Below are 112,942 nucleotides of genomic sequence, written 5' to 3' on the forward strand. Positions count from 1 at the left end.
CGTGCCGATGTGCCTGCTCGCTGCCACCATCGGCGTGCGCATCATGGGCCAGGACGTCAACATCCTCACCCAGATCGGCTTCGTCGTGCTGGTGGGGCTTGCGGCCAAGAACGCGATCCTCATCGTCGAATTCGCGCGCGACATCGAGAAGGAAGGCAAGCCGCGGCTGGAGGCCGTGATCGAGGCCTGCCGCCTGCGCTTGCGGCCGATCCTGATGACGTCCTTCGCCTTCATCCTCGGCGTATTGCCGCTGGTGATCTCGTCCGGTTCAGGTTCCGAGATGCGCCAGGCCGTCGGCGTCGCGGTGTTCTTCGGCATGATCGGCGTCACGCTGTTCGGCCTGCTGTTCACGCCGATCTTCTATGTGGTGGTGCGGAACCTGGCGGAAGGGCGGAACGACAAGGGGACGGGCGTGGTGGCGTAGTCCTTCTGATCATTGGTGCACCCACAAGCTCAGTGTCGTCCCGGCCTAGTGCGCGATTGCGCACGGGGGCCGGGACGACACCGAGTGTTGGGGGTGCAGAAGCCATACTAACGGCCAACACAAACCCCATGGGCACGCCCGTTGTTCTTCACTACACTCCGCGCGATTTCAAAACAGAACAGTGCTGGGAGACAACGAATGAAATCAGGACTTTTGGCCGCTGTCGCAATTTCGGCTTTGTTGCTGGCCGCGCCCGCCTTCGCGCAAGGCGTCAAGATCGGCATTCTCAACGATCAGTCGGGCGTCTACGCCGATTACGGCGGCAAATGGTCGGTCGAAGCGGCCAAGATGGCGATCGAGGATTTTGGCGGCGAGGTGCTCGGGCAGAAGATCGAGCTCGTCACGGCCGATCACCAGAACAAGCCTGACCTCGCCACCTCCATCGCACGGCGCTGGTACGACGTCGAGAACGTCGACATGATCACGGAGCTGACCACCTCCTCGGTCGCGCTCGCGATCCACGAGCTCTCCAAGGAAAAGAAGAAGATCGACATCGTGGTGGGCGCGGCGACCTCGCGTCTTACCGGCGATGCCTGTCAGCCCTACGGCTTCCACTGGGCCTATGACACCCGCGCGCTCGCTGTCGGCACCGGCGGTGCGCTGACCAAGTCCGGCGGCGATAGCTGGTTCTTCCTCACCGCCGATTACGCCTTCGGTTACGCGCTGGAGAAGGACACCAGCGAGATCGTCACCGCCAATGGCGGCAAGGTGCTCGGCTCGGTGCGCGTGCCGCTCAACTCCTCGGATTTCTCCTCCTTCCTGCTCCAGGCGCAGAGCTCGAAGGCCAAGATCGTCGGCCTCGCCAATGCCGGCCTCGACACCACCAACTCGATCAAGCAGGCCTCCGAATTCGGCATCGTCTCCGGCGGCCAAAAGCTCGCCGGCCTCTTGATGACGCTCGCCGAGGTGAACGGCCTCGGGCTTCAGGCCGCGCAAGGCCTGGTGCTGACCGAGGGCTATTACTGGGATCTCAACGACAGGACGCGCAATCTCGGCGAACGCTTCTTCAAGCGCACCGGGCGGATGCCGAGCATGATCCACGCCGGCACCTATTCGGCGACGCTGAGCTATCTGAAAGCCGTGAAGGCCGCCGGTACCAAGGATCCGGACGCCGTCGCCAAGAAGCTGAAGGAGCTGCCGGTCGACGACGACTTCGCGCAGGGCGGCAAGGTGCTCGAGAACGGCCGCATGGTCCACGACATGTATCTGTTCGAGGTCAAGAAGCCCTCGGAATCGAAGAAGCCGTGGGACTATTACAAGCAGCTCGCCGTCGTCCCCGGCGACCAGGCGTTCTTCACCGCCAAGGACAGCGGCTGCCCGCTGACGAAGTGAGTCTTCGCCAGGACGGCACTGAATGTGTGGCGGCGCCGTTGCCTTACACCACCCTCATCACCACCGCCCCTAACGCTCCCACCCACAGCGCTATGGCTGCCACGCCCTGGATCGCAAACCCCGGGCCGCGCTTGGCGGCGGCCTGCGAATAGCCGATGAAATAGGCGATGCGGCCGATGATCCAGATCGCGCCGATCGCGGCCGCAATGGCATCGCTGATATAGATCGCGAACAGCCATAGCGACGGCAGGAAGATCGGCATCCATTCCAGCGTGTTCATCTGGATACGAAAGGCCCGCTCGAAGTCCGGATGACCCGACGTGGCCGGCACCTTGACGCCGGTCCTGGTCCGCGACCGCGAGACATTGATGCAGGTGAAGAAATAGAATGCAAGCGCCAGCAGCGTGACGAGGGCGGTGAGACGGTACATTGCGAGATCCCCCTAAACAGACCGCGCCTCAATAGCCGGTCAGCTCGAGATAGCCAACGCCATCATGCGTGCCGGTAAAGCTGATCGGTCCTTCCCAATAAGAGAAGCCGGTGCCCATCCAAGCCTTCGGATTGAGCGGCTTGCAGGAAATCGAGAACGAGCGCGAGGGGATTGCGATCTGCCATTCCACCGGCAGCTTGCGGCCTGCCACGTCCGCATTTGCCTTTGGCGTCATCCGGATATCGCCTGCCGCGATCATCTGCGTCTCGCCGCTGGCGCTGATCCAGTTGCCGAACGGATGATCCTTGCCGTCCTTCTGGCGCAGCCGGTACAGCATCAGCTTGGCGCCGGAGGACAGATGCAGCGACAGCCAGTCCCAGCCGGTCTGATCGGTGTCGAGCGGCTGGCTGCTCCATTCGCGGTCCATCCAGGCCCGGCCCGAGACCTCGACCTGGATGTCGTCGATGATGAGCATGCCGCGCGCGCGGTAGAACGGCTGGCTGTAATAGTACGACGCCTGCCCGCGCTCCGACTTGCGGCTGTAACCGCCGTCGCCCTGCAACACGACCGGGCGCTCGGCCTCCAGCGTCAGCGCGTAACTGAAATCGCTGCCTGATGCCTTCAGCGTCACCGGCGACAGCGTGCGATCGTCGGTCCGATCAGATCCCTTCATCTCCCAATCGTCGATCCACGCCGCGAACGGCTTTGCCGCGACGCCCGCCTGCCCGATACCGCCGCGAGAAAACAGCTCGCTGAACCGATGGGTGTCGGCGCGTGTCACGGCGGCATGCGCCATCCAGATCTGCTGGTTGGCCCAGCCTTCTCCTTGCGGCCCGGGCCTTGCGGCCTGGCGGAACAGCGTCCATTGCAGCCCGCAGGCCGCGCCGCTGCTGTCGACGAGGTTCGCCGTCAGATACCACCACTCGATGCGAAAATCCGGATGCGGCCCGTGATCTCCGGGGAAGGTGAACAGCTTTCCAGGCGTGACCTTCGCAAAGCCGTCGGCGGTCTCGCCCAATCCGGCATAGCCTTGCGCCTTGGCGCGATACCCGAGAGCGAGCGTGGCGATGCCGCCGGCGAAAGCTCGCCGAGAAATCCGATCACCGCTCATTGGCAAACACCTTGACGAGGTGTGCGGCCTGCATCCGCGCCAGCCGCAACACCGGCAGCAGCGCGGCCAGCAGCGAGGCGACCAGCGCCACCGCGACCAGCTCGACCAGTTGCAACGGAAACACATGGAACGGCAGCCGCCAGCCGAACGCCTTCACATTCACGATCGCAATCAGGCACCACGCCACCAAAAGCCCAAGCGGCACCGCGAGCAGCGAGGTGAACAGCGCCACCGCCAGGGTCTTGGTCAGCTCGATCGCGGCGAGGCGCGGCCGCGTGATGCCGACCGCCCAGAGCGGCGCGAGCTGCGGCAGCCGCGAGTTCGCCAGCGTCAGGAGGCTGGTCAAGAGCGCAATGCCGGCGACGCCGAGCGTGAAGGCATTGAGCGCCGACGTCACCGCAAAGGTGCGGTTGAAGATGCGGATCGATTCCGCCTTCACCGTCGCCTGGTCGGCAACAGCGCGGTCGTCGAGCGCGAATTGCGTCTGCAGCGCTGCGATCAAGCCGGGAATGTTGTCCCGTGAAACGATAAGTCCGATCCGCGTCTGCGGCGTCTGCGGAAACTGCCGGATCAGCGCGGCGACGTTGACCGCGAGCTGGGCCTTGGGATTGCCGTAATCGGCATAGATGCCGACGATGTCGAGCTCCCAGGCCCCGCCCGGCGCCGGCACCTCGATGACATCGCCGACGCGGATATTGAGGCGGCGGCTCAGCTGCTCGCTGATGAAGGCGGCATTGCCGGGCACGAGCTGCGTCCAGGCGCGCGGCGCGGTCTCCAGCAGCGGCCAGCGCTCGCGATAGAGCGGGTGATCGGGCAGGCCGAGCAATTCCACCGGCTGGCCCTGAACCTGCGTCTCCGCGCGCCCGCCGGACAGGATCGCCTGCACCTCGCTGCGGTCCTTCAGCCAGTTGCGGATCGCCGCGCCTTGCGCGTTGTCGGCGGCGCTGATGTAGACATCGGCCGCAAGCCGCCCATCGAGCCAGCCGACAAAGGTGCGGCTGAACGTTTCCACCATGGTGGAGACGCCGACATTGACTGATAGCGCGAGCAGCAGCGCCATCAGCGCCAGTGATAGTCCCGAGAGCTGCTGCCTGCTGTCCGCCCAGAACCACAGTGCCAGCGGCCGGCGTGCGAGACGCTGCCCCGCGAGCAGGAGCATCTCCAGGAAGGCCGGCAGGATCAGGGCCGCGCCGAGCATCAGGGCCGCCAGCACGCCGAAGCCAGTGATCAGCGATTGCCCGTAATGAAGCAGCAGCAGCGCGACCGCGAGCACGGCGCAGGCCGCACAGCTTTGCAGGATCAGCCAGCGGCGCTGCCGCTGCTGCCAGGCCCGCGGCTGCGCCGTCGCCAGCACCGGCATCCTGATCGCCTTGATCAGGCTGGTCGCGGCCGCCACGAGCGCACCTAGAACGCTGATGCCGATACCTGCGAGCCACCACTCGGGCCGCAAGCTGAGCTGCCCCGGAATCTGCGCCCCATAGAGCCCGCGCAGCGACGCCGCGACATCGGGCAGCAGGGCCGCCGCGATGACATAACCGCAGACCAGCCCGATCAAGCCGGCGACCAGCGCCAGCGCCACCAGCTCGACCACCAGCACGGTATTGACCAGCCGCGCCGAGGCGCCGCAGGCGCGCAAGGTGCGCAGCATCGGCAGGCGCTGCTCGAAGGCGAGGCCAACCGCCGAGTTGACAATGAAGAGGCCGACGAAGAACGACAGCAGGCCGAAAGCGGTGAGGTTGAGATGGAAACTGTCGGTGAGCCGCTCCAGCTCCGTCTCCGCGGTCGGCTCTATCAACCGCAACTGATCGCCGACGATGCTTTGCAGCGCCGCCGGCTTGCCCCTGGCCTTGCCGATCAGCAGCCGCGAGACCTGGTTCGGCTTGTTGAGAAGCCGTTGCGCCACGCCGATGTCGACCACCAGCACATCAGGCACCAGCTGCCGCTGCACATGCAGCGGCGGCAGTCTTGCGCCGCTGCTGGTCGACGGCGCCGCGCCTTCGCCTTCGTGCAAATCGGCGAGCGTCTCCCGCGCCACCAGCGTCTGCCCGGGCGCGGCCACGAAGCTGCCGAGATCAGCCGCCCCAAGCCGCGGCGCATTGCCGACGTCAACAGGCAGCGTCACCGGTTCGATGCCGAGCAGCCGGATCGAGCGCCCATTGATCTGAACCCGGCCTTCCAGCACCGGCGAGACCGGCCAGCCCGCGCGGCGAAGCTTGACGAAAAGCTCTTGCGGGAACGTCGCCGCATCGGGCGCGACCAATGTCGCCGTGCGCACGCCGCCAAAGGTCGCTGCCGCGCGGTCATAGGCGCTGCGGGCCTGCTGGTTGATTGCCTGCACGCCGCTCCATAGCGCGGTCGCCGCGATCAGCCCGATCAGGAGCGTCGCGAATTGCATTCCGTGCCGGCGCCAATGGCTCAGCAGCACGGCCAGCACCCACAGCGCGCGCTTCATGCGATCCGCCCCGCATGGAGCACGATGTGACGGTCGAGCGTGCCGGCCAGATGCAGACTGTGCGTCACCATCAGGAAGCCGCAGCCGGTGCGCGCGACGAGATCGCGCGTCAGCGCCAGCACCTCGTCGGCGGTGGCTTCATCCAGATTGCCGGTCGGCTCGTCGGCAAGCAGCAGCGACGGTCTTGTCGCCAGCGCCCTGCCGATTGCGACCCGCTGCTGCTGGCCGCCTGACAATTGCTCGGGATAACGTTTGAGCAGGCCGCCGAGGCCGAGCCGCTCGACCAGCTCCCTGGTCCAGGCCGCATCATGCCGACCGGCGATCCGCGCCTGGAAGGCGAGGTTGTCGGCGACCGACAGGCTCGGGATCAGGTTGAATTGCTGAAACACCAGGCCAATCCGGTCGCGGCGCAACTCGGCGCGGCCGGCGTCCGCAAGCCTGGTGACCTCGGTGTCCTCGAGCCGGATCGTGCCGCCATCGGCGGCATCCAGCCCTGCGATCAAATGCAGCAGCGTGCTCTTGCCGCTGCCGGATTCGCCTGTCAGCGCGACGCGCTCGCCGGCGGCGAGGTCCAGGTCGACGCCGCGCAGCACATGCACGGGCTCGTCGGCCGAGGTGAAGGTTTTGGAGAGGTTGCGGATGCTGAGCAAGATCTGTGCGCCGGACGGAATTAACTCCAAGCTGCGTAGCACACTTGGCACCACACTTGGCGCGGAAATGCCGGGGTTGCGTTGCCGTTCAAGCCGTTGTTAGCTCTCAAGACGGCCAAATCAAACGTGCCGACAAAAAGACATGCGGGGAGAATGATGAGCGCTCAGGGAACGCCGTTCGCGGCAATCAAGACGGCAGGGGCGTCCACGGAAACATACAGGAAAACGTCCACCACAACGCCGAAGGGCGCCTGGACCATCACTTTTCTCCTCTTTCTCTTGATGGTGGTGAACTACGCGGACAAGATCGTCGTCGGCCTCGCCGGCGTGCCGATCACGACCGACCTGAAGCTCGAGCCTGCGCAGTTCGGCCTGCTTGGCTCCTCGTTCTTCTTCCTGTTCTCGATCTCGGCCATCGTAGTCGGCTTCCTCGTCAACAGGGTAGCGACGCGCTATGTGCTGCTGACGCTCGCCGTGATCTGGGCGCTGGCGCAGTTTCCGATGGTCGGCGCCGTCAGCTTCACCACGCTCTTGATCTGCCGCATCGCGCTCGGTGCCGGCGAAGGTCCTGCGGCTTCCGTGGCGACGCACGCGATCTACAAATGGTTTCCCGACGAGAAGCGCGCGCTGCCGACCGCGGTGCTGACGCAAGGCTCGGCCTTCGGCGTCATCCTGGCCGTGCCGGCGCTGAACTGGATCATCGTCAACCACTCCTGGCACTATGCCTTCGGAGCGCTCGGCGTGGTCGGCCTGATCTGGGTCTGCGCCTGGCTGGCGCTCGGCAAGGAAGGCCCGCTCGAGGACACGCAGACGCTCGCCGTCAGTGAGCCGAAAATTCCCTACATCAAGCTTCTGACCTCGCGCACCTTCCTCGGCTGCGTGATCGCGACCTTCGGCGCCTATTGGGCGCTGTCGCTGGGACTCACGTGGTTCACGTCCTTCATCGTCAAGGGACTTGGCTTCTCGCAGAGCGACGCCGGCTGGATCTCGATCCTGCCCTGGGTGTTCGGCGCCACCATCGTGATTCTGACCGGCTGGGTCTCGCAGGTGATGATGGTGCGCGGCTACACCACGCGCGTCTCGCGCGGCGTGCTGGGCTCGGTGCCGCTGATCATCGGCGGCCTGATCCTGGCATCGATGCCGCATGTCGCGGGCTCGGGTCTGCAGATCGCACTGCTCGTGGTCGGCGCGGGCCTCTGCGGCGCGATCTACGTCGTCTGCCCGCCGATGCTCGGCGAGTTCACCCCGGCTTCGCAGCGCGGCGCCATCCTGGCGATCTACGGCGCGCTCTACACGCTCTCGGGCATCATCGCGCCCTACGTCATGGGCAAGGTGATCGAGCGCGCTGGCAGCACGATCGACGGCTACCTGACCGGATTTACCATCAACGCGGTGATCATGATCGGCTCCGGTGTGGTCGGCCTGCTGCTGCTCTGGCCGAACACGGAAAAGGCGAGGCTGACGCGTGGTGCCGCGCCGCAGCCGGCGCCGCTGAAGCGTGCGATCTCGCCGACGTAGGGGTGGCTGTCAGCCTCAATCTCACCTGTCGTCCCGGACAAGCGCGCCCTAAGCGCGCGCAGATCCGGGATCCATAATCACAGGGAGTGGTTAGGGGCGAAGCTGGTAACTCCCAGTCTTCGAAAAACGATTGCTGCGGCGTATGGGTCCTGGCTTTCGCCAGGACGACAGTTGAGCTTGCAGCTACGCCCTGGCTTGCGCCTTCCGTTCCGTAAACGGCGACAGCACCACCGTCGCCAGCATGAAGATCACCGACGCCCCGAACACCCAGTGCGGCGCGCTTTGATCCATGATCCAGCCGAACAGCAGCGGTGAGACGATGCCGCCGAGATTGAAACCGGTGGACACGATGCCGAAGGCGCGGCCCGCGGCCCCGGGAGGAGCGGCATTGCGCACCAGCATGTCCCGCGACGGTGCGATCACGCCGGAGAGGACGCCCGCCGTCGCCATTGTGGCGGTGAGGGCCCAGCCCGGCAGCGTCACCAGCGCGATCAGCAGCACGATGGCGGCATTCGCGGCAAAGCAGGCGGCGGCGACATAGCCGTGGCGCTCGGTGTGGTCGGCGAGGAAACCGCCCGCGAGCACGCCCGCGGCGCTCGAGCCGAGAAACGCCGTCAGCGCGACATTGGCGACGGAATAGCTTGCGCCGTAGCCGCTCATCAGCGCCACCACGCCGAAATTGTTGATGCCGGCCACCGACAGGCTCAGCAGCATGAACAGCGCGGTCAGCGTCATCAGCGCCGGCGTAATGACCGCCTGCTGCGGCGCATCGGCGTTTTCCGGCTTCGCCTTGTGCGCGCCGGCATCGGGAATGCTCATCGCCACCAGGAGCAGCGCCACCAGCACGCCGATCGCGCCGGAAGCGAGCAGCGCACCGACGCCGCCGGACAGCGTGATCAGAGCGGCGACAATCGCCGGCGCGACGGCGCCACCAAAATAGCCGGCAAAGGTGTGGACCGAGAACGCGCGGCCCATCCGCGCCTCGTCCATGTGCTCGGCGAGGATGGCGTAGTCGGCGGGATGATAGACGCTGTTGGCGAGCCCGAGCAGCACGGCGCAGGCGATCAGCGATGCGTAGCTCAGGTGCAGCCCGAGCATGATGAGCGCGAGGCCGCCGAGTGTCAGTCCTGCGAGCAGGATCTTGCGCGCGCCAAAATGGTCGACGAGATAGCCGGTCGGTGCCTGCGTCAGCCCGGAGACCACGGCCGACACGGTCAGCGCGAAGCCGAGCTCGACATAGCCGACGCCGAGCTGGCTCTTCAGGAATGGAAACAGCATCGGCAGGACCAGCAGATGGAAATGGCTGACCCAATGCGCGATCGAAATCCCGGTCAGCGTGCGCAGCGCGCTGTCCGCCTTGCTCTGTTGCGGTGCGGCGAGAACGTCGACCATTGCAGTTCCGTTTTGCGTCCGAAGCGAGGCGCAAAGTATCGGCGAGGCGGGTTATTTGTCCATGAACGCAGGCGCATGGCAGCTAGTGCGGATCGGGCGAAGGACCCCGAAATGCCTCCACATCGTCGTCCTGGCGAAAGCCAGGACCCATACCGCGTGATCTCTCGATTGTGCTCGGTGGCAATACCGAGGCGGGGCGTCTTCGCCAAACTGCTCCCTGGGGTAATGGGTCTTGGCTTTTGCCAGGACGACGGAAAGCCTCACAACGGCTCGTCATCATTCCCATAGCGATCGCGCTTTGGCGTGGCGATGTCGCCGTCTTCGTAATCGTCGTCGGTGTCGCGCGGCGGCCGCGGCTTCCTGACCTTGTCGGCCACGGTCTTTGTCTTTGGCGGTTCGCTCGGCTTGGCTGACTTGGCCATGGCTGATCTCGGATGGTAATGTGTCATCCGCTTCTAATCGAAAGATCTAAGCGGCTCCTGACCTATCGCAAGGCTGCGACGATACCGTCAGTGCACCACCGGCCCGCCCGCCTTTTTCCAGGCATCGATGCCGCCGGCGATATGGGCGGTGTTGGAGAGGCCGGCCTCCTTGGCCGCCTTAACCGCCATCGCCGAGCGCTCGCCGAAGGCGCAGAAGAACACGACGCGGCGGCCGGTCGCGGCTGCAACCTCGCGCAGCATGCCGCCGGGCTTGAGGCTTTCCTCGATACCAGGATAGGGCGTGTGCAGCGCGCCTTCGAGCATGCCGTGCTTGATCCGCTCGTTGGTCTCACGCAGATCGACCAAGAGGATGTCGGGCCGGTGCAGGATGCGGATCGCCTCGACGGCACTGAGCGCACGGCCCTCTTTCTCCAGCTCTTCCTGATGCAGGCCGACGTGCATATTGGCGGGCACCGCCACGTCCATCATCTTTGGATTGGGCAGCTTCAGATTGGCCATCAGCTCGATATATTCTTCGACCGAGCGCACCTGGAGCCTGGGATTGTAGCGCCTCTCCTCGCCGATGGTGGAGACGGTGTCGCCCTTGTAGTCATGGGCAGGAAACACCATCGTCTCGTCGGGCAACTTGAGCAGACGGTTGAATATCGAATCATATTGCGCCCGCGACGAGCCGTTCTGGAAATCGGTGCGGCCGGTGCCGCGGATCAAAAGCGTATCGCCGGTGAAGACACGGTCGCCCATCAGATAGGAATAGGAATCGTCGGTGTGGCCGGGCGTGTACATCACGTCGAGTGAGAGGCCCTCGATGGTCACCTTGTCGCCGTCGGCAACCCGCATCGCCACCACGTCGGCCTTGGTCTGGTCGCCCATCACGGTCATGCAATGGGTGCGGTCGCGCAGCTCGCCGAGGCCGGTGACATGGTCGGCGTGCAGATGGGTGTCGACCGCCTTGACCAGCTTGAGATCGAGCTCGCGCAGCAGCTGGCAGTAGCGATCGACCTTCTCCAGCACAGGATCGAGGATCAGCGCCTCGCCGCCGAGGCGGCTGGCGAGGAGATAACTGTAGGTTCCCGAAACACTGTCGAAGAGCTGGCGGAAGATCATGGCAGGACCCGGCGTGGAGTGGTTTCGATGATTCTACTACGCCTGGGCGTGAGAGGAGAAGTAATTCACTGCCCGAATGAGATATTCTAGAAGATTTTTATGGCGCGTGATGGGATTGGGTACCCACCCACCGGTGTCATCGTCCGCGAAGGCGGGCGATCCAGTATTCCGTGACAGCAGTGATAGAGTCGATGGGCCTCGGCGTACTGGATTCCCCGCCTCCGCGGGGAATGACGCTGGGTATGGCGCGCGACGTGCCACGAGGCGGCCTGCAGCCATCCCTACCCTGCAATGCCCGGGTTGCCTTCGACGCCCTTCAGCGTGACACCTCGGCCGAGCCGCTCCTGAAACATTCGGCCCGAGCGCAGATATTTGGCCAGCACGTCCCACACCGCCGCGCCCTGCTGGCCGTTGACCGAGGCCCAGCCCGCAACCTTGTAGCGATGGCTGGCGCTGATCGCCCTGCCATTATCGAGCTTCAACTCGGAGATGCGGCTGCCGATCGTGTTGGTCGGGCTGCAGGCGTAGCTGAGCCCGCCGGCGCGCACCATGTCGCCACCCTGCTGATGATAGGGATCGGCGTTGAAGAGATTGTCGCAGATGTCTTCCAGCACGTCCTTGATCTCGGCGCCCGTCATCTCCTGCACATAGGTCTCGGGATAGCTGATCGCAGTCTCCGCGAGCACGTCTTCCATCGTGATCGGCTGGCCGGACAACGCGGTGACGCCCCAGCGGAAGCCCGGCGACAGCGCGATCTCGGCATCGAGCTCGGTGCGTAGCGCAGTGCAGATCAGCTCGTCGACGGAACCGGCGAAATTGTCGCGGCGATAGAGCAGCCGGTCCGGCGTTGCGAGCTTGTCCGACCAGTCGGTGGCATGCGGCGCGCGCAGCTTGCCGATCAGCTCGGCCATGGCAGGATCGGGCTTCAATAGCTCGGAATAAACCGGCAGCAGATGATATCTGACGTCGCCGACCTTGCCCTTGTCGAGCGCGAGATCGAGCACGGCAAGAAATTTTCCGTTGGAGCCGGCATTGGTGACGAGCGTCGTGCCGCTGGCGTTCTTCACCGGGATCGGCTGCGGCACCGCGTCATGGGTGTGTCCGCCGAGAATGACGTCGATACCGGTGACGCGGCTTGCGAGCTTGAGGTCGACATCCATGCCGTTGTGCGAGAGCAGGATCACCGCATCGACCTTGTCGGCGCCGCGCAAGGCATCGACATGCTTCTGCAGCTCTTCCTCGCGGATGCCAAAGGTCCAGTCCGGCGTGAACCGCTTGGGATGCGCGATCGGCACGTAAGGAAAAGCCTGGCCGATGACGGCGACGCGGTAGCCGCCGAGCTCCTTGATGATGGATGGCTTGAACACGCGCCCTGTCGCCTTGTCGAAGGCCGGGGCGTCGTTGAACGCGGCTTCCTCGGTCAGGAAAACGTTCTGCGCCAGAAACTCGCCCTTGAAGTGCTCGAGATTGTCGCGCAGCGTCTGCTCGCCATAGGTGAACTCCCAATGCCCGGTCATCGCCTCGATGCCGAGCAGATTGGCGACCTCGACCATGTCGCGGCCCTGCATGATGTTGGCAAGGCCGGTGCCCTGCCAGAGATCGCCGCCGTCGACCAGCATGGCGCGCTTGTCGCCGACATCGTTGCGCAAGCGGTCGATTAGTGTCTTCAGATGAGCAAAGCCCCCGAGCTTGCCGAACCGGCCGGCGGATTTCTCGAACTCGACGGAGGTGAAGGCATAGGCATCCGCGCTGTCGGGCCGGATTCCGAAATGCTCCAGGAACGCGCGGCCGACCAGATGCGGCGGTCGCCCCGCCATCTCGCCAATGCCGATATTGACGCTGGGCTCGCGGAAAAAGACCGGATTGAGCTGCGCATGCGTGTCGGTGGTGTGCAGGATCCGCGCATTGCCGAAGCGCTCGATGTCGTAAATGCTGGCGGCTTCAGCGCCACGCGCAAGCCGCGGCAGGCTGAGCGATGCGGCAGCAATTGCCGAACTCTTCAGGAATTCGCGGCGGCGGATCGCCATCACCCATTCTCCGCGCCGGTTCTCGGCAGTTCCGCGAGCATGATCCGGAAAAGTGTGTCGCGGTTTTCCAACAAGATCATGCTCAAACAATAGTCAGTTTAGCGGATTTGGGTCGCTTTCCAGGCTTCTTTTTCAGAGGTTGCCTGGAAGATTGACGCTTTCGCGAGCGCCTCAGCCTCCTTGGCTGCAGCCACAGCGCCGTCGAAATCGCCGCTGTCGCCCGCCTTCTTGGCGGCGGCCAGCGTTGCGACGGTCGTGGTCCATTGGTTGCGCATGCCGGCGGCCTCCTTGGACGCAGCCTCCGCGGCAGCATAAGCCGCCTTGTAGTCTGCCTCGCTTGCCGCGCGGGCCGATGGCGCGAGGCTCAAGGCCAGCAACATGGCGAGGGGAAGTGTCCGCTTCATGGCCGCGCTCCCGGGCCTGAAATCGGCAGGCCGTTGGCGACGTAGGAGAGGAAATATTCGACGTCGCGATATTCATCCGCCTGCGGCTCGAGCGGAACCGCGCGGGTCTGGCTGTTGCAGGTGATGAAGCGGCGGCTGGTCGTGCCCATGCCGCCCCATTCGGAGCGGTAGATCGGCAGCGCATTCAGGATGCCGAGCGCCGGCGCCAGAACCTCGGCGCGGATGCGTTCGCCTGGGCTCTGCACGTGGCAGCTCGCGCAGGAGAAGTTCAGCTGGCCGCGGCGGGTGTAGAAATAGCGCTTGCCGTTCTCGAACGCCTCCAACGCGCGCGGATCATCGGGAATCTTGATGTCCATCGGCTTGCCGCGCGAGGTGAAGGCCATGTACGCCGTGAGCGAAGCCATCTCGTCCTTGACGTAGGAGTAAGGTTGCTCGCCATTGGCCTCGCGGCAGCGGTTGAGCGCCAGCTCCAGTGTAACGACCTTGCCTTCCCTGGTGTCGAAATATGGATAGTTCTGGCGAATGCCGATGCCGCCGTTCGGGAAGCAGTCGGCATAGGTCTTGCCGTTCTTGAAGGGGGTTGCAAACATCTCCTTGCCGGCATCGAGCGCGAATTCGTAAGGCGGAAATTCCTCCTTCTCCCGCCACTGCCGCTTCATGTCCTCGTTCATGGAATAAGGACCGTTGGCGAAATCCTCGTGCTTCACATCAGGAAACTTCTGGAAGAAGTAGTTCTGGAACGCCTTGGCATCAGTGACAGGGTCGACCTTGTCGGCTGCGATCACGCGCACAGAGGTGAGCGCCAGCGCGACGAGCGCGGCGCTCAACGAGGACAGCAGGAGGGCCGAGCCGGCTTTCATCACGCGATCTTCGCGGTGGTCTGGTCCGAGCCGCCCTTGTTATCGGTCCAGGAGATCGTGAGGTCATCGCCCTTCTTGGCACCCTTGAAGCTGAACTTCACATAGGGATCCTTGGAGATCGCGGTGCCCCAATTGGCGACGAAGACGTCCTTGCCGTTACAAGCGAACTTCAGTTCCTGGATGTAGTGCGCGGGGATCAGCTCACCCTTGGAATCCTTGACGAGGCCGGTGTCCATGGGGTGCTGGATCAACGTCTGCACCTCGGTGATATCGCCATTGGATGTCGCGCGGACGCGAATGCTGGATGCCATCTCTGATCTCCTTTAGCCGCCGCAGCCGCCGACGGTGACCTTCACTTCCTTGGTCGCGCTGTACAGCTTGCCGTCGGCTTCCACGATCGCGGTCACGTTGCTGGTCTTCGCCATCTTCAGGCGGTTGGCGACAGCCGGGATCGTGCCGTCAGGGAATTTGTAGCTTGCCGCCAGCGCGTTCGGATTCTCGGCGACGAAGAACGAGATCGAGGTGACCTTGTCGAGCGTCGTCGTCACCGCCATCGGCACCACGCCGCCGTTCTCGGCGATCTCGGGCGCGTCGAGCTTGACCTTGTCGGACGGCTCGGCGGTCCTGCCATAGAGCGCCTTGATCGCCTCCGCCTCGTTCTTCAGCTTGAACGCCTCTTCCGGATATTTGTCGTTGGCCGCGGCGTGCGCGGGGGCAAACGGCAGATTGCCGAGGCCGATCAGCGCGACCGTAACAGCGCCCTGCAGGATCAGGCGCCGCGTCGGAAGAGGGCCGGTATGCGTTGTCATCTCAAGTCTCCTTGGCCGCCGTTACAGCGTCTGCAGGAAATCAACGATCGCGTTGATCTCCTGCTCCGTCAGGATGCGGTTGCGGCCGAACGGCGGCATCATGGTCTGCGGATTGCGTTTGGTCTCGTCGAACAGGATCGCGACAAGCTCGTTGCGATCAGGGTATTTTGCCTTGAGATCCTTCAGCTCTGGGCCGATCGTGCCGGGCAGATCGCCGCCCTTGATGACGTGGCAGGTCAGGCAATTGCCCTTGCCGCGGTCAAAGGCGAGCTTCCGGCCCTCGGCAATCGCGGACTGCGCCCACGCCGCCGGCGCGGCGAGGCCTGTGAGGACGGCCAGCGCGAGAAGCAGGGCGGGCTTGCGGGGAAAAGCGGTCAAAGCATCGTTCCGAGGCTTATCATGTCTGCAAAAGATAGTGTTCAAAAGCACAAAGGACATGCCCTGACAATCAAGACTATGCAGGCCGCAAAATGCCGTTAATATCTTCCGCATTGCAACTGATGAGATAGATCGTTCATCAGGCCGGCTTTATCAGGCAAATTGTTCGGGTGTTTGCCGTTGCTCGCGTTTTCGACCGCATTCTCATTTTCCGGGGACATGAATTGGCTGAATATGTCGTTGAATTTGGCAGGGACGGCGGGCGGGTCGAGCCCGATGGCCGTCTCGATGCACCGGCCTTCCATCGCAATCACGAACCGCTCTGGGCGGCGCTCGAAAAGCACCTCAAAGGGCGGTCGGGCGACGTCGTCGAGGTCGGCAGTGGAACCGGCCAGCACGTGGTCCATTTCGCCCGCCACACGCCTGACCTGGTCTGGTGGCCGAGCGACCTCAACCAGCGCCATGTGAAGAGCATCGAGGCCTGGCGCGTGCATTCGGGCCTGACAAACGTCCGCAGCCCCCTGCGGATCGATCTGTCCGATCCCGATTGGTGCCCGGAAATGCGAAGCGGGCAGGGGCCGAACGATCTCGCCGCCGTGTTCTGCGCCAATGTCATTCACATTGCGCCCTGGACCGTGGCCGAGGGCCTGTTCGCCGGCGCCGGCCGTTATCTACGCGCCGACGGCGAGCTGTTCCTCTACGGCCCGTTCAAGCGCGACGGCAAGCATACGGCGCTGAGCAACGCCGTGTTCGACACCTCCTTGCGCGAAGGCAATCCCGAATGGGGCGTCCGCGACGTCGCCGACGTCGAGGCCCTCGGGAAGGCTGCTGGCCTTCGTCTCATCGATACGATCGAAATGCCGGCGAACAATCTGACCCTGGTGTTCGGGCGGGGATAAAGCGAGGCCGTTAGGCCTCGCCATCCCGCCATCCGATCTTCTCCTTCAGGAACTGAAACCCCAGCACCTGGAAGCCGGCGCGCTCCTTGTTGTCCTTGCCGTAGCCGTGGCCGCCGGCGGCGGGCTCGTAGAACCAGGCTTCATAGCCCATCGCCTGGAGCTTGGCCGCCATCTTGCGCGCGTGGCCGGGATGGACGCGGTCGTCGCGCCGCGTCGTGGCGATCAGGATCGGCGGATAGGGCTGGCCTGGCTTTGCGTTATGATAGGCCGAGTAGGTCTTCAGCCATTCCCACTCCTGGGGCTTGTCGGGGTCGCCATATTCCGCGATCCAGCTCGCGCCCGCCAGCAGCTTGGTGTAGCGGCGCATGTCGATCAAGGGAATCGTGCAGAACAGTGCGCCGAAACGCTCGGGGTAGCGCACCAGCATGTTGGTGATGAGGATGCCGCCGTTCGATCCACCCTGGGCCGCGATGCGCTTCGGATTGGTCACGCCGCGGCGGACGAGATCGGCGGCCACGGTCGCGAAATCATCGTGCGACAGCTTCTTGCCGGCGTAGCGGCCGGCATCGTGCCAGCGCGTGCCGAACTCGCCGCCGCCGCGCAAATTCGCCTGTACGGTCGTGCCGCCGCGCTCCAGCCAGAGTTTTCCCAGCGAGGAATTGTACTGCGGCTTCACGGCGAGACCGAAGCCGCCATAGGCGCTCATATAAACAGGCGCATCGCCGGTCTCGCCTGCAGGGCCAGTCTGTACATAGGGAATGCGCTCGCCGTCATCAGAGATCGCCTCGTGCTGGGTCACCACGAGGCCGTCCGCGTTGAAAATCTTTGGCGCCTGCTTCAGCACCTCTGGACTTTCGACGCCGCGCTCGATCAGCATCAGCGACGGCGGCGTCAGCGGATCCTGCACATTGGCGAGCAGATCGCCGTTGCTCTCGGATTCATGAGTATCGAGACTCCAGACGTCGACTACGCCAATGCCGGGAAGCCCTTGCAGCCTCTCGCGGCTCCAGCCCGACGGCGACGGCGTTCGGATTTCGAACGACGGCCGCAACTCGTCGAGGATGGAGAGCACGAGCTTTCCACCGCTCCAGGAAAAACCCTGCAACGCGCGGCGCGGGCCCGGCTCGAACAGCACGGTGAAATCGCGACTGCCGGCAAGGAATGCTGGGAGCGAAATGCCGAGCATCGCGTCGGCCTGATAGCTGCGTCCCGCGACCGTCCAGGCCTCGCGCGGCTTGACTGACAGCCAGTCGGCATGGGTCTGCATCCAGATGTTGCTGGGCAGGTCGAGTTTTGTGGTCGCGCCTGATGTGTTGCCAATCGAGGTGCGGAAGTTGAAGAAGTCGGACTGGTCGATGAACCAGATGCGTTGGGGCGAGACGGTGTCGTCGACATAGCTGTACACCCGCATGTGGTCGGGGGTGGTCTCGAACACGACCGGCGCCTGCTCGACGCTGGTCCCGCGCCGCCACAGCCGCACGGTCCTTGCATAGCCCGATGAGGTCGCCATACCCTCGCCAAGCGCGCTCGACAGCAGCAGCGTGTCGGCATCGACCCATTCGGCGCCGCTCTTGGCCTCCGGCAGGACGAAACCGTCAGCGACGAACTCCTTCGTCGCGATATCGAATTCACGCAAGGTGACGGCATCGCTGCCGCCGCGCGACAGGCTCAGGATGACGCGCGCACTTCCGGCTCGCGTGGATGCCCCGCCGAAAAGCCAGTCCGCGCCTTCAGTCGCGGCAAGCCGATCGATATCGAGCAAGGTCTCCCAGGCCGGTTCGGCCTTGCGAAACTCCTCAAGCGTGGTGCGCCGCCACAGGCCGCGCGGGTTCGCGGCGTCCTTCCAGAGATTGTAGAGAAAACCGTCGCGGCGGCTGACATACGGGATGTTGTCCGATCGGTCGTAGATCGCGGCAAGGATGGCGGTGTCGCGTTCGAACGCCACGCCGCCGAATTGCTGCAGCGTCGCCAGGTTCTGCCGCTCGATGAATTCGAGCGCGCGGGCGCCCTCGATCTCCTCCAGCCAGAGCCAGGGATCGTCGTCGGGAGCTTGAAGCGTGGGCCTGTCATCGCCGGACATGAACGAACTCCGAAAAATCGCGGCGGATAGGATTTGATCGAGCGCAAGCCGTCAAGAGCGCGGGCCGGATATCATTGGTCCGATTGCGTCAGAGGCATGGCCTGCGCCCGTTTGCGCCGGTTGCCCGGCCCTTTCCACCCCTCCATAGTGCCCGGGAATCAACGAGCTTTTTCGGCGGAATGCCAATGCTGGACGTGACCACTGCCAACGAGACCGCCGACGATGCCCGCGTGCGTACCAATGTGGTGCGCCTTGCCGCGGCGCAGGCGCTGACCGGCGCCAATTCGGCCGTGATCTTCGCCACCGGTGCGATCGTGGGCGCCACGCTCGCTCCCGACATGTCGTTCGCGACGGTACCGATCTCGATGTATGTGGTGGGACTTGCCGCCGGCACGCTGCCGACAGGCGCGATCTCGCGCCGCTTCGGCCGCCGCGCAGCCTTCATCATCGGCACCGGCCTCGGCACGCTCACCGGTCTCACCGGCTCGTACGCGATCCTGCACGGCTCGTTCGCGCTGTTTTGTCTGGCAACCTTTCTCGGCGGCCTCTACGGCTCGGTGGCGCAATCCTATCGCTTCGCCGCGGCCGACGGCGCCAGCGCGGCCTATCGGCCCAAGGCCGTGTCATGGGTGATGGCGGGCGGCGTGTTCGCCGGGGTGCTCGGTCCGCAGCTGGTGCAATGGACCATGGACGTCTGGTCGCCCTATCTGTTCGCCTTCAGCTTCCTGGTCCAGGCCGCGGTCGCATTGATCGCGATGGGCATCGTCGCCGGCGTCGATATGCCCAAGCCCGCGCCGGCCGATCTGCATGGCGGACGGCCGCTGCTGACGATCGTGACCCAGCCGCGCTTCAACGCCGCCGCGCTGTGCGGCGTCATCGCCTATCCCATGATGAACCTGGTCATGACCTCGGCGCCGCTAGCCATGAAAATGTGCGGGCTGTCCGTGTCGGATTCCAATTTCGGCATCCAATGGCACATCGTCGCCATGTACGGGCCGAGCTTCTTCACCGGCGCGCTGATCGCCCGCTTCGGCGCACCCAGGATGGTTGCTGCCGGCCTGCTGCTGGAAGCCGGCGCCGCCACCATCGGGCTATCAGGCATCACCGCGATGCATTTCTGGGCCACGCTGTTCGTGCTCGGTGTGGGCTGGAATTTCTCCTTCATCGGCGCGTCCGCCCTGGTGCTGGAAACGCACCGCCCGCAAGAGCGCAACAAGGTGCAGGCCTTCAACGATTTCCTGGTGTTCGGTATGATGGCGGTCGGCTCGTTCTCCTCGGGCCAGCTGCTCGCGAATTTCGGCTGGTCCGCGGTGAACATGGTGGTGTTCCCGCCTGTCGCGCTCGGTCTTGTCGCGCTCTCGCTGGCGTCCTGGGCCCGCCGTCGCAAGGCGCGGCTGGAAGCGGCGATGGGTGAGTTCCCGGACGCGATCTAACTGGCAGGAGCTTGTCAGCAGTCTCGATACTTCGATCGCGGTCGAAGTGATTTCTGGAGACGATTTACTAGATGATGCGTCATGGCCGGGCTTGTCCCGGCCATCCACGTCTTGGACGCGCGGATCGAAGAACGTGGATGCCCGGGACATAGGCGAGCGGAAGCGACGCCGTCCTTCAGACGGCTATGCCCGGGCATGACGGAGTAAGCAGCATGCTAGATAATCCCCAGCACACAGCTCCCTACGATGAATCCTCGCTCCGCTACGAAGGCTGGCGCATCGTCGCGGTCTGCTTCCTGCTCGCGACCTTCGGCTGGGGCCTCGGCTTCTACGGCCAGAGCGTCTATGTCGCCGAGCTTCAGCGCGCGCGGGGCTGGCCGGCCTCGCTGATCTCATCAGGCACCACGTTCTTCTATCTGTTCAGTGCGCTGCTGGTCGTCTTTGTCGGCGAAGCCGTCCGAAAATATGGTCCGCGCCCCTCTCTGATATCAGGCACGCTGGCGATGGCGGCAGCTGGCGTGGCGATCGGCGCGGTGCGCGAGCCCTGGCAGCTTTGGCTTGCCGATGCCGTGCTCGCCTTCGGCTGGGCCGGCACGAGTCTGGCCATGATCACCAACACGATCAGCCTCTGGTTCGACCACAAGCGCGGCATGGCGATCAGCCTCGCGCTCAACGGCGCCAGTTTTGGCGGCATCGTCGGCGTGCCGCTGCTGGTGGTGATGATCAGCCATATCGGGTTTGCGAACGCCATGTTCGCGACATCGGGCGCGATGCTGGTGCTGCTGGTTCCCGTGATCTTGCTGGTCGTCGGCCAGCCGCCGGATCTTCACGGCTGGAAAGCGGCGGCAAAGACAAAGCCGCAATCATCGACAGAGATCCGCAAGCAGGCACTGCGTGATGTCGGTTTCCTCACGGTGACGATTGCGTTCGCACTGGTGCTGTTCGCGCAGGTCGGCTTCATCGTGCACCTGATCTCGTTTCTCGATCCCGTGATCGGACGCGAGCGCGCCGCTGTCGCGGTCGCGGTGCTGACCGCGATGGCGGTGGTCGGCCGTGTCCTGTTCTCGATGGTGATCGACCGGCTCAACCAGCGCCTCGCCTCGGCGCTGTCGTTCCTGAGCCAGGCGGCGGCGCTGTGCGTCGTCATCGTCATGGACAACGACTATGTGCTGATCGCGGCCTGCGCGGTGTTCGGCTTCTCGGTCGGCAATCTCATCACGCTGCCGTCGCTGATCGTGCAGCAGGAGTTCGATAGCGCCGCGTTCGGCGTGCTGATCAGCCTCAACACCGCGATCAACCAGGTGACCTATGCCTTCGGCCCCGGCGTCGTCGGCTTCTTGCGCGATTGGTCCGGCGGCTATTCGCTGCCGTTCTATCTCTGCATCGCGCTGGAGCTGGTGGCGGCGGCGCTGATCATGGTGCGTGGCGCGAGCCACACGAAAGCTGCGTAGGGTGGGTTAGCCCTGCAGATGCGCGAAGCGCATCTGCTCGGCGTAACCCACCATGCTTCAGCAAATGCGGAAGAAAGTTGGTGGATTACGCCTTCGGCTAGTCCACCCAAGACTACGCCTCGCGCTGCCTCAACAACGCCTCCACATCCAGCCGCTTGGTAAACATCGCGAGCTTGCCATCCGGCCCCAACGGCCACTGCTCGCGCGGCTTGTCCCAATACAGCTCGACGCCGTTCTGGTCAGGATCGCGCAAATACAGCGCCTCGCTCACGCCATGGTCGCTGGCGCCATCCAGCGCAATGCCTGCTGTCAGCACCCGATGCAGCGCATCGGCCAGCGCCGGGCGCGTCGGATAGAGGATCGCGGTGTGAAACAGCCCGGTGGTGCCCGGTGGCGGCGGCGAGCCGCCCTTGCTTTCCCAGGTGTTGAGCCCGATATGGTGATGATAGCCGCCGGCCGAGATGAAGGCGGCACCCGAGCCCATGCGCTGCATCAGCTCGAAGCCGAGCACGCCGCAATAGAAACCGAGCGCACGATCGAGATCGGCAACCTTGAGATGGACGTGGCCGATGCGCGTGCCGGCGGGGACGGGTGGTGTTTGCGACATGTGGCTGCTCCGTGTCTAAACCTCACTTAAGCCGGGGTTCGGCACAGCGCCACTGGCTGATCCCGAAACCCAGCGTTTCCAAATGCGAGGCTTAAGTCAGCTCCGGCACCTCGCCCTCCGGCAGCTCGAACTCAAACGTGTTCAGCGTCATCGACACCATCGTGTAATAGCCGCACAGCCCGATCACCTCGACGACACCGCGTTCGCTGAGCAGCTTAACGGCCTCGTCATAGAGCCCCTTCTCGACACCGTGCCCCTCATGCAGCGACTTCGCGAGATCGTAGATCATCTTTCCCTTGGGGTCGTCGAACTCGGGCGTGCGGCGATCGCGGATCGCGTCGATGATGTCCACCTTCATGCCGCCAGCAAGCGCAAGGCGCTTATGCGCATACCATTCGTAATGCGCGGTCCAGTGCCGCGCCGTCACCAGGATCGCGATCTCCGAAAGTCTTGCCGGGAAGATGGTGTCGTAGCGCAGCACCTCGCCGAGCCGCGTGGCGTGACGGGCCATGTCCGGGCTGTTCAGCCAGGCCATCATCGGCGCCGGCGGCTTGCCGCGTTTGCCGGCAATCGACTCGTCATAAGTCTGGCGCTGGCTCTCGTTCATTTCGCCAGGCGAAAGAAGCTTTAGGCGCATTCTCGTTTCCTCTTTGTTTTCAAGCACCATCGCGCCACGACTATAGCCGACAACGCCCTGCGGAAGTGGTTGAATTCCGCGAGGGCTTGGCCCAGAGTCGCGCTCAACAAGGTTTGCATTGATGGAAACGACCAATGACTGACTCCAAAACCAGCGAAATTGAGAGCGCCGATCTCGAAAAATTCCGCAGCGAGACGCGTGCCTGGCTCGAGGCCAATTGCCCGCCGGAAATGCGCAAGCCTGCAACCTCGGACGCCGACGTGTTCTGGGGCGGGCGCAACGCAAAATTCTCCTCCGAGCCGCAGCGCGTCTGGTTCGAGCGCATGCGCGACAAGGGCTGGACCGTGCCGGATTGGCCCAGGGAATATGGCGGTGGGGGCTTGAGTGCTGGCGAGCACAAGGTGCTGCGCTCCGAGATGGCCCGGATCGGCGCGCGCCCGCCGCTGTCGAGCTTCGGCATCTGGATGCTCGGACCGGCGTTGCTGAAATACGGTAACGAGGCGCAGAAGAAAGAGCATCTGCCGAAGATCGCCGCGGGCCTGATCCGCTGGTGCCAGGGCTATTCCGAGCCGAACGCCGGCTCCGACCTTGCCTCGCTGCAGACCCGCGCCGAGAGCGATGGCGACGACTTCATCATCAACGGCCAGAAGATCTGGACGTCCTACGCGAACTACGCGGACTGGATCTTCTGCCTCGTGCGCACCGATCCCGCGGCGAAGAAGCACGACGGCATCAGCTTCATCCTGTTCGACATGACCTCGAAGGGCGTCTCGACCAAGCCGATCCTGCTGATCTCGGGCTATTCGCCGTTCTGCGAGACCTTTTTCGACAATGTCCGCGTGCCGAAATCGCATGTGGTGGGCCAGATCAACCGCGGCTGGGACGTCGCCAAATATCTGCTGCAGCACGAGCGCGCGATGATCTCGGGGATGGGCGAGCGCGGCGTCGGCCGTCCGCTCGGCCAGATCGCGGCCGATTCCGTCGGCACCGATGCGCTGGGGCGGCTCGACGATGCGATGCTGCGCGGCCAGATCGCGAGCTTCGACGTCGACGAAGCCGCGCTCGCCGCCTGCGCCGAGCGCGCGGTCGATCTCGCCAAGGCCGGCCAGGCGCATCCGGCGTTCTCGTCGGCGATGAAATATTACGGCACCGAGCTCAACAAGCGCCGCTACGAGATCCTGATGTCGGCCGGCGGCATCGACGCGCTGGAATGGGAGAGCGAACGCTCCAAGCATGGCGCCCGCCCACGCGCCTGGCTGCGCACCAAGGCCAACTCGATCGAGGGCGGCACGAGCGAGGTCATGCTCGGCATCGTCGCCAAGCGCATCCTGGATCTGCCGGGGGCGTGAGCCGCGCACTCACCATGCGTCATTCCGGGGCGCGCGTAGCGCGAGCCCGGAATCCATCTCACCGCGGAAATGCCGCGTGATGGATTCCGGGCCTGGCCCTTCGGGTCATCCCGGACTGCCGAACCAAAACAGATCTCGAATCGGAAACACACCCATGGCCCTCGTCCTCACCGAAGAACAATCAATGCTCCGCGACTCCGCGCGCGGGCTGATCAGCGACAAGGCGCCGGTGTCGCATCTGCGGCACCTGCGCGACAGCAAGGATCCCACCGGCTTCTCCAAGGAGCTCTGGCAGTCCTTCGCCGAGATGGGCTTTGCCGGCCTGCTAGTGCCGGAAGAGTTCGGCGGCAGCGGCCTCGGCTTCATGGAGGCCGGCGTGGTCATGGAGGAAATCGGCCGCACCTTGATGCCGTCGCCTTTCCTCGCCACGTCCGTGGTCGCAGCATCTGCGTTGAACCGCGGCGGCAATGCCGCGCAGAAGGCGGAGTTCTTGCCGAGGATTTCCAACGGCTCGCTGCTGGCGACGCTCGCCATCGACGAAGGCGCAAAGCACCGCCCGCTCCACACCGCCTTGCAGGCCGTGCGCGCCGGCAACGGCTTTAAATTGTCCGGCGCCAAGGCGCTGGTGGTCGACGGCCACGTCGCCGATCTCTTCATCGTCGCCGCGCGCACTGCGGGCTCGGCCGGTGAGCGCGACGGCCTGACGCTGTTCCTGGTCAATCCCAAGGCCAAGGGCGTGTCGATCGAGCGCACCATCATGGTCGACGCACACAATGCGGCGCGGATCGAGCTCGCCAATGTCGACGTCAACGCCGACAGCGTGCTCGGCGAGGTCGACCAGGCGGCCGGCCTGCTCGACGGTGTGCTCGATATCGGCCGCGGCGCGGTCGCCGCCGAAATGGTGGGCCTCAGCGACGAGGTCTTTGGCCGCACCGTCGAGTATCTCAAGAGCCGAAAACAGTTCGGCAAGCTGATCGGCGAATTCCAGGCACTGCAGCACCGCGCCGCCGAGCTTTATGTCGACATCGAGATCACCCGCGCCGCCACCATGAAGGCGCTGCAGGCCTTGGATGCCGATGTGGCGAAGGCTGCATCAAGCGTTGCGGTCGCCAAGGCCCGCGCTGGCACCACCGCCACTCGCGCGGTGCAGGAGGGCGTGCAGATGCATGGCGGCATGGGCATGACCGACCAGTTCGACATCGGCTTCTTCATGAAGCGCGCACGTGTGTGCGAGGAATTGTTCGGCGATTCAAACTACCACACCGAGCAGTTGGCGCGCGCGCGGGGGTATTGAGGCGGGCCGTCACGCCATACTCGGTGTCATCGCCCGCGAAGGCGGGCGATCCAGTACGCCGCGGCCTATCCGCATACAACTCACGTCTCGGAGTACTGGATCGCCCGGTCGAGCCGGGCGATGACAGTTGAGAGTGTGGAGAGCGCTTGCCCCAAGCTCGTCATTGCGAGCGCAGCGAATCAACCCAGAATCGTTCCGTGGAGACAGTCTGGATGCTTCGTCGCTTCAGCTCTCGTAGGGTGGGTTAGCGCTGCAGAAGCGCAAAGCGCATCTGCAGCGCGTAACCCACCAACTTCGTTCGGCGAACGCGGAAGCATTGTGGGTTACGCCCTGCAACTGCGCCTCGCGCAATTGCAGGGCTAACCCACCCTACGAGGTGTCGCCAGAGAGCCCTCACCGCATCGGCGGCGCATATTGCACGCCGCCGACATTCCACAGCTGGTTCATGCCGCGCGGGATCTTCAGCTGCGACTTCTCGCCGATGTTGCGCTCGTACATTTCGCCGTAATTGCCGACATGGCGGATGATGCGCACGGCCCAGTCCTTGGTCAGGCCAAGCTGCTCGCCGTAATTGCCTTCGGTGCCGACGAGGCGCATCACCTCAGGCTTCTTCGATTTCAGCGCTTCGTCGATGTTCTGCGAGGTGACGCCGAGCTCCTCGGCGTTGATCATCGCGTAGAGCGTCCACTTCACGATCATCATCCAGTCGTCGTCGCGCTGGCGCACGACGGGGGCGAGCGGCTCCTTGGAGATCATGTCGGGCAGGATCATGTGATCGCCGGGCTTGGACAGGTTCAGCCTGAGCGCATAGAGCTGGGAGACATCGGCGGTGAGCGTGTCGCACTTGCCGGTATCGTAGGCCTTCACCACGTCTTCCAGCTTGTCGAACTTCACCAGCTCATACTTCATGTTGTTGGCCTTGAAGTAGTCGGCGAGGTTGAGCAGCGTGGTGGTGCCGGATTGCACGCAGACCTTGCTGTCGGCGAGGTCGAGCGAGGTCTCCTTGTTGCGCGAGCGCGGCACCATGAAGCCTTCGCCGTCGTAATAGGCGACGGCCGGGAAATACAGATCATATTCGAGCTCGCGCGACATGCTCCAGGTCGAGTTGCGCGAGAGGATGTCGACCTTGCGGCTCTGCAATTCCTTGAAGCGCTCGCTGGCATCGAGCGGGATGAACTTCGCCTTGCTCGGATCGTCGAAGATCGCCGACGCCACCGCGCGGCAGAAATCGACGTCAAAGCCGGTCCAGTTGCCCTTGTCGTCGGGGATCGAGAAGCCCGGCAGGCCCTTGTTGACGCCGCACAGCACCTCGCCGCGGCGCACGGTGCGCTTCAGGGTGCGGGTGTCGTAGAATTCGTAGGTGATGGCCAAGGCGGCGACCAGCACGGCGACCGCGAGACCGATCAGCAGGCCGCCTCGAAATGTGCGCATCATGTTGCTCTCTCGAAAAATCGGGACAAGGAAATTTGGAAGAGGCGGGAAGCATGATCCCAAGGAAATTCCAGGGAAATTCCAAGGGATCATGCTCGAAGGACGGGCCTAGAGTTCGGGCTTCTGCCGGATGACCACCTTGGTCCCGACAGGAACGCGATCATAGAGATCGGCGACGTCGTTGTTGACCAGGCGGAAGCAGCCCGAGGAGACCTTGGTGCCGATCGTGTCAGGCCGGTTGGTGCCGTGGATGCGGTAGACCGTGGTGCCCAGATACATGGCGCGGGCCCCTAAAGGGTTGCCGGGGCCGCCGGCCATGAAGCGCGGCAGATAAGGCTGGCGCTGGATCATCTCCGGCGGCGGCGTCCAGTCCGGCCATTCCTTCTTGTTCGTGATCTGCACCAGGCCCTGCCACTGGAAGCCGTCGCGGCCAACGCCGATGCCGTAGCGGATCGCGCGCCCGCCCGGCTGGATCAGATAAAGGTGCCGCTCGGCGGTCGAGATGATGATGGTGCCCGGCGCTTCGGTGGTGCGGTAGTACACAACCTGCTTCTGCCATTCCGGATCCAGCTCGTAGCTGTCGTCGGCGATCAGGCCCGGCTCGTCGCCGCGATCAGGCTGCTGGGCGAAAGCCTGCGGCGCGGACAGGATCAGGCCCATCGCAGCCAGCAATGTCCCGGTCAGGCGACGAAAATCCGTCATTTCAAGCTCTCCCCGCTGCCACAGCGCAAATCGTCAGGTTGCATCTGAACTCAGGGGCAGCTTCGTGGCAAGTTCAAGGCGCGCCCATTTCGTATGTCACGAGAATGCTTTGGTTTTTTGACGTAGATCAACACCATGAACAGGGTGGGTTGGCGCGAAAAGCAGTACGTGACCTCACCCCCGCGGATGACGTGCCTCGCCCTCTCCGTTCCCTCCCCCCTTGTGGGGGAGGGAACGTCGGGGACGCTAGTGGAGTCTCATCTCATCGATCACTAAATCCGATTCGCCCCCGCCCCGATCCCGAGCCGCCGCACGATCTCGGCGCCGACGGCCCGCGCCTCGTTGCGCGAGCCGATGCGGGGACTGCGAAAGCGTCGCCCGGAGTGCAGGCGGATCACCACGATGCAGTGCTCATCCTCGGACCGGCCGCGGCGTTCGACCGTGATGGTCTTGACGTCGTGCCCCGCGATATGGTCCGCGCGCGGCTCGCCGTTGCCCCAGAGGCGTTCGACGCGGATGTCGCCCTCGCGGACAATCCAGAAGGCGCCCGTGACGAGATTGGCAAATCTGGTGACTGCGAACGCCGCGACCACGCCAAGCGGCAGCAGCATGAAGTCGATCCAGTTGGGCGGCAAACCCCGCCAGAGCTTGTAGGCGTAGGGCGCGGCACTCACCGCGACGGCGATCACGGCCGCGATTCGGATGTCTCTTTGGGAAAACGGCTCGACGGGTTCGCCAAGCCGCATCTCGGGATTGCTGGCATCGAGCGGGTTGAGGGGCGCCTTGACATCGGGGACGCCGAACTGCGCCGCAATCCGCGCCACGGTGTCATGAACATGCGTGACGTCGGACAGCGGCGGGGAGGTCAGGCGCTCGCCCGAGGCCAGCGTGAAGGCCAGTTGAAATCGGGCCTTGGCGGTCTTGCTGCCGGGAACCTGAAGCCCGGTGATCTCGTCTTTCGCGACGACCCTGGTCTGGAGCTTCCCGAACGGACGCTGCCGTCCGATCAGGATCTCGTCAGGGGTGATGATCCACACCACCGCCGGCGTCAGCATGACGACACCGACAAACGCGGTGCCCGCCAGCAGCGCGACCACGGAGATGATCACCTCAAAGGCATCATGGGTGAACAGCCCCGGCGTGAAGCACAGCGCAACAGCCGCCGCTGAGCCGGCGACGACCAGCCGCTGCGCGATCGAGGAGCCTTCGCGAAGGCGGATGTCGTTGCTGGTGGTCGCGTCGTTCATTGCGGCGGCTGATTGCGTCGCGCGCGAAACTCCACGGACCGGTCCGTGGAGTCAAGCAGCAACGCAACAGCATGATCCGGAACAACAACCTGAAGCGCGATGATCTTCATCGCGCTTCAGCCGCCGCAGATCGGCCTAGCTGCTGGCGTTCAGCAGCTTTGCCACGGTGCGGTCGATCTCGTCGTAGCGGCCTTCGCCTTCATGCTGGAACACGATCTTGCCGCTCTGGTCGATGATGTATTGTGCCGGCCAATATTGGTTGCTGTAGGCGTTCCAGGTCTTGGAGTCATTGTCCTGCGCCACCGGATAGGTGATGCCGTGACGCTTCAGCGCCGCCTGCAGGTTGGAGGCCGAGCGCTCGAACGGGAATTCCGGCGTATGCACGCCGACCACGACGAGACCCTGGTCCTTGTACTTGGCATAGAGCTCGGTGACGTGCGGCAGCGTGTTGACGCAGTTGACGCAGCCATAGGTCCAGAAGTCGACCAGCACGACCTTGCCGCGGAGATCGGCGACATGAAGCGGCTTGGAGTTGAACCAGTTGCTGATGCCGGTGAAATCAGGCGCGCTCACCGCCTGGCTTGCGGCCGCGACCTTGACCGGCGCTGCTTGCATGGCCTCGTCGCAAATGCCGGGGATGACGGCGCCGGTCACAGTGAGGCCGATCAGGGCGGCGGAGACGGCGAGCAGCTTGAAAGTCATGGTCATGTTCTCCGTTTGAGGTGAGGGATCACAGGCCGATCTGGCCGGTGGGATAGAAGCCGGTGAGCCAGGCCACGATCAGCGTGTCGTATTGGAAGTAGGCGGCGAGCGCGAAGGCGATCACGATCACGCCAAACCCCTGCTGCAGCCGCGGCGAGATGCGCGACAGGCTGCGCACGCGCGTGGTCGCGGCCTGTCCGCCATAGGCGATCGCCAGCATCGGGGTCGCCGCGCCGATCGCATAGGCAACCAGCAGCGTCCCGGCCCAGGCCAGATTCCTGGAGGTCGCAACCAAGGTCAGGATCGAGCCGAGCACCGGGCCGGCGCAGGGCGTCCAGACCAGGCCGAGCGTGGTGCCGAGCAGGAGCCCGCCAAGCGCACCCTCGCGCGGGGCACCGCCGGCGGCGCCGAGATTGAGCCAGCCATTGAGCCGGATCGACAGCCATTCGAACGGCGCCGGCCACAGCATCAAGAGGCCAAAGCCGAGCAGCAGGATAGAAGCCGCCTCGCGCAGCACATTCGGATCGAAATCGAACAGTCTTGTCAGCGCACCGAGCAATAGCGCGACCGCGGAGAACGAGACGACGAAGCCAAGCGCGATCATCGCAGGCCGCGCCCGCGAGGAATGCCCGATCGAGGCGCCAAGCAGGATCGGCAGCATCGGCAGCGTGCAGGGAGCGGCGATGGTGAGGATGCCGGCGAGGACAGCGAACAGAAGCTCAAGCATGGGGCACTCGTGATGGAGGTCACGAGGGCAGTTCGGGACGGAGGAGCCGGTCGTTACGCGCTGTCACGCGGTCGTGACGGCTTGGCCGCTACCCACCCGCCCAAATATAAAACGACCCGGAGGGGGGCATCCCGTCCGGGTCGTTTTAGGTCTTGGGAGGGTTTAACGAAACCGTATGCGAGCTTTATAGGGACGAAGTTTTTCCGCCTGATGTTCTGCTTTGTTTCATTTGTTTCGTCGGCGGTAACGCTTTCGTGCCCCGGGACGGGGCCGGAAATCCGCCCCTATCCCATTGAAATCGCTTGGCTTAGGCCGCGAAACGGTCGACGCCGCAAGTCTTAAGCAAATCGGCCAGTTGCTTGCGGGCGTAGAACATCCGCGTCTTTACCGTGCTCTGCGGGATGCCGATGATCTGTCCGACCTCCTCCACCGACTTCTCATGGTAGTAGACGAGGTTGATGATCTCGCGATGCGCCGGCGACAGCTTCTGGACGCAGGCGCGCAGGATCGCGCTGGTGTCGCTGCGGTCGAGCGAGGTCTCGGGCGTGTCGCAATCGTCGGGGATCTGGCGCACGTCCTCCTGGTCGATGTCCTCGAAGCGGCGCTGGCGCATCGCGGTCAGCGCCTTGAAGCGGGCGATCGAAAGCAGCCAGGTCGAGACCTGCGAGCGGCCCTGGAATTGGCCGGCGGTCCGCCACACGTCCAGGAACACCTGGCTGACCAGATCTTCGGCCGTGGTCGCGTCACGCACGATGCGCAGGATGAAGCGGTACACCCGCACGTTGTGCCGGCAATAGAGGATGTGCATGGACGTCCGGTTGCCGTCGGCAATGCTTTCGAGAAGCATGTCGTCCGAGGTCGCCTGGGCAGCGATGATGCTCTGGCTGGCTTGGGCGTTGATGGCGATAACGTTCGGCATTGACTTTGCTCCCCGGTGCGCCGCAACCGAGCGGCGTTTCCTTGAGCCAAAGTGTTAATCAGCCATCGTTTCGGGACGTCTGCACGAAAAGGGGAAAATGGTTTCGTGCGCCGCTAAATTGTTTCGTCGTTCAAATCGCGACGAAACATCAGGACCAAAAAAGCGTGGAATTTCAAGGCTTGGAAAATACGGTCCTGCGGAATTGGACTGGGAGGAACGAATTTCCAGGGCTTGCGTTACGTCGCGCCGCACCCAGTGCCGTCGTCACGACGCAGGTCCGGCTCCAAACACAGTGCCGCAGGGTGGGCAAAGGCGCCCTTCGCGCCGTGCCCAGGTTCTTTCCGAGATTCGTGAGAGATGGCGGGCACGGCGCGTTGCGCCTTTGCCCACCCTTGTATTAGCGCGCCGGGTTAGGATGGCCACGTTCCGTGAGGAATGGCCCAGCCCGGGTGGCCGCCCGAGCTGGGCCGCCGATCGATCGGATCCCCTACGCCTTCTCGCCCTGCGGCGAGAACAAATAGCCGCCGCCGCGGATGGTGCGAATCACGGCGGGCTTGGTCGGGTCGGGCTCGATCTTGCGGCGGATGCGCATGATGCGCAGGTCCACGGCGCGGTCGAAGGCTTCGGCATCGCGCGCGTTGGCAAGCTCCAGCAGCCGCTCGCGCGACAGCACGCGTTTCGGATTGGCCGCGAACACTTTCAAAAGCCCGAACTCGGACGCGGTCAGCGGGTGCTCATTGCCCTCGTCGTCGCGCAGTGCCTGGGCTTCGAGGTCGAGCCATTTTGTCCCAAAGCGTACCAGCTGATCCTTGTCGGATTTCGCCGGCGCCGCATCGCTGCCGGCTGATTTCGCCGGCGTGCTCCGCCGCAGCACCGAGCGGATCCGCGCCATCAGCTCGCGCAGCTCGCAGGGCTTTGCCACGTAATCATCGGCGCCGAGCTCGAGGCCGACGACGCGGTCGATCGGGCTCGCGGTCGCCGTGAGCATGATGACGGGCACGTTGCTGCGGCTCTTGAGGTCGCGGATGATCGAGAGGCCGTCCTCCTCGGGCATGTTGAGGTCGAGCACGACGAGGTCGGGCATGCTGCCGTCGATCGCGGCGCGCAAGCTCTTGCCGCCGTCGCACAGGGTCACGGCGAAGCCGTGCATCTTGAGGTAATCGCCGACCATCTCGCGGGCCGGGGCCTCGTCGTCGACGATCATGATGTGCGGGCTTTGTGTCATGTCACGCTCGAATCACGGCATCTCGGTCGCGGGCAGGGTGATGGTGAAGGTCGAGCCCTTGCCCGGCCCGTCGCTGTCGGCGGTCACCTCGCCGCCATGCATGTCGATAATACGCTTGACGATGGACAACCCAAGCCCCGTCGAGCTCTCACCTGCCGTCGGTTTTGCGGAGAGCCGCTGGAACCGGCCGAACAGGCGGCCGAGGTCCTCCGGCGACAGGCCGGCGCCCTCGTCGCTGACGCGGATGATGGTGTCGTTGCCCTCATGGCTGACCGCGACGGTGATCTTGCCCGCAAACGGCGAGTATTTGATGGCGTTGCTGATGAGGTTGTCGATCGCCTCGCGGATGCGGTCGGTGTCGCACATGGTGACGATGTTGGTGGGCGCGCTGACGCTGATCGACTGCTGCTTGTTGACGGCGAGGGGCTGGTTGGCCTCGGCGACCTCCTTCACCAGCGCGGCGACGTCGACCGGCTCGCGGCGGATGGTGATATCGAAGGCATCGGCCATCGCATCCGAGATCAGATGGTCGACCATCGTGGTCAGGCGCTTGGTGGCGTCTCTGATATGATCGACCTGGGAGACCACGCCTGATGCCGAGGCACCGGTCGAGATCAGCTCCTTCAGCATCTCGGTGCGGCCGAGGATGACGCCGAGCGGGTTCTTCAGATCGTGCGCGACGGTGCCCAGAATCTCGTTCTTGAAGCCGTTGGCGCGCTGCAGCCGCAGCCATTGCGCCGACAGCCGGCGGTTGGCCTGCATCAAGGCGCGGGTGCGCTGGGCGACGCGGTCCTCCAGCTGGGTGTTGGCGTCCTGGAGCTGCTGATAGAGGATGACGTTGTCGAACGCGATCGAGAGCCGGCTCGAGAAGATCTCGACCAGCGAGCGGTCGGTCTCGGACAGGTCGCGCTCGGACTGCAGCAGCACCACGACCTCGCGGCCCGAGCCGGTGCGCAAATAGATCACGCTGCGATGGTCGGCGAATTCGTTCTTGCGGCGCTGGAACGCGTCCTCGACCAGCTGGCGCAGATCAGGGTCGAGCGCCTTCGACGAGGTCGTGCCGATGAAGCGGCTGTAGCAGCCGCTGCCGGCGAGCACCGAGAGCTCGGCATCGACGCCGCCATTGTCGCGCAGCACCAATATGCCGGCGCAGTCGACATTGAGCAGCGAGGCGAGCTGGGTCAGCACGCCCTCGGCGAGCCGCTGCATCGACTTGAAGTCGTACAGGGTCGAAGCCGCATCGATGATGATCTCGAGCCCGCGCCGGGTCTGCACCATGCGCTCGAGCTGCTGGTAGGAGCGCAGCGCCGCGGTCAGCGAGGTGAACAGCTTGTCGGCGGTGAGCTCGGTCTTGGCCTTGTAGTCGTTGATGTCGTACTGCACGATCACGCGCCGCTCCGGCGCCTGGCCTGGCTGTCCGGTGCGCAGGATGATGCGCACGGTCTCGTTCTTGAGCACGTTGCGGATGTATTCGACCAGCTCGAGGCCGGCGACGTCGGTCTCCATGATGACGTCGAGCAGCACCGCGGCGATGTCGCTGTGCGCGGCCATCAGCTTGCGGCCTTCCGCCGCGGAATGGGCGGAGAGGATCTCCAGTCCCTGGCCGTTCAGGCTGTAATCCGAAAGCGCAAAACGGGTGCCGTCATGCACGGCCGGATCGTCGTCGATGACGGCGATCTTCCATTTCCGGGCGTCCGTGTCCTCCGACGCGGTACCGGTATCGTCGATCAGGTGGAGGACATCGTCCTGTTCGGCCATTGAGAAGTCCCGTCACTTTCTGGGCTTTGCGCCCCGCCCTTGGCGATGCGCGGCATGATAATCCGAAAAGTAGTGCCTTGTCCCAGCTTGGATTCCAGCATCATCCGCCCGCCGAGCTGCTGGGTGACAAGGTTATAGACGATATGCAAGCCCAGTCCCGTGCCACCTTCGTTGCGCCTCGTGGTAAAGAATGGGTCAAAGGCCTGGCGCTGCACGTCCGGGGTCATGCCGGCCCCGTCATCGGCGAAGATGATCTCGATATCCTCGGTGCCGCGCGGCCGGGCCGAGATCGCGATGGTGCCGGCGCGGCCGTCGGCAAAGGCGTGGTTGGCGGCGTTGAGGAACAGGTTGGTCAGGATCTGGCCATAGGAGCCGGGATAGCCGTCGAGCAAGAGCCCCTCGGGCACGTCGACCTGCAGCGTGATCGGCGAGCGCTTCAGCACGGGCCGCAAGCTCGCGATGATCTGGTCGGTGGCTTCGCTCAGCGAGAACTGCCGCCGCTCGGCATGGGAGCGGTCGACCGCGACCTGTTTGAACGACTGGATCAGCTCGCCGGCGCGGGCGAGGTTGGCGACCAGCTGCTGCGATGCATCGCGCGAGGACTGCACGAATTCCTCCAGCTGCGAGCGGCGCAGGCCGCCGTCGCCCTTCAGCTGGGCCTCGAAAATCTCGGTGCGCCTCGCAAAGCTGGAGGCCACCGTCAGGCTGATGCCGATCGGGTTGTTGACCTCGTGCGCGACGCCGGCGACGAGGCCGCCGAGGGCTGCGAGCCGTTCGGCGTCGATCAAATTCTGCTGCGCGGCGTTGAGCTCGAGCAGCGCGCTTTCGGCCTTTTCCTTGGACGCGCGCAGCTCGTCCTCGGTCTGGCGCTTGGCGATCGCGTTCTCGCGGAACACCTCCACCGCGCGCGCCATGGCGCCGACCTCGTCGCGGGCCTTGGTGCCCTGCACCTCGCGGCCGAGATCGCCGAGCGTGATCGCGCGCATCGCGGTCATGATCTGCTGCAGCGGCAGCCGGATCGACAGCGCGATCAGCACGCCGGCGGAAAGGATGATGCCGAGGAAGATCACCGCAATGGAGAGCACGCGACGTGAAATGTCCGCCAGCGTGCGGTCGAACGTCTCCTGCGCCCTCTGCTCGCGCTGGCGCATCTTGGTCGAGAGATTGTCGATGGCGCCGATCGCCTCGGCCTGGCTGGCGTCGATGGTGTTGCGCAAGAGCTCGTTGCGGTTCGTCAATTGCTCCGAGAGTTTTGCAAAGCCCTCGCGCAGCGCCATGGTGCGGGTTGCGAGCTTTTGCAGCGCCATCTTCTGCAAATCATTGTCGGCGAGATCGATCATGACGGGAATCGTCTTCTCGATCGTCTCGGTGTGGCGGCGCGCGTCGTCGGCGGCCGCGACCGACTGCGACAGATAGTAGGAATTGGCCGCGACCAGCATCGCGGTGAAGGCCTCGCGCGACTTGCCGAGCGAGGGCCAGATCAGCGCGTCGCGATGGCCGGTGGCGCCCTCGATGATGGAGTAGAGGCCCGCCATGTCCTTGGCTGGGCCCTGCACCTGTTCCTCATAGGTCCTGGCGATGGTCGCCTGCACGCTGCGCAGCTCGCCGAAGCCGTTGAGGAAGCGGTCGGTGGTGCGCTCCAGCTCCTCGACCGAGCCTGACAGCATCGGGTCCTTGGCGGCGCGATCGGTCAGCGTGCCCAGCACGGCCTCGCGCAGCAGCAGGATCTCGGCGAACAGGTCGGGGCTCGGCTGGTTGATGTAGCGGTGGATCAGGTTCTGCAGCCGCCCGGTCTCGCTCTCGAGCAGGGCCAGGATGCGGTCGGATTCCCGCACCTGCCGCACGTCGTCCCAGGCCGAGCTCAGCACCTGCGCGCCGTTCCAGATCATCGCCACCAGCACGATCACCACGGCGGAGTTCAGCGCCGCGATCGACAGGATGCGCCAGCGGATCGGCACTGCCCGCAGCACGCCGACGAGGCGCGCGCGCAGCCGCCCGATCGGGCCGGGCGGCCGCTCTGCACTCTCGCTGGTGCCGGGCGCGATCAAACGGCGTCACTCCACCTTGCGAATGCGTTCGATCAGCGCCGCAGCAGCGGGATCCTGCGCGGCCTTGGCGTAGATCGGCGCCATCGCATCCTCGAACGGCTTGCGGTCGATGGTCTTGATCACGGTGATGCCGGCGGCGTCCGCCTTGCGCTGCGACTGCTCCTCGAGGTCGCGCCATTTCTCGCGCATGTACAGGCTCGAACGGGCGGCGGCTTCCCTGAAGATGGTCTGGTCCTCGGCCGACAGGCTCTGCCAGGCCTTGAGCGAGATCACCAGCACCTCCGGGCTCATCGTGTGTTCGGTGAGGGTGTAGTAGGCGGCATGCTTGTAATGGTCTGTGGTCACGAAGGAGGGCCAGTTGTTTTCGGCGCCGTCGATCAGATGGGTCGAGAGCCCCGTGAGCACCTGCCCGTAGGGCAGCTCGACCGGCTCGGCGCCGAGCGCGCGGATCATCTGGCTCATCAACTCCGATTGCTGCACCCGGATCCGCAGTCCCTTGAGGTCGGCAAGGCTCCTGACCGGACGGACGTTGTTGTAGATCGAGCGGGCCCCGGAATCGTAGAAGGCGAGCCCGACAAAGCCGTAGGGCTCGAAGCTGCCGAGGATCTCCTTGCCGATCGGCCCGTCCAGCACCTTCTGCATGTGCTCGATCGACCGGAACAGGAACGGCATGGCGAGCACGTTCATCGCCGGGACGAAATTGCCGATCAGGGCCACATTGGTCCGGTTGAGGTCGATCGCGCCGGCGCGGGTCTGCGCGATCGTCTCCTTCTCCTCGCCGAGCTGCCGGGAGTGAAACACCTTGATCTCGTGCCGGCCGCCGGTGCGCTCAGAGATCAGCGCGCCCATGTAGCGCAGCGCCTGGACGGTCGGATAATCCTCGGTCTGGGTGTCGGCGGCGCGGAATTCACGCGCAGCGGCGCTCGTCGCGCCAATGGCGAGCAGCAGCGCGACGAAAATCACCCCGGCCCGTGAGAGTTCGGCACGGTTCAACACTGGCACACTCAACCCCTCAGTGATGGAGTCTATGGCGGGACCAAAAGGTTCAACGCAATCTAGCAGATGGTAAAGGGAAGGCCATCCCGCCGCCGGGGCCGATTGTGCGCCGCCGTACGTCGTCATTCCCGGTTGAAACCGCTTCTCGCGCGCCTTAAGCAGGGTGCGGCCAACTTTTGCCGCGTCATACGGGAAGAGCCATCGTGATTTCAGCATTGCGCCTTTTGCAGGTCGTCGCCGCCGCCTTGGCCCTCGCCTTGAGCTGCGAGGCGCGTGCCACCACCGACATCGCGTTTTGGCACGCCATGTCGGGCGAGCTCGGCAAGCAGCTCGAGAAGCTCACCTCCGACTTCAACGCCTCGCAGTCGGATTACCGCGTCGTGCCTGCGTACAAGGGCAATTACACCGAGACGGTGACGGCCGCGATCTTCGCCTTCCGCTCGCGCAGCCAGCCTGCGATCGTCCAGGTCAACGAGGTCGCCACCGCGACCATGACCGCCGCCAAGGGCGCGATCTATCCGGTCTACAGCATGATGCGCGACATGGGCGAGCCGTTCTCGCTGAACGACTACCTTCCGGCGGTCTCCGGCTATTACACCGATGCGTCAGGCAATCTGCTGTCCTTCCCGTTCAACTCGTCGACGCCGATCCTCTACTACAACAAGACCATGTTTCGCGACGCCGGCCTCGACCCGGAGGCGCCGCCAAAGACCTGGCCCGAGCTTGGTCAGGCGGCCAAGCGCCTGCGCGACCGCGGCGCCGTGTGCGGCTTCACCACGTCGTGGCCGTCCTGGATCCACATCGAGAATTTTTCGGCGTTGCACAATCTGCCGGTGGCCACGCGCGCGAACGGCTTTGCTGGTCTTGATGCGGAATTGACCATCAACAATCCGGCCGTGATCAAGCACGTCGCCCAGCTCGCCGAATGGCAGAAGACAAAACTGTTCGACTATAGCGGCCGCGCGCAGGCTGCCGAGCCGCGTTTCCAGAACGGCGAATGCGGCATCTTCATCGGCTCGTCGGCGACGCGCGCCGACATCAAGGCCTTCTCGAAATTCGAGATCGGCTACGGCATGATGCCATACTGGCCCGATGTTGCGGGTGCGCCGCAGAATTCCATCATCGGCGGCGCCACGCTGTGGGTGTTGCGCGACCGGCCGCGCCAGGAATACAAGGGCGTGGCGCGATTCTTCGCCTATCTGTCGCAGCCCGGCGTGCAGGCCGCCTGGCACCAGAACACCGGCTACCTGCCGATCACCCGCGCCGCCTATGAGCTGACGCGCGCGCAGGGCTTCTATGAGCGTGATCCGGGCTCGGCGATCTCGTTCGAGCAGATCACGCTGCATCCGCCGACGGAGAATTCCAAGGGCGTCAGGCTCGGGTCCTTCAACCTGATCCGCGGCACCATCGAGGAAGAGCTCGAGCATGCCTTTGCCGGCCAGAAGAGCGCGCAAGCCGCGCTCGATGCCGCCGTCGAGCGCGGCAACAAGCTGCTGCGCCAGTTCGAGCGTGCGAGCCCGGAGCAATAGTAGCCCTGTGAGATTTGGACTCGCCGTCGCTACGAGCAAGGTGCGCTCCCTCCCCCGCGCGCGGGGGAGGGTTGGGGAGAGGGTGTCTCCGAAACCGAGAACCCGCAAGAGGAGAGAGCCCTCACCCGAGGCTTCGCGTCGACCTCTCCCGCAAGCGGGAGAGGTGCACCGTCTGCTCGGTTTGCAGCGATGACCACCGCTTCATTGCCTCACTTCACCGACGCGCAGTCCTTCCGCATTTTTCGCTCCAGCCCCCAACAATGGCTGCCGATCGCGCTCGACATCGCGCGGAGTCAGGGCGTCGACGTCGGCTCGCCGCATGTGTTCACGACCGGTACCAATCTCGTCGTCGGCCTCGGTGACAGGCTGATCCTGAAAATCTTCCCGCCGCTGCTGCGCGCGCAATTCACCTCCGAGCGCAGCTCCTTGAAGCAGCTTGCCGGCCGCCTTCATCTGCCGATCCCCGAGATCGTCGCGGAGGGGATGCGCGACGGCTGGCCCTATCTGATCATCACGCGCCTCACAGGCACGCTCGGCTCGGAGATCTGGCCGCAGCTGCCGGAAGCGCAGAAGGAGCGGGTGCTGCGCCAGGTCGGCGAGGCCATCGCCGCCGTGCAGCGCGCGCCGCTCGGCCCGCTTGCTCAAATCGAGCCGCGCTGGGATGCGTTCATGCGTGCACAGATGCAGGGCTGCCGCGATAGGCACACGCGCCTCGGCCTTGCGCCGAAATTTCTTGCCGGCCTCGACGACCTCCTGCGCGAGCTGCCGACGCTGATCCCGATGGACGCGCCACCGGTGATCCTGATCGGCGAATACATTCCGGAAAATTTCCTGCTCGCTTGCCACGACGACCAATGGTCGCTCGCCGGCCTGTTCGATTTCGGCGATGTGCGCGCAGGCTTTCGCGATTACGATCTGCTTGGCCCCAGCGCCTTCATGGCGGCGGGCCGGCCGGGCAGGGTGCGCAGCCTGCTCGAAGGCTTCGGTTACGCAAAGCCTGATTTTGCGCTCAAGCGCCGCCTGATGGCCTTGATGCTGTTGCACCACGCCAGCGACCTCAACGGCCACATCTGCATCGCGGGCTGGCAGGAGCAGGTGGACGATCTGGTCGAGCTGCAGGACTTGATCTGGGCGGGGTGAGCGCGTGCGCCTCAATCTCCACCGTCGTCCCGCCCCCCGCGCGCAATTGCGCGCCAGGCCGGGACGACGCGGAGTGTGTTGCACAATTCTGTTGCGCAGATCGCTTTAGCTCATTCTTTGAGCAAAAATCGCCTCTTTGTATGCACCTTTCGGAGCTCGGGCGCGGCGGTCGCCGCCGTGAGCTCTGAAATATCTCAGTAAGTTCAGTTCATTACTCTGTATTTAACATCCGCTAACCCTTGGCACGAACCTTGCGAATCCGGTTCCAACCAGAAACTCCTGAGTTGGAGCACTCGCCATGAAGCGCCGCGATTTCCTCAAATCCGTTTCCGGATTGGCCGCTGGCGCGGCGCTTCCGGCCGTCCCCCACATCATCTCCTCTGCCTATGCCGATGCCCGCTCCGAGACACTGCTGATCGTCTCGGAAGGCGGCCCCAACAATCTCGACATCCACGGCGTCGGCACCAATGTGCCGGGCTATGAAGTGTCGTGGAATTGCTACGACCGCCTGATCAGCCACGAGATGAAGAGCGGTCCGGGCGGGGTGCCCTATTACGACCGCGACAAGTTCAAGGGCGAGCTCGCCGAAGAGTTCAAGATCGACGACATGTCGGTCACCTTCAAGCTGAAGAAGAACGCCAAATTTCACGACGGCACGCCGGTGACGGCGAAAGACGTGAAATGGTCGCTCGACCGCGCCGTCAGCGTCGGCGGCTTCCCGACCTTCCAGATGAGCGCGGGCTCGCTCACCAAGCCGGAGCAGTTCGTCGTGATCGACGACTACACCGTGCGGGTCGACTTCCTGAAGAAGGACAGGCTGACCGTTCCCGATCTCGCCGTCATCGTGCCCTGCATCGTCAACTCCGAGCTGGTGAAGAAGAACGCCAGCGAGAAGGACCCCTGGGGGCTCGAGTTCACCAAGCAGCAGACCGCGGGCTCCGGCGCCTACAAGGTGACGAAATGGACCGCCGGCACCGAAGTGATCATGGAACGCAACGAGGATTGGGTCGGCGGTCCGCTGCCGAAGATCAAGCGCGTGATCTGGCGCATGGTGCCGCAGGCCGGCAACCGCCGTGCGCTCCTGGAGCGTGGCGACGCCGATATCTCCTACGAGCTGCCGTTCAAGGACTTCCAGGAGATGAAGGCGAACGGCAAGCTCAACGTGGTGTCGCTGCCGTTCTCCAACGGTATCCAGTATATCGGAATGAACGTCACCAAGCCGCCGTTCGATAATGTCAAGGTGCGGCAGGCCATCGCCTATGCGCTGCCGTATCAGAAGATCATGGACGCCGTGCTGTTCGGCCTCGGCAATCCCATGTTCGGCGCGCCCGCGGACAAGGCCACCGAGGTCGCATGGCCGCAGCCGCACAAGTACAACACCGACATGGAGAAGGCGAAGGCGCTGCTGGCTGAAGCCGGCTATGCCAACGGTTTCGAGACCACGATCTCGTTCGACCTCAACTTCGCCGGCGTCAACGAGCCGCTTTGCGTGCTGGTGCAGGAGAGCCTCGCCCAGCTCGGCATCAAGACCACCATCAACAAGGTGCCCGGCGCCAACTGGCGCACCGAGCTCAACAAGAAGGAGATGCCGCTCTTCACCAACGTGTTCTCGGGCTGGCTCGATTACCCCGAATACTTCTTCTACTGGTGCTATCACGGCAACAATTCCGTCTTCAACACCATGAGCTACAAGTCGGCGGAGATGGACAAGTTGATCGACGGCGCGCGCACCGCGGCTGCGACCGGGGACAAGGCGGCCTACGACACCGACGTGAAGGGCTTTGTCGATCTCGCCTTCACCGACGTCCCGCGCATCCCGCTGTACCAGCCCTTCGTCAACGTCGCGATGCAGAAGAACATCTCGGGCTATCAGTACTGGTTCCACCGCAGATTGGATTATCGCGCGCTGGCGAAGGGGTGAGGCCGATGGTTGGCGCGAGCGACAAGTCCGCGTCTTTCAAGCTTTCTCGCTGGAGTGAGGTGAGCACCGCTCTCTCATTCCCTCCCCCCTTGTGGGGGAGGGGCAGGGAGGGGGGTAGCCACGAACTCCGACCTCGCTTGGGGCCACCCCCCTCCCTAGCCCTCCCCCACAAGGGGGGAGGGAACGCAGCAACGCGCGGGTCCAGCACCGTCCGCAAAACGGGCAGGAGCACCGCATGCTCACCATGATCGGCAAGCGCCTGATGTTTGCGATTCCCTCGCTCATCGGCGTCGTCATCGTCACTTTCCTGCTGACGCGCGCGCTGCCCGGTGATCCCGCCGCGTATTTCGCCGGCCCCGCCGCCACCAAGGAAGCCGTCGAGCAGATCCGCAAGAAGCTCGGTCTCGACAGGCCGCTGATCGAGCAGTTCTTCCGCTACACCAACGATCTCGCCCATGGCGATTTCGGCAATTCGCTGACGACAGGCCAGCCGGTCGCGACCGAGATCCGCAACCGACTGCCGGCCTCGGCCGAGCTGACATTGCTCGGCCTGATCGTCTCCATCGTCATCGCGATCCCGCTCGGCGTGCTGGCGGCAACGCGGCCAGGCTCCTGGATCGACCATCTCTGTCGCATCACGACGACAGCAGGCGTTTCGCTTCCCGTGTTCTTCACCGGCCTGGTGCTGGTCTATCTCTTCTACTTCCAGCTCGGCTGGTCGCCCGCGCCGCTCGGCCGACTCGACGTGTTCTACAGCGCGCCGCCCACGGTCACAGGCTTCTATCTGATCGACACGCTGATCGCGCGCGACTTCGAAGCATTCCGCTCGGCGCTGAGCCAACTCGTCCTGCCCGCGACGACGCTCGCGATCTTCTCGCTGGCGCCGATCGCGCGCATGACGCGCGCCTCGATGCTGGCAGTGCTGGCGTCCGAGTTCGTCCGCACCGCGCGCGCCAGCGGCCTGTCGCCGACGACCGTGATCGTCACCTACGCCTTCCGCAACGCCATGCTGCCCGTCATCACCACGCTCAGCATGGTGTTCTCGTTCCTGCTGGGCGCCAACGTGCTGGTGGAAAAAGTCTTCGCCTGGCCCGGCATCGGCTCCTATGCGGTGGAAGCCCTGATCTCGTCGGACTTCGCGCCGGTGCAGGGTTTTGTCCTCACCATGGCGGTGATGTACGTGCTGCTCAATCTCGTGATCGACATCTTGTACGGCGTGATCGATCCACGCGTCAGGCTGGAGGGCTAGCCATGATCGCATTCGATGCGAGTCACGCGAACGGTGCGCTCCCTCCCCCGCTTGCGGGGGAGGGTTGGGGAGAGGGTTTCTCCTCTGTCGAGAACCCCCAAGAGGAGAGAGCCCTCACCCGCGCCTTCGGCGCGACCTCTCCCGCAAGCGGGAGAGGTGAAGCCAATTTCCAGCTCGCTACCCAAGCACCAGGAGTGAAACAATGAGCTCCGTTGCGCCCGCTGTTGAACCCGTCGGTCCTGCCCGTACCTCCGGGCTTACCGCCATCCTCGAACAGACCCGCTACGTGCTCAGCGAGAACAAGGTCACGGGCTTCGCCTTCGCCCTGCTGATCCTGATCCTCGCCGCCGCGATCTTCGGCCCCTATGTGGTGCCGTATGATCCGCTCGCTTCCGACACCGCCGCGGCGCTTAAACCGCCTTCAGCCGCGCACTGGTTCGGCACCGACCAGCTCGGGCGCGACATCTTCAGCCGCGTCGTGGTGGCGACGCGGCTCGATACCTTCATCGCGGTCGCCTCCGTCGTGCTGGTGTTTTTGATGGGCGGCCTCGCCGGCATCGCCGCCGGCTATTTCGGCGGCTGGACCGACCGCGTCGTCGGCCGTGTCGCCGACACCATCATGGCCTTTCCGCTGTTCGTGCTGGCGATGGGCATCGTCGCCGCGCTCGGCAACACCGTGCAGAACATCATCCTCGCCACGGCCATCGTGAACTTCCCGCTCTATGCCCGCGTCGCGCGCGCCGAAGCCAATGTCCGCCGCAATGCCGGGTTCGTGCAGGCCGCGCGTCTGTCCGGCAATGGCGAGTTCCGCATCCTGCTGGTGCACATCCTGCCCAACATCATGCCGATCATGATCGTGCAGATGTCGCTGACCATGGGCTACGCCATTCTGAATGCCGCGGGCCTCTCCTTCATCGGCCTCGGCGTCCGCCCGCCGACGGCGGAATGGGGCATCATGGTCGCCGAGGGCGCGGGCTTCATGGTGTCGGGCGAATGGTGGATCGCGCTGTTCCCCGGCCTCGCTTTGATGATCGCCGTGTTCTGCTTCAACCTCCTCGGCGACGGCCTGCGCGACATCGTCGACCCCCAGCGGAGGACGTGATGGCTGTCGATGTCAAATGCGGGCAGGGGAAGCTCACACGTGAGGCGGGCACTGCTCCCTCATTTCCTCTCCCCTTGTGGGGGAGGGGAAGGGAGGGGGGTAGCCACAAACTCCGACCTCGCTTGGGGCTACCCCCCTCCCCAACCCTCCCCCACAAGGGGGGAGGGAGCGAGAGAGGGATGCCTCCCTCACACTCAAAATTCTCCAATGAATCCGGTGCCGGTTCTACTGTGCATGGGGTTGTTTTCGCGCGTCTGAGCGACCGGAGGCATTCGTGACTGCTCAGCCGCTGCTCGACGTTCAGGACCTCACCGTCGAATTCACCACCCGGCGCGGCATCGTCAAGGCCGTGCAGCATGTCAACATCTCCGTCGCCAAGGGCGAGACGCTCGCCATCGTCGGGGAATCGGGCTCCGGCAAGTCGGTGACGTCCTATGCGGTGATGCGCATCCTCGACCGCGCCGGCAAGATCGCCGAGGGCTCGGTGATGTTCTCCGGCATCGACGTCAAGGCCGCGAGCGAAGACCAGATGCGCGACCTGCGCGGCCGCGAAGTCTCGATGATTTTCCAGAACCCGCGCGCGGCGCTGAACCCGATCCGCAAAGTCGGCGACCAGATCGAGGACGTGCTGCGCACCCATGTGCAGCAGGCCCAGGTTGCCGATCACGGCGAGAAGGCGATCGAGGCGCTGGAGCAGGTCAAGATCGCCCGCCCGCGCGAGCGCTATCATGCCTATCCGTTCGAGCTGTCCGGCGGCATGTGCCAGCGCGTCGTCATCGCGCTCGCGCTCGCCTGCAATCCGCAGCTCCTGATCGCCGACGAGCCGACCACGGGCCTCGACGTCACCACGCAAAAGGCGGTGATGGACCTGATCGTCGAGCTGACCAAACGCAAGGCGATGTCGACCATCCTGATCACCCACGATCTCGGCCTCGCCGCCGCCTATTGCGACCGCGTCGTGGTGATGGAAAAGGGCCGCGTGGTCGAGACCGCCAACGCAGCCGACATCTTCGCGAGCCCGCAGCACCCCTACACCAAGAAGCTGATGCGCGCGACGCCGCGGCTCGGCGTGTCACTGCGCGATCTGTTGCCGGAGGAAGAGGGCGCGACTGTCATGGCCGGGCTTGACCCCGCCATCCATCACGCTTCGCAAGACTCATCTCAATCGATGGACCCCCGGGTCAAGCCCGGCGGTGACGAGACTCCGAAGCCGCTCCTTCTCATCGAAAAGCTCGTGAAAGAATATCCGCGCCAGGGCGCCACCGCCACGCTCGGAAAACTGTTCGGCCGCAAGCCGCCGGTCGAGCTCGACGTGTTCCGCGCCGTCGATGGCATCAGCTTCTCAATCGGCCATGGCGAGAGCGTCGGCCTCGTCGGCGAATCCGGCTGCGGCAAATCGACCACCTCGATGATGGTGATGCGCCTGCTCGACCAGACCTCCGGCCTGATCCAGTTCGACGGCGAGGACATCGGCGCCATCGCGCCGGCAGCCTTTGCCCGGCTGCCGCAGCGCAGCCGCATCCAGATGGTGTTCCAGGATCCGACCGATAGCCTCAACCCGCGCTTTACCGCCGCGCGCGCCATCGCCGATCCGATCATGCAATTGGGCGATATCAAGGGCCGTGACGCGCTCCGCGCCCGCTGCGAGGAGCTGGCCACCATGGTCGGCCTGCCGCACAATCTGCTGGACCGGTTCCCGCACCAGCTTTCCGGTGGCCAGAAGGCCCGCGTCGGCATCGCCCGCGCCATCGCGCTGCATCCGAAGCTGGTGATCCTCGACGAGCCGACCGCGGCGCTCGACGTCTCGGTGCAGGCGGTCGTCCTGAACCTGCTCCAGGATCTGAAAGCGCGGCTAGGTATGAGTTATCTGTTCGTCTCGCATGATTTGAATGTAGTGCGCTTGTTGTGCGATCGTGTCATTGTGATGCGGACGGGGCGGATCGTCGAGGAGGGCTCTTCCGAAAAGGTCCTGAGCGATCCGCAGGACGACTACACCAAGGAGCTGCTGACGGCGATCCCGCATCCGCCGTTGCAGGTCCATTAAGAGTGCACTGAGCTTGAGAGAGTGATGGCCGAGCCGCTGGACGACTATATCGACGCCGTATCGAAAGCGCTGGCGCTGCCGGTCGAGGAGGCCTGGCGGCCCGCGATCCGCGCCAATCTCGAGGTCTCGCTGCGGCTTGGCCGGCTGGTCGACGAATTCACGCTGCCGGACGAGACCGAGCCGGCGCCGATCTTCACGGCTTGATGCTGCCATGCCCACAAAGCCAGAGATGACGGCCTCGGATATCGCAGGCGCGGTTACGAGCCGGAAGATGTCGGCGCTCGATGCGACTGAAGCCGCGCTCGCACGCATCAAGCAGCACGACGCCGTCCTCAACGCCTTCACCGACGTCACCGCTAATCGTGCGCGCACGAAAGCGAAAGCCATCGATGCCGACATCGCTGCGGGCAAGTCCGTCGGCCCGCTCGCCGGCGTGCCGTTCGCGGTCAAGAACCTGTTCGACGTCGCCGGGCTTCCAACCCGCGCCGGCTCGAAGATCAACCGCGACCTCGCACCCGCCAAGCGCGACGCGACGCTGATCGAGCGGATGGAGGCCGCCGGCGCCGTCCTCGTCGGCGCGCTCAACATGGGCGAATACGCCTACGATTTTACGGGCGAGAACGTCCACGACGGTCCCTCGCGCAATCCGCATGACACCACGCGGATGAGCGGCGGCTCCTCCGGCGGTTCGGGCAGCGCCGTCGGCGGCGCGCTGGTGCCGCTTGCGCTCGGCTCGGACACCAATGGTTCGATCCGCGTGCCGTCGTCATTCTGCGGCATCTTCGGGTTGAAGCCGACCTATGGCCGGCTGTCCCGCGCGCGCTCGTTCCCGTTCGTTGCGAGCCTGGATCATCTCGGTCCGTTCGCACGCTCCGTCACCGACCTGGCACTCGCCTACGACGCAATGCAGGGCCCGGATGCAGATGACGGCGCTTGCACGACGCGCGGATTGGAGCCGACGCTGCCGCTGCTCGCCAATCCGGTCTCGGATCTGCGCATCGCGATCGCCGGCGGCCATTTCCAGAAGAATGTGTTCCCGGAAGCGGTCGAAGCCGTCGGCCGCCTCGCCAAGGCACTGGGCGCGACGAAAGTCATCGACGTGCCCGAAGCCTCGCGCGCCCGCGCGGCGGCTTACGTCATCACCACCACAGAAGGTGCCTCGCTGCATCTCGATCGCCTGCGCAGGCGTCCGAACGATTTCGATCCCGCCGTGCGTGACCGGTTGATCGCCGGCGCGATGGTGCCGGCGGCGCTGGTCGACCGCGCGCAAAAATTCCGCCGCTGGTATCGCGCGCAGCTCGCCGAGCTATTCAAGTCCGTCGATGTGCTGCTGGCGCCGGCAACGCCCTGCACGGCGCCAAAGCTCGGCCAGGTCAACTTCAATCTCGATGGTGTCGAGCTGCCGGTGCGCGCCAATATCGGCATCCACACCCAGCCGATCTCGTTCATCGGTCTGCCCGTGGTTGCGGTCCCGGTGCCGCTCGAGCCGTTGCCGATCGGGGTGCAGATCATCGCTGCGCCCTGGCGCGAGGACGTCGCGCTACGCGTCGCATATGCATTGGAACAGATGGGCGTGGTCGCCGCGCCAGCCCCAAGGGGACTTTAAGAGGATTTTGAGATGGAGATCGATCTCCCCGACGTGATCGCCGAAGTCAAGGCCGCGTTTGAGCGCTATGAGCAAGCCCTCGTCAGCAACGACGTCGCCGTGCTCGGCGAGCTGTTCCGCAACGATCCCCGTACGCTGCGCTACGGCATCGGCGAGAATCTTTACGGCTATGAGGCGATCGCCGGCTTCCGCGCCGGCCGCTCGCCTGTTGGCCTCAACCGCCGCAGGGCGAAGACTGTCATCTCCAGCTATGGCCGCGACACGGCGGTGGCGTCCACCTTGTTCTATCGCGACACGGCTCCCGGCAAGGTCGGCCGGCAGATGCAGACCTGGATTCGCTTCCCGGAGGGCTGGCGCGTCGTCGCTGCCCATGTCAGCATCATCGACGAGTCGAAAGAGACCTGACCGTATGACGCTTGACGATTTTCCGCCCGGGACACTGCCGGCCGAACCGGTGGTGCCCCGCGTCGACCGTGCCTCACCGTCGGTGCAAAAGGTCACGCGCGCGGAGGAGCTGCGTCTCCAGCTTGCCGACGAGATCGTGCGGGGAACTCTGGCTCCTGGCACGCCACTGGACGAGACCGACATCGCACGGCGCTTCAGTGTCTCGCGGACACCGGTGCGCGAAGCGCTGCGTCAATTGGTCACGAGCGGCCTGGTCGAGGCGCGTCCCCATCGCGGCGCGGTGGTCGCTCAGCCCTCGATCGAGCGTCTCAAGAGCATGTTCGAGGCGATGGCAGAGCTGGAAGCATTGTGTGCCGGACTTGCGGCGGAGCGCATGTCCGCCGCCGAGCGTCACGGCCTGGAGGCCATCCACGAAGAACTGCGCGTGCTGAGTTACGCCGGTAACCCCGATCGCTTCCATGAGGTCAACGAGCGCTTCCACAACGCGGTCTATGCGGGATCGCAGAACGGCTACATCGCCGAGATCACGCTGGCGACGCGCGTGCGGGTGCAGCCGTTCCGTCGCGCCCAGTTCCGCAATCTCGGCCGTCTCGCCAAGTCGCAAGCCGAGCACGACCGCGTCGTCGTCGCCATCATGCGCGGTGACAAGCAGGGCGCCGCCGCCGCGATGCGCGCCCATATCGAGCTGGTGCGCGGGGAGTATGAGATCTACGCGGTCTCGGTGTAGGGCACGCCTACGCCGTGGCGGCTTCCGCCATGAACTTCCGCCAGCCGCCATACGCCGTGATATCGCGCGCCTCGCCCAGCACTTCCGGCTCGACGAGAAATCCCTTCACGCTTCTGCCGTCGGCCAGCCGCACCGTCCCGATCGCCATCGGCGCCGGAATCGCATTCACGAACTTGCCGAACGCAGACGGCGACAACGTCCAGATTTCGAGCTCGATCGATGCGCCCTTGCCGGCCGCGACGCGCAACATGCCGGGCTTCGGCGGCGTGGTCGCAAGCGCATAGAGCTCGTAGTCCGGTGCGGTGCGGGTCACCTCGATCAGCTTCGCATTCATCGCCTTCAACTCCCCGTTCAGCGCCATGCCGGAGAGATGTGCGCCGACGACGGCAATCGGAATCTCGTCGCTGCTGTTTGTGGGAAGGGTCGCAAGCGGTGACTGCACCACGCCCTTTGCGCCAACGGTCAGCTTTGTATCCGCATGGAAAACGCGGCCGATGCTTGCGAGCATCCCATCGCGTCCTGCCGGCGCCAGCAGCGTGACGCCGAACGGAACGCCGTCCGCGCGCATCGATGCCGGCACGGCGAGACCGCAGAGATCGAGCAGGTTGACGAAATTGGTGTAGGTGCCGAGCCGGCTGTTGAGCTCGATCGGATTGGCCAGCACCTGCGCGGTCGTGTAGGCGGTCGGCGCCGTCGGCAGCACCAGCGCGTCGATGTTGGCGAACGTGCGCTCGGCGATCTTGCGCAGCCCCTGTAGGCGATAAAGCGCGGAGAACGTCTCGGCCGCCGTCAGCCGCGCCCCGGCCGCGGTGATCTCGCGGGTCACGGGGTGAATCGAATCGGGCGCAGAGGCCAGCAGATTCTTGATCACGAGATAGCGTTCGGCGACCCACGGCCCCTCATAGAGCAGTCGCGCCGTCTCGTAGAACGGCTCGAGGTCGAACTCGACCAGGGTTGCACCGAGCGCGGTCCAGCGCTTCAGCGCATCCGCGTAAGCGGCTTCCGATTTCTTGTCGCCAAAGAAGATCAGCTGCCCGTTGCGCGGGACGCCGAGGCGCAGCTTTGTCGGGAAGGCGGTGATCGGCTCAAACGGCCGGTCGCGCGAGAACGGATCGGCCTGGTCGGGGCCGGCCATCACCGAGAGCGCGAGCGCGGCATCGTCGACCGTCAGCGCAAACACCGAGATACAGTCGAGCGTGCGGCAAGCCGGCACCAGGCCTGCAGTCGAGATCATGCCGAGGCTCGGCTTCAGCCCGACGATGTTGTTGAGCATCGCCGGCACGCGGCCGCTGCCGGCGGTGTCGGTGCCCAGCGACAGCGGCACCAGCCCGGCGCCGACGGCCGTCGCCGAGCCCGAGCTCGAGCCGCCGGGAATGAGATCCTCGCGGATGGAATTCTTCGGGATGCCGTAGGGCGAGCGCACGCCGACGAGGCCGGTTGCGAACTGGTCGAGATTGGTCTTGCCGATGATGATCGCGCCCGCGGCGCGCAGCCGCTCCACCGCGGTGGAGTCATGCGTCGGCATGTAGGAGAAGGCCGGACACGCCGCCGTGGTCGGAAATCCCAGCGCGTCGATATTGTCCTTCACAGCGACGGGAATGCCATAGAGCGGCAGGCCGGCCGCATCCGCGCGCGCGGCCAGCCTTTCGGCCTCGGCAACCGCGTCCTTCTCGTCGCGCAGGCTGATGAAGACGGCGGGATCGTTGTGCTCGCGGATGCGCTGATAGGTCCGGGCAATGGTCTGCGCCGGCGTGAGTGTGCCCGCGCGATGTGCGGCCACAATCGCGGCGATCGTTTCAGGCTGCTCAGCCCCCAGTTCTGCCCCCATGGCGTCAAAACTCCGGCAACATGTCTTCACCCGGAATGAAGCAAGCGATGTGCCATTGTGTACAGAATCCGGGCAGGCTGGATGCGTCGGATACTATCGCGACATCAGTGGGTTGTGGGATGTTTTGCCGATCGATGGGGTCGCGGTCCCGACGCCCCGGAACGGGCATCTGCCCAAATCGTAAGCAGTCGTGTCAGGTGAAGCCAGCGAGGATCTGAAGCAGCCGCTCCCGGTTTGCCTTGCCGATCTTCTCCTCGACATGCCGTTCGTGCTCGGCGGCAAGGCGCTTGAATTTTGCCAGCGCGCTCTCGCCTTGCGCGGTGAGGTGCAGCGCGTGGGAACGCCGGTCCGTTTTCGATTTGATCCGCTTCACCAGCTTCCGCTCTTCAAGGCTATCGAGCAGATGCACCAGGCGGGCGCGCTCGATGCCGAGACGTTTTGCCACCGCCATCTGCGAGAGCCCGGGATTGGCGCCGATCACGGTCAGCACCGAATATTGCGTCGGCCTTATATCGACGTCGCCAAGCGTCTTGATGAAGTCCTGAAAGATCCAGATCTGGAAGCGCCGCACCGCGTAGCCGGCGTGGCCGACCAGCGCGTCGAGGCCGATCTCATCCGCGTCGATCCGGTGTGCCGTGCCGTTGCCGGCGCGTCTGCGAGGGGAGCTGGGGGCTGCGCTGGCTGTCACGTGGCATCTCCTGCCGCGCGACCATAGCGCCAGGAGACCGCGAGTGGAAGATTGTTGTTGACGACAACAATTGTCTTGCCCGACATTATGATCAAGTGGCCCGAACGAGGCTGCGACCGATCCCTGACACGGGTGAGGAGGAAACCATGACGCCAGCCCTTTGCGGCGACGCTTCGAGCCTGTTCGCAACGCCCAAGACCGTCGCCGAGCATCGTGCCGACGGCAGCATCGTGCTGCGTTCGCAGGACGCCCTGCGCGACAGCGCGCGCTGCATCGGCGACTGGCTGGAGCATTTTGCGTTGGAGACGCCGGACAGGATCTTCCTTGCCGAACGACGCAGCGCCGAAGCACCCTGGACCACGACCACCTACGCGCAGGCATTGCGGCAAGTGCGTTCCGCCGCGTCCTGGATCCTGGCGCAGCGTCTGAGCGCTGAGCGGCCCGTGGTGATCCTCTCCGACAACAGCGTTGACCATGCGCTGCTCGCGCTTGCCGCGCAGCATGTCGGCGTGCCCTCGGCTGCGATCTCGCCGGCGTATTCGCTGATGTCCAGGGATTTCGACAAGCTGAAAAGCATGATCGCGCTGCTCGCGCCCGGCGCGATCTATGTTTCCGGAACCAAGCCGTTCGCGGCGGCGCTCGCTGCCATCAAGCCGCTGCACACCGCGCAGATCATTAGTGGCAATGCTGGCGATGCTGATGCGCTTGCCTTCCGCGTCGTCACGACAACGCCCGAGTCTGCCGATGTCGCAAAGGCCTTTGCCGCGGTGACGCCCGATACGATCGCAAAATTCCTGTTCACCTCGGGCTCGACAGGCGCGCCGAAGGCCGTCATCAACACCCAGCGCATGCTGACCTCGAGCCAGCAGGCCAAGGCGCAGACCTGGACCTTCCTTGAGCGAGGCGGGGGCGACCTCGTTATTCTCGACTGGCTGCCCTGGAGTCACACGTTCGGCGCCAACCACAATTTCAATATCGTGCTGCGCAATGGCGGCTCGCTCTATATCGACGGCGGCAAGCCCGTGCCCGGCCTTTTTTCAATGTCGCTCGCCAATCTGAAAAGCGTGATGCCGACGGTCTATTTCAACGTGCCGCGCGGCTTCGACATGCTGATCGCAGCGCTGCGTGGCGATGAGGAACTGCGCCGGCGTTTCTTCGGCGAGGTGAAGTTCGCCTTCTATGCCGGTGCTGCGTTGCCGCAGAATCTCTGGGACGCGCTCGCTCAGCTCTCCGTCGAGACCGTTGGCCGTGCGCTGCCGATGGTCTCCGCCTGGGGCTCGACGGAAACCTCGCCGTTGGCGACCGATTGTCATTTCCTCGCGGAGCGCTCCGGCAATATCGGCGTGCCGATTCCCGGCACGGAGTTGAAGCTCGTCAAATCAGGCGACAAGCTGGAGGTACGGGTGCGCGGTCCCAACGTCACGCCGGGCTATTGGAAAGCGCCGGAGCTGACGAAGCAGGCATTTGACGAAGAGGGCTTTTATCTCATCGGCGATGCCGTGAAGTTTGCGGACCCGGAGCGTCCCGAGCGTGGCCTGTTCTTCGACGGCCGCGTCGCGGAGGATTTCAAGCTCAACTCCGGCACCTGGGTCAGCGTCGGCACGTTGCGCCTTGCCGGCATCGCCGCGCTGGCGCCGCTTGCGCAGGACATCGTGGTGTCAGGCGATGGCGGCGACGAGGTCCGCTTCCTGGTATTTCCGAATATCGCCGCGTGCCGGGCGCATGCTGGCCTGCCCGACACTGCTGATGTGCGCGACGTGCTGGCGCATGACAAGGTCCGGTCGGCGATCGCGCAGGGCCTGGCCAAACTGAAGCAGCAGAGCGCCAATTCGTCCGGACACGCGACGCGCGCGCTGCTGCTTGCCGAGCCGGCCTCGGTCGATGGCGGTGAGATCACCGACAAGGGCTACATCAATCAGCGTGCCGTGCTGACGCGGCGCGCAGACGCCGTGGCGCGGCTGAACGACGATGCGTCGGCGGAGTGGATCGGCTGCGAGGTCACCGGCTAGAGTCGCTGGCGTGCCCCGGACGCGGCGCAGCACGCAAGTGATGCGCTGCAGAGCCGGGCCCATCTCTCCCCGTGCGCACGGCTTGCTGGGTCCCGCCCCCGGGGCGCGTGGTTGCCGCGCCTTGTCCGTGACATGAGAGCTAGGCCCAAATACGCCAGCCGTTCTGTCGCAATATCTGGACGAATATTTTGTTGCCTTAGCAACTAATTTGTGCGAACCGTTCCGAACCAGAAATGACGGCGGGCGAACCGTCGCGTCTGATCTCGGAGGGAACAATGCGCGGCAGCAATGGTGTCGTCGGCAAACGCGGGCGCGTGCCAGGAGATGACGCCGGATCGCGCCCGGTGCGCGAGCTGTCAGGTCTCCGTGCTGCCGGTCACGGCGCCGAGATTCTCGTGCAGGCGGCGCAGCAGGTCGATCAGCACCTCGCGTTCGTCCTTGCTGAGGCAGGACAACAGTCGCCGCTCACGCTCGAATGCGGCCACGATCACCTTGTCATGGGTCGCGCGCCCCTTCGCCGTCAGCGCGATCGAGTGGGTTCGGCCATCGTCCGGATCAGTGCGGATCGAGACCAACCCCCGCTTCTCCAGGCCCGCCAGCGTTCGGCTCACCGGGCCCTTGTCGAAACCAATGACGTGGCAGATGCGCGAGGCCGGAATTCCGGGTTCGATCGCCAGCAGCGACATGATCCGCCATTCCGTGACGTTGACGCCGAACTCCCGCTGGTAGAGCGCGGTCGCGCTGTTCGAGAGCTTGTTGGCGATGAAGGTGATGAAGGCCGGGACGTAACGGTCGAGATCGAGCGTCGGTCCCGGATCTGTGGGCGAGGGCTTCTGGCGGGCTCTGGTCGAAGACGGTGGCATATCGGCCTTGTGACTCGCGGGGGGCCCGCAGACCTAATGGCAAGCGCCGCCCTTTCACAAGATCAAAATGAGCGAGGCGTTCAATGAGCACATCCGGCTCCGCGGTCTCAGGCGTCCCGCATCTCGACGTCGATCCCTTCGCGATGGACTTTTTCGCCGATCCCTATCCGACGCATGAGGTGCTGAGGGAGGCGGGGCCGGTGGTCTATCTCGACAAATGGAATGTCTATGGCGTCGCGCGCTATGCCGAAGTCCATGCCGTTCTGAACGATCCCGCGACCTTCTGCTCCGGCCGCGGCGTCGGCCTGTCGGATTTCAAGAAGGAGACGCCGTGGCGGCCGCCGAGCTTGATCCTGGAGGCCGATCCGCCGGCGCACACCCGCACCCGCGCCGTGCTGTCGAAAGTGCTGTCGCCGACCGCAATGAAGCAGGTGCGCGACCGCTTTGCGACGGCGGCGGAGGAGCGCGTCGATGTCCTGCTGGAGAAGCGCAGCTTCGACGCGATCGCCGATCTTGCGGAAGCCTATCCGCTCTCGATCTTCCCCGATGCGCTCGGCCTGAAGCCCGAAGGCCGCGAGCACCTCATCCCCTATGCGAGCGTCGTGTTCAACGCCTTCGGCCCGCCCAATGAGCTGCGTCAGGAGGCGATCGCGCGCTCGGCGCCACACCAGGCCTATGTTGCCGAGCAGTGTCAGCGCGACAATCTCGCGCCGGGCGGCTTCGGTGCCTGCATCCATGCGCAGGTCGATGAAGGCAAGATCACCGCGGCCGAGGCGCCGCTGCTGGTGCGCTCGCTGCTCTCGGCCGGCCTCGACACGACCGTCAACGGCATCGGCGCCGCGATCTATTGCCTCGCGCGTTTCCCTGACCAGTGGCAGCGCCTGCGCGACGATCTCACGCTGGCGCGCAACGCCTTCGAAGAGGCTGTCCGCTTCGAAGGCCCGGTCCAGACCTTCTTCCGCACCACCACGCGCGAGGTCGAGCTGTCGGGCGCGCGCATCAGCGAAGGCGAGAAGGTGCTGATGTTCCTCGCCGCCGCCAACCGCGATCCGCGACGCTGGGATAGGCCCGACAGCTACGACATCAGGCGACGCACCTCCGGCCATGTCGGATTCGGCTCGGGAATCCACATGTGCGTCGGCCAGCTCGTGGCGCGGCTCGAGGGTGAGGTGATGCTCACGGCGCTGGCGCGGCGCATCGCGAAAATCGAGATCACCGGCGAGCCGAAGCGCCGCTTCAACAACACGCTGCGCGGGTTCGACAGCCTGCCCGTCGCCATCACCCCGGCCTGACAAGGAGCCTCGATGCCCACGATCAGCTTTGTCCATCCCGACGGCAAATCCGACCGCGTCGAGACCTCAGACGGCGAGAGCGCTATGCAGGTGGCCACACGCCACGGCTTCGACGGCATCCTGGCCGAATGCGGCGGCAACGCGATGTGCGCCACCTGTCACGTCTATGTCGACGAGAACTGGATCGCCCGCCTGCCCGCGATGGCCGACGACGAGGACGCGCTGCTCGATGGCACCGCGGCCGCGCGGCTCCCGAACAGCCGGCTGTCCTGCCAGATCAGGATCACACCAGACCTCGACGGGCTCGTGCTGAAGCTGCCGGAGCGGCAGGTCTGACGTTTCAAGCGCGGCGGCAACGACCAACGCGGCACATCAGGGGAGGGAATGATGAAGCGACTGAAGTGGACACTCGTTCTGGCGGCGAGCCTGGTCAGTGGCGCGGCCAGCGCCGAGATCTCGGAGAATGTCGTGCGCGTCGGCGTGCTCAACGACATCTCCGGCATCTTCCAGGACACCAACGGCATGGGTTCCGTCGAGGCCGCGCGTATGGCGGCCGAGGATTTCAACGGCGGCGGCAAAGGCATCAAGGTCGAGATCGTCTATGCCGATCACCAGAACAAAGCCGATGTCGGCAATGCCATCGCGCGCAAATGGCTCGATGTCGAGGGCGTCGACGCGATCGTCGACGTGCCGAATTCGGCCGTCGGCCTCTCCATCAACACGCTGCTGCGCGACAGCCGCATGACCTTCCTGGCGTCATCGACGGCGAGCTCCGATCTGACCGGCAAGGCGTGCTCGCCCAATACCATCCAATGGGTCAACGATGCCTGGGCGACCGGCAACACCACGGCGGCTGCGATGATGTCGCGCGGCGGCAAGGACTGGTATTTCCTCACGGTCGATTACGCGCTCGGCAAGGGCATCGAGGCGGAGGCGCAGAAGTACATCGAGGGACACGGCGGCAAGGTGCTGGGCTCCTCCAAGCATCCGCTCGGCACCTCCGACTTCGCCTCCTTCCTGCTGCAGGCGCAAAGCTCGAAAGCGCAGGTGATCGGGCTCGCCAATGCAGGCGGCGACACGATCAACGCGGTGAAGCAGGCCGCCGAATTCGGCATCCAGCAGAGCGGCCAGAAGCTCGTCGCCTTCCTGCTCTTCATCAACGACGTCCATGGCATGGGCATCAAGGTGGCGCAGGGCCTCCAGCTCATGGAAGCGTTCTACTGGGACATGAACGACGACACTCGCGCGTTCGCCAAACGTTTTGCCGCGCGGCCCGGCATGAACGGCAAGATGCCGAGCGGCAACCAGGCCGGGGTCTATGCCTCCACACTCGCCTACCTCAACGCGGTCGCCGCCACCGGCAGCGATAATGCCAAGGACGTCGTGCCCGAGATGAAGAAGTTCAGGGGCAAGGACAAGTTGTTCGGCGACACCACGATTCGCCAGGACGGCCGCGTCGTGCATCCCATGTATCTGTTCGAGGTGAAGAAGCCGGAAGAGTCGAAATATCCGTACGACTATTACAAGCTGGTCTCGACGATTCCCGCCGACCAGGCGTTCCGCCCGTTGGCGGAAGGCGGATGCGAACTGGCCAGGTAAACGGTCTTGTGCCTCCAACGCGGTGCGGCGGCACTTGCCAAAATAAGAAATGGAGGTAATGATTATAACATATAACTAAATAGGGAGGGTCCGCCATGAGGACTGGCTTGATATCAGCCGCTGCGCTGGTCGTGCTTCTGGGATCGACCGCGCTGGCCCGCGCCGAGGGCGAGCCCTGCTCGTCGGTCACCACCGCTTCGCTCGGTATCTCAAGCGTCGAGATAACCGGGTCCAGAACGCAGGACGCGGCCAACGGTCTCCCCAAGCATTGCGTCTTGACGGGGCTTGCCAACCGGCGGACCGGAGCCGACGGGAAGTCCTATGCCATCGGGTTCGAATTGCGCTTGCCGGCCGAGTGGAACGGCCGCTTCCTGCATCAGGTCAATGGCGGCAACGACGGCGTCGTCGTGCCCGCTCTTGGCAGCCTGCCCGAGGGCTTGGCCTCCGGTGGCACCGTGCCACTGGCGCGCGGCTTTGCCGTGCTGTCGTCGGATAGTGGTCATTCCGGCTCGGACCCCGCGAACAAGTCGCTGGGCCTGACTGCGGGCGCGGCATTCGGCCTCGATCCGCAGGCGCGGCGCGACTATGGCTATGCCGCCGACATGACGCTGTCGCCGGTCGCAAAGCAGATCATCGCCCTGCATTACGGACGCAAGCCGGAACGCTCCTATATGGCGGGATGCTCGAACGGCGGTCGTCACGCCATGGTCGCGGCGTCGCGCATGCCGGAAAATTACGACGGCTTCCTCGTCGGCAATCCTGGCTTCGACCTGCCGCGCGCTGCGATCCAGCACGCCTGGGACGTGCAGGCCTTCCTGAAAGTTGATCCTGATCTGCGCAAGTCCATCACCAAGGAGGACGCCCAGCTCGTTTCGTCCCGCATCACGGAGGCCTGCGACGCGCTCGATGGCGTCAAGGATGGTCTGACCGCCAACCTCGCCGCCTGTCAGAAGGCGTTCGATCTCAAGAGCCTGGTCTGCGCGCCGGGGCAGAACAGCGCCTGTTTGTCCGAAGCCAAGGTCGACGCCCTGAAGATGAGCCTCGCCGGGCCGAAGAATTCGAAAGGTGAGGCGCTCTATTCCGATTGGCCCCTCGACGGCGGCATCGGCACCGGCAATTGGCGCACCTGGAAGGTCGAGAGCCCCATCGCGCCCTGGAACAATTACCCGATCATCGCCACCATGGGCGCAGCGTCGCTGAATTACATCTTCTCGACACCCCCGGTCGTGGTCGAGGGCAGCAACGAGAAGCTGGTCGAGGCACTGAAGGCCTATGATTTCGACAAGGACGCGCCGAAGATTTTCACCAAGGACGCGACCTTCACGGAATCGGCCATGGACTTCATGACGCCGCCTGACATTGATGATCCCAAACTCGCCGCGCTCCAGAAGTCCGGCGGCAAGATGCTGATCTATCACGGTCAGGCCGATCCGGTGTTCTCGGTGAATGACACCATCAGCTGGTACGACCGGCTGAACAAGAACCTGCAGGGGAACGCCGACGGCGTCGCGCGCCTGTTCACGATTCCCGGCGAAACGCATTGCGGCGGCGGCGTCACCCTCGACAAGTTCGATGCACTGTCCGCGCTGATCGATTGGGTCGAGAAGGGCAAGGCACCCGAGCGCGTCATTGCGTCCGCCAATCCCGCCAACAAGGAAGTCCCCGCGTCCTGGAGCCCGGGCCGGACGCGGCCGCTGTGCCCGTATCCGAGCTACGCCGCGTATTCCGGGCAGGGCGACAGCGAGGACGCCGCGAATTTCGTCTGCAAGACGCCGTAGCCCGTCGCGAGTCGGCAGGCGCTTGCCCGAACCCAGTGCGGCGCGCAGCGCTGCGCTGCAGAGGCGGGCCCGCGGTTCTGGGTCCCGGCCCTGCGTCGCGTCATTTCATGCCGCGCCGGGTCCGGGACACAAGAAGCTTCCCTACACCACCTTGCTGCTGCCCTGCGTGATCAGCCGCGCCGCGCGCTGGTCTCGCGCGTAGATCCACAGCCAGCTCAGCGCGACGCTGAGTCGGTGGCGGAGGCCGATCAGGAAATAGATGTGGGCGATGCCCCAGATCCACCACGCGATGGTGCCGCGCAATTTGACCTTGCCGAAGTCGATCACCGCGAGCCTCTTGCCGATCTGTGCAAGGCTGCCGGCGTGCTTGTAGCGGAACGGGCCGGTCGGCGCGCCCTGCAGCCGCGCCTTGATGGTCGCGGCGACATGCTTGCCCTGCTGCTTCGCCGCCGGTGCGATGCCCGGCACGGGCTTGCCGTTCCAGGCGTTGATGTTGACGGTGTCGCCGATCGCGAAGATTTCGGGATGGCCGGGAATGGTGAGGTCGTTGGCGACCTGCACGCGTCCGGCGCGATCGCTTGGTGCGCCCAGCCATTCGGCGGCGGGCGATGCGCGCACGCCGGCGGCCCAGATTCGCGTCTTGGCCTCGAGCAGCTTGCCGCCGAAGACCACACCATCGCGGTTGATCTCGGTGACGGCCTGTCCGAGCACAACCTCGACTCCGATCTTTTCCAGCGAGGCCTGCGCGTAAGCCGAGAGATCGTCGGGAAAGCCCGCCAGCACGCGTGGGCCCGCTTCGATCAGCACCACGCGGGCCTTGTGGGTATCGATGTTGCGGAAATCTGCCGGCAGGGTGTGATGCGCCATCTCGGCGATGGTGCCGGCGAGCTCGACGCCGGTTGGGCCGGCGCCGACGATGACAAAGGTCAGCCGCGCCGCGCGCTTCGCGGGATCAGTCTCCCGCTCGGCGCGCTCGAACGCCACCAGGATGTGACGGCGCAGCGTGGTCGCGTCTTCCAGCGTCTTCAGTCCCGGCGCCCATGTCTCCCACTCGTCATGGCCGAAATAGGCGTGACGCGCGCCGGTGGCGAGCACCAGCGTGTCGTAGGGCACCTCGCTGCCATCGTCGATCAGCACGCATCGGCGCGCGGTATCGACGCCGCTCACGGTCGCGAACAGCGTCGTCACCTCGCGCCGGTCGCGCATGAGATGACGGATCGGCCAGGCGATCTCGCTGGTCGCAAGCGAGGCGGTTGCGACCTGGTAAAGCAGCGGCTGAAACAGATGATGGTTGCGGCGATCGATCAGCGTGATCTCCACCGGCGCGCCGGCAAGCCGGTAGGTCGTCTCCAGCCCGCCGAAGCCGGCGCCGACGATGACGACGCGATGGGGGTTTGCGGCCATGATGCACCCTCGAATCTTGCCTCTTCACGCCCTTATTTAAGTGCGGATTGGGTGCCGTGGTCCAATAGCCATCATCAATGATGGAATAGGCTTGGCGTATCGATATTCCCCGCGAAAAAGCGCCGCAGGCTTGGGCAAAGTAAGTAGAATTATATTTCTTGCCATCTCCATTTAGGGCGAAATATGGTGCAGGAGCGGCGGCTGAGCCATTGGCGGCGCGACAGATTTTGCGTTCAATAGAGACAGGCTCCGGGGCGGCGATCACCCCGTTTTCCGGGGATCAATAATAAGGAGGGGAGTGGTAATGAGGACGGCATTCTGGCTGGCGGGCGCAGCGGCGCTGGTGCTGGCAAATCCGGCATTCGCCGGCGACACCATCAAGATCGGTTTCGTCTCCACCTTCAGCGGCCCGACCGCCGTGATCGGCAACGACATGCGCAACTCGTTCGAACTCGCGCTCGATCATCTCGGGCGCAAGATGGGCGGCAAGCCGGTCGAGGTGATCTATGAGGACGATGGCCAGAAGCCTGATGTCGGCAAGCAGAAGACCGAGAAGCTGGTTCAGTCCGACAAGGTCGATTTCCTGGTCGGCTACATCTGGTCGAACGTGCTGCTCGCCTCGCTCAAGACCGCGGTGGACTCTCAGACCTTCCTGATCTCGGCCAATGCGGGTCCCTCGCAGCTCGCGGGCGAGCTGTGTAGCCCTTACGTGTTCTCGACCTCTTGGCAGAACGACCAGACGCCGGCCGCCATGGGCCTTTACATGAACGCGAACGCGGTCAAGAGCGTGTTTCTGATCGGCCCGAACTACGCCGCCGGCAAGGATATGCTCGCCGGCCTGAAGAGCACGTTCAAGGGCGAGATCAAGGGCGAGGAATACACGGTCTGGCCGAGCCAGCTCGACTTCTCGGCGGAGCTGGCGAAAGCCCGCGCCTCCGGCGCCGAATCGATCTTCGTGTTCTATCCCGGTGCGGCCGGCGCGCAGTTCCTCAATCAATACGTCCAAGCCGGCATGAAGAGCACCATGCCGCTCTACACCGCCTTCACCGTCGACGAGACGACGCTGCCGTTGCAGAAGGAGAACGCATTCGGTGTGCCCGGCGCGCAGGAATGGGTGAACGATCTGCCGAACGAGCAGAACAAGAAGTTCGTTGCCGACTACCGCGCGAAATATCCGAATGCCCGGCCGAGCTATTACGGCGCGCAGGCCTATGACGCGGCGCAGCTCATCAACAGCGCGGTGGTCGCCGTCGGCGGCGACACGACCAAGAAGGACGCGATGAAGGCCGAGATGGAGAAGGCCAACTTCAAGTCGCTGCGCGGTTCATTCAAATATGGCAACAACCACATCCCGATCCAGAACTTCTATTTGCAGGACGTGGTGAAGGGCGCCGGTGGCGAGCTCACGCTGAAGACCGTCGCCACCATCGTCACCAACGATCAGGACCGCTTCCACGACAAGTGCCCGATGAAGTGACGTCTCTCCCCTCTCCCCGCACTTGTCTCGCCGAAGCTTTTGGCGAAGGCGAATGCGGGGAGAGGGTAATCACACCCTCGGCATGCTCGCGGGCCGCACCTCGCGAGCCTGCGCGGCGAGCCGGATGCCGGCATTGGGCGCACCAAAGCCCTGATAGCTCCTGCGCTCCACGATCTCGAAGAAGAAGCGCTCGTCGAAAATGTGGGTGTAGACCTGGAAGAATTCGCCGTTGCCCTCGCGGTCGTAAAGGATGTGGTTGGCGCGGAGCTTGGCCATGACTTCGGGGTCGAGGTCGTATTTGGCTTCGATGTCGTCGTAGTAATTGTCAGGGATATCCAGGAAGCCGGCGCCGCGTGCGCGCATCGCCGCGACGGTGGCGAAGATATCCTCGCACGCGAAGGCGACGTGCTGCACGCCCGAGCCGAAAAACTCCGAGATGAAGCGAGCCGGCAGCGTGCGGTTGGCGGAGGAGCCGTTGACGACGAAGCGCAGGCTCTGGTCGCCATTGATGAGGGCCTGGCTCTGCACGAGGCCTCTGGGGTCGGCGATCTCCATCTGCGGCAGCCGCTTGAGGTCGAGAATGCCGGTGTAGAACAGCAGCCAGGACAGCATCTCATCATAGGGCATCGATTGCGCGATGTGGTCGACCGCGATCAGCGCATCGGCGCTTGCGTTGCTCGCGACGGGCTCGAAATCCGTGTCCCAGTTCTTGCCGGCCTGATCGAGGAAATAGAGCAGGCTGCCGCCGACGCCGTGGATCGCGGGGATCTCCAGCTCGCCCGGCCCGACCGGCTGGTAGAAGGTGCGCGCCTTCAGCGTTTCGGCGCGCTGCATGGCAAGGCCGGCATTGTCTACATCGAGCGCGATGGCGCAGACGCCGGGGCCGTGCGTGACATAGTGCGAATGCGCGAAGCCGTCGGTCTCGGAATTGATCACGAGCTCGACCTTGCCTTGCGACCAGCGCTCCACCGCTTTGCTGCGATGCTTGCCGGTCTTGCGGAAGCCGAGCTGCGAAAACAATCGCGCGAGCTCGCCGGCCTTGGTTTCGTTGACCGCGAATTCGATGAAGCCGGTGCCGCTGCTCTTGGGCTTCGGCGCCAGGGGCTCGCCGACGAGCTTTGGCCAGTCCGGTGCGAGCTGGTCCTGCAGCAGGATCAGCGAGCGCAGGCCGTCGACCGCGGTCTGCGCCGCAGAGCCGGCGCGGAACTGGTCGTTGAAGATCTCCAGCGACCATGGCCCGGAGTAACCGGTTGCGGCGATCGCCTGCATGAATTCGCCGACCGGCAAATCTCCCTGGCCAGGGAAGGAGCGGAAGTGCCGGCTCCATGACAGGATGTCGAGCTCGAGCTTCGGCGCGTCGGCGAGCTGGACCAGAAAGATCTTGTCGCCGGGGATCGAAGCCATGGCGCGCACCGGGAAGCCCGGCGCCAGCGCGTGAAAGGAGTCGAGGATGACGCCGATCGCGGGATGATCGGCACGCCGCACGATCTCCCACGCATCGCGATAGTCGTTGACGTGCCGGCCCCAGGCCAGCGCCTCATAGCCTACGCGCAGGCCCCGCTTGGCAGCGCGGTCGCCGAGCTCGCGAAAATCGTCGGCCGCGCGGTCGATGCCGCCGAGCGAGTGAGGGGACACATTGGAGCAAACCAGCAACAGATCGGTGCCGAGCTCCTGCATCAGGTCGAACTTGCGCTCGGCGCGGGCAAAGTTGCGCGCGCGCTGCGGCTCCGGCATACCCTCGAAATCACGGAACGGCTGGTACGCGCAGATCTCGAGATTGAGGTCCTTGCAGAGCTTGGCGATGTCGCGCGGCTTTGAACCGAACGACAAGAGGTCGCTCTCGAAAATCTCGACCGCCTCGTAGCCTGCGGATGCGATGGCACGCAGCTTTTCGTCGAGGGCGCCCGAGAGGGAAACGGTGGCGATCGAGCGTTTGTTCATGCTGTAGTTTCCTCCATGGCGCCCCCGAGAAAGAGCTGGCCGATGCGTGGGTCGTTCAGGATGCGCTCCGCCTTGTCGACCATGCGGGTCTGGCCGAGCTCGAGCACGATGCCGATATCAGAAATTTCCAGCGCCGAGCGCGCGTTCTGCTCGATCATCAGGATGGTGACGCCGCGGTCGCGCAAATTCTTCAGGATATGGAAGGTCTGCTGCACCATCAGTGGCGACAGGCCGATCGAGGGCTCGTCGATCAGCACCAGCTTCGGCTCGAGCAGCAGCGAGCGAGCGATTTCGAGCTGTTTCTGCTCGCCGCCGGACAAGGTCGAGGCCTGCTGGGCCGATTTGCGGCGCAGCGCCGGAAACAGGTCGAGGGCGGTCTCGATCCGTGTCGGTAGATCGATGCCCTTGCCGGCGGCGACGCCGCCGAGCTCGATATTGTGGCGGACCGAGAGCTCGGGAAAGATATTGCGGCCCTGCGGCACGTAGCAGATGCCGGCATTGAGCAGCGCGCGCTGATTCAAGTTCGTGACGTCGCGGCCTGCGAAGCTGATCTTGCCTTCGCGGAGCTTCAGGAGACCGAAGATCGCCTTGAACACGGTGGACTTGCCGGCGCCGTTGGGGCCGATGATCGTGGTGATGGTCGCGGACGGCACCGAGAATGTGGTGCCATTCAAGATCGTCATCTTGCCGTAGCCGCCGACGAGGTTGTGAACCGAGAGGATCGGGTCGCTCATGATCAGTGTCCCAAATAGGCTTCGATCACGGCCGGGTTCTTCCGGACCTCGTCCGGCCGCCCCATCGCCAGCACCTTGCCTTCCGCCATCACTATCACGCGCGAGCACAGCGACATCACGAATTCCATGTTGTGCTCGATCACGACGAACGTGGCGTTCTTGTCGCGGTTGATGGCGACCAGCCGCTCTTTCAGATCGGCCAGCATCGACGGGTTGACACCGCCGGCGGGCTCATCGAGCAGCACCAAGCGCGGGCCGCCCATGAACGCCATGGCGGCATCGAGCAGTTTCTGCTGGCCGTAGGAGAGGCCGCCGGCAGGCTCAGAGGCGAGATGATCGAGCTTGAAGAAGCCGATCATCTGGTTGGCGGCATCCGTCAGCCCGGCATCGGCGCGGCCGACGAGGCGCGAGGCCATGTTACCCTGATGCTCCTGACCCGCCAGGATCAGGTTCTCGCGTACCGAGAGTTTTGGAAAGACCTGCAAAAGCTGGAAGGTGCGGCTCACGCCGAGCTTGTTGAGCTCGGAGGGGCGGAGGCCCGTGACCACCTTGCCGTCGAGCTTGACCTCGCCCCCCGATGGCGTGAGCTGGCCGAGGATGCAGTTGAACAAGGTCGACTTGCCGCAGCCGTTCGGGCCGATCAGGCCGAGGATCTCGCCTTCGCGGACATCGAAGCTGACGCCGTCGACCGCGTGGATGCCGCCGAAGCTTTTCTTGATATTGGTGACTTCGAGCACCGCACTCATTGCGCCGTCTCCAGCCGGGATTTGGCGACGGCGCGCAGCGCGGACGCCGCCTTGGTGCGCCGCGCGGCCATGTAGCGGTCGAGGATTCCCAGGATTCCCGTCGGCGACCAGATCAGCAGCCCCATCACAGCCAGCGCGTAGAGCATCAGATAATAGCCCTCGGTGAAGCGCAGCCATTCCGGCAGCAGCACCGCGATCATCGCCCCCAGGAACGGACCGAAATAGAAGCCGGCGCCGCCGACGATCACCATCATCAAGAGGTCGAGCGAGAGCGACAGGTTGAACGGAACAGGATCGATATATTGCGTCAGCGGCGCATAGAGCGCGCCGGCGACGCCGCCGAGCGCCGAGCCGATTGCGAACGCCATCAGCGTGTAGCGGCGGGTGTCGATGCCGAGTGACTGGGCTCGCAACGGATTCTCGCGCAGCGCCATGAAGGCGCGGCCCCAAGGCGAGCGGATCAGCCACCACACCGCCAGCGAGACGATCGCAAGCGAGCCGAGGCAGACATAATAGAACGGCAGTGGCTTGTTGGTCGCGGTGCCGAAGATATGTGGTCGCGGAATGTTGGAGATGCCGTAGATGCCGCCGGTGAGCCAGCTCTCGTTGCGAAACGCCAGGAAGGCCAGGGTCGAGAAGGCGAGGGTGACGAAGGCAAGGTAATGGTGCTGCACGCGCAGCGCCGGATAGCCGAGCACCCAGCCGACGCCGAAGCTCAGCACGATCGCGACTGCAATCGCGGCCGGCAGCGGCCAGCCATGCGTGGTCATGATCGCGGCGGCATAGGCGCCGATACCGACGAATGCGCCCTGCGCCAGCGAGACCTGGCCGGCATAGCCCAGCGTGAGGTTGAGGCCCATGGCGGCGATCGTCATCACCGCCCATTGGCTGAGGATGAACAGGCCGTAGCGGTTGAAGTTCATGGGGATGACGATCAGGCCGGCAATGACGATGAGGCCGAGCGTGATCTTCAGGGGCTTTGCAAAACCGCTCATACCGTGCGCTCCTCGGCGCGGCCGAGCAGTCCTTGCGGCCTGAACAGGATGACGGCGATCAGGAAGATCATTGGCACGGCGGCGCGGTACTGCGTCGAGACATAGGCGGCCGCGAGATTGTCGAGCACGCCGATCAGGAGGCCGCCGATGATCGCGCCGCGCACCTGGTTGAAGCCGCCGACGATCGCCGCGATGAAGGCGGCTTGGCCGAGCACTTCACCGCTGGAAAATTTCGCCAGATAGATCGGCGTGATCAGCAGCGAGGCCAGGGCGACCAGGAAGGCGTTGATCAGGAAGGTCAGCAGGATCATGCGCTCGACCGGCACGCCGATGATGCGCGCGACGGTCGGGTTCTGCGCCGCGGCCTGCATCTGATGGCCAAGCGACGTGCGGTTGAGCAGCGTGGTCAGGCAGAGCACGGCCACAATGGCGACGACGAGCACGCCGAGGCTTTGCAGCGATACGGCATGGCCGAGGACGGAGATATCGCCGGTCGGCACGATTGACGGAAACGGCGAGGCCTCGGCGCTGAAGAACTGCTTCACGGCTTCCTTGATGCCGATGGCGAGCGCCATGGTCGCGATTGCCAGCGGCAGCACGCCATGGCGCATCATCGGGTCGACCAGCAGCATCTTGAAGGCGAGGCCCAGCAGGATCATCGAGAGCAGGATGCCGAGGATGCTCGCGAGCCAGAACGGCGCGCCGACATGCATTGCCGCCAGCATCAGGAATGCCGGCAGCATCACGAACTCGCCTTGCGCGAAATTGATGGTCTGCGAGGTCTGCCACAGCAGCGTGAAGCCAACCGCAACCAGCGCATAGATCGCGCCAGTGGCGAGGCCCGCGACCAGGAGATCGAACAGGTTGGACATCTTCCTCTTTCGTGCCGCTCGCTCGCCCCGCTCTATCGTCTCCCTCTCCCCGTAAGAGCGGGGCGAGGGAGAAGAGAGGCGAAGATCACTTCAGCTTCGGCAGCACCTGCTTCACCACCTGCTTGCCTTCAACGACCTCGACCAGGAAGCTCTGCCGATCGATGTCGCCATTCTGGTCGAAGCTGACGTCCATCAGAATGCCCGGCTCCTCGGAGGCCTTGATGGTCAAGCCGTGCAGCGCATCGGCAAAGGCCTTGGGATCGACCTTGCCCATCTTCTCGGTGGTGGCTTTCACCATGTAGACGGCGAGATAGCCCTTCAGGCCGTTGTGATCAGGCACATAGTTGTACTTCTTCGAGAAGCGATCGCGGAAACCCTTGATCAGGTCGACCGGCGCGTCCGTGGTGAGGCCGACATGGCCGCGCGCGCCGTTGGCGGCGTCCCCGGCGAGCTCGATCACCTTCTGGCCGATCAGCGTTGTCTCGCCCATCAACGGCGCGGCCACGCTCTGGCGCTTCAGCTCCTTCAGGATGCGCGCGCTCTCTTCTTCGTTGAGGTAGACGAAGACGGCGTCGGGATTGGCGGCCTTGATCTTGCCGACGTCGGCGGCGAAATCGGCCTGGCCTGCTTCAGTGGAGAGATCGGCGACCACCTTTGAGCCGAGACGCTCCAGCTCCTTGATCACGACGTCACGTCCGCCGCGGCCGAAATCATTGTTGACCCAGACCACTGCGACCGACCTCGCCTTCATGTCGTCGTGGATGTACTTTGCGACCTTCGGCATCGAGGATTGCTGGCCGAACGAGGTGCGGAACAGGAACTTGTTGCCCGCTTGCGTCAACTCGGCGGCTTCGCCACCCATGATCTGGGTGATGCCGGCTTCGGCGGCGAGCGGGGCAGTGACCTTCACCGAGCCGGAATAGCCGGGGCCGAGCAGCACGTAGGGTTCGGCGTCGAGCGCCTTCTGCACCTGCGCGCGCGCTACACCGGGGTTGGACTGCGAGTCGGCATGGGTGACTTCGAGCTTGCGGCCGAGAATGCCGCCCTTGGCATTAATCTCCTCGATCGCGAGGTCGATGCCGTTTTTCCAGTTGGTGCCGACGGTTGCGCCGCCACCCGACAACTCGGCGACGTCGGCGAGCTTGATCGTCTGCGCCAAGGCGCCCGTGGTCGTGATGGCAGTGAGCAGCGCGCCCGCCAATAGCGTTGATTTCATCGTCCTCTCCTCCCGTATCATTTTTGCAAGCGGGCCTTGTGTCCGGCCGCTTCGCCTCAAGCTGCCTGATAGGCGGCGCTGCGCGCGGCCATCACGGCGTCAAAAGCCTCTCCCATGACTTCAGTCGATGGGGCAAGGCCCGTGAACAATTCGAAGGCGTCGGCAGCCTGGTAGATCGCAAGCTCCCGCCCGGTCATGATCCGCGCACCCTTGTCTCGCGCCGCGGCAAGCAGCGGCGTGATCAGCGGCGAATAGACAGCGTCGGCGACCCACAGGTTTTCGCGGAGCAGCGCCGGGGGGACCGGTGTGTCCCGGTTCGGCAGCATGCCGACGGGGGTGCCGTTGACGAGGCCGGTTGCGCCATCAAGCGCGTCCACGACGCTTTGAGCGACCCGTGCGCCACCGTGACTGGCCAGCAGCGCGGCAAGCTTCTCGGCCCGCGACGGCTCGCTGTCGAAGATGCGCAGGTCAGTCACCTTCAGGCTCGCCAGCGCAAACGCGATGGCCTTGCCGACGCCGCCGGTGCCGATCACGGCCACTGCATTTCCGGAAGGCGCCAGCAGCGGCTTGACCGCGCGTGCAAAGCCTGTGGTGTCGGTGTTGTGGCCGATCAGCCTGTTATTCTTGACCACGATGGTGTTGACCGCGGCCATCGTGGCTGCCGTCGATGCCAGCTCGTCGAGCAGCGGCACCACGGCTTCCTTGTAGGGGAAGGTGACGTTGACGCCGGCAAAGCCGAGCCGCCGCACGCCCTCGAGCATCATGCTCAGCCCGGTCGCATCCGCGCCGGCGACCTCGATGAGCTGGTAGTGGCCCCGCAGGCCCAGCGCCTCGGCGGCGCGCTCATGCATGGCGGGGGAGGCGGAATGGGCGATCGGCGCACCGATCAAGCCGGTCAGGAGTTTTTTGGAGGCAGCGGAGCCGCGGCTAGACATGATTCAGTATCGTCTCTCGATGGTCCTTGATCGTCCCTCGATCGTTTCTTGGTCATTTCTTGGGGCGCGCGTCGATGTCAGGCCATTGGCCGGGAAAACCGCGCAATTCCAAGAAGGACGATAGTCAATCCCCTGCCTAGCACAATTACCCTTTCGTCCCGTAAACCTAACATAATGTTAGCTCTTCCGCACGCGCCCCAGCGCGGCCTTGCCGTTGCTGCGTGCTGGCTCGACTGCGCGCATCTCGGCGCGCAGGGATTCGATGAAATATTCGACATGGAGCGACAGCGGCGCGCCGCGCTTCACGGCGATATAGGTGTCGAATTGCGTCGGCTCGGCGATCTTGATGAGCTCGACGCCGGGATAGCCGCCATGAGCGACCGTGAACTGGTCGATGATGGCGATGCCAAGCCCCGCCTTCACCAGTGCGCAGACCGTGGTGCCGAAGCGCGCACGGATGGTGATGTTATAGTCGAGCCGGTGGCGCGCAAAGATCTCGGCCATGATCCGGCCATAGGGATCGTTGGGATCGATGCCGATCAGCGGATAGCGGGTGATCTCGGCGGCCGACACCTGCTTGCGGCGGGCGAGCTCGTGGCCGGGCGGCACGACGCAATAGAGCTCGCCCGAGGCGAGCGGCAGGAAGTCGAGCCCGGAATGCTCCAATCGGTAGCTCATCGCCACGCATTCGCCGCGGCCGAGCAGCAGATAGTCGATGGCTTCTTCGATCTTGAGGATGTTGATGTCGATGCCGAGATCCGGATAGCGGCGCCGGACGCGCTCGATGGCGCGTGGCACCATCACCTGCGAGATGCTCGGCACCGAGCCGATCCGCAGTTCCGACAAGCCGCCGCGGCCGATCTTGGAGATGATCTCGGAGAGGTCGTCGACCTTCTTGTAGACACCGTTGATCTGCTCGAAAATGTTCTCGGCTTCCGGCGTCGGGAAATAGCGGCCGTTCTGACGCTGGAAGAAGCGGATGCCGAGCGAGCGCTCGGTGTATTTGACCAGCCGGCTGATCCCCGGCGCGGACACGTTCAGCAGCTTTGCCGCGCCGCCAATGGTTCCCGTCACCATCACGGCACGGATCACTTCAACCTGGCGCAGCGTCATCATGGTCTTGGCATCCGAAAGACGATCGTGGCGGCGATCATCTCACGAGAGCCATGGCGTCATCCAGCGGCAAGTGTCCGACGGTGTGGATTGAGGAAGCCGCTTGTGTCCGGTCGCGCTGCAACGCGTCTAGCGTTGCGGCGCAGAGCCGGGACCCGGAAAGCCAGAGGGCACATTGCGAATGGATGAGCCCCCCGCTCTGCAGCGCATCGTCGAAGAGGGGCTGCGCTAGCGTCCGGGGCACGGGCCTCGACCAGGTTCATCAACCTTCTCCACAGGGAAAAAAGGGAAACAATTTCCCGGCTAGATTGTTCTGGCTCTAATCAACGCGCTCAAATCGAAGCCGTCGCGCAATCCGTTGCCGCCGAGGTCGTTTGCTGCGGCTGCGTCCTAGCTGGCCGGTTGCTCCGGCGACGCGCTGCCGGCGCGTTCGCTTTGCAGCACGGCTCGCGCGAACTCGATGATCTTCTGCTTGTTCGCCGTCTCGCGCACGGCGAAAAACACGCGGTTCAATTCGAGGCCGAGCACGCTGTTGAGGGCGATGTTCTCGTCTTCCATCGTGGCTTTCCCGCTCCAGACGCCTTAGGTGTAACTATACGTCACTTCCTCCACAAGTAGATTAAATCTTCGATGGCAAGGCCACACCGGGGAATTACGGACGCGGGCGAATTGAGGCTGCCCCCAAAGACGTGTTATATGGAGACGCGAGGGGCAGGGAACGCATCGATGTCCGCCGTTGACTATGGCCGCGAGGCGCTGGACTTCATCGAAGGGCTGGGAGCCTATGGCAGGGTTCCCGATGCCATGAATGCGCTGGAAACGGCGTTCGGTCGCTTCGGCTTCGAGACCATTATCGTGACCGGATTGCCGAATCCCGATCAGCGGTTCGCGCAGATGGTGCTCGCCAAGCGCTGGCCCGCAGGCTGGTTCAGTCTCTACACGCAAAACAATTACGACCGCGTCGATCCCGTGGTGCGCCTGTGCCGGCAATCGCTCAACCCGTTCGAGTGGTCGGAAGCGCCGTATGATGCCGAACTCGAACCGAACGCGGCAGAGGTGATGAACCGCGCTACCGATTTCCGGATGTCACGCGGCTTCATCGTGCCCATCCACGGGCTCACCGGCTATGAGGCCGCGGTGTCGCTCGGCGGCGTTCATCTCGATCTGAATTCGCGCAGCAAGCCGGCTCTGCATCTGATGGCGATGTACGGCTTCGACCACATTCGCCGTCTGCTCGATCCTGTGCCGAGCAGGTCGGCGCGCCTGACCCCGCGTGAGCGCGAGGTGATCGCCTGGGCGTCGCAGGGCAAGTCGGCGTGGGAGATCGGTGAGATTCTCAACATCACGCAGCGCACCGCCGAGGAGCATCTTGCAACCGCTGCGCGCAAGCTGGGGGCGGTCAACCGTACGCATGCGGTTGCGCTCGCTATTCGCCACAAAATCATCAATCCCTAAACGACGTACTGGGAAATTTCCCAATATCGACTCTGCGCCTTTTCGCGGAGGCTACCTCCATTGAGGCTGGATGGGGGTTTTCATGATTCACGTAATTTCCGCGATCAATCGCCACCTCTACGAAGACGTACTCGAGCAGCATTTCCGGCTGCGCCACGACATATTCGTCGAGGAACGACACTGGGAGACGCTGCGCAGGCCTGATGGCCGCGAGATCGATTCCTACGACAACGAGGACACCGTCTATTTGCTCGCGCTGGAGGGGCGCCGCGTCGTCGGCGGCCATCGGCTCTATCCGACCACCAAGCCTTCGATGATGAGCGAGGTGTTTCCGCATCTGGCGGCCGTGCGCGGCTGGCCCGAGGATCCGCTGGTCTGGGAATGGTCGCGCTATTTCGTCGTTCGCGATCGCCGCGATGGCGCGCTCAATCTGCAACTGATGGCGGCGGTGCAGGAGTTCTGTCTCGATCAGGGAATCGCGCGTGTCAGCGCGATCATGGAGACCTGGTGGCTGCCGCGTTTCCACGAGGCCGGCTTCGTCGTGACGCCGCTCGGCCTGCCCGCGCTGGTGGAGAATGCCTGGACCATGGCGGCGACCATCGAGATTCGCCAGGAGACGGTCGATGCCCTGCATGATCGCATCGGCATGGCCTCGGTCGTCCGTCACGATGGACCGCGTCTCGACTGCATCGCCCATGCCAATATTTGCGGCCGCACCGCCGCGCAACAAAAGAGCGCCTGAGATGTCGAACGTGATGCGAGATAGCCAAACCATGGCGCAAATCAAGGACGAGAATCTCAGCTACATGTCCGACATGGCGCTCGAGCTCGCGCAGATGGCTGAAGATTCGGGGTTGGCGACGCTGGCCTATTTGTTCCGGATGGCGGCGCTGGAGGCCTCGACGGCCAATAGCGAACTGAACGTGCCGGACGATCTCCCCCGCCAGGTCACGTCGCACTAGGGCATGATCCGGAAAAGTGTGAAGCGGTTTTCCCTCGCGACATCAGCGGGACGCGTTTGCGCGGAGATCATGCTCAAACAAAGAGCTAAAGCGCGATGACGATTCAACCCGACCTCACCGCGCTTTAGGCGACACCCCTCGTTCCGACCCCCCTCACGCCCTCTCCCCGGAAACGGGGGGAGGGTTATCGTTTGGGTGCGGCATGCTGCCCTATCCGTGGCAGCCTTATTGCCGGGCCGATTGGGGGCGCATGCACCGGCATGCAACAAAGTGCAGGTCCGGCGCGGAATCGCTCTTGCCTCGGAACGATACTGCCATTACCCCTTTTTCGGCCTTGTAGAGGCAGGGGGAGCTCTTTCACTGATGGCGACTGTGTTCGAACATCGGCGCGCGTCTGCATGCGCCTGAAAGAGTCTTGATGCTGCTCGTCGTCGAACAGTTCCTGAACGGATTGCAGTTCGGCCTGCTGCTCTTCCTGCTCGCCGCCGGCCTGACGCTGGTGTTCGGGATCATGGATCTCGTCAACCTCGCGCACGGCTCGCTCTACATGATGGGCGCCTATTTCGCCGCGACCTTCGCGGCCTGGACCGGCAGCTTCCTGCTCGGCGCGCTGCTGGCGCTCGGTGCCACGCTGGTGCTCGGCATTGTGCTCGAAATGAGCGCGCTGCGGCATCTCTACGGGCGCGACCATCTCGACCATGTGCTCGCGACCTTCGGCCTGATCCTGTTCTTCAACGAGGCCGTGCGCTTGATCTGGGGACCGGCTGGCCTGGCGCTACCACTGCCGGCCTGGCTCACCGTGCCGGTGCCGATCCTGCCCGGCATTCACTATCCGGCTTACCGCCTCGCCATCATCTTTGTCGCGCTGCTGGTGGCGCTGCTGCTCTATCTCGGCGTGATGCGCACCCGCATCGGCATGCTGATACGCGCCGGCGCCTCCAACCGCGAGATGATCGGAGCGCTCGGCATCAACATCAAGTTGCTCTACACGCTGGTGTTCGGTCTCGGCGCCGCGCTCGCCGGCCTCGCCGGCCTGATGCAGGCGCCGATCCTCACCGTGCAGATCGGCATGGGCGAGAACATCCTGATCCTCGCCTTCGTCATCATCGTGATCGGCGGCATAGGCTCGATCCGCGGCGCGTTCCTCGCTGCGATCTTCGTCGGCATGATCGACACGCTCGGCCGTGCCTTCTTGCCCAATCTGCTGCGGCAGGTGTTGAGCGGCGCCGCCGCCTCCACTGCCGCGCCTGCGCTGTCCTCCATGCTGATCTATCTCCTGATGGCAATCGTGCTGGTGGTGCGGCCGGAGGGGCTGTTTCCGGCCAACCGTCGATGAAGGGTTTGAGCGTGAGCAAGGCCGTCACGGCCCTGATGCTGGCAGGCCTCGTGCTGCTGCCACTCTATTCGTACCTGTCCGGCAACATCTTCATCCTGACGCTGTTCACGCGCATCGTCATCCTGGCGCTGGCGGCCGCGAGCCTCAACCTGATCATGGGCTTTGGCGGCATGATGAGCTTCGGTCACGCCGCCTATCTCGGCATCGGCGGCTATGCCGTCGGCATGCTTGCCCAGGAAGGTATTGGAAGCGGCTTCATCCAGTTTCCGGTCGCGCTAGCGGCCTCCGCGATCTACGCCCTGGTGATCGGTGCGCTCTCGCTTCGCACCCGCGGCGTCTATTTCATCATGATCACGCTGGCCTTCGCGCAGATGGCCTATTACGTCGCCTCGGGGCTGGCGCGCTACGGCGGCGACGATGGCCTCACCGTCTACAAGCGCAGCGATTTCTCCGGCCTGATCAACCTGTCGAACCGCACGCAGTTCTATTACCTCTGTCTCGCCTGCCTGCTGGCCGTGATCTTCCTGATCTGGCGCATCGTCAATTCCCGCTTCGGCCTCGTCGTGCAGGGCCTGCGCTCCAACGAGCAGCGCATGCAGGCGATCGGCTTTCCGGCCAAACGTTACCAGCTGGTCTGCTTCGTCATATCAGGGACGATGTGCGGCCTCGCCGGCGCGCTGCTCGCCAACAACACCGATTTCGTCAGCCCGGCCGTGATGTACTGGACCCGGTCCGGCGATCTCATGGTGATGGTGATCCTTGGCGGCATGGGCACGCTGTTCGGACCCGTCATGGGCGCGGTGGTCTATCTGCTGCTGGAAGAGTTCCTGTCGCAGATCACCGAATATTGGGCGCTGATCATGGGCCCGCTGCTGCTATTGATCGTGCTGTTCGGCCGCGGCGGCATCATGGGCCTGCTCGGGAGGATCGGCCGTGGCTGAACCGCTGCTCCGCGTCGAAAAGCTGGTGCGCCGCTTCGGCGGCATCGTTGCGACCGATCACGTCTCGCTCGATGTCGCGGCGGGCGAGCTGCACGCCATCATCGGCCCGAACGGCGCCGGCAAGACCACGCTGATCAGCCAGCTCACCGGGCATCTCGCACCGCATGCCGGCAGCGTCTCGCTTGCGGGTCGCGACATCACCTATCTGCCGGCCTATCGTCGCTGCGCGCTGGGACTCGCACGCTCCTTCCAGATCACCTCGCTGCTGCTCGACTTCACCGCTGCCGACAATGTCGCGCTCGCCGCGCAGGCGCATGCCGGCACCTCGTTCCGTTTCTTCGCCAATGCGCGGAAGGAGAAAGGCCTGCGCGATGCCGCGCATGCCGCGCTCGACCGCGTTGGCCTCGCCCACCGCGCCGATGTCCTGGTGTCGAAGCTCAGCCATGGCGAGCGGCGCCAGATCGAGCTTGCGGTTGCGCTCGCCAGCAAGCCGAAATTGCTGCTGCTCGACGAGCCCATGGCCGGACTTGGCGTCACCGAATCCCAGGGCATGGTGAGGTTGCTCCAGGAGCTGCGCAAAGAAGTCTCGATCGTGCTGGTCGAGCACGACATGCCGGCGGTGTTCGCGCTCGCCGACCGCATTTCGGTGCTGGTCTACGGCCGCGTCATCGCCTCCGGCGATCCCGACGCGATCCGCGCCAATGAAGACGTCAAGCGCGCCTACCTCGGTGAGGCGCATGTGGTGACGCGCCATGGCTGAAGAAACGATGGCTGACACGCTGCTCGACGTCGACGGCATTGAGACCTGCTACGGTCTCAGCCAGGTGCTGTTCGGCCTGTCGCTCTCGATCAAGTCAGGCGAGATGGTCTCGCTGATGGGCCGCAACGGCATGGGCAAGACCACCACCATTCGCTCCATCATGGGGTTGACGCCGGCGCGATCAGGCGCGATCCGCTTTGCGGGCACTGACGTGCGGACTCAGCCGTCCTATCGGATCGCCAAGCTCGGCGTCGGGCTGGTCCCCGAGGGACGCCAGATCTTCCCGAACCTTACCGTCCGCGAAAATCTGGTCGCGGCCGCGGCTGATCGCTTTGGCAGCGCCAACCCCTGGACGCTCGCCGCGATCTACGTCCTGTTCCCGCGCCTTGCCGAGCGCGCCAGCAATATGGGCAACCAGCTCTCCGGCGGTGAGCAGCAGATGCTGGCCATCGGCCGTGCGCTGATGACCAACCCAAAGCTCCTGATCCTGGACGAAGCGACCGAAGGACTCGCGCCCCTGATCCGTGACGAGATCTGGAATTGCCTGTCGATGCTGAAGAGCCGGGGCCAGTCGATCCTGGTCGTCGACAAGAACATCGACCACCTCGCCCGCATCTGCGACCGCCATTACATCATTGAACGCGGCAAGACGGTGTGGAGCGGCACGTCGGACCAGCTGATGGCCGAGCCGGATTTGCAGCATAGGTATTTGGGGATTTGAGGTGAGGGGCGCGACGCTGGAGCGCCTCCCTCGGCGTCGTCCTGGCGAAAGCCAGGACCCATACCGCGTGATCTATCAATTGCCCGCGGTATCAGTCTCGAACGACCAGTCTTCGTCAAAGCTCGTCTTGGGTAATGGGTCCTGGCCTTCGCCAGGACGACATTGGCTCTCACCAATAGATCCCATGTCGGTGCAACTCGCGGATCACACGCGCTTCAGTGGACGGCTCTCGGTGCTTCGGCTTGGTTTCGGCAATCGGCTGTGAAGCCGTGGCGGCTGGCGTAGTCGCGGCTTGCGAGGGGGCGGCCGGCGGAGCTGATGCGGGCGAAGTCGTCGCCGTCTGCACAGTTGCGGGCGGCGTCGCCGTCGGAGCCTGTGTCGCCTGCTGCGGAGCGGTCGTTGCCGGCTGTTCGGTCACCGCGCTCGCATTGGTCGCCGCCAGGCTCAGGCTCCGCGAACCGCCGGCATAAGCCTGGCTCGCCAACAGCGACAATGTCGCAATCAGGATCAGCTTGCGCATGGAAATCCCCTTCATTTGGTCAATCCGTCTGACCTGGTTTAGCGCGATCAGCGGGCGAGGCGGTGCGTGCCGATCTCGAGCAGGGTGGTCCGGCAGGACAGGCGATAGATCAGACTGATCAATTGACCCAACATGATCGAACTCCATTGTTGATCATGAGGGTCGAGGATAGACCTCGCACTTTTCCAGGGATTTTCGCGGCGTCTGGAAAACGGCTTCGTTGGGGCGCGGAGTGATGTCGTCGGAACGGCCGGGATGAAGTCGCCTCACAGAGCCGTGAGGTGGTTCTGCCTCAAAACATCTCGAAATATTCGCGGTGCTCCCAGTCGGTCACCTCGGCCAGGAAGCGATCGATCTCGGCGTTCTTGATGTGGGTGTAATAGTCGACGAACTCGGCGCCGAATTTTTCGCGGAAGAACGGGTCGTCCTTTAGCGCCGAGACCGCATCGCGCAAGGATTTTGGCAAGAGCGGCGCCTCGGTCTCGTAGGGCGTGTCGGCGGACGGGCCGGGATTGAGCTTGCGGTCGACCCCGTCGAGGCCCGCGAGGATCTGCGCGGCCATGTAGAGATAGGGATTGGCGGCGGGCTCGCCGACGCGGTTTTCCAGCCGCGTGGCGGCATCGCCAGGGCCGCCGAGCACGCGGATCATCACGCCTCTGTTGTCGCGACCCCAGATCGCGCGGTCCGGCGCCAGCGAATAGGATCGATAGCGCTTGTAGCCGTTGATCGTCGGCGTCGTGAACACGGTCGCGGCGCGGGCGTGATCGAGCAGGCCGCCGAGATAGTAGCGGCCGAACTCGCTGAGCGGCTGGCCGGCTTCCTTGGCCATGAACAGATTGTCGCCGTTCGCGCGCGAGACGATCGATTGATGCAGGTGCCAGCCGCTGGCGAACAGGTTCGGCAGTTTTGGCCGGCACATGAAAGTGGCGTGATAACCATGGCGGCGCGCGATCTGCTTCACGGCCGAGCGAAACAGCACCATGTTGTCGGCGGGTTCGAGCCCCTCCCTGGGTGCGAAGGTGAACTCGCACTGGCTCGGCCCGAATTCGACCTCGACGGAGCGCAAGGGCAGTCCGAGCGCGACGATGTCGCGTCGTAAAATCTCCAGTACCGGCTCCATCTGATCGAAACGCTGCTCGGTGAGGTACTGGTAGCCGTGGGAGAGCAGGCTGACGGAGGGCGGCGTACCCGGCTGGCCCGCGTCCTCCGCACGCATATGCGGATCATCGAGCTTGAAGATGTGGAATTCGACCTCGAGGCCCGCGACGAAATCGTGGCCGCGGCTGCCGAGCTCGTCGAGCACCCGCTTGTAGAGCCCGCGGGTCGCGAACGGCACCGGACGGCCGTCGTTGAAATAGAGGTCGCAGAGAACCCAGCCGGTGGTCGGAGCCCACGGCAAGACGCGAAACGTGGTGGGATCGGCGACCATCAGCACGTCGGCCGCGCCTTCCATCTCCTTCATGCCGAAGCCGCCGCCCGACGTGAACACCGGAAACACCGTGCGGTGGGAAGTGTCCTTGGCGAGCATGGTGGTGGTGATCGAACAGCCGCTCTCCAGCGATCCGATCGCTTCAGTGGCGATGATGGTCTTGCCGCGCAAGATGCCGTGCTGGTCCGGGAAGGCGAGGCGGATGACTTCGAGATTCCTCTCCTCGACGATGCGACGCATCCGCGCCGCGGCGTCCTTCTGCTCATCCGACCACAGCGCGTGACGCGCGATGAAAGTCACTTGGCCACTCCATCAACGCCGTAGGGTGGGCAAAGCGGAGCGTGCCCACGATCTCTGTCTACCACGGAAAATTGGCGGGCACGGCGCTTTGCGCCTTTGCCCTCCCTACGGCAGCGGCGCCCGAACATCACTCCGCCGCCGTCAGCCGATGCACCTTGCTTTCGATCTCCTTCGGCACCGGAGCGGCCCACGGCGCGCCGCGGCGGCGCTTGACGTCGATTTCCATCCAATAGGTCTCCCAGCCCCGCGTCGGGCCGATGCCGTCCATGGTCGCCGGGCCCTGGATGCTGCGCGCATTGGCCTCGTCCAGAAACAGCATTGGCTTCTCGCCGCCCGCAACCTTCTCGATCTCCTGCCGCAGCAGGCGGCGATACTGCACGATCGCCTTGTCGCTCGAGCCGAGATGCTCCTTGGTGCGGTCCTGGATCGCACCCATCGACTCCACGGCCCATTGGTCGTGGACGTTGATGTCGTTGCCCATGCCGGTATAGGTCGCGGTCTGCTGCTCGTGCGGATCGAAACCGTAGTCGTTGCTGCGGTTCTTGCGCGAGACGTAGTCCGGCAGCTCGTAGAGCTCGAGCCGCTGCTCGCGCATCTTCTGCTTGTCGACCGGGTTCGTGTAGCTGGTGAAGATCGCGTACCAATAGCAGTTCTCGTCATCGACAGGCACGTGCCACTGCGTGATCGTCATCTCCGTGCTCATGGGAATGACGAAGCCGTGCGGAAAGAGCTGGTTGGTGACGCGCACATGGGTGCGCTCCTCGTCGATCTCGCGCAACGCGATCAGCCGCAATCCGTATTCGGTGTGCTCGACATTGATGATCGGGCGGTCGTATTCGCGCAGGATTTTTGTCATTGGCAGGTCGCTTCCCGCAGAAGCGCCGCGGAACTGCTTGCCGTAGGCCGTGGACGTGTCCTCGTCCTCGAAGAAGCGATGCAGATAGGAGGCGTGCGCGGGATCGATGCCGACCTCCAGCGCCTGCAGCCAGTTGCAGGCCATGTGGCCCTTGAATGCGAAGGTGTGCGTGCCGGGCGCGACGAAGCAGTCGATCTCCGGAAAAGCCGGCGGGGTGCCTTCGCCGAGATAGGCCCAGAGGATGCCGCTCTTCTCCACCACGGGATAGGAGCGCTGGCGGATGTTCTGGCAGAGCTTTGAATCTTTCGGCTCCGCTGGCGTCTCGATGCACTGGCCTGATGCGTCGAACAGCCAGCCATGGAAGGCGCAGCGCAGGCCGCCATGCTCGAGTCGTCCGAAGGCGAGGTCGGCGCCGCGATGGGCGCAGTGGCGATCGATCAGGCCGTAGCGTCCGGTCTCGTCGCGAAACAGCACCAGGTTTTCGCCAAGCAATCTCACGGGACGGATCGGCCGCGCACCGTCGAGCTCATCGACCAGCGCCGCCGGCTGCCAGTAGCTCCGCATCAGTCTGCCGCAGGGGTCCTTCGGACCGGTGCGGGTGATCAGGTCGTTCTGCTCCTGGCTCATCATGGCGGTCGCGTCCTTTTTCCGGAGGTGCGTTGTGTTCGCCTATTGAACGAATGGGCGAATTATGACATGCCTTGGATTGGCAGCAAGCACTATTTTGCAGATGAGCCCACCCGATGCCCAAGCTGAAGCGGAGCGAGACTGACGAGCGTCCGACGGATTTCGTCGAAGCCCTCGATCGCGGCCTGCGCCTGCTGCAATGTTTCGGCGCCAATGCGGGTCCGATGACGCTGAGTGATCTCGCCCGTGCCGCCGAGCTGCCGCGCGCCACGGCGCGGCGCATGCTGTTCACGCTCCAGCGCGGCGGCTTTGTCAGCGGCGACGGAAAGCTGTTCTCGCTGACGCCGCATGTGTTGACCCTGGCGGCGTCGTACTTGCGCTCCAACCAGCTAGTCGCGGTGCTGCAACCGGTGCTCGATCGCGTCGCGACCGCGGCCAACGAAATCTCCTCGCTCGCGGTGCTCGATGGCGATGACGTCGTGTTCATCGCGCGCAGCAGCCCGGCGCGGATGTTTTCGGGTGGGCTGGAAATCGGCTACCGCCTGCCGGCGTTCTGCACCTCGGTCGGCCGCGCCATGCTCGGTCAGCGCGACGATGCAGATCTGCTGGAGCGCCTCAAGGCGATGAAGCGCGAGGCGCTGACGCCGCAGACGCTAACGGACCCGAAGACGCTGCTTGCGCGCATCGCCGCCGATCGCGCGCAGGGCTATTCGCTGGTCGACCGCGAGGCCGAACCACATTTCCGCTCGATCTCGGTGCCGGTGCGCCGCTACGACGACGTCATCGTCGCCGCCATCAACATGGGCGCCCACGTCGATCGCGTGCCGGTGCAGGAACTGATCGACCGCTTCCTGCCGCTGCTGCGCGAGGGCGCGGAGTCGGTGCGCACGCAATTGCTGTAGGTTTGTAGGGTTAGCCAAAGGCGTACCGCTTCTGTCTCCGCAGAGGTCAAAGTGGCGGGTTACGCTTCGCTAACCCACCCTCCTCAGCTATAATGCGCCCCATCCAAGATCAGGGAGCACGCCATGCAACACTCCATGGTTCCCAGTGATCGCGTGCAGCACGTCGCCGTCTATGGTTGTGACGGAACCAAGCTCGGCACGATCGAGCGGTTGATGCTCGACAAGGTGAGCGGAACGGTGGCCTACGCCGTGATCAAGACCGGCGGACTGCTCGGCACGCATCACCATTATCCCTTGCAGTGGAGCGCACTGAAATATGATCCGGGCCGTCAGGCCTTCCAGGTCGATCTGACGCCGGAGCAATTGAGCAGCGGCCCCTGCGAGTTCGATGGCGAGGAGTTCGATTGGGGCGACCGCTCGCGGCCCTACCAGCATCCGAACTACTGGTCGATCTAAGTCGTGCTAGTCCTCGTAGCCCGGATGGAGCGCAGCGAAATCCGGGATCTCACGGCAGGCGAGACTTCCCGGATTGCGCTGCGCTCCATCCGGTCTACGGCGTCGCTACCGGTTGCGCATCCAGTCGGCGAGGCCGGATATCGCCTTGTCGAGGTCCTGCCGTGCGGCGGCGTCGGTGACAGTCTCCTCCATCGCGCCGCGCATGCAGAGCATCCACGCGTCACGTTCGGCATCGCCGATGGCAAAGCCGAGATGCCGCTGCCGCAGCCGCGGATGGCCCTTCTCGGGGGAATAGAGCTTTGGGCCGCCGGTCCATTCGATCAGATAGCGCTTCAGCACGCCCCGGATCAGGCCGAGATCGTCCGCATGCATGGCGCGGATGATCTTCGCCTGCGGCAGCGCGTCCATGCGGTCATAGAAGCGGTCGACGAGGGCGTTGATCGTGGCACTACCGCCGATCCGCTCGAACATCGTGGTGGTGACGTGGCTGGAGGTCATTACTACAGCGCCACGCTCCGCAGCCCGAAGCTGCGGGCTTCGTTCTGCAGCACCGGCTGTACCGCGTCGATCAGCCGCGCAGCCGCGGCATCGACGGAAAGGCCTGCGGTATCGACCACGGCCGTCGCGCGCGCATAGAGCGGCTCGCGGCTGAGCAGGATGTTGCGCAGCTCGGCCATGGCGGAGCGATCGTCCGCCATCGGGCGCAGATCGCCCTGGCGGCGCACGCGCGCCATGTGCTCTTCGGGCTCGGCCTTCAGCCAGATGGTGTAGAACGAGGTCAGGATCTGGTCGAAGGTCAAAGGCTCGGAGACGATGCCGCCGCCGGTCGCCAGCACCATCAGCTCGTTGCGCGCGAGCAGCTGCTGCAACGCTGCCTGCTCCATGCGTCTAAAACCTTCCTGGCCATAGAGCGCGATGATCTCGGCAACCGAGAGGCCGTTCTGCTGCTCGACCTCCTTGTTGAGCTCGACAAAGCTCCAGCCGATCTTCTTCGCCAGCATGCGTCCGAGCGTCGATTTTCCTGCGCCGCGGAGGCCAATCAGCGCGATACCGCAAAACGGCGCGCGGCGCGGCGCTGACGCGCTGCCTCCCGTGAGCAGATCCTTGGCTTGCCCAATCTGTGCCGGCGTCGCCTTACGCAAGAGGTCGCGAAACATCTGCCAGTCCGGCGTCGGATCGGCACTGGGAAGCAGGTCTTCGAGATGCGCGCCCATCGCGTCGGAGACGCGGCGGAGCAGCACGATCGAGACATTGCCCTTGCCGCTCTCGAGCTGCGCGATGTAGCGCTCCGAAATTCCTGATACCTTGGCGAGCACTTTTCGCGACATGCCGCGCAGCGCGCGCATGGTGCGCACGCGCTGGCCGAGCTGTTCGAGAAAGCGGGATTCGGCGTCGGGACTGTCGGTCATGAGCCTTCTTTACAGGTGTCCTGCGGCGCGTTTTAATGAAACATAGTGCCTGCTGGCATTGACAGCAAGCCAGCACAGTGTCTTTCTATGAATTATAATTCAAAATTCGGGGGAGACGACCGTGAGCGAGGGATCCTACAACGCGGTGACCTGGCTGCTCGACCGTAACGTTGAGGAAGGCAGGGGCAACAAGCTCGCCTTCGACGACACCGTTTCGCAGCTTACCTACGGCGAGCTCCAGCAGCAGACCCGCCGCGCCGCCAACATGCTGCGCCGGCTCGGCGTCCGCCGCGAGGAGCGCGTGGCGATGATCATGCTGGATACGGTCGATTTCCCGATCGTGTTTCTGGGCGCGATCCGCGCCGGCATCGTGCCGGTGCCGCTGAATACGCTGCTGACCGCGGATCAATATGCCTACATCCTCGCCGATTGCCGCGCCCGCGTGCTGTTCGTCTCGGAGGCGCTCTATCCCGTCATCAAGGACGTGGTCGGTCGCATGCCTGATCTCGAGCATGTCGTCGTCTCCGGGGCCAAGCAGAACGGCCACAAGCAACTCGCGGAAGAGATCGCAGGTGAGAGCGATCAGTTCGCCACCGCTGCGACGCATCCGGATGAGCCCGCGTTCTGGCTCTATTCGTCCGGCTCGACCGGCATGCCCAAGGGCGTGCGCCACATCCATTCCAATCTGCAGGCGACGGCGGATACCTACGCCAAGCAGGTGCTCGGCATCCGCGAGAGCGACGTTTGCCTGTCCGCGGCAAAACTGTTCTTCGCCTATGGCCTCGGCAATGCACTGACCTTCCCGATGTCGGTCGGCGCAAGCGTGATCCTCAACAGCGAGCGTCCGACGCCGGCGCGCATGTTCGACCTGATGAACCGCTACAACCCGTCGATCTTCTACGGCGTGCCGACGCTGTTTGCTGCGATGTTGAACGACGAGGTGATGAAGAGCGAGCGGGGCGGCAAGTCCTTGCGCATCTGCACCTCCGCCGGCGAGGCGCTGCCGGAATCCGTCGGCAACAGTTGGAAGTCTCGTTTCGGCGTCGACATTCTCGACGGTGTCGGCTCGACCGAGCTCTTGCACATCTTCCTCTCGAACGCGCCCGGCGACATCAAGTACGGCTCCTCAGGCAAGCCGGTGCCGGGTTACGCAGTGCGGCTGGTCAACGAGGCCGGCCAGGATGTCGCCGACGGTGAGGTCGGCGAACTCCTGGTCGATGCGCCCTCGGCCGGCGAGGGTTACTGGAATCAGCGCCACAAGAGCCGGCGCACATTTGAAGGCCCGTGGACACGTACCGGCGACAAATATGTTCGCGACGCCGAGGGCCGCTACACTTTCTGCGGTCGCGCCGACGACATGTTCAAGGTCTCCGGCATCTGGGTCTCGCCTTTCGAGGTCGAGAGCGCCCTGATCACGCATCCGGCCGTGCTGGAGGCCGCCGTGGTGCCCGAGGCCGATCCGGAAGGCCTGTTGAAGCCGAAGGCCTTCGTCGTGCTGCGCCCGGGTGCGAAGACGAGCGACTTGCAGGAGATGCTGAAGGAGCACGTCAAGCAGAAGATCGGCCCGTGGAAATATCCGCGCTGGATCGACGTCGTGGACTCGCTGCCGAAGACCGCGACGGGGAAGATCCAGCGATTCAAGCTGCGGGAAGGGGCGAATTAGTCGACGAGGAACGATAGTTCGTCAGGGCCGGGCTTGACCCGGCCATCCACGTGCCACCGCGAATGAGGAAAGACGTGGATGCCCGGGTCAAGCCCGGGCATGCCGACGGAGAGAAAGAGACGCCACATGACCCAACTCAAACCCACCGGCTTCCTCAGCATCGATGGCGCCAGCCTCGAATATAAATGGCTCGCGCCGCAAGTTGCGGATGCACCCACCATCGTCATGCTGCACGAAGGCCTCGGCTCGGTCGGCCTCTGGGGCGATTTCCCCGAAAAACTTCAGCAAGCCACCGGCGCGGGCATCTTCGCCTATTCGCGCGCGGGCTATGGACAGTCGTCTCGGGTCGCGCTGCCACGTCCGCTCGACTACATGCAGCGCGAGGCGCTGGACGTGCTGCCAAAGCTGCTCGACATGATCGGCTTCAGGCGCGGCCTCCTGCTCGGCCATTCCGATGGTGCCTCGATCGCCACCATCTATGCCGGTTCACATCAGGATCATCGCCTGCAAGGCATCGCACTGATCGCGCCGCACTTCATCGTCGAAGACATCTCGGTCAAATCCATCGCCGCGATCAAGACGATGTATGAGACCACGGACCTCAGGTCAAAGCTCGCGCGCTGGCACAAGGACGTCGACAACGCCTTCCATGGCTGGAACGGCGCCTGGCTCGACCCGAAATTCCGCGACTGGGACATCTCGGAATATCTGGCCTACATCCGCGTGCCGGTCATGGTGGTGCAAGGCGCGGATGACCAATACGGGACGCTGCGCCAGGTCGAGATCGCGCAGGAGGAGTGTTACTGCCCGGTCGACCTGAAAATCATTCCGGGTGTCGGGCATTCGCCGCATCGTGAAGCGCCGGGGGTGACGCTGGAGGCGATCGAGCAATTCGCAAAGGCCGCCCTGCGCGATGATTGCGGGCTTCAAGCGGCATGATCCCCGGGGGCCTTTGCAAGTTGTCGTCAGGATGAAGCAAAGTGCATATATGGCCCAGATTCGGGCTGGACGTATGAACGAAGATGCACTATTGTGCATCTAACGCTAAAACCAGGACGAGCTCAAGGGTGGCCCATGGCCGGGGAAGAACGGCGCCTCGCAGGCGGCGCGACATTCATCGATTTCCAGACCGAACCTTCCCGCTACAAGCATTGGAAGCTGGCGGTCGACGGTGACGTGGCGACGCTCACCATGGATGTCGACGAGAACGGCGGCCTGTTCGAGGGCTATTTGCTCAAGCTCAATTCCTACGATCTCGGCGTCGACATCGAGCTCGCCGACGCCGTGCAGCGGCTGCGCTTCGAGCATCCCGAGGTGAAGGTCGTGGTGATGCGCTCGGCCAAGAACCGCGTGTTCTGCGCCGGCGCCAACATTCGCATGCTGGCGGGCTCGACCCATGCCCACAAGGTGAACTTCTGCAAGTTCACCAACGAAACCCGCAATGGCATGGAAGATTCCTCGGAGAATTCCGGCCAGCGCTTCATCACCGTGGTGAACGGCTCGGCCGCCGGCGGCGGCTATGAGCTGGCGCTCGCGACCGACCACATCATCCTCGCCGACGACGGCGCCTCGGCCGTGGCGCTGCCCGAGGTGCCGCTGCTTGCGGTGCTGCCGGGCACCGGCGGCCTCACCCGCGTTGTCGACAAGCGCAAGGTGCGCCGCGACCACGCCGATTTCTTCTGCACCATCGAGGAAGGGGTGAAGGGCAAGCGCGCCGTGCAATGGCGCCTCGTCGACGAGATCGCGCCGAACTCCAAGCTCGAGGCCAGGATCGCCGAGCGTGCCAGGGAGTTTGCGGCGGCCTCGAAGCGCGCCGGCAGCGGCAAGGGCATCGTGCTGACGCCGCTCAAGCGCGTCATCGACGAGACCAGCATTCGATATGGTTTTGTCACGGTCGACATCGACCGCGCCGCGCGCATCGCCACCGTCTCGATCAAGGCGCCGGAGGCCGCGCCGCCTGCCGACATCGATGCCATGATGGCGCAGGGCGCCTCGTTCTGGCCGCTGCAAGTCGCGCGCGAGCTCGACGATGCCATCCTGCACCTGCGCATCAACGAGCTCGAGACCGCGATGCTCGTGTTCAAGAGCCACGGCGACCGTGCCCATGTGCTCGCGTCCGACGCCTTCCTCGAAGCCAACAAGGCGCACTGGCTGGTCAACGAGATCAGGCACTACTGGAAGCGCGTGCTCAAGCGCGTCGACGTCACCTCGCGCACGCTGGTGACGCTGGTCGAGCCGGGGTCCTGCTTTGCCGGCACGCTCGCGGAGCTCGTCTTCGCCGCCGACCGCTCCTACATGCTGATCGGCACGCGCCAGGGCGACAATCAGCCGCCGCCGTCGATCGAATTGTCGGCGATGAATTTCGGTCCCTATCCGATGAGCCACGGCCTGACGCGGCTGGAGTCGCGCTTCCAGGCTGATCCGGCTGACGTCGAGCGTGCCGAAGCCACCCTCGGCACTGCGCTTGACGCCGAGCAGGCCGAAGAGCTCGGTCTCGTCACTTTCGCGCTCGACGACATCGACTGGGACGACGAGGTTCGTGTGTTCCTGGAGGAGCGCGCCAGCTTCTCGCCCGACAGCCTCACCGGCATGGAAGCCAGCCTGCGCTTCGTCGGACCCGAGACCATGGAATCGAAGATCTTCGCCCGCCTCACCGCCTGGCAGAACTGGATCTTCCAGCGCCCCAACGCCGTCGGCGAGGAAGGCGCGCTGCGCCGCTATGGCAGCGGCCAGAAGCCGAAATTCGATATGACGCGGGTTTAAGGAGAGCACGGCCATGAACATGAACATCATGAACGTCGACTACTCGACCAAGATTCCGAACAACGTCAATCTCGCCGAAGACCGCCAGGTGCTGAAGGCGCTGGAAGGCTGGCATCCCGGCTACATGGATTGGTGGAGCGACATGGGGCCGGAAGGCTTCCAGGAATCGCTGGTCTATTTGCGCACCGCCTATTCGGTCGATCCGCGCGGCTGGGCCAAGTTCGATTACGTCCGCATGCCCGAATATCGCTGGGGCATTCTCCTTGCTCCCCAGGAAGAAAATCGCGTCGTCCCGTTCGGCGAGCATTACGGTGAGCCGGCCTGGCAGGAAGTCCCGGGCGAGCATCGCGCCATGCTGCGCCGCCTGATCGTGATACAGGGCGACACCGAGCCGGCCTCGGTCGAGCAGCAGCGCCATCTCGGCAAGACCGCGCCCTCGCTCTACGACATGCGCAATCTGTTCCAGGTCAACGTCGAGGAAGGCCGCCATCTCTGGGCGATGGTCTATCTGCTGCAGAAATATTTTGGCCGCGACGGACGTGAAGAAGCTGACGATTTGCTCCGCCGTCGTTCCGGCGATGCCGATGCGCCGCGCATGCTGGGTGCCTTCAACGAGGCGACGCCGGACTGGCTGTCCTTCTTCATGTTCACCTATTTCACCGACCGCGACGGCAAGATGCAGCTGCATTCCCTGGCGCAATCGGGCTTCGATCCCTTGTCGCGGACCTGCCGCTTCATGCTCACGGAGGAAGCGCACCACATGTTCGTCGGCGAGACCGGCATCACGCGCGTCGTGCAGCGCACCTGCGATGCGATGAAGGCGGCCGGCATCACCGACCCGACCGACATCGCGAAGGTCCGCGCGCTGGGCGTCATTGATCTTCCGACCATCCAGAAGAAGCTGAACCTGCACTACACGCTGTCGCTCGACCTGTTCGGTTCGGAGGTCTCGACCAACGCGGCCAATGCCTTCAACGCCGGCATCAAGGGCCGCTACCACGAGACCCAGATCGACGACGATCATCAGCTGAAGAATTCGACCTATCCGGTGCTGAAGCTCATCAACGGCGAGATCAAGCTGGTCGACGAGCCGGCGCTGACCGCGCTCAACATGCGCCTGCGCGACGATTACAGCCAGGATTGCATCAAGGGCATGCTGCGCTGGAACAAGGTGATCTCGACCTCAGGCTACGATTTCAAGCTGACGCTGCCGAACGTCGCCTTCCACCGCCATATCGGCGAGTTCAAGGACGTGCACGCGACGCCCGACGGCATCCTGATCGACGATGCCACCTGGGCCAAGCGCAAGGACGATTGGCTGCCCTCGGCCAGCGACGGCGACTTCATCACCTCCCTGATGCAGCCCGTCACCGAAACCGGCAAGTTCGCCTCCTGGATCTCGCCGCCGAAGGTCGGTATCGACAACAAGCCGGGCGATTTCGAATACGTGAAGATCGAGTCGTAAAGGTTGCTAGCGAGCCGCAACGGCCGCGCCACGCCCTCACAGTCATCGCCCGCGAAGGCGGGCGATCCAGTATTCCAGAGACGGTTGTAATAGATCCGAGAAGCCGCGGCGTACCGGATGCCCCGGTCGAGCCGGGGCATGACAGCGAGTGTGTGGTGAGGGCTAGGCAGCAGCAGCCCCCCTATCCCGCGATCTCCAGCCCGGCATTCGCGTACACCACGCCGCCATCGACCGCGATGGTGTTGCCGACCACGTAATCCCCCGCTCGCGAAGCGAGATAGATCGCAACGCCCGCCATGTCCTCGTCGGTGCCGATGCGCCGCGATGGAATGCGCTTGGCCACTTCGTCCGAATGATCGCGCGCGGCGCGGTTCATGTCGGACTTGAACGCGCCCGGCGCGATCGCGGTGACGTTGATGTTGTCCTTGATCAGCTTCGTTGCCATGCGCCGCGTCAGGTGGATCACGGCGGCCTTGCTCGCGGCATAGGAATAGGTCTCGCTGGGATTGACGAAGATGCCGTCGACCGAGGCGATGTTGATCACCTTCGCCGGGCGCTCGCGCGAGGCCGCCGCGCGCAACGGCTTGGCTAGAGCCTTGGTCAGGAAGAACAGCGATTTGACGTTGAGGTCCATCACCTTGTCCCAGCCGCTCTCGGGGAATTCGTCGAATTCCGCGCCCCAGGCCGCGCCGGCATTGTTGACGAGGATGTCGAGCTTCGGCTCCAGCTTGATGATTTCGCCGGCGAGCTTGTTGCAGCCTTCGACGGTCGAGATGTCGATCGGCAGCGCGATGCAATCGCCATCATATTGCGCCGAGAGCTCTTTCGCGGTGGCTTCGCAGGGCCCGGCCTTGCGCGCGGTGATGTAGACCTTTGCAGCGCCGGCACTGAGGAATCCCGCCGCGATCATCTTGCCGATGCCGCGTGAGCCGCCGGTGACCAGTGCGATACGGTCTTTGAGCGAAAACAGATCGTTGGACATGACACCTCCCTTGCGTTGGCGACGTTTTGAGCGTCGCGGCGAGGGGAGTCAAGGAAGGCCGCTCCATCTTTCGTCCTGGCTTTCGCCTGGACACTTCAGTTTGTGGCGAGGACAGAGCCTACGCCGCGGCAAACCGGCGAAAACCGTTCCACATCGCGGTCGCGGCGCCAGAGGTCAGCACCGGCAGGATGCGCGCGTCCTGGTAATTTCCGTTGAGCGAAACGCGCGGCAATGCGGTCATGTGATCGGCGTTCTCGGCGAACAGCATGCCGGGTCGTGTTGTCACCGCGGTCTTGAAGCCGGCCGATGCGGCCAACGCGAATTCGCGCGTCCCCGCCGCTTCGCGGTCGCCATAGGGGTAGGCGAGGTGCCGCACCTCGCGCTCCAGCGCATGCTCGATCCGCGCGCGGCTCACCGCCATCTCCTGCGCGGCGGCCTCCTCGCTTTGCTTGGCGAGATTGCAATGGCTGATGGTGTGGGCACCGATCGTGACAAGCGGATCGGCCGCGAACTGCTTCACCTCGTCCCAGGACAGGCAGAGGTCTCGGCACAGCGCGTCCATGTCGACACCGTGCGCGATGCAGAGCGCCTCGATCTCGCGCTTCAGATCGTATTCGCCCGGCAGCGCGCGCAGCCAGTCGTGCAGGCGATCGAACGTCGCCTGCTTGGCGGCCGGCGAGCTTGAATCGAGCCGCAGCGCGGATTGACCGATTGTGACGTCGACCTGCTCGGCCTTGGCGACGACGGCTTCCAGCGCTGTCCACCACAGCCGTCCGATGCCTTCGGCGAAGTCGCTGGTGACATAGACGGTCGCGGGCGCGTCAAATTCGCGCAACGCCGGCAGGGCATGATCGCGGTTGTCGCGATAGCCGTCGTCGAAGGTGAAGGCGGCGAAGCGGCGCTCGAACCGGCCCTGAACCAGCCGTTCGTGCAGCTCGTCCATGCCGACGATGTCGATCTCGCGCGAGCGCAAATGGGACAGGGTCGCGCGTAGGAAGTCGGGGGTCACCTCGAGATGCCGGTTCGGCTGAAATGTGCCCTCACGGGCCGGCCGAACATGGTGCAGCATGAAAATGGCGCCGACACCCGACAGCAGCGGACGCAGCAGGTGATGCGCGCCGCTGAAATAGAGTGCTCCCAGCCCGGCGCGAATGACGTTGTTACGCAGTTGTTTCATGACCGGCTGGCCGACCCCTGGGCATTCCGCCCCCAATGTAGGGAACCACCCTTGAAGAAAAAGTTATTCCAATTGTTTCACGGGTGACCCCGGAAACGGCTCCATTTCCGGTTTGACAGCCCGCCAAGGGTTTGTTTTGTCTCCGGTTCCAGAGTTCGGGTCGTCGAATGCATATGCTTTTCAGGTGGGCCAGCAAATGGTGGCCGGGGCTGATTCCCCTGGCCGCCATGTGGGGATTTGCGGCCTGGAATAACACCTTGCCTGTCGAGGCCGACCTGTCGGCCCGCAGCTCGGCCGCGCTCAAGGATACCGTCCTGGACAAGACCCGAATCGCGGTGGACGGCCGTGACGTCCGCTTGGCCGCGGACGCTTTCTCCGCGGAGGGGCGCCGCGATGCCGTGACCACGGTTGAGATGGTTCCCGGCGTTCGGTTGGTCGACGACCAGACCCGCCTTGTTCCCGAAGCAAAACCCTTCGTCTGGACCGCCGAGCGCGACGTAGTGCGGGTGACCCTGTCGGGCTCCGCGCCGCTGCCATCGATGAAGGCGCGTCTCACCGAGGCCGCGCGAAAAGAGGTCAATGGCGGCGAGGTCGCCGATCAGATGGGTCTCGCCCGCGGCGCGCCTGCGCGTTTCGAGGCGGCGGCGATGTTGCTGATCGACCAGATCGGCAAGCTGAAGGACGGCAAGATCACGATCTCCGACACCAAGATCAATCTGTCGGGCATGGCGCGTGACCTCGGCGGACGCGAGGCGATCGCCGCCGCGCTGAAGAACCTACCTGAGGGCTTTTCGATCGCGTCCAACGAGATCAAGGCGCCGCCTTACATCTTCCAGGCCTACAAGGATCCAGTCGCCGCCACCGTGACGCTGACCGGCTACGTGCCCGACAACGCCGTGCACGCCGCGATCGCAAATAGCGCCTCGCGGAAATTCTTCACCGAGAAGGTGGTCGACAATCTCAAGGCCAGCATCGGCGCGCCCAATTCGTTCAACACGGCGGTGGTCGCAGCACTCGGTGCGCTGTCGCGGCTCTCAACCGGCACCCTCGTGGTCTCGGATCGCGAGGTGAAGCTGTCGGGCGATGCGCTGTACGAAGGCGCGGCCAACGACATCCGCGCCGGCCTCGGCAAGGATTTTCCAAAGGCCTGGCAGTACAAGCCCGAAATCACGGTGAAGCCCGCGGCAGGGCCGGTCGACGGCACCGTCTGCCAGCAATTGTTCTCGGAGCTGCTGGCCAAGGGCAAGATCCGGTTCGAGCCCAAGCGTGCCGATATCGATCCCGACTCCGCGGGCGTTCTCGATCATCTGATCGAAACGGCATTGCGCTGCCCCACCACCAATATCGAGGTCGCCGGCCACACCGATGCCGATGGCGAGGACTCGTTCAACCAGGCGCTCTCCGAGAAGCGCGCGCAGGCGGTGATCGACTATCTGGTCAAGGCCGGCCTGCCTGCGGACCGTTTCACCGCGGTCGGCTATGGCAGCACGCAGCCCGTCGCCGGCAACGACACCGACGACGGCAAGGCGCAGAACCGCCGCATCGAATTTCTGGTGAGGTGATCATGCCCTATCTCGTCTCGTTCCATATGGGCTGGCTGATCGGCTCGGTTCTGCTGGGCTTCTGCATGGGCTGGATCTCGGTGGTCCAGCGCGGCAACGGCACCTCGAAGGTGACCGCGCGCTGGCTCGCCGTGCTCGTTGCGGGCCTGGTCGCGGCCTCGTTCGCGCGCGTGGTACCGGGACGCTTCGGCTATTGGCTCGACCTCGGCCTCGTGATGTTCGCCTGCTATCTCGGTGGGTGTACCATCGGCGCCTGGCTGCGCTATTGGGTGGTCTCGCGCAGCCAGCCTGCGGCCTGATCCGTGCTCCAAAAATGCAGTAACTGACTGACGCGCAGGGAGATTGCTGCAGCAACAGGTCAGTGCTTGACATCAATACGTACGTACGTATTATGCCACGCATGCCCAAGCCATCACTCAAAGATGCCATCCTCGACGCCGGCCTCAAGGTCATGTTCCGGACCGGCTATCACGGCACCAGCGTGCGCGACGTCACCGCTGCGGCGGGCGCGCCGCAGGGGTCCTTCACCAACCATTTCCGCTCCAAGGAGGCCTTCGCTTCCGAAGTGCTCGACCGCTATTTCGATGTCACCCGCGGCCTCGTCGCCGAAGCGCTCGAGGACACTTCGCTGACGCCGCGGGCGCGCCTGCGGCGCTATCTCGACATCATCACCGGAAGGCTCGAGGCCGACGGCTATGGTCGCGGCTGCCTGATCGGCGATCTCAGCCTTGAGGCGTCAGGCAGCAGCGAACTGCTGCGCGCGCGCCTCTCAGCGATCTTTGCCGAATGGCGCACCCCGTTCGCCGCCTGCATCAGGGATGCGCAAGAGCGCGGCGAGATCGCCTCCGATTTCGAGCCCGATGAGCTTGCCGACTTCCTGCTCGCGTCCTGGCAGGGCGCAATCCTGCGCATGAAAGTCGACCGCAATCCCAAAGCGCTCGAACGCTTCAAGACCATCGCATTCCAAACCGTGTTCAAGGAGCCGACATGACCAAGCCGATCGACATCCAGATTCGCAAAGCGTCCGTCCTCGGAAGCCACATGGCCTATCGCGAGACCGGCGCGGACAGCGCGCCCGTCGCGCTGTTCCTCCACGGCAATCCGACCTCCTCGCATATCTGGCGCAATATCCTGCCGCTGGTGTCACCGGTCGCGCATTGCATCGCGCCCGACAACATCGGTTTCGGTCAGTCCGACAAGCCCGACATCGCCTACCGCTTCTTCGATCTTGTCCGCTACCTCGATGCCTTCATCGAAGCGCGCGGGATCAAATCGGCCTATCTCGTCGCGCAGGACTGGGGCACGGCGCTCGCATTTCATCTCGCCGCGCGCCGGCCGGATTTCGTGCGCGGCCTCGCCTTCATGGAATTTATCCGTCCAATGCCGACCTGGCAGGATTTCCACCACACCGAGGTCGCGGAAGAGCAGGACCATGCCGAGGCGGCACGCGCGGTCTTCCGCAAATTCAGGACGCCGGGTGAGGGCGAAGCGATGATCCTCGAGGCAAATGCGTTCGTCGAGCGCGTTCTGCCCGGCGGCATCGTGCGCAAGCTGAGCGACGCGGAGATGGCACCCTATCGTGCGCCATTCCCGACGCCGGAGAGTCGCCGTCCCGTGCTTGCGCTTCCACGCGAATTGCCGATCGCCGGCGAGCCAGCCGACGTCTATGCCGCGCTCGAATCCGCGCACGCGGCGCTGGCCGTGTCGTCCTATCCCAAGCTTCTGTTCACCGGGGAGCCCGGAGCTCTGGTCGCACCGGAATTTGCCGCGTCATTTGCGGCCTCATTGAAGCACTGCGCGCTGGTTCGCCTCGGCGCCGGGCTGCACTTCCTTCAGGAGGATCACCCCGAGGCGATTGGCCGCTCTGTCGCCGGGTGGATCGCCGGCATCGAAGCAATGCGCCCGCAGCTTGCAGCCTGAGGCGAGCGCTACTTCTGAGCAACATGCTCGTCGCGGCTGCCCTTGGCGAGGCGGCCGCGATGACGTCTGTGATGTCGCAGTGCAACGCGATGACCAGGAGCGAGGCGTCGGCCACATCATCGTGTGCCGCGCAGCCCTGCCGACGCAGCGGCCCCCTTTTAACAGGCGCGCGCGGTCCATAGATTGATTTCGACTTAAAGCGCGACGGAACATTGTCCGGTCGAAATCATCAAAACTTCACGGCGACTGCGCAGATTGCCATGGAGATTCGCCTCAAGCCTTGCCTCCGAAAGCGCCAAACCGTGCATCATGAGCTCGCAAGCCTGCCTAAAATATTGAAGGCACGTGATTTTGTTCACATTGGCGAATTCCACTCCGCCCCGAAACGCGCTAGTGGAGGGACGGGGGGCATGCGCGAGGCCAAAGCCGGCGGCGAGGGTTCGTTGAGTGCTCGTTCGTTGCGTGCCTGTGCGTCGTCTGCCTGTTCGCCGGCCACCCTGGCCGCTGAAGTGTTGTTCGAGGTCTAGATGCTGGAAGCCATACGCAGGGCGATGACGTTGCTGCGCCAGAAGCAAATCCTGCATAAGCTTGGAGTTGTGATCAGCGTCGCGGTCATCGGCATCGCTTGCTATGTGCTCTACCACATGCTGCGCGGCATCGACACGAACGAGGTGATCGAGGCGATCAAGAGCACCGAGCCGCGCCAGATTGCGATGGCCGCGCTGTTCGTCGCCGCGGGCTATTTCACCCTGACCTTCTACGATCTGTTTGCCGTGCGCGCGATTGGACAATCCCACGTACCCTATCGCATCAACGCGCTCGCGGCCTTCACCAGCTATTCGATCGGCCACAATGTCGGCGCCAGCGTCTTCACCGGCGGCGCCGTGCGCTATCGCATCTATTCGGCCTATGGCCTCAACGCGATCGACGTCGCGAAAATCTGCTTCCTGGCCGGCCTCACTTTCTGGCTCGGCAATGCAGCCGTGCTCGGCCTCGGCATCTCCTACCATCCGGAGGCGGCAGCCTCGATCGACCAGCTGCCGCCCTGGTTGAACCGCACCGTCGCGATGATGATAATTGTGGCGCTGGTCGCTTACGTGGTCTGGGTCTGGACCCAGCCGCGGGTGGTCGGGCGCGGCCCCTGGACCGTGGTGTTGCCGGGCGGCCCGCTGACGCTGCTGCAGATCGCCATCGGCATCATCGATCTCGGCTTCTGTGCGCTTGCGATGTACGTGCTGGTGCCCGACGAGCCCAATCTCGGCTTCGTCGTGGTCGCGGTCATCTTCGTCTCGGCGACGCTGCTTGGCTTCGCCAGCCATTCTCCCGGCGGCTTAGGGGTCTTCGACGCCGCCATGCTGGTCGGCCTCTGGCAGATGGACCGTGAGGAGCTGCTCGGCGGCATGCTGCTGTTCCGGGTCCTCTATTATCTGTCCCCTTTCGTCATCTCTGTAATCTTGCTGACGTTTCGGGAGGTTATCATCGGCGCCCGATCGAAACGCCTGCAGCAGGCGGCCCTCAAGCTCGACCCAGGCCCACCGCCTGAAGCCGCTTATGTGAGAAAGCGCAGCGATAGCGGTGGCGTCTGACCGGCGCAGAGCGAACCCAGGAGAAGCCCGGCCCGATGGCGATCGACGCTCCCTCGTCTCCCACGGTGCAGCCCTGGTCCGACCGGCTGCGGCACTCGACCATCGTCCTGATCGCTGCGGCACTGGCGCTGTCGGTCGTCGTCTCGCTCGGCGAGTTGTCGGTGGTGCATGCCGTCGCCGTGTTTGTCTGTATCGCGGCTGCGGCACTGATCCCTTGGCGGCTGCATGATACCGCCGCCTCGCGCGAGGACGTCAGGCGCGTCAATCCGGTGGAAAGCGCCGCGGTGGCTGCGGTCGTCGCCGGCATGCCGGATCCGGCGGTGCTGCTCGACCGCGCCGGCCGGGTCATCCATCTCAATGCGGCCGCTGCCCAGCTCGCGCCGGCGCTGCGCAAGAACGAGCTCGCCCAGTTCGCGCTGCGCTCGCCGGAGATCATCACGGCGCTGCGCGAGTCAATTGCCACCACCGAGCCGCGGCGGGCGACCTATCTCGACCATGTGCCTGTCGATCGCTGGATGGAGCTGATCATCACCCCGGTGCCGGTGCCGACCAATTTCGGCGGCGCCGACAAATGCATGCTGATGACCTTCCACGACCAGACGCCGCTGCGCCGGGTCGAGGAGATGCGCGCCGACTTCGTCGCCAATGCCAGCCATGAGTTGCGAACGCCCCTGGCCGCGCTGTCCGGCTTCATCGACACACTCCAGGGCCAGGCCAAGGACGACCCCAAGGCGCGCGAGCGCTTTCTCGGCATCATGCACAACCAGGCCACCCGCATGGCGCGCCTGATCGACGACCTGCTGTCGCTGTCACGGGTGGAGCTGTCGGCGCATGTGCGGCCCGACACCCTGGTCGATCTCTTGCCGATCATCTTCCAGGTCGCCGACGGGCTCGAGCCGCTGGCGCGCGAGCGCCAGGTCGAGGTCGAGACCCATTTGCCTGACGGCCCGGTCATGATCGCCGGCGACCGCGAGGAGCTGCTCCGCCTGTTCGAAAACCTGATCGAAAACGCGCTCAAATACGGCGCCTCTGGTGGACGCGTCATCGTCTCGCTGACGCTGCCGGCGCCCGCCGATGCAACTCAGGAAATCCGGGTCATGGTGCGGGATTTCGGCCCCGGCATCGCACCGGAGCACCTGCCGCGCCTGACCGAGCGGTTCTACCGGGTTGACGTCGGCGACAGCCGCTCGCAGGGCGGCACGGGTCTCGGATTATCCCTGGTGAAACATATTCTTAACCGTCACCGCGGCCGCCTTTTGATCGAAAGCGTGCCCAAGCAGGGTGCGACTTTCACCGCCTGTTTTCCCCAGGCCAAGACTTTGGTTTAGGCAATAAAACAACGCGGTTTCAATCGCTTAGCACTGTCATCCGACTGTCACGAAACCTTCGTAAAAGCTCAGCCGACCGCTCCTAAAGGGGCGGCGCGGGAGCGCGATCGGGCGCGGATGGCGCTTCGCTCCCCTGTATGGAGACCAGCATGAATTTCCTCAAAACGATCGTCGCTGCCGGCTTGGTCGCCGCAACGACGACGGCGGCGTTCGCTGCCGACATCACCGGCGCAGGTGCGACGTTCCCGTTCCCGATCTATTCGAAGTGGGCTGATGCCTACAAGAAGGAGACCGGCAACGGTCTGAACTACCAGTCGATCGGTTCCGGCGGCGGCATCAAGCAGATTCAGGCCAAGACCGTGACCTTCGGTGCCACCGACATGCCGCTCAAGGCCGAGCAGCTCGAGAAGGACGGCCTTGCCCAGTGGCCGATGGTGATGGGCGCCATCGTTCCGGTCGTCAACCTCGAAGGCGTCAAGCCTGGCGAGATGGTGTTCGACGGCGAGACGCTCGCCAACATCTATCTCGGCAAGATCACCAAGTGGGACGACGCCGCGATCAAGAAGCTCAATCCGAACGTGAAGCTGCCGTCGGAGGCGATCACCGTGGTTCGCCGCTCGGACGGTTCGGGCACCACCTTCAACTTCACCAACTATCTCTCCAAGGTCAGCGCCGACTGGAAGAGCAAGGTCGGTGAGGGCACCGCGGTCGAATGGCCGGTTGGCGTCGGCGCCAAGGGCAACGAAGGCGTTTCGGGCAACATCAGCCAGACCAAGAATTCGATCGGCTATGTCGAGTACGCCTACGCCAAGCAAAACAAGCTGACCTACACCAAGATGGTCAATAAGGGTGGCAAGACCGTTGAGCCCGCCACCGAGGCCTTCCAGGCGGCCGCCGCCAATGCCGACTGGTCCAAGGCGCCCGGCTACTACGTCATCCTGACCGACCAGCCCGGCGACAAGTCCTGGCCGATCACGGCGGCGACCTTCATCCTCATGCACAAGGATGCCACCGACAAGGCGGCCTCGCAGGAAGCCATCAAGTTCTTCCGCTGGGCCTTCAAGAACGGCGCGAAGGCAGCCGAGGAGCTCGATTACATCCCGATGCCGGACAGCGTCGTCCAGCAGATCGAGAAGACCTGGTCTGCCGAGATCAAGAGCTAAAGCTCTGAAGTCCGACGCTCGTGCCCCGTCGTTCCGGGGCGCGAGCGTGGCGAGCGAACCCGGAATCTCGAAATTCCGGGTCTGGTCCTTCGGACCATCCCGGAATGACGCGGGACAAATCGTCGACAAGACCGCTCCTTATCGGCGGCATGCAGATAGCGTAATACAGGGGATCGGCGTGGCAGAAATGGCTGTTCAGAGCGATGTAGTCGACGACGCTGGCCCCTATGATCGCGCGAAGGCCTTGAGCGCGTTCAAGCTCGGCGATGTCACCTTCTACTGGATCACCCGGCTTTCCGCGATCTCGGTGCTCCTCATCCTTGGCGGCATCATCCTGTCGCTAATCGTCGGTGCCTTCCCGGCGATGAAGGAATACGGCTTTGCGTTCCTGTGGACGCAGCGCTGGGCGCCGTCGGCCGATCCGCCCGTGCTCGGCGCGCTCGGACCGATGTACGGCACGCTCGTCACCTCCTTCATCGCGATGCTGATCGCCATTCCCGTCGGTCTCGGTATTGCGATCTTCCTGACCGAGCTCTGCCCGCAATGGCTGCGCCGTCCGATCGGCATGGCGGTGGAGCTGCTCGCCGGCATTCCCTCGATCATCTACGGCATGTGGGGCTTCTTCGTGCTGGGGCCGTTCCTGGCCAATACCTTCCAGCCCTTGATGATCAGGATCTTCGACGGCGTCCCGGTGCTGGGCGCGATCTTCGCAGGTCCCCCGTCCTATCTCAGCCTGTTCAATGCCGCGCTGATTCTCGCGATCATGGTGCTGCCCTTCATCACCTCGATCTCGGTCGACGTGTTCAAGACCGTGCCGCCGGTGCTGAAAGAGGCCGCCTATGGTGTCGGCTGCACCACCTGGGAAGTGGTGCGTAGCGTCGTGATCCCCTACACCCGTGTCGGCATCATCGGCGGTGTCATGCTGGCCCTGGGCCGCGCGCTCGGCGAGACCATGGCGGTGACCTTCATCATCGGCAACTCGTTCCGCATCTCGTCATCGATCTTCGCGCCTGGCACCACGATCTCGGCGGCGATCGCATCCGAATTCGCCGAGAGCGACGGCCTGCACCAGTCCGGCTTGATCTTGCTCGGCCTGTTGCTGTTCGTGCTGACATTCTTCGTGCTCGCCGCCGCCCGGCTGATGCTGCTGCGCCTGGAAACGAAGGCGGGGAAGTGACATGAACCCGATTTATGTACGCCGCCGCCGCAAGGACATCATCGTTCGAGGGCTCTGCTTCGGAGCCGCCGCCATCGGCGTTACCTGGCTCGCGCTGATCCTGCTCACGTTGCTCTATAACGGCATCGCCGGCCTGAATCTCGACCTGTTCGTCGCCGATACCCCGCCGCCGGGCTCGACCGAAGGCGGCCTGCGCAACGCCATCGTCGGCTCACTGATCATGACCGTGATCGGCGTCGGCATCGGCGCGCCGCTCGGCCTGTTCGCCGGCACCTATCTCGCCGAGTACGGCCGTAACGACAAGCTGACCTCGGTGATCCGCTTCATCAACGACATCCTGCTGTCGGCGCCCTCGATCATCATCGGCCTGTTCATCTACGGTGCGGTGGTGGTGCCGATGCGCGGCTTCTCGGCGATTGCGGGCTCGCTCGCGCTGGCCGTCATCGTGATCCCGGTGGTGCTGCGCACGACCGAGGACATGTTGCTGCTGGTGCCGAACGCGCTGCGCGAGGCCGCTTCCGCCCTCGGCCTGCCGCGCTCGCTGGTGATCAAGCGGATCGCCTATCGTGCGGCCCGCTCCGGCCTCATCACCGGCGTGCTGCTCGCCACCGCCCGCGTCGCCGGCGAAACCGCGCCGCTGCTCTTCACCGCGCTGTCGAACCAGTTCTTCAGCCTCGGCCTGAACAAGACCATGGCGAACCTGCCCGTCACCATCAACAATTTCGTCCAGAGCCCTTACGCCTATTGGAAGCAGCTCGCCTGGAGCGGTGCGCTGTTGATCACGCTCACCGTGCTTGCCCTGAACATTGGCGCCCGCATCCTCGGTGCCGAGAGGACCGCAAAATGACCGACCTGTCCGTATCCGTGAGCTCCAACGCTCACCTCGCCTCGCAGCAGCCGCTGCCGGAAGCTCCGGCCAAGGTGACGGTGCGCAACCTCAATTTCTATTACGGCGAGCACCAGGCGCTGAAGAACATCAATCTGACGCTCGGTACCAACCGCGTCACCGCCTTCATCGGCCCGTCCGGTTGCGGCAAGTCGACCCTGCTGCGCATCTTCAACCGGATGTATGACCTCTATCCGGGCCAGCGCGTCACCGGTCAGCTGATGCTGGACCAGACCAACATCCTCGACCCCAAGCTGGATCTCAACCTGCTGCGCGCCCGCGTCGGCATGGTGTTCCAGAAGCCGACGCCGTTCCCGATGACGATCTACGAGAACATCGCCTTCGGCATCCGCCTCTATGAGAAGATCTCGAAGTCCGAGATGGACGACCGCGTCGAGAAGGCGCTGCGCGGCGGCGCGCTGTGGAACGAGGTCAAGGACAAGCTCAACGCCTCCGGCCTGTCGCTCTCGGGCGGCCAGCAGCAGCGCCTCTGCATCGCCCGCACCGTCGCGGTGCGGCCTGAAGTGATCCTGTTCGACGAACCCTGCTCGGCGCTCGATCCGATCTCGACCGCCAAGGTCGAGGAGCTGATCCAGGAACTGTCCGAGAACTACACCATCGCGATCGTCACCCACAACATGCAGCAGGCGGCCCGCGTCTCCGACAAGACCGCCTTCATGTATCTGGGCGAGCTGATCGAGTTCGACGACACCAGCAAGATCTTCACGTCGCCGTCGGACCGGCGCACGCAGGATTACATCACCGGCCGGTTCGGCTGAGGAGACAGGACATGGCTTCCGAACATACCGCAAAAGCCTTCGACACCGACCTTCAGGAGCTCACCCGCCTGGTCGCCGAGATGGGCGGCATCGCCGAGCGCATGATCGTCGATTCCGTCGATGCGCTGATCCGCCGCGACGTCGCGCTGGGCCAGCGCGTCGTCACCATCGATGCCGAGCTCGACGCGCTCCAGAAGAAGATCGAGGAGCGCGCCGTGCTGACCATCGCGCGCCGCCAGCCGATGGCGGTGGACTTGCGCGAGATCGTCGGCGCCATGCGGGTTGCGACCGACCTCGAGCGCATCGGCGACCTCGCCAAGAACATGGGCAAGCGCGTCGCGGCGCTGGAGACGGATTTCCATCCGCTCAAGCTGTTCCGCGGCCTCGAGCACATGACAGACCTCGTGCAGCAGCAGGTCAAATCGGTGCTGGACGCCTATGCCGCGCACGATCTGCCGGCGGCGATGGCGGTGTGGAAGGGTGACGAGGAAGTCGATGCCATCTGCACCTCGCTGTTCCGCGAGCTCCTCACCTACATGATGGAGGATCCGCGCAACATCTCGTTCTGCATCCATCTGATGTTCTGCGCCAAGAACATCGAGCGGATCGGCGACCACGCCACCAACATCGCCGAGACCGTATTCTACATGATCGAAGGCCAGGCCATCACCGACAAGCGGCCGAAGGGCGACATGACGACGTTCGCCACGACGGTCCCGAACACCTGATTACGCAAGGAGCGACGAGCCCATGGGCGCACGCATTATGGTGGTTGAGGACGAGGAAGCTCTGACCGAGCTTCTCCGCTACAACCTCGAAGGCGACGGCTATGACGTGGAGACGGTGATGCGCGGCGACGACGCCGACACCCGCCTCAAGGAGCACATCCCCGATCTGATCGTGCTCGACTGGATGTTGCCGGGCCTGTCCGGGATCGAGCTATGCCGCCGGTTGCGGACGCGATCCGACACCAAGCAGCTGCCGATCATCATGCTCACCGCGCGCGGCGAGGAGAGCGAGCGTGTCAGGGGCCTTGCCACCGGCGCCGACGATTACATCGTCAAGCCGTTCTCGGTGCCCGAGCTGCTCGCGCGGGTGAAGGGCCTGCTGCGGCGCGCCAGCCCCGAGCGGCTCGCGACCGTGCTCGCCTTCGGCGACATCGAGCTCGATCGCGAGAAGCGCCGCGTGGCGCGCTCGGGCCGGCCGATCGATCTCGGACCGACCGAATATCGCCTGCTGGAGTTCTTCCTGGAGCATCCCGGCCGGGTGTTCTCGCGCGAGCAGCTACTCGACAGCGTCTGGGGCCGCGACATCTATATCGACGAACGCACCGTCGACGTGCATATCGGCCGCCTGCGCAAGCTGCTCAATCTCGGCCGCGAGCAGGACCCGATCCGCACCGTTCGCGGCGCAGGCTACGCGCTCGACGATCGCTTCGCGAAGGCCGAGCAGACGTCAAGCTAAGCTGCCCGCCAGCAAACAAAAAAAAGCGCGCCAGGTGGCGCGCTTTTTTTCGTCCCGGCCTGTACCGCGACGATGTCGTCTGAACCAAGTACTCAGCGCGTGCCCGGCTTCGCCGGCGCCCGTCGGCGATCCGCCGCCGGCTGATACGCCACGCGCGAGTGCTGGGCGCAGTAGGGCAGGCCGGAGAGCGCCTTGCCGCCGCAGAAGAAGAAATCCGGGCTTGAGGGATCGCCGACCGGCCAGTGGCAGGTGGCCTCGTTCAATTCGAGCAACGAGAGCCGCTGGCTCATCGGCACAACGTTGTCGTAGGTAACAGGTTCAGCCTCGACCTCGACCTCGAAAGCTTGCGCAAGCGCGGTGTTGCCGCGCGCCATGGGGCGGCTCACCCGCATCATGTGCTGCGCGGGACGCGCCTTGCGCGGCCGCGGAGCTGCTGATGAGGGGCTCTTGGCGCGGCCGGACAGGCCGAGCCTGTGCACCTTGCCGATTACGGCGTTGCGGGTCACGTTTCCAAGCTCAGCGGCGATCTGGCTGGCCGAAAGTCCGGCCTCCCAGAGCTTTTTCAGCTGCTCGACGCGATCATCTGACCAGGTCAAAACCGTCATTGCATCCTTTCCTTCGCCGGCGCCAGCCATCTGCGGGGCCTCACGACGAATGCCTAAGCTTCGAAAAACCCGTGCCGCCAGAATCCCTTAAGGCTCGCCGGGCGCACCAGATGCGCCCGAACGTTTACGCCGGTACATGAGGACTTTTGGGATCAGAACCGCTGCACGAGATGTCGTATCTGACAAGCCAAACGCTACAATATGCCGTGACTCACGCGCAAGAGTCCGCCGACTCGCGTCCACATGTTCCGTGGCGAAAATCCCGCAAAATCGCCACCGCAAGACTACGGATTCAGCGTTTCGCGAGGCTTTCCGGGCGGCATTGACACCCGTATTGCCAAGCATAAGATAGTCGCGCGTGCCGCCCTTAAAAGGCGGCACGTTTCGTTTTCCGGGCCAAATGACGCGCTGCGCCATGCGTGTTCAGGCCGTCCGAAACATCCTGATGACCACCAAAGAGATCGTCATGACCAACAGCGCCGCGCCGCATTTGCTCCCCGTTTTCGCCAGGGCCGATATCGGTTTTGAGCGCGGTGAAGGCGTCTGGTTGATCGCAACCAATGGCGATCGCTATCTCGATTTCACCTCGGGCGTTGCGGTCAATGCACTCGGCCATGCCCATCCGGCGCTGGTCAAGGCGCTGCAGGAGCAGGCCACGAAACTCTGGCACATGTCGAACCTGTTCCAGAGCCCTGACGGCGAGAAGCTCGCTGCGCGTCTTTGCAATGAGAGCTTTGCCGACTTCGTGTTCTTCTGTAATTCCGGCGCCGAGGCGCTGGAGGGCGTGATCAAGCTGGTCCGCCATCATCACTTCTCCAAGGGCCATCCGGAGCGCTATCGCATCATCACCTTCGAGGGCGCCTTCCACGGCCGCACGCTCGCGACGCTGGCCGCGACGGGATCGGCAAAATATCTCGAAGGCTTCGGTCCGCCGATGGACGGCTTCGACCAGGTCCCGCATGGCGACATCGAGGCCGTGAAGAAGGCGATCGGTCCACATACCGCCGGCATCCTGATCGAGCCGATCCAGGGCGAGGGCGGTGTGCGTCCGGCGACATCAGCCTTCCTCAAGGCGCTCCGCCAGCTCTGCGACGAGAAAGGCTTGCTGCTGGCCTTCGACGAGGTGCAGACCGGCATGGGCCGCACCGGCGATCTCTTCGCCCATCGCCGCACCGGCGTCACACCCGACGTGATGTCGCTGGCGAAAGCGCTCGGCGGCGGTTTTCCGATCGGTGCGATCCTGGCGACTGCAGATGCGGCCGCCGGCATGGGCCCCGGCTCGCACGGCTCGACCTTCGGCGGCAATCCGCTGGCGATCGCGGCCGCGAACGCCGTGCTCGACGTCATGCTCAAGCCCGGCTTCTTCGACCACGTGCAGAAGATGTCGCTGCTGCTCAAGCAGAAGCTCGCCTCCGTGATCGACCGTCACCCCGATATCGTCAGCGAAATCCGCGGCGAGGGGCTCTTGATCGGCATCAAGGCCGTGGTGCCATCGGGTGATCTGGTCGCAGCCTTGCGCAACGAGAAGCTGCTCACCGTCGGCGCCGGCGACAATGTCGTGCGCTTCCTGCCGCCCTTGATCGTCACCGAGGCGGAAATCGAGGACAGCATCGTCAGGCTCGAACGCGCCTGCACGGCGCTGTCAGGCAACAAGCGGGCGGCAAGCTGATGAGCAAGGCACCCAAGCACTTCCTCGATATCAACGAGCTGCCGCTGTCGGAGCTCAAGAGCATGCTCGCGGCCTCCTCCGCCATGAAGGCGAAGCAGAAGGCGCATCAGCCGGTGCGTCCGCTCGAGGGCAAGACGCTGGCCATGATCTTCGAGCGTCCGTCGACCCGCACGCGCGTCTCGTTCGACGTCGCCATGCGCCAGCTCGGCGGCGAGCCCATCATGCTCACCGGTGCCGAGATGCAGCTCGGCCGCGGCGAGACCATTGCCGATACCGCGCGCGTGCTGTCGCGCTATGTCGACGCCATCATGATCCGCATCCTCAACCATGAGGCGCTGCTGGAGCTCGCGGCGAATGCCACCGTTCCTGTGATCAATGGCCTGACGCGGCGTTCGCATCCGTGTCAGGTGATGGCCGACCTCATGACCTATGAGGAGCATCGCGGCCCGATCGAGGGCCGCACCGTGGCCTGGACCGGCGACGACAACAACGTGCTGGCGTCCTGGGCGCATGCCGCCGAACGCTTCAAGTTCAAGCTCAACGTCGCAACGCCGCCGGAGCTTGCCCCGAAGAAGGTGATGCGCGACTGGATCAAGGCGACGGACGCGCCGATCGTGCTCGGCACCGATCCCGAGGCCGCCGTGAAGGGCGCAGATTGCGTTGTCACCGACACCTGGGTGTCGATGGGCGACAAGGAGGGCGAGCACCGTCACAACGTGCTCAAGCCCTACCAGGTCAATGCCAAGCTGATGTCGCTGGCCAAACCCGATGCGCTGTTCATGCACTGCCTGCCCGCCCATCGCGGCGAGGAGGTGACCGACGAGGTGATCGACGGCCCGCAGTCAGTCGTGTTCGACGAGGCCGAAAACCGCCTGCACGCGCAGAAGGGCATTCTGGCCTGGTGTTTTGACGCGGTGAAGTAGGCTCACTTGTAGCCCGGATGGAGCGCAGCGAAATCCGGGGTTCTTAACGCGGAAAGGCTTCCCCGGATTGCGCTGCGCTCCATCCGGGCTACGCCGCCCGCCATTCTGAGCACGGAATGCGGGGGGCTTCCATTTCCGCCCTCCGACCCCAGATAAAGCGCCATGGTTTCCCAATCCCCCGACATGAAAACCAGGCCCGAAAGCCCGGTTCGCGCGCCTTCCGCAGTTCCCGTCGATGACGCCGTGCTGCCCTACGAGGTCGATGCGCTCGATGTGCGCGGCCGTCTGGTGCGGCTTGGCCCGGCGCTCGACGACATCCTGACCAAGCATGATTATCCCGCACCGGTCGGCAAGTTGCTCGGCGAAGCCATCGTGCTGACGACGCTGCTCGGCTCGGCGCTCAAATTCGAGGGCCGCTTCATCCTGCAGGCCCAGACCGACGGGCCGGTGTCGTTCCTGGTGGTCGACTATCAGGCGCCCGATCGCCTGCGCGCCTATGCGCGCTTCGATGCCGAGCGCCTCGGTGATGCCAAGAACGCTGGAATGAATTCCGGCACGCTGCTCGGCCGCGGTCATCTCGCCATGACCATCGACCAGGGGCCCGATATGAGCCGTTACCAGGGCCTGGTCGCGCTCGACGGCGGCAGCCTGGAAGACGCCGCCCACGAATATTTCCTGCGCTCCGAGCAGATCCCGACGCGCGTGCGCCTTGCGGTCGGCGAGGAGTGGCGCTCGAGCGACGGCGGCAAGCACCGCTGGCGCGCCGGCGGCATGCTGATGCAATTTTTGCCAAAGGCGCCGGAGCGCGCGCGGCAGGCCGATCTGCATCCCGGCGATGCGCCCGAGGGCCTTGAGGCTCACAGCGTCGCCGAAGACGATGCCTGGGTCGAGGCGCGCTCGCTGATCGAGACAGTCGAGGACGTCGAGTTGATCGATCCCGATCTCTCCGGTGAGCGGCTGCTCTACCGCCTCTTCCACGAGCGCGGCGTGCGCGTGTTCAACCCGCTGGTCCTGAAAGCGCAATGCTCCTGCTCGCGCAACGCGGTCGCGTCCATGCTGAAGAGCTTCTCGCCTGACGATCGCAGCGCCATGGTCAAGGACGACAAGGTCGTCGTGACCTGCGAGTTCTGTAGCTCGGTGTACGAATTCACGCCGGATGAAGCGGGCGTCGAGGACGCGTAGGCGCCAGCATTGTAGGGTGGATTAGCGAAGGGTAATCCACCTCTTTTGTCTCTGCGGAAACAGCCAGTGGTGGATTACGCCTTCGGCTAATCCACCCTACGGCACTCTCACCTACCGGCACGGTCACCCGCCTCTAATTCAACACCCGCTTGTTGTCAGGGCTGTCCAGCGAGAACGTCGGCACGTCGATCTCGAAGCGCTCGCCGGTTTCGCTGACCATCAGGTAGCGGCCGGTCATGAAGCCGGAGGCGGTGGAGAGTGGCACGCCCGAGGTGTATTCGAAGCGTTCGCCGGGGGCGAGCACGGGCTGCTCGCCGATCACGCCCTCGCCCTTGACCTCCTGCTGCCGCCCGGTGGCATCGGTGATGATCCAGTGCCGCGTCTTGAGCTGCACGGTCTCGTCGCCCGAATTGGTGATCACGATGGTGTAGGACCAAAAATACCGCGAGCGGTCGGCCGAGGACTGTTCCGGAACAAAGTTCGGCTCGACGGTCACTTCGATCTGGCGGGTCACGGCGCGGTACATGGCTGGCATCATAACGAAAACCCGGCCAGGAACCAAACGCCGCAGGCGGCCTTGGCGACATCGTCCCGCCCGAATTCACGAAGAAGTACACCCCAGATGTGATCCGGCCGCTTTGCGAGGCGGCGACCGGACCGGTACACTCCTGAAACGTCGCGATTTGCGGAAGGGTTTTTGGGCCCCCATGACCATTGCCGATCAAGTGACGGGATCGACGATCGCGGGAACCGCAGGCGCCAAGCCCGCGGAGGCCAAACCGGTCGACGCGAAGCCGCGCGTCGCCGCGCCGGCCATCACGCTGCCTGCCATCGGCGAGCGCGAGCTCAGGCTCGATCTGTTCCGCGGCCTCGCGCTGTGGCTGATCTTCATCGACCATCTGCCGCCCAATCTGCTGACCTGGTTCACGATACGCAATTACGGCTTCAGCGACGCCACCGAGATCTTCATCTTCATCTCGGGCTACACCGCAGCCTTCGTCTACGGCCGCGCGATGCTGGAGAGCGGTGTCGTCATCGCCACGGCGCGCGTCCTGCGGCGGGTCTGGCAAATCTATGTCGCCCACGTCTTCCTGTTCACGATCTTCCTCGCCGAAATCTCCTACGTCGCGACCAGCTTCGAGAACCCGCTCTACACCGAAGAGATGGGCATCATGGATTTTCTCAAGCAGCCCGACATCACCATCGTGCAGGCGCTTCTCTTGCGCTTCCGTCCCGTCAACATGGACGTGCTGCCGCTCTATATCGTCCTGATGCTCGCGCTGCCGTTGATCCTGTGGTCGATGAAATGGCGGCCCGATGTCACGCTCGCGCTCTCGGCGCTGCTTTACGCGGCGACCTGGCAGTTCGATCTGTACTTCTCCGCCTATCCGAACGGTTTCTGGGCGTTCAATCCCTTTGCCTGGCAGTTGCTGTTCGTGTTCGGCGCATGGTGCGCGCTCGGAGGTGCGCGACGCATGTCGCGCATTCTGGCTTCGCCCGTGACGCTGTGGATCTCGATCGCCTATCTCGTTGCGGCGTTCTACGTGACGCTGACCTGGTACGTCCCGCAGCTTTCGCACTTCATGCCGAAGCGGATCGAGCAGTGGATGTATCCGATCGACAAGACCGATCTCGACGTGCTGCGCTTCACGCATTTCCTGGCGCTGGCCGCGCTCACCGTGCGCTTCCTGCCGCGGGAATGGCCGGGCCTGAAATCGCAATGGTTGCGGCCGCTGATCGTGTGCGGCCAGCACTCGCTGGAGATCTTCTGTCTCGGCGTCTTCCTCGCCTTTGCCGGCCATTTCATCCTGGCCGAGGTCTCCGGTGGACCCGCCATGCATGCGCTGATTAGTCTCTCAGGAATTCTGGTCATGTGGGCGATGGCCTGGGTGATTTCGTGGTACAAGCGCGTAGCTGACAAGAGCGGTGCGAAAACCAAAAACGCCGTCGGCAACGCCGATCTGGCGGGAGGGGGCTGATGAAGGCGAAGGTTATCCTGAGCCTGATCCTGCTATGCGGGTACCTCACCGCGCCTTCGGCGCGCGCAGACGAGGCTGCGCCTGCGACGCCCGCGATCCCTGCAGCCTGTGAAGTGCCGCCTTATCTGCTCGCCACCGAGAGCCAGCTCCCCAAGGTCGCCGACGCCGTCAAGGCGGGCAAACCGCTTGAGATCCTCGTGGTCGGAAGCCGGTCGACGACGATCCCATTTTCGGAAAGCAGCTCCTATCCGGCACGGATGGAGGCGGTCTTGAAAGAGAAACTGCCCCCTTCGGAGACCGTGCACGTATCCGTAGAACTACAGAGCAAGAAGACGGCGGAGGAGACCGCCGGAACCTTCGTTAAGCTGATGGAAGCAAAAACACCTACTTTGGTCATCTGGCAGACCGGGACGGTGGATGCTATCCGATCGATCGATCCCGATGACTTTCGCGGCGCCGTGACCGATGGGGTCGCTGCGCTGCAACATGCAGGGGCCGACGTCGTCTTGATGAATTTGCAATACAGCCCGCGCACCGAATCCATGATCTCGGCACCGCCTTATCTCGACAATATGCGGGTGGTGGCGCAGGAGCATGATATTCCGCTGTTCGATCGTTTCGCGATCATGCGGCAGTGGAATGATCAGGGGCAGTTCGACCTGTTCAGCGCCTCGCGCGGCCCTGAGCTGGCGAAGCAGGTCCATGATTGCCTTGGCCGGGCGTTGGCGCAGTTCGTGATCGATGCTGCCCATCTGGGGCCGACCGAGCAGCAGAATTGAGGTCTAGCGTTAATGAGTTCTTTCCGCCCTTTTGGCCTGTCGACATGGTTGTCCGCGCCCGCAGTGGCGACGCTGCTGATGCTGATGCCTGTGCTGCAGGCACCTGCCCGAGCTCAGGCCGCCCAGGCGACTGCCGCGCCGCAGCAGGCCGCTAACCCAGCGCCCACCCCGTCGTCGCAGACCACGGTTGCGACGACGGCCCAGCAGCCCACCGATCAGCGCGGCCTCACCTCGCGCGCCATCGACAAGGTGAAGCAGGTCGCAAAATCCGCCGGCGATATTTTCAGCCGCGTCCCCTGCCTGCCGCCGAAGGGCGGCGCCAAGACGATGGGCTCGCTGCCGCATGTCGCGGGCAAGCTCGTCGCGGGCCAACCCGTCGTCATCGTCGCGTTCGGCTCGTCGTCGACGGCGGGCTATGGCGCGAGCTCGCCCGACTTCAACTATCCGAACCGTCTCGCTGCGCAGCTGCGCCGGCAATATCCGACCGCTGACATCACCGTCATCAATGCCGGCGTCGGCGGCGAGGACGCGCCCGAGATGATGAAGCGCCTCCAGAAGGAGGTGATCGACGTGCATCCGGATCTCGTGATCTGGCAGGTCGGCACCAACGCCGTGCTGCGCAATCTCGATCCCGGCGACACCGCCAAGATGGTCGAGGACGGCATCACTCGCATCCAGGCTGCGGGCAATTCCGATATCGTGCTGGTCGACCCGCAGTATTCGCCCAGGGTCACCGAGCGTCCCGAGAGCGCAAGCAAGATGGTGAAGCTGCTCGGCAAGGTCGCCGAGCTTCGTCACGTCGGCATCTTCCCGCGCTTCGAGGTGATGCGCGACTGGCACGAGAAGCAGGCGCTTCCGGTCGAGAGTTTCGTCATCGCCGACGGCCTGCACATGAACGATTGGGGCTATGCCTGCTTCGCCCAGCTGCTCGGCGACGACATCATCCACTCGGTCGGCCAGATCAAGATCGGGGTGAACGTGCCCGCGGACGTGCGGACCTACCGGCCGATGTAACTCCGCTGCCGTAGGGTGGGTCAGGCGAAGCCGTAACCCACCATGCTTCCGCGAATGCCGAACGAGGTTGGTGGGTTACGCCGCGCGGTTTGCGCTTCGCGCAATCCGCGGGGCTGACCCACCCTACGATTTCGCGATCACCTCACGCCTTCTCCAGCGCCGCGGTCAGATCCTCGATCAGATCATCCGCATGCTCGAGCCCGGCCGAGAAGCGGATGAATCCCTCGCTGATGCCGAGCGCGGCACGATCTTCCGGCTTCAGCCGCTGATGTGTCGTCGTCGCCGGATGCGTGACGAGGCTCTTGGCATCGCCGAGATTGTTCGAGATCTTCGCGAGCTTGAGCTCGTTGAGCACGCGGAATGCAGCCGCCTTGCCGCCCTTGACCTCGAAGCCGACCAGCGTCGAGCCGCCGCGCATCTGCTTCTTCACCAGAGCCGCCTGCGGATGGTCCTCGCGGCCGGGATAGACCAGCCGCGCGATCTTGGGATGGCTCGCCAGCACATCGGCGATGCGCGCTGCCGTATCGGTCTGCGCGCGCACGCGCACACCTAGCGTCTCCAGGCCCTTGAGCAGCACCCAGGCGTTGAAGGGCGAGATCGACGGGCCGGTCTGGCGCATGAAATTGTGGATGTGCTCGGCGATGAAGGCTTCCGAGGACAGGATGATGCCGCCAAGGCACCGGCCCTGGCCGTCGATGTGCTTGGTCGCGGAGTAGACGACGACGTCGGCGCCTAACGCGAGCGGGCTCTGCCAGATCGGCGTCGCGAACACGTTGTCGACCACGAGCCGCGCGCCGCCCTTGTGGGCGATCTCGGCGATCGAGGGAATGTCGAGCACGTCGAGCGTCGGATTGGTCGGGCTCTCCAGGAAGAACGTCTTGGTGTTCGGCTTCACCGCGCGCTGCCATTGGTCGAGATTGGCGCCATCGACCAGCGTGGTCTCTATGCCGTAGCGAGGAAGCAGATCCTGAATGACGTAGAGGCACGAGCCGAACAGCGCGCGCGAGGCCACGACATGGTCGCCGGCCTTGAGCGGCGCGAGGATCGCCGTCGTCACCGCGGCCATGCCTGTCGCCGCCGAGCGTGCCGCTTCGGCGCCTTCGAGCTCGATCATACGGCGCTCGAACATCGCGATCGTCGGATTCGAGTAACGCGAATAGATGAAGCCGGGGTCCTCGCCCTTGAACCGCGCCTCGCACTCCTCGGCGCTGTTGTAGACATAGCCCTGGGTCAAAAACAGCGCCTCCGACGTCTCGCCATATTGCGAGCGCAGGGTGCCGGAATGGACCAGGCGGGTTTCGGGGCGGTAAGAGGCAGGCGACTTCGACATAGGACCCTCCGATATGACCGTCTTGTCGAGACGGTCATAAAAAAACCGGCCTGGATATCTCCACGGGCCGGGATCACAGAGGTCCCCGGCCTGTTTAGCGACTTATTTAACGTGGCTGCAAGCCGGCCGGCTCAAATCACCACGGGATAAGTGATGCTCATATTCCGCAATGCCCTTTCCGTCAAGGCGTCCATCGGATAGCCGTAAAAGGCTCGTATATCCCGCAAGTCCGGATGTACGCGACCCCAGACGAGGACCCCCGGTTGACGTTCACGGTTGCCGCCGACGCCAATGGTATCCTGCCCGACCGCATGATCGCGGCGATGGCGGAAGCGGGCCTCATCCTGCCCGCCTATGATTTCGTCGAAAGCCAGATTCAGCCGGCGAGCCTCGATTTGCGTCTCGGCGATATCGCCTATCGCGTCCGCGCCAGTTTCCTGCCCGGTCCCGGCGCCACCGTCGCCGAGCGCATCGACCAGTTGAAGCTGCACGAGTTCAGCCTCTCCGACGGTGCAGTGCTGGAAACCAACTGCGTCTATATCGTGCCGCTGCTGGAGAGCCTGGCGCTACCGCCGGAGATCGTCGCGGCGGCCAATCCGAAAAGCTCGACCGGCCGGCTCGACGTCTTCACCCGCGTGATCGCCGACGGCACGCGCCGCTTCGATATGATCGGCGCCGGCTATCACGGCCCGCTCTATGCCGAGATCAGCCCGAAGACGTTTCCGGTGCTGGTCCGCGAAGGCTCGCGCCTAAGCCAAGT

Annotated in this window: 105 protein-coding genes and 1 riboswitch (1 of these 106 cut by a window edge); of the genes, 56 read left to right on the plus strand and 49 right to left on the minus strand. The window is 64.3% G+C overall.

All coding sequences use genetic code 11. From position 1 onward, the window contains the following. Positions 1-424, plus strand: a 424-nt coding sequence (locus HYH07_RS19570) for an efflux RND transporter permease subunit (protein ID WP_220004028.1), incomplete at its 5' end; no start/stop codon positions are given. Positions 425-622: 198 nt separating this feature from the next. Next, complete coding sequence (locus HYH07_RS19575) at positions 623-1,816, plus strand: ABC transporter substrate-binding protein (RefSeq protein ID WP_220004029.1); 1,194 nt, start codon at positions 623-625, stop codon at positions 1,814-1,816. A gap of 43 nt (positions 1,817-1,859) precedes the next feature. Here the strand turns inward: HYH07_RS19575 and HYH07_RS19580 are convergent, their stop codons facing one another. The 4 genes from HYH07_RS19580 to HYH07_RS19595 are packed head-to-tail and all read right to left on the minus strand — an operon-like array spanning position 1,860 to position 6,459. After that, positions 1,860-2,246: an MAPEG family protein gene (locus tag HYH07_RS19580; RefSeq protein ID WP_220004030.1), complete on the minus strand. Its 387-nt coding sequence runs from the start codon at positions 2,244-2,246 to the stop codon at positions 1,860-1,862. A 28-nt stretch (positions 2,247-2,274) separates the two neighbouring features. After that, positions 2,275-3,357, minus strand: a complete 1,083-nt coding sequence (locus HYH07_RS19585) for a lipocalin-like domain-containing protein (RefSeq protein ID WP_220004031.1) — start codon at positions 3,355-3,357, stop codon at positions 2,275-2,277. Next, on the minus strand, positions 3,347-5,809 hold the full coding sequence (locus tag HYH07_RS19590) for an ABC transporter permease (RefSeq protein ID WP_220004032.1): 2,463 nt from the start codon (positions 5,807-5,809) through the stop codon (positions 3,347-3,349). The genes HYH07_RS19585 and HYH07_RS19590 overlap by 11 nt, the downstream gene beginning before the upstream one ends. Then, on the minus strand, positions 5,806-6,459 hold the full coding sequence (locus HYH07_RS19595) for an ABC transporter ATP-binding protein (RefSeq protein WP_220004033.1): 654 nt from the start codon (positions 6,457-6,459) through the stop codon (positions 5,806-5,808). Before HYH07_RS19595 ends, HYH07_RS19590 begins: the two co-directional genes overlap by 4 nt. 156 nt (positions 6,460-6,615) lie before the next feature. On the opposite strand from HYH07_RS19595, the gene HYH07_RS19600 reads away from it, so the two are divergent. After that, entirely contained in the window at positions 6,616-7,977 is a 1,362-nt protein-coding gene (locus HYH07_RS19600; RefSeq protein ID WP_220004034.1) for an MFS transporter, read from the plus strand. A gap of 183 nt (positions 7,978-8,160) precedes the next feature. Here the strand turns inward: HYH07_RS19600 and HYH07_RS19605 are convergent, their stop codons facing one another. The 9 genes from HYH07_RS19605 to soxX all read right to left on the minus strand — a co-directional run bounded on the left by HYH07_RS19605 (position 8,161) and on the right by soxX (position 15,394). Next, a complete protein-coding gene (locus HYH07_RS19605) occupies positions 8,161-9,369 on the minus strand; it encodes an MFS transporter (RefSeq protein ID WP_220004035.1) in 1,209 nt (402 codons plus the stop codon). Between the two features lie 260 nt (positions 9,370-9,629). Continuing rightward, the gene (locus HYH07_RS19610) at positions 9,630-9,791 is read right to left on the minus strand and encodes a hypothetical protein (protein WP_220004036.1); all 162 of its coding nucleotides are present in this window, start codon (positions 9,789-9,791) and stop codon (positions 9,630-9,632) included. Between the two features lie 87 nt (positions 9,792-9,878). Next, positions 9,879-10,916, minus strand: a complete 1,038-nt coding sequence (locus HYH07_RS19615; protein WP_220004037.1) for an MBL fold metallo-hydrolase — start codon at positions 10,914-10,916, stop codon at positions 9,879-9,881. Between the two features lie 281 nt (positions 10,917-11,197). Further along, positions 11,198-12,943, minus strand: coding sequence for a thiosulfohydrolase SoxB (gene soxB, locus HYH07_RS19620; protein ID WP_220004038.1), 1,746 nt, complete (start codon positions 12,941-12,943; stop codon positions 11,198-11,200). 98 nt (positions 12,944-13,041) lie between these two features. Next, entirely contained in the window at positions 13,042-13,347 is a 306-nt protein-coding gene (locus HYH07_RS19625; RefSeq protein ID WP_220004039.1) for a hypothetical protein, read from the minus strand. Next, positions 13,344-14,207 carry a sulfur oxidation c-type cytochrome SoxA gene (gene soxA, locus HYH07_RS19630; protein WP_220004040.1) on the minus strand — a complete coding sequence of 288 codons (864 nt, stop codon included), beginning with the start codon at positions 14,205-14,207 and terminating at the stop codon, positions 13,344-13,346. The genes HYH07_RS19625 and soxA overlap by 4 nt, the downstream gene beginning before the upstream one ends. Further along, a complete protein-coding gene (soxZ, locus tag HYH07_RS19635; RefSeq protein WP_220004041.1) occupies positions 14,207-14,518 on the minus strand; it encodes a thiosulfate oxidation carrier complex protein SoxZ in 312 nt (103 codons plus the stop codon). Before soxZ ends, soxA begins: the two co-directional genes overlap by 1 nt. Before the next feature lie 12 nt (positions 14,519-14,530). Then, positions 14,531-15,016, minus strand: coding sequence for a thiosulfate oxidation carrier protein SoxY (gene soxY, locus HYH07_RS19640; RefSeq protein ID WP_220004042.1), 486 nt, complete (start codon positions 15,014-15,016; stop codon positions 14,531-14,533). A gap of 21 nt (positions 15,017-15,037) precedes the next feature. Further along, a complete protein-coding gene (gene soxX / locus HYH07_RS19645) occupies positions 15,038-15,394 on the minus strand; it encodes a sulfur oxidation c-type cytochrome SoxX (RefSeq protein ID WP_220004043.1) in 357 nt (118 codons plus the stop codon). 224 nt (positions 15,395-15,618) lie between these two features. Between soxX and HYH07_RS19650 the strand changes: the two genes are divergently transcribed. After that, a complete protein-coding gene (locus HYH07_RS19650; RefSeq protein ID WP_220004044.1) occupies positions 15,619-16,293 on the plus strand; it encodes a DUF938 domain-containing protein in 675 nt (224 codons plus the stop codon). Between the two features lie 10 nt (positions 16,294-16,303). On the opposite strand, the gene HYH07_RS19655 is transcribed toward HYH07_RS19650, so the two are convergent. Next, positions 16,304-18,373: a prolyl oligopeptidase family protein gene (locus HYH07_RS19655; protein WP_220004045.1), complete on the minus strand. Its 2,070-nt coding sequence runs from the start codon at positions 18,371-18,373 to the stop codon at positions 16,304-16,306. Positions 18,374-18,558: 185 nt separating this feature from the next. Between HYH07_RS19655 and HYH07_RS19660 the strand changes: the two genes are divergently transcribed. Together HYH07_RS19660 and HYH07_RS19665 are read left to right on the plus strand one after the other, a co-directional pair. Continuing rightward, positions 18,559-19,806: an MFS transporter gene (locus HYH07_RS19660; protein ID WP_220004046.1), complete on the plus strand. Its 1,248-nt coding sequence runs from the start codon at positions 18,559-18,561 to the stop codon at positions 19,804-19,806. A gap of 212 nt (positions 19,807-20,018) precedes the next feature. Then, entirely contained in the window at positions 20,019-21,257 is a 1,239-nt protein-coding gene (locus HYH07_RS19665) for an MFS transporter (protein ID WP_220004047.1), read from the plus strand. Between the two features lie 112 nt (positions 21,258-21,369). Here the strand turns inward: HYH07_RS19665 and HYH07_RS19670 are convergent, their stop codons facing one another. Both HYH07_RS19670 and HYH07_RS19675 read right to left on the minus strand, forming a co-directional pair. Then, positions 21,370-21,864, minus strand: a complete 495-nt coding sequence (locus tag HYH07_RS19670; RefSeq protein ID WP_220004048.1) for a VOC family protein — start codon at positions 21,862-21,864, stop codon at positions 21,370-21,372. A gap of 91 nt (positions 21,865-21,955) precedes the next feature. Further along, the gene (locus HYH07_RS19675; protein WP_220004049.1) at positions 21,956-22,501 is read right to left on the minus strand and encodes a carboxymuconolactone decarboxylase family protein; all 546 of its coding nucleotides are present in this window, start codon (positions 22,499-22,501) and stop codon (positions 21,956-21,958) included. A 134-nt stretch (positions 22,502-22,635) separates the two neighbouring features. Here HYH07_RS19675 and HYH07_RS19680 point away from each other — a divergent pair, with 134 nt between their 5' ends. Together HYH07_RS19680 and HYH07_RS19685 are read left to right on the plus strand one after the other, a co-directional pair. Beyond that, on the plus strand, positions 22,636-23,850 hold the full coding sequence (locus HYH07_RS19680) for an acyl-CoA dehydrogenase family protein (protein ID WP_220004050.1): 1,215 nt from the start codon (positions 22,636-22,638) through the stop codon (positions 23,848-23,850). Between the two features lie 154 nt (positions 23,851-24,004). Continuing rightward, on the plus strand, positions 24,005-25,144 hold the full coding sequence (locus HYH07_RS19685; protein WP_220004051.1) for an acyl-CoA dehydrogenase family protein: 1,140 nt from the start codon (positions 24,005-24,007) through the stop codon (positions 25,142-25,144). Positions 25,145-25,537: 393 nt separating this feature from the next. On the opposite strand, the gene HYH07_RS19690 is transcribed toward HYH07_RS19685, so the two are convergent. From HYH07_RS19690 to HYH07_RS19735, 10 genes are all read right to left on the minus strand, one after another. Next, positions 25,538-26,575 carry an amino acid ABC transporter substrate-binding protein gene (locus HYH07_RS19690; protein ID WP_220004171.1) on the minus strand — a complete coding sequence of 346 codons (1,038 nt, stop codon included), beginning with the start codon at positions 26,573-26,575 and terminating at the stop codon, positions 25,538-25,540. A 108-nt stretch (positions 26,576-26,683) separates the two neighbouring features. Next, positions 26,684-27,277 (minus strand): L,D-transpeptidase, encoded by a 594-nt coding sequence (locus tag HYH07_RS19695; RefSeq protein WP_057747129.1) that lies wholly within the window; start codon positions 27,275-27,277, stop codon positions 26,684-26,686. A 272-nt stretch (positions 27,278-27,549) separates the two neighbouring features. Beyond that, positions 27,550-28,524 carry a hypothetical protein gene (locus HYH07_RS19700; protein WP_220004052.1) on the minus strand — a complete coding sequence of 325 codons (975 nt, stop codon included), beginning with the start codon at positions 28,522-28,524 and terminating at the stop codon, positions 27,550-27,552. Between the two features lie 135 nt (positions 28,525-28,659). Beyond that, complete coding sequence (locus HYH07_RS19705) at positions 28,660-29,226, minus strand: thioredoxin family protein (protein ID WP_220004172.1); 567 nt, start codon at positions 29,224-29,226, stop codon at positions 28,660-28,662. Between the two features lie 28 nt (positions 29,227-29,254). Next, entirely contained in the window at positions 29,255-29,953 is a 699-nt protein-coding gene (locus tag HYH07_RS19710; protein WP_220004053.1) for a cytochrome c biogenesis CcdA family protein, read from the minus strand. A 307-nt stretch (positions 29,954-30,260) separates the two neighbouring features. Next, on the minus strand, positions 30,261-30,872 hold the full coding sequence (locus tag HYH07_RS19715; protein WP_128954513.1) for a sigma-70 family RNA polymerase sigma factor: 612 nt from the start codon (positions 30,870-30,872) through the stop codon (positions 30,261-30,263). Positions 30,873-31,359: 487 nt separating this feature from the next. Further along, positions 31,360-32,097: a response regulator gene (locus tag HYH07_RS19720; protein ID WP_220004054.1), complete on the minus strand. Its 738-nt coding sequence runs from the start codon at positions 32,095-32,097 to the stop codon at positions 31,360-31,362. Between the two features lie 12 nt (positions 32,098-32,109). Beyond that, positions 32,110-33,855, minus strand: a complete 1,746-nt coding sequence (locus tag HYH07_RS19725; protein WP_220004055.1) for a DUF3369 domain-containing protein — start codon at positions 33,853-33,855, stop codon at positions 32,110-32,112. Next, positions 33,825-35,855, minus strand: coding sequence for an ATP-binding protein (locus tag HYH07_RS19730; protein WP_220004173.1), 2,031 nt, complete (start codon positions 35,853-35,855; stop codon positions 33,825-33,827). Before HYH07_RS19730 ends, HYH07_RS19725 begins: the two co-directional genes overlap by 31 nt. A gap of 54 nt (positions 35,856-35,909) precedes the next feature. Next, complete coding sequence (locus HYH07_RS19735; RefSeq protein WP_220004056.1) at positions 35,910-36,905, minus strand: TRAP transporter substrate-binding protein; 996 nt, start codon at positions 36,903-36,905, stop codon at positions 35,910-35,912. A 200-nt stretch (positions 36,906-37,105) separates the two neighbouring features. On the opposite strand from HYH07_RS19735, the gene ugpB reads away from it, so the two are divergent. The 10 genes from ugpB to HYH07_RS19785 all read left to right on the plus strand — a co-directional run bounded on the left by ugpB (position 37,106) and on the right by HYH07_RS19785 (position 48,622). Continuing rightward, positions 37,106-38,428 carry a sn-glycerol-3-phosphate ABC transporter substrate-binding protein UgpB gene (gene ugpB, locus HYH07_RS19740; protein WP_409363903.1) on the plus strand — a complete coding sequence of 441 codons (1,323 nt, stop codon included), beginning with the start codon at positions 37,106-37,108 and terminating at the stop codon, positions 38,426-38,428. Between the two features lie 189 nt (positions 38,429-38,617). After that, positions 38,618-39,568, plus strand: a complete 951-nt coding sequence (locus tag HYH07_RS19745) for a phosphotransferase (RefSeq protein WP_220004057.1) — start codon at positions 38,618-38,620, stop codon at positions 39,566-39,568. 298 nt (positions 39,569-39,866) lie between these two features. Next, positions 39,867-41,489: an ABC transporter substrate-binding protein gene (locus tag HYH07_RS19750; RefSeq protein ID WP_220004058.1), complete on the plus strand. Its 1,623-nt coding sequence runs from the start codon at positions 39,867-39,869 to the stop codon at positions 41,487-41,489. A 235-nt stretch (positions 41,490-41,724) separates the two neighbouring features. Continuing rightward, a complete protein-coding gene (locus HYH07_RS19755) occupies positions 41,725-42,738 on the plus strand; it encodes an ABC transporter permease (RefSeq protein ID WP_220004059.1) in 1,014 nt (337 codons plus the stop codon). Positions 42,739-42,940: 202 nt separating this feature from the next. Beyond that, positions 42,941-43,840 (plus strand): ABC transporter permease, encoded by a 900-nt coding sequence (locus tag HYH07_RS19760; RefSeq protein WP_220004060.1) that lies wholly within the window; start codon positions 42,941-42,943, stop codon positions 43,838-43,840. Between the two features lie 274 nt (positions 43,841-44,114). After that, positions 44,115-45,884, plus strand: coding sequence for an ABC transporter ATP-binding protein (locus HYH07_RS19765; protein WP_220004061.1), 1,770 nt, complete (start codon positions 44,115-44,117; stop codon positions 45,882-45,884). A 24-nt stretch (positions 45,885-45,908) separates the two neighbouring features. Continuing rightward, positions 45,909-46,088: a DUF4089 domain-containing protein gene (locus tag HYH07_RS19770; RefSeq protein ID WP_220004062.1), complete on the plus strand. Its 180-nt coding sequence runs from the start codon at positions 45,909-45,911 to the stop codon at positions 46,086-46,088. Between the two features lie 7 nt (positions 46,089-46,095). Further along, positions 46,096-47,490, plus strand: coding sequence for an AtzE family amidohydrolase (locus HYH07_RS19775; protein ID WP_220004063.1), 1,395 nt, complete (start codon positions 46,096-46,098; stop codon positions 47,488-47,490). 12 nt (positions 47,491-47,502) lie between these two features. After that, on the plus strand, positions 47,503-47,895 hold the full coding sequence (gene hpxZ / locus HYH07_RS19780; protein WP_057747099.1) for an oxalurate catabolism protein HpxZ: 393 nt from the start codon (positions 47,503-47,505) through the stop codon (positions 47,893-47,895). 4 nt (positions 47,896-47,899) lie between these two features. Continuing rightward, positions 47,900-48,622, plus strand: a complete 723-nt coding sequence (locus HYH07_RS19785; protein ID WP_220004064.1) for a GntR family transcriptional regulator — start codon at positions 47,900-47,902, stop codon at positions 48,620-48,622. 7 nt (positions 48,623-48,629) lie between these two features. Here HYH07_RS19785 and atzF read toward each other — a convergent pair whose 3' ends face one another. Then, positions 48,630-50,450 (minus strand): allophanate hydrolase, encoded by a 1,821-nt coding sequence (gene atzF / locus HYH07_RS19790; RefSeq protein ID WP_220004065.1) that lies wholly within the window; start codon positions 50,448-50,450, stop codon positions 48,630-48,632. Positions 50,451-50,643: 193 nt separating this feature from the next. Next, positions 50,644-51,138 (minus strand): MarR family winged helix-turn-helix transcriptional regulator, encoded by a 495-nt coding sequence (locus HYH07_RS19795; RefSeq protein ID WP_220004066.1) that lies wholly within the window; start codon positions 51,136-51,138, stop codon positions 50,644-50,646. 146 nt (positions 51,139-51,284) lie between these two features. On the opposite strand from HYH07_RS19795, the gene HYH07_RS19800 reads away from it, so the two are divergent. Continuing rightward, positions 51,285-53,147, plus strand: a complete 1,863-nt coding sequence (locus HYH07_RS19800) for a feruloyl-CoA synthase (RefSeq protein ID WP_220004067.1) — start codon at positions 51,285-51,287, stop codon at positions 53,145-53,147. Positions 53,148-53,503: 356 nt separating this feature from the next. Here the strand turns inward: HYH07_RS19800 and HYH07_RS19805 are convergent, their stop codons facing one another. Continuing rightward, positions 53,504-54,010 (minus strand): MarR family winged helix-turn-helix transcriptional regulator, encoded by a 507-nt coding sequence (locus tag HYH07_RS19805; RefSeq protein WP_220004068.1) that lies wholly within the window; start codon positions 54,008-54,010, stop codon positions 53,504-53,506. A gap of 83 nt (positions 54,011-54,093) precedes the next feature. Here HYH07_RS19805 and HYH07_RS19810 point away from each other — a divergent pair, with 83 nt between their 5' ends. The 4 genes from HYH07_RS19810 (at position 54,094) to HYH07_RS19825 (ending at position 58,679) form a co-directional block, all read left to right on the plus strand. Then, positions 54,094-55,302 (plus strand): cytochrome P450, encoded by a 1,209-nt coding sequence (locus HYH07_RS19810; protein ID WP_220004069.1) that lies wholly within the window; start codon positions 54,094-54,096, stop codon positions 55,300-55,302. 12 nt (positions 55,303-55,314) lie between these two features. Then, a complete protein-coding gene (locus HYH07_RS19815) occupies positions 55,315-55,638 on the plus strand; it encodes a 2Fe-2S iron-sulfur cluster-binding protein (protein WP_220004070.1) in 324 nt (107 codons plus the stop codon). Between the two features lie 51 nt (positions 55,639-55,689). Further along, positions 55,690-56,901, plus strand: coding sequence for an ABC transporter substrate-binding protein (locus tag HYH07_RS19820; RefSeq protein WP_220004071.1), 1,212 nt, complete (start codon positions 55,690-55,692; stop codon positions 56,899-56,901). Positions 56,902-56,996: 95 nt separating this feature from the next. Next, the gene (locus tag HYH07_RS19825; RefSeq protein ID WP_220004072.1) at positions 56,997-58,679 is read left to right on the plus strand and encodes a tannase/feruloyl esterase family alpha/beta hydrolase; all 1,683 of its coding nucleotides are present in this window, start codon (positions 56,997-56,999) and stop codon (positions 58,677-58,679) included. A 141-nt stretch (positions 58,680-58,820) separates the two neighbouring features. Here the strand turns inward: HYH07_RS19825 and HYH07_RS19830 are convergent, their stop codons facing one another. Continuing rightward, positions 58,821-60,083: an NAD(P)/FAD-dependent oxidoreductase gene (locus tag HYH07_RS19830; protein WP_220004073.1), complete on the minus strand. Its 1,263-nt coding sequence runs from the start codon at positions 60,081-60,083 to the stop codon at positions 58,821-58,823. A gap of 304 nt (positions 60,084-60,387) precedes the next feature. Here HYH07_RS19830 and HYH07_RS19835 point away from each other — a divergent pair, with 304 nt between their 5' ends. Beyond that, positions 60,388-61,560, plus strand: a complete 1,173-nt coding sequence (locus tag HYH07_RS19835) for an ABC transporter substrate-binding protein (protein WP_220004074.1) — start codon at positions 60,388-60,390, stop codon at positions 61,558-61,560. A gap of 69 nt (positions 61,561-61,629) precedes the next feature. Here the strand turns inward: HYH07_RS19835 and HYH07_RS19840 are convergent, their stop codons facing one another. The 9 genes from HYH07_RS19840 to HYH07_RS19880 all read right to left on the minus strand — a co-directional run bounded on the left by HYH07_RS19840 (position 61,630) and on the right by HYH07_RS19880 (position 70,670). After that, the gene (locus HYH07_RS19840; protein ID WP_220004075.1) at positions 61,630-63,501 is read right to left on the minus strand and encodes a bifunctional sugar phosphate isomerase/epimerase/4-hydroxyphenylpyruvate dioxygenase family protein; all 1,872 of its coding nucleotides are present in this window, start codon (positions 63,499-63,501) and stop codon (positions 61,630-61,632) included. Beyond that, positions 63,498-64,235, minus strand: a complete 738-nt coding sequence (locus HYH07_RS19845; protein ID WP_220004076.1) for an ABC transporter ATP-binding protein — start codon at positions 64,233-64,235, stop codon at positions 63,498-63,500. Before HYH07_RS19845 ends, HYH07_RS19840 begins: the two co-directional genes overlap by 4 nt. Positions 64,236-64,237: 2 nt before the next feature. Next, positions 64,238-64,981 carry an ABC transporter ATP-binding protein gene (locus tag HYH07_RS19850; RefSeq protein ID WP_220004077.1) on the minus strand — a complete coding sequence of 248 codons (744 nt, stop codon included), beginning with the start codon at positions 64,979-64,981 and terminating at the stop codon, positions 64,238-64,240. Beyond that, positions 64,978-65,976 (minus strand): branched-chain amino acid ABC transporter permease, encoded by a 999-nt coding sequence (locus tag HYH07_RS19855; RefSeq protein ID WP_220004078.1) that lies wholly within the window; start codon positions 65,974-65,976, stop codon positions 64,978-64,980. Before HYH07_RS19855 ends, HYH07_RS19850 begins: the two co-directional genes overlap by 4 nt. Then, positions 65,973-66,848 (minus strand): branched-chain amino acid ABC transporter permease, encoded by an 876-nt coding sequence (locus HYH07_RS19860; RefSeq protein ID WP_220004079.1) that lies wholly within the window; start codon positions 66,846-66,848, stop codon positions 65,973-65,975. Before HYH07_RS19860 ends, HYH07_RS19855 begins: the two co-directional genes overlap by 4 nt. An 85-nt stretch (positions 66,849-66,933) precedes the next feature. Next, a complete protein-coding gene (locus tag HYH07_RS19865) occupies positions 66,934-68,064 on the minus strand; it encodes an ABC transporter substrate-binding protein (protein ID WP_220004080.1) in 1,131 nt (376 codons plus the stop codon). A gap of 56 nt (positions 68,065-68,120) precedes the next feature. After that, entirely contained in the window at positions 68,121-68,999 is an 879-nt protein-coding gene (locus tag HYH07_RS19870; protein WP_220004081.1) for a shikimate dehydrogenase, read from the minus strand. 177 nt (positions 69,000-69,176) lie between these two features. Further along, on the minus strand, positions 69,177-70,115 hold the full coding sequence (locus tag HYH07_RS19875; protein WP_220004082.1) for a LysR family transcriptional regulator: 939 nt from the start codon (positions 70,113-70,115) through the stop codon (positions 69,177-69,179). A gap of 387 nt (positions 70,116-70,502) precedes the next feature. After that, positions 70,503-70,670, minus strand: a complete 168-nt coding sequence (locus HYH07_RS19880) for a hypothetical protein (RefSeq protein ID WP_220004083.1) — start codon at positions 70,668-70,670, stop codon at positions 70,503-70,505. Between the two features lie 168 nt (positions 70,671-70,838). Between HYH07_RS19880 and HYH07_RS19885 the strand changes: the two genes are divergently transcribed. From HYH07_RS19885 to HYH07_RS19915, 7 genes are all read left to right on the plus strand, one after another. Continuing rightward, complete coding sequence (locus HYH07_RS19885) at positions 70,839-71,567, plus strand: LuxR family transcriptional regulator (RefSeq protein ID WP_220004084.1); 729 nt, start codon at positions 70,839-70,841, stop codon at positions 71,565-71,567. Positions 71,568-71,649: 82 nt separating this feature from the next. Further along, complete coding sequence (locus tag HYH07_RS19890) at positions 71,650-72,309, plus strand: acyl-homoserine-lactone synthase (protein WP_220004085.1); 660 nt, start codon at positions 71,650-71,652, stop codon at positions 72,307-72,309. A gap of 1 nt (position 72,310) precedes the next feature. Further along, complete coding sequence (locus HYH07_RS19895) at positions 72,311-72,529, plus strand: hypothetical protein (protein ID WP_220004086.1); 219 nt, start codon at positions 72,311-72,313, stop codon at positions 72,527-72,529. A gap of 418 nt (positions 72,530-72,947) precedes the next feature. After that, positions 72,948-73,865: a branched-chain amino acid ABC transporter permease gene (locus HYH07_RS19900; RefSeq protein WP_220004087.1), complete on the plus strand. Its 918-nt coding sequence runs from the start codon at positions 72,948-72,950 to the stop codon at positions 73,863-73,865. After that, the gene (locus tag HYH07_RS19905) at positions 73,862-74,806 is read left to right on the plus strand and encodes a branched-chain amino acid ABC transporter permease (RefSeq protein ID WP_220004088.1); all 945 of its coding nucleotides are present in this window, start codon (positions 73,862-73,864) and stop codon (positions 74,804-74,806) included. Before HYH07_RS19900 ends, HYH07_RS19905 begins: the two co-directional genes overlap by 4 nt. Then, positions 74,799-75,566, plus strand: coding sequence for an ABC transporter ATP-binding protein (locus HYH07_RS19910; protein ID WP_220004089.1), 768 nt, complete (start codon positions 74,799-74,801; stop codon positions 75,564-75,566). The genes HYH07_RS19905 and HYH07_RS19910 overlap by 8 nt, the downstream gene beginning before the upstream one ends. Further along, positions 75,559-76,287 carry an ABC transporter ATP-binding protein gene (locus HYH07_RS19915; protein WP_228749663.1) on the plus strand — a complete coding sequence of 243 codons (729 nt, stop codon included), beginning with the start codon at positions 75,559-75,561 and terminating at the stop codon, positions 76,285-76,287. The genes HYH07_RS19910 and HYH07_RS19915 overlap by 8 nt, the downstream gene beginning before the upstream one ends. Positions 76,288-76,456: 169 nt before the next feature. Here HYH07_RS19915 and HYH07_RS19920 read toward each other — a convergent pair whose 3' ends face one another. From HYH07_RS19920 to HYH07_RS19930, 3 genes are all read right to left on the minus strand, one after another. Beyond that, positions 76,457-76,822, minus strand: coding sequence for a hypothetical protein (locus HYH07_RS19920; RefSeq protein WP_312016686.1), 366 nt, complete (start codon positions 76,820-76,822; stop codon positions 76,457-76,459). A 277-nt stretch (positions 76,823-77,099) separates the two neighbouring features. After that, positions 77,100-78,536, minus strand: a complete 1,437-nt coding sequence (locus tag HYH07_RS19925; protein WP_220004090.1) for a glutamine synthetase family protein — start codon at positions 78,534-78,536, stop codon at positions 77,100-77,102. Positions 78,537-78,663: 127 nt separating this feature from the next. Further along, positions 78,664-80,022: an aromatic ring-hydroxylating dioxygenase subunit alpha gene (locus HYH07_RS19930; RefSeq protein ID WP_220004091.1), complete on the minus strand. Its 1,359-nt coding sequence runs from the start codon at positions 80,020-80,022 to the stop codon at positions 78,664-78,666. Between the two features lie 113 nt (positions 80,023-80,135). Here HYH07_RS19930 and HYH07_RS19935 point away from each other — a divergent pair, with 113 nt between their 5' ends. Together HYH07_RS19935 and HYH07_RS19940 are read left to right on the plus strand one after the other, a co-directional pair. After that, positions 80,136-80,921 carry an IclR family transcriptional regulator C-terminal domain-containing protein gene (locus tag HYH07_RS19935; RefSeq protein WP_220004092.1) on the plus strand — a complete coding sequence of 262 codons (786 nt, stop codon included), beginning with the start codon at positions 80,136-80,138 and terminating at the stop codon, positions 80,919-80,921. Between the two features lie 123 nt (positions 80,922-81,044). After that, positions 81,045-81,377 (plus strand): PRC-barrel domain-containing protein, encoded by a 333-nt coding sequence (locus HYH07_RS19940; protein ID WP_220004093.1) that lies wholly within the window; start codon positions 81,045-81,047, stop codon positions 81,375-81,377. Positions 81,378-81,482: 105 nt separating this feature from the next. Here the strand turns inward: HYH07_RS19940 and HYH07_RS19945 are convergent, their stop codons facing one another. Both HYH07_RS19945 and HYH07_RS19950 read right to left on the minus strand, forming a co-directional pair. Beyond that, the gene (locus HYH07_RS19945; protein WP_220004094.1) at positions 81,483-81,875 is read right to left on the minus strand and encodes a group II truncated hemoglobin; all 393 of its coding nucleotides are present in this window, start codon (positions 81,873-81,875) and stop codon (positions 81,483-81,485) included. A gap of 2 nt (positions 81,876-81,877) precedes the next feature. Beyond that, positions 81,878-82,786, minus strand: a complete 909-nt coding sequence (locus HYH07_RS19950; RefSeq protein ID WP_220004095.1) for a helix-turn-helix transcriptional regulator — start codon at positions 82,784-82,786, stop codon at positions 81,878-81,880. Between the two features lie 121 nt (positions 82,787-82,907). Between HYH07_RS19950 and HYH07_RS19955 the strand changes: the two genes are divergently transcribed. The 4 genes from HYH07_RS19955 (at position 82,908) to boxB (ending at position 88,677) form a co-directional block, all read left to right on the plus strand. Continuing rightward, the gene (locus HYH07_RS19955; RefSeq protein WP_220004096.1) at positions 82,908-84,449 is read left to right on the plus strand and encodes a benzoate-CoA ligase family protein; all 1,542 of its coding nucleotides are present in this window, start codon (positions 82,908-82,910) and stop codon (positions 84,447-84,449) included. Positions 84,450-84,575: 126 nt separating this feature from the next. Further along, positions 84,576-85,388, plus strand: coding sequence for an alpha/beta fold hydrolase (locus HYH07_RS19960; protein WP_220004097.1), 813 nt, complete (start codon positions 84,576-84,578; stop codon positions 85,386-85,388). Between the two features lie 135 nt (positions 85,389-85,523). Then, a complete protein-coding gene (boxC, locus tag HYH07_RS19965; RefSeq protein WP_220004098.1) occupies positions 85,524-87,212 on the plus strand; it encodes a 2,3-epoxybenzoyl-CoA dihydrolase in 1,689 nt (562 codons plus the stop codon). 13 nt (positions 87,213-87,225) lie between these two features. Further along, positions 87,226-88,677 (plus strand): benzoyl-CoA 2,3-epoxidase subunit BoxB, encoded by a 1,452-nt coding sequence (boxB, locus tag HYH07_RS19970; protein ID WP_220004099.1) that lies wholly within the window; start codon positions 87,226-87,228, stop codon positions 88,675-88,677. A gap of 181 nt (positions 88,678-88,858) precedes the next feature. Here boxB and HYH07_RS19975 read toward each other — a convergent pair whose 3' ends face one another. Both HYH07_RS19975 and HYH07_RS19980 read right to left on the minus strand, forming a co-directional pair. Beyond that, positions 88,859-89,659 carry an SDR family oxidoreductase gene (locus HYH07_RS19975; RefSeq protein WP_220004100.1) on the minus strand — a complete coding sequence of 267 codons (801 nt, stop codon included), beginning with the start codon at positions 89,657-89,659 and terminating at the stop codon, positions 88,859-88,861. Positions 89,660-89,777: 118 nt separating this feature from the next. Beyond that, on the minus strand, positions 89,778-90,836 hold the full coding sequence (locus HYH07_RS19980) for a polysaccharide deacetylase family protein (protein WP_220004101.1): 1,059 nt from the start codon (positions 90,834-90,836) through the stop codon (positions 89,778-89,780). 167 nt (positions 90,837-91,003) lie between these two features. Between HYH07_RS19980 and HYH07_RS19985 the strand changes: the two genes are divergently transcribed. From HYH07_RS19985 to phoB, 12 genes are all read left to right on the plus strand, one after another. Further along, positions 91,004-92,398, plus strand: coding sequence for an OmpA family protein (locus tag HYH07_RS19985; RefSeq protein WP_220004102.1), 1,395 nt, complete (start codon positions 91,004-91,006; stop codon positions 92,396-92,398). A gap of 2 nt (positions 92,399-92,400) precedes the next feature. Further along, the gene (locus HYH07_RS19990; RefSeq protein WP_220004103.1) at positions 92,401-92,697 is read left to right on the plus strand and encodes a hypothetical protein; all 297 of its coding nucleotides are present in this window, start codon (positions 92,401-92,403) and stop codon (positions 92,695-92,697) included. Positions 92,698-92,798: 101 nt separating this feature from the next. Beyond that, positions 92,799-93,389 (plus strand): TetR/AcrR family transcriptional regulator, encoded by a 591-nt coding sequence (locus tag HYH07_RS19995; protein WP_220004104.1) that lies wholly within the window; start codon positions 92,799-92,801, stop codon positions 93,387-93,389. Then, positions 93,386-94,318 (plus strand): haloalkane dehalogenase, encoded by a 933-nt coding sequence (locus tag HYH07_RS20000; RefSeq protein WP_220004105.1) that lies wholly within the window; start codon positions 93,386-93,388, stop codon positions 94,316-94,318. Before HYH07_RS19995 ends, HYH07_RS20000 begins: the two co-directional genes overlap by 4 nt. A 527-nt stretch (positions 94,319-94,845) precedes the next feature. Beyond that, complete coding sequence (locus tag HYH07_RS20005; protein WP_220004106.1) at positions 94,846-95,904, plus strand: lysylphosphatidylglycerol synthase domain-containing protein; 1,059 nt, start codon at positions 94,846-94,848, stop codon at positions 95,902-95,904. A gap of 35 nt (positions 95,905-95,939) precedes the next feature. After that, positions 95,940-97,232, plus strand: coding sequence for an ATP-binding protein (locus tag HYH07_RS20010; protein WP_220004107.1), 1,293 nt, complete (start codon positions 95,940-95,942; stop codon positions 97,230-97,232). Positions 97,233-97,381: 149 nt separating this feature from the next. Further along, a complete protein-coding gene (gene pstS / locus HYH07_RS20015; protein WP_220004108.1) occupies positions 97,382-98,395 on the plus strand; it encodes a phosphate ABC transporter substrate-binding protein PstS in 1,014 nt (337 codons plus the stop codon). 187 nt (positions 98,396-98,582) lie between these two features. After that, entirely contained in the window at positions 98,583-99,572 is a 990-nt protein-coding gene (gene pstC, locus HYH07_RS20020; protein WP_220004109.1) for a phosphate ABC transporter permease subunit PstC, read from the plus strand. Between the two features lies 1 nt (position 99,573). Beyond that, positions 99,574-100,419 carry a phosphate ABC transporter permease PstA gene (gene pstA / locus HYH07_RS20025; RefSeq protein WP_220004110.1) on the plus strand — a complete coding sequence of 282 codons (846 nt, stop codon included), beginning with the start codon at positions 99,574-99,576 and terminating at the stop codon, positions 100,417-100,419. Beyond that, entirely contained in the window at positions 100,416-101,237 is an 822-nt protein-coding gene (pstB, locus tag HYH07_RS20030; protein WP_220004111.1) for a phosphate ABC transporter ATP-binding protein PstB, read from the plus strand. The genes pstA and pstB overlap by 4 nt, the downstream gene beginning before the upstream one ends. 11 nt (positions 101,238-101,248) lie before the next feature. After that, positions 101,249-101,965 carry a phosphate signaling complex protein PhoU gene (gene phoU, locus HYH07_RS20035; RefSeq protein WP_220004112.1) on the plus strand — a complete coding sequence of 239 codons (717 nt, stop codon included), beginning with the start codon at positions 101,249-101,251 and terminating at the stop codon, positions 101,963-101,965. Between the two features lie 22 nt (positions 101,966-101,987). Further along, positions 101,988-102,701 (plus strand): phosphate regulon transcriptional regulator PhoB, encoded by a 714-nt coding sequence (gene phoB / locus HYH07_RS20040; RefSeq protein WP_057745196.1) that lies wholly within the window; start codon positions 101,988-101,990, stop codon positions 102,699-102,701. 92 nt (positions 102,702-102,793) lie between these two features. Here phoB and HYH07_RS20045 read toward each other — a convergent pair whose 3' ends face one another. Continuing rightward, complete coding sequence (locus HYH07_RS20045) at positions 102,794-103,306, minus strand: GcrA family cell cycle regulator (protein WP_212240674.1); 513 nt, start codon at positions 103,304-103,306, stop codon at positions 102,794-102,796. Between the two features lie 466 nt (positions 103,307-103,772). On the opposite strand from HYH07_RS20045, the gene HYH07_RS20050 reads away from it, so the two are divergent. The 3 genes from HYH07_RS20050 to HYH07_RS20060 all read left to right on the plus strand — a co-directional run bounded on the left by HYH07_RS20050 (position 103,773) and on the right by HYH07_RS20060 (position 107,080). Continuing rightward, entirely contained in the window at positions 103,773-104,975 is a 1,203-nt protein-coding gene (locus HYH07_RS20050; protein ID WP_220004177.1) for an aspartate aminotransferase family protein, read from the plus strand. Then, complete coding sequence (argF, locus tag HYH07_RS20055) at positions 104,975-105,898, plus strand: ornithine carbamoyltransferase (protein ID WP_220004113.1); 924 nt, start codon at positions 104,975-104,977, stop codon at positions 105,896-105,898. The genes HYH07_RS20050 and argF overlap by 1 nt, the downstream gene beginning before the upstream one ends. Positions 105,899-106,060: 162 nt before the next feature. Further along, positions 106,061-107,080 carry an Hsp33 family molecular chaperone gene (locus HYH07_RS20060; RefSeq protein WP_220004114.1) on the plus strand — a complete coding sequence of 340 codons (1,020 nt, stop codon included), beginning with the start codon at positions 106,061-106,063 and terminating at the stop codon, positions 107,078-107,080. 133 nt (positions 107,081-107,213) lie between these two features. Here HYH07_RS20060 and apaG read toward each other — a convergent pair whose 3' ends face one another. Then, positions 107,214-107,606 carry a Co2+/Mg2+ efflux protein ApaG gene (apaG, locus tag HYH07_RS20065; RefSeq protein ID WP_057745205.1) on the minus strand — a complete coding sequence of 131 codons (393 nt, stop codon included), beginning with the start codon at positions 107,604-107,606 and terminating at the stop codon, positions 107,214-107,216. Between the two features lie 181 nt (positions 107,607-107,787). Between apaG and HYH07_RS20070 the strand changes: the two genes are divergently transcribed. Genes HYH07_RS20070 through HYH07_RS20080 form a run of 3 tightly spaced genes read left to right on the plus strand, consistent with a single transcriptional unit; the run spans position 107,788 to position 110,852 of the window. After that, on the plus strand, positions 107,788-109,059 hold the full coding sequence (locus HYH07_RS20070) for an OpgC domain-containing protein (protein ID WP_220004115.1): 1,272 nt from the start codon (positions 107,788-107,790) through the stop codon (positions 109,057-109,059). After that, positions 109,059-109,838 (plus strand): SGNH/GDSL hydrolase family protein, encoded by a 780-nt coding sequence (locus HYH07_RS20075; protein ID WP_220004116.1) that lies wholly within the window; start codon positions 109,059-109,061, stop codon positions 109,836-109,838. The genes HYH07_RS20070 and HYH07_RS20075 overlap by 1 nt, the downstream gene beginning before the upstream one ends. Positions 109,839-109,850: 12 nt before the next feature. Further along, positions 109,851-110,852 (plus strand): SGNH/GDSL hydrolase family protein, encoded by a 1,002-nt coding sequence (locus HYH07_RS20080; RefSeq protein ID WP_220004117.1) that lies wholly within the window; start codon positions 109,851-109,853, stop codon positions 110,850-110,852. Between the two features lie 142 nt (positions 110,853-110,994). On the opposite strand, the gene HYH07_RS20085 is transcribed toward HYH07_RS20080, so the two are convergent. After that, positions 110,995-112,182 (minus strand): O-succinylhomoserine sulfhydrylase, encoded by a 1,188-nt coding sequence (locus HYH07_RS20085; RefSeq protein WP_057745218.1) that lies wholly within the window; start codon positions 112,180-112,182, stop codon positions 110,995-110,997. A gap of 73 nt (positions 112,183-112,255) precedes the next feature. Further along, positions 112,256-112,335: riboswitch (SAM riboswitch) on the minus strand. An 80-nt stretch (positions 112,336-112,415) separates the two neighbouring features. Here HYH07_RS20085 and HYH07_RS20090 point away from each other — a divergent pair. After that, positions 112,416-112,942 carry the 5' portion of a 2'-deoxycytidine 5'-triphosphate deaminase gene (locus HYH07_RS20090; protein ID WP_409363902.1) on the plus strand. The gene runs 610 nt beyond the window's last position, so only the first 527 of its 1,137 coding nucleotides appear in the window; its start codon is at positions 112,416-112,418; its stop codon lies beyond the right edge, outside the window.

Origin of the sequence: Bradyrhizobium sp. BR 10261, from assembly GCF_019455395.1 — a bacterium.
In the GTDB taxonomy this organism is placed as follows: domain Bacteria; phylum Pseudomonadota; class Alphaproteobacteria; order Rhizobiales; family Xanthobacteraceae; genus Bradyrhizobium; species Bradyrhizobium manausense.

What these genes read in the sequence shown, in the direction of transcription:
- HYH07_RS19875 (WP_220004082.1), bottom strand. Translation starts at nt 70,115, where the DNA reads ATGATGACGCTGCGCCAGGTTGAAGTGATCCGTGCCGTGATGGTGACG.
- HYH07_RS20085 (WP_057745218.1), bottom strand. Translation starts at nt 112,182, where the DNA reads ATGTCGAAGTCGCCTGCCTCTTACCGCCCCGAAACCCGCCTGGTCCAT.
- HYH07_RS20080 (WP_220004117.1), top strand. Translation starts at nt 109,851, where the DNA reads ATGAGTTCTTTCCGCCCTTTTGGCCTGTCGACATGGTTGTCCGCGCCC.
- HYH07_RS19890 (WP_220004085.1), top strand. Translation starts at nt 71,650, where the DNA reads ATGATTCACGTAATTTCCGCGATCAATCGCCACCTCTACGAAGACGTA.
- HYH07_RS19815 (WP_220004070.1), top strand. Translation starts at nt 55,315, where the DNA reads ATGCCCACGATCAGCTTTGTCCATCCCGACGGCAAATCCGACCGCGTC.
- HYH07_RS19670 (WP_220004048.1), bottom strand. Translation starts at nt 21,864, where the DNA reads ATGTCGCAAACACCACCCGTCCCCGCCGGCACGCGCATCGGCCACGTC.
- HYH07_RS19975 (WP_220004100.1), bottom strand. Translation starts at nt 89,659, where the DNA reads ATGTCCAACGATCTGTTTTCGCTCAAAGACCGTATCGCACTGGTCACC.
- HYH07_RS19900 (WP_220004087.1), top strand. Translation starts at nt 72,948, where the DNA reads ATGCTGCTCGTCGTCGAACAGTTCCTGAACGGATTGCAGTTCGGCCTG.
- HYH07_RS19690 (WP_220004171.1), bottom strand. Translation starts at nt 26,575, where the DNA reads ATGCGCACATTTCGAGGCGGCCTGCTGATCGGTCTCGCGGTCGCCGTG.
- HYH07_RS19905 (WP_220004088.1), top strand. Translation starts at nt 73,862, where the DNA reads ATGAAGGGTTTGAGCGTGAGCAAGGCCGTCACGGCCCTGATGCTGGCA.
- HYH07_RS19880 (WP_220004083.1), bottom strand. Translation starts at nt 70,670, where the DNA reads ATGGAAGACGAGAACATCGCCCTCAACAGCGTGCTCGGCCTCGAATTG.
- HYH07_RS19825 (WP_220004072.1), top strand. Translation starts at nt 56,997, where the DNA reads ATGAGGACTGGCTTGATATCAGCCGCTGCGCTGGTCGTGCTTCTGGGA.
- HYH07_RS19800 (WP_220004067.1), top strand. Translation starts at nt 51,285, where the DNA reads ATGACGCCAGCCCTTTGCGGCGACGCTTCGAGCCTGTTCGCAACGCCC.
- HYH07_RS19845 (WP_220004076.1), bottom strand. Translation starts at nt 64,235, where the DNA reads ATGAGCGACCCGATCCTCTCGGTTCACAACCTCGTCGGCGGCTACGGC.
- atzF (WP_220004065.1), bottom strand. Translation starts at nt 50,450, where the DNA reads ATGGGGGCAGAACTGGGGGCTGAGCAGCCTGAAACGATCGCCGCGATT.
- HYH07_RS19755 (WP_220004059.1), top strand. Translation starts at nt 41,725, where the DNA reads ATGCTCACCATGATCGGCAAGCGCCTGATGTTTGCGATTCCCTCGCTC.
- argF (WP_220004113.1), top strand. Translation starts at nt 104,975, where the DNA reads ATGAGCAAGGCACCCAAGCACTTCCTCGATATCAACGAGCTGCCGCTG.
- HYH07_RS19685 (WP_220004051.1), top strand. Translation starts at nt 24,005, where the DNA reads ATGGCCCTCGTCCTCACCGAAGAACAATCAATGCTCCGCGACTCCGCG.
- HYH07_RS20075 (WP_220004116.1), top strand. Translation starts at nt 109,059, where the DNA reads ATGAAGGCGAAGGTTATCCTGAGCCTGATCCTGCTATGCGGGTACCTC.
- HYH07_RS19840 (WP_220004075.1), bottom strand. Translation starts at nt 63,501, where the DNA reads ATGAACAAACGCTCGATCGCCACCGTTTCCCTCTCGGGCGCCCTCGAC.
- HYH07_RS19705 (WP_220004172.1), bottom strand. Translation starts at nt 29,226, where the DNA reads ATGACTTTCAAGCTGCTCGCCGTCTCCGCCGCCCTGATCGGCCTCACT.
- HYH07_RS19960 (WP_220004097.1), top strand. Translation starts at nt 84,576, where the DNA reads ATGACCCAACTCAAACCCACCGGCTTCCTCAGCATCGATGGCGCCAGC.
- pstC (WP_220004109.1), top strand. Translation starts at nt 98,583, where the DNA reads ATGGCTGTTCAGAGCGATGTAGTCGACGACGCTGGCCCCTATGATCGC.
- HYH07_RS19805 (WP_220004068.1), bottom strand. Translation starts at nt 54,010, where the DNA reads ATGCCACCGTCTTCGACCAGAGCCCGCCAGAAGCCCTCGCCCACAGAT.
- HYH07_RS19985 (WP_220004102.1), top strand. Translation starts at nt 91,004, where the DNA reads ATGCATATGCTTTTCAGGTGGGCCAGCAAATGGTGGCCGGGGCTGATT.
- HYH07_RS19980 (WP_220004101.1), bottom strand. Translation starts at nt 90,836, where the DNA reads ATGAAACAACTGCGTAACAACGTCATTCGCGCCGGGCTGGGAGCACTC.
- HYH07_RS20045 (WP_212240674.1), bottom strand. Translation starts at nt 103,306, where the DNA reads ATGACGGTTTTGACCTGGTCAGATGATCGCGTCGAGCAGCTGAAAAAG.
- HYH07_RS19590 (WP_220004032.1), bottom strand. Translation starts at nt 5,809, where the DNA reads ATGAAGCGCGCGCTGTGGGTGCTGGCCGTGCTGCTGAGCCATTGGCGC.
- HYH07_RS19855 (WP_220004078.1), bottom strand. Translation starts at nt 65,976, where the DNA reads ATGAGCGGTTTTGCAAAGCCCCTGAAGATCACGCTCGGCCTCATCGTC.
- HYH07_RS19745 (WP_220004057.1), top strand. Translation starts at nt 38,618, where the DNA reads ATGACCACCGCTTCATTGCCTCACTTCACCGACGCGCAGTCCTTCCGC.
- HYH07_RS20070 (WP_220004115.1), top strand. Translation starts at nt 107,788, where the DNA reads ATGACCATTGCCGATCAAGTGACGGGATCGACGATCGCGGGAACCGCA.
- HYH07_RS19820 (WP_220004071.1), top strand. Translation starts at nt 55,690, where the DNA reads ATGAAGCGACTGAAGTGGACACTCGTTCTGGCGGCGAGCCTGGTCAGT.
- HYH07_RS19700 (WP_220004052.1), bottom strand. Translation starts at nt 28,524, where the DNA reads ATGAACGACGCGACCACCAGCAACGACATCCGCCTTCGCGAAGGCTCC.
- HYH07_RS20000 (WP_220004105.1), top strand. Translation starts at nt 93,386, where the DNA reads ATGACCAAGCCGATCGACATCCAGATTCGCAAAGCGTCCGTCCTCGGA.
- HYH07_RS19860 (WP_220004079.1), bottom strand. Translation starts at nt 66,848, where the DNA reads ATGTCCAACCTGTTCGATCTCCTGGTCGCGGGCCTCGCCACTGGCGCG.
- HYH07_RS19615 (WP_220004037.1), bottom strand. Translation starts at nt 10,916, where the DNA reads ATGATCTTCCGCCAGCTCTTCGACAGTGTTTCGGGAACCTACAGTTAT.
- HYH07_RS20060 (WP_220004114.1), top strand. Translation starts at nt 106,061, where the DNA reads ATGGTTTCCCAATCCCCCGACATGAAAACCAGGCCCGAAAGCCCGGTT.
- boxC (WP_220004098.1), top strand. Translation starts at nt 85,524, where the DNA reads ATGGCCGGGGAAGAACGGCGCCTCGCAGGCGGCGCGACATTCATCGAT.
- HYH07_RS19930 (WP_220004091.1), bottom strand. Translation starts at nt 80,022, where the DNA reads ATGATGAGCCAGGAGCAGAACGACCTGATCACCCGCACCGGTCCGAAG.
- HYH07_RS19610 (WP_220004036.1), bottom strand. Translation starts at nt 9,791, where the DNA reads ATGGCCAAGTCAGCCAAGCCGAGCGAACCGCCAAAGACAAAGACCGTG.
- HYH07_RS19935 (WP_220004092.1), top strand. Translation starts at nt 80,136, where the DNA reads ATGCCCAAGCTGAAGCGGAGCGAGACTGACGAGCGTCCGACGGATTTC.
- HYH07_RS19725 (WP_220004055.1), bottom strand. Translation starts at nt 33,855, where the DNA reads ATGGCCGAACAGGACGATGTCCTCCACCTGATCGACGATACCGGTACC.
- phoU (WP_220004112.1), top strand. Translation starts at nt 101,249, where the DNA reads ATGGCTTCCGAACATACCGCAAAAGCCTTCGACACCGACCTTCAGGAG.
- HYH07_RS20005 (WP_220004106.1), top strand. Translation starts at nt 94,846, where the DNA reads ATGCTGGAAGCCATACGCAGGGCGATGACGTTGCTGCGCCAGAAGCAA.
- HYH07_RS19830 (WP_220004073.1), bottom strand. Translation starts at nt 60,083, where the DNA reads ATGGCCGCAAACCCCCATCGCGTCGTCATCGTCGGCGCCGGCTTCGGC.
- HYH07_RS19775 (WP_220004063.1), top strand. Translation starts at nt 46,096, where the DNA reads ATGCCCACAAAGCCAGAGATGACGGCCTCGGATATCGCAGGCGCGGTT.
- HYH07_RS19810 (WP_220004069.1), top strand. Translation starts at nt 54,094, where the DNA reads ATGAGCACATCCGGCTCCGCGGTCTCAGGCGTCCCGCATCTCGACGTC.
- HYH07_RS19870 (WP_220004081.1), bottom strand. Translation starts at nt 68,999, where the DNA reads ATGTCTAGCCGCGGCTCCGCTGCCTCCAAAAAACTCCTGACCGGCTTG.
- apaG (WP_057745205.1), bottom strand. Translation starts at nt 107,606, where the DNA reads ATGTACCGCGCCGTGACCCGCCAGATCGAAGTGACCGTCGAGCCGAAC.
- HYH07_RS19950 (WP_220004095.1), bottom strand. Translation starts at nt 82,786, where the DNA reads ATGACCGACAGTCCCGACGCCGAATCCCGCTTTCTCGAACAGCTCGGC.
- soxA (WP_220004040.1), bottom strand. Translation starts at nt 14,207, where the DNA reads ATGAAAGCCGGCTCGGCCCTCCTGCTGTCCTCGTTGAGCGCCGCGCTC.
- soxZ (WP_220004041.1), bottom strand. Translation starts at nt 14,518, where the DNA reads ATGGCATCCAGCATTCGCGTCCGCGCGACATCCAATGGCGATATCACC.
- HYH07_RS19655 (WP_220004045.1), bottom strand. Translation starts at nt 18,373, where the DNA reads ATGTCCGGCGATGACAGGCCCACGCTTCAAGCTCCCGACGACGATCCC.
- HYH07_RS20010 (WP_220004107.1), top strand. Translation starts at nt 95,940, where the DNA reads ATGGCGATCGACGCTCCCTCGTCTCCCACGGTGCAGCCCTGGTCCGAC.
- HYH07_RS19605 (WP_220004035.1), bottom strand. Translation starts at nt 9,369, where the DNA reads ATGGTCGACGTTCTCGCCGCACCGCAACAGAGCAAGGCGGACAGCGCG.
- HYH07_RS19750 (WP_220004058.1), top strand. Translation starts at nt 39,867, where the DNA reads ATGAAGCGCCGCGATTTCCTCAAATCCGTTTCCGGATTGGCCGCTGGC.
- HYH07_RS19945 (WP_220004094.1), bottom strand. Translation starts at nt 81,875, where the DNA reads ATGACCTCCAGCCACGTCACCACCACGATGTTCGAGCGGATCGGCGGT.
- HYH07_RS19625 (WP_220004039.1), bottom strand. Translation starts at nt 13,347, where the DNA reads ATGAAGCGGACACTTCCCCTCGCCATGTTGCTGGCCTTGAGCCTCGCG.
- HYH07_RS19580 (WP_220004030.1), bottom strand. Translation starts at nt 2,246, where the DNA reads ATGTACCGTCTCACCGCCCTCGTCACGCTGCTGGCGCTTGCATTCTAT.
- HYH07_RS19885 (WP_220004084.1), top strand. Translation starts at nt 70,839, where the DNA reads ATGTCCGCCGTTGACTATGGCCGCGAGGCGCTGGACTTCATCGAAGGG.
- hpxZ (WP_057747099.1), top strand. Translation starts at nt 47,503, where the DNA reads ATGGAGATCGATCTCCCCGACGTGATCGCCGAAGTCAAGGCCGCGTTT.
- HYH07_RS19675 (WP_220004049.1), bottom strand. Translation starts at nt 22,501, where the DNA reads ATGCGCCTAAAGCTTCTTTCGCCTGGCGAAATGAACGAGAGCCAGCGC.
- HYH07_RS19585 (WP_220004031.1), bottom strand. Translation starts at nt 3,357, where the DNA reads ATGAGCGGTGATCGGATTTCTCGGCGAGCTTTCGCCGGCGGCATCGCC.
- HYH07_RS19760 (WP_220004060.1), top strand. Translation starts at nt 42,941, where the DNA reads ATGAGCTCCGTTGCGCCCGCTGTTGAACCCGTCGGTCCTGCCCGTACC.
- HYH07_RS19660 (WP_220004046.1), top strand. Translation starts at nt 18,559, where the DNA reads ATGCTGGACGTGACCACTGCCAACGAGACCGCCGACGATGCCCGCGTG.
- HYH07_RS19785 (WP_220004064.1), top strand. Translation starts at nt 47,900, where the DNA reads ATGACGCTTGACGATTTTCCGCCCGGGACACTGCCGGCCGAACCGGTG.
- HYH07_RS19915 (WP_228749663.1), top strand. Translation starts at nt 75,559, where the DNA reads ATGGCTGAAGAAACGATGGCTGACACGCTGCTCGACGTCGACGGCATT.
- HYH07_RS19940 (WP_220004093.1), top strand. Translation starts at nt 81,045, where the DNA reads ATGCAACACTCCATGGTTCCCAGTGATCGCGTGCAGCACGTCGCCGTC.
- HYH07_RS19695 (WP_057747129.1), bottom strand. Translation starts at nt 27,277, where the DNA reads ATGACGGATTTTCGTCGCCTGACCGGGACATTGCTGGCTGCGATGGGC.
- boxB (WP_220004099.1), top strand. Translation starts at nt 87,226, where the DNA reads ATGAACATGAACATCATGAACGTCGACTACTCGACCAAGATTCCGAAC.
- HYH07_RS19920 (WP_312016686.1), bottom strand. Translation starts at nt 76,822, where the DNA reads ATGAAGGGGATTTCCATGCGCAAGCTGATCCTGATTGCGACATTGTCG.
- HYH07_RS19850 (WP_220004077.1), bottom strand. Translation starts at nt 64,981, where the DNA reads ATGAGTGCGGTGCTCGAAGTCACCAATATCAAGAAAAGCTTCGGCGGC.
- HYH07_RS19720 (WP_220004054.1), bottom strand. Translation starts at nt 32,097, where the DNA reads ATGACACAAAGCCCGCACATCATGATCGTCGACGACGAGGCCCCGGCC.
- soxY (WP_220004042.1), bottom strand. Translation starts at nt 15,016, where the DNA reads ATGACAACGCATACCGGCCCTCTTCCGACGCGGCGCCTGATCCTGCAG.
- HYH07_RS19665 (WP_220004047.1), top strand. Translation starts at nt 20,019, where the DNA reads ATGCTAGATAATCCCCAGCACACAGCTCCCTACGATGAATCCTCGCTC.
- pstB (WP_220004111.1), top strand. Translation starts at nt 100,416, where the DNA reads ATGACCGACCTGTCCGTATCCGTGAGCTCCAACGCTCACCTCGCCTCG.
- HYH07_RS19600 (WP_220004034.1), top strand. Translation starts at nt 6,616, where the DNA reads ATGAGCGCTCAGGGAACGCCGTTCGCGGCAATCAAGACGGCAGGGGCG.
- HYH07_RS19990 (WP_220004103.1), top strand. Translation starts at nt 92,401, where the DNA reads ATGCCCTATCTCGTCTCGTTCCATATGGGCTGGCTGATCGGCTCGGTT.
- HYH07_RS19680 (WP_220004050.1), top strand. Translation starts at nt 22,636, where the DNA reads ATGACTGACTCCAAAACCAGCGAAATTGAGAGCGCCGATCTCGAAAAA.
- soxB (WP_220004038.1), bottom strand. Translation starts at nt 12,943, where the DNA reads ATGGCGATCCGCCGCCGCGAATTCCTGAAGAGTTCGGCAATTGCTGCC.
- HYH07_RS19575 (WP_220004029.1), top strand. Translation starts at nt 623, where the DNA reads ATGAAATCAGGACTTTTGGCCGCTGTCGCAATTTCGGCTTTGTTGCTG.
- HYH07_RS19865 (WP_220004080.1), bottom strand. Translation starts at nt 68,064, where the DNA reads ATGAAATCAACGCTATTGGCGGGCGCGCTGCTCACTGCCATCACGACC.
- HYH07_RS19995 (WP_220004104.1), top strand. Translation starts at nt 92,799, where the DNA reads ATGCCCAAGCCATCACTCAAAGATGCCATCCTCGACGCCGGCCTCAAG.
- HYH07_RS19710 (WP_220004053.1), bottom strand. Translation starts at nt 29,953, where the DNA reads ATGCTTGAGCTTCTGTTCGCTGTCCTCGCCGGCATCCTCACCATCGCC.
- HYH07_RS20050 (WP_220004177.1), top strand. Translation starts at nt 103,773, where the DNA reads ATGACCAACAGCGCCGCGCCGCATTTGCTCCCCGTTTTCGCCAGGGCC.
- HYH07_RS19895 (WP_220004086.1), top strand. Translation starts at nt 72,311, where the DNA reads ATGTCGAACGTGATGCGAGATAGCCAAACCATGGCGCAAATCAAGGAC.
- HYH07_RS19770 (WP_220004062.1), top strand. Translation starts at nt 45,909, where the DNA reads ATGGCCGAGCCGCTGGACGACTATATCGACGCCGTATCGAAAGCGCTG.
- pstA (WP_220004110.1), top strand. Translation starts at nt 99,574, where the DNA reads ATGAACCCGATTTATGTACGCCGCCGCCGCAAGGACATCATCGTTCGA.
- HYH07_RS19715 (WP_128954513.1), bottom strand. Translation starts at nt 30,872, where the DNA reads ATGCCGAACGTTATCGCCATCAACGCCCAAGCCAGCCAGAGCATCATC.
- HYH07_RS19835 (WP_220004074.1), top strand. Translation starts at nt 60,388, where the DNA reads ATGAGGACGGCATTCTGGCTGGCGGGCGCAGCGGCGCTGGTGCTGGCA.
- pstS (WP_220004108.1), top strand. Translation starts at nt 97,382, where the DNA reads ATGAATTTCCTCAAAACGATCGTCGCTGCCGGCTTGGTCGCCGCAACG.
- phoB (WP_057745196.1), top strand. Translation starts at nt 101,988, where the DNA reads ATGGGCGCACGCATTATGGTGGTTGAGGACGAGGAAGCTCTGACCGAG.